The sequence below is a fragment of the Kribbella sp. NPDC050820 genome, assembly GCF_040653975.1.
Classification (GTDB): domain Bacteria; phylum Actinomycetota; class Actinomycetes; order Propionibacteriales; family Kribbellaceae; genus Kribbella.
Map to the genome: position 1 here is coordinate 55,410 of NZ_JBFAHB010000017.1, position 81,225 is coordinate 136,634.

Consider the following 81,225-nt stretch of genomic DNA (forward strand, 5'->3'; position numbering starts at 1 on the left):
CTTCGCGGTCGGCCTGTCGCGACAGCTCTACGGTCGTACGACGGTCTCCGAACGCCCCGGCCACCGTCTGATGGAGACCTGGCACCCGCTCGGCGTGGTCGGTGTGATCAGCGCGTTCAACTTCCCGGTCGCCGTCTGGTCGTGGAACACCGCCATCGCCCTGGTGTGCGGGGACACGGTCATCTGGAAGCCGTCCGAGCAGGCGCCACTGTGCGCCTGGGCCTCCGCGGCGCTGCTCGACCGCGCCTTGGCGGAGTCCGGCGCACCGGCCGACGTGTCCCAGGTCGTCGTGGGCGGGCCGGAGGTCGGTGAGGCCCTGGTCGATCACTCGGGTGTCGCGCTGGTCAGCGCCACCGGCTCCAGCCGGATGGGCAAGGCGGTCGGCCCTCGGGTCGCCAACCGCTTCGGCCGGTCGCTGCTCGAGCTGGGCGGCAACAACGCAGCCATCGTCGCGCCCTCGGCCGATCTCGATCTGGCCCTGCGCGGGATCGTCTTCTCCGCTGCCGGGACGGCCGGCCAGCGCTGTACGACGATGCGCCGCGTCATCGCGCACACCTCCGTCGCCCAGCAACTCACCGAGCGCCTCGTCGAGACGTACGCACGCCTCCCGATCGGCAACCCGATGGCGGCGGGCACCCTGGTCGGCCCGCTGATCCACGGCAAGGCGTACGACGTGATGACCGCGGCGCTCGCCCAGGCCGGGGCCGAAGGCGGCAAGACGGTGGCCGGTGGCGGCCGGGTGCTCGCCGAGGCCGCGCCGGATGCCTTCTACGTCGAGCCGGCGATCGTCACGATGCCGAGCCAGACCGACATCGTTCGTACCGAGACCTTCGCGCCGCTGCTCTACGTGCTGACGTACGACGACCTCGCCGAGGCCATTGCCCTCAACAACGATGTGCCGCAGGGCCTGTCGTCGTCGATCTTCACCCGCGACCAGGGCGAGGCCGAGCTCTTCGTCTCGGCCGAGGGGTCCGACTGCGGCATCGTCAACGTGAACATCGGCACGTCCGGCGCGGAGATCGGCGGCGCGTTCGGCGGCGAGAAGGAGACCGGCGGAGGCCGCGAGTCCGGCTCGGACGCTTGGCGCGGGTACATGCGGCGTGCGACGAACACGATCAACTACTCCGGTGAGCTCCCGCTCGCCCAGGGGGTGGACTTCTCGGTGTGAATGATCTGGTTGCCGAGCTGCGATCACGCGGCATCAGCGAGGCCGACGACTCTGCGCTGGCCCGCGCGATGTACGCCGGCGACGCGAGCCTCTACCGCGTCGTTCCGCTGGTCGTCGTGCGGCCGCGCCGGACGGACGAGCTCCTCGCCATCCACGCGGCCGCGCGAGAGCTACGCGTCCCCGTGACCATACGTGGCGCCGGTACGTCGATCGCCGGCAACGCGGTCGGTCCAGGTATCGTCGTCGACACCCGTCGGCTCCAGCGGATCATTGCCATCGACCCCGATGCGCGTACGGCGACGGTCGAGCCCGGCGTCGTCCACGCCGACCTCCAGCGCGCAGTAGCGCCGTACGGACTGCGCTTCGGGCCGGACCCGTCCACCCACACCCGCTGCACGATCGGCGGCATGATCGGCAACAACGCCTGCGGCTCCCGAGCCCTCGGCTACGGCCGAACAGTAGACAACGTCGAGGGTCTACAAGTCCTGTTCGGCAACGGAGAAACCCACGACGCCGGCGGGGGCACCACGGCTGACCGGTTGCTGGGGTTGGTGGCGGACAACCTGGCTCACGTGCGGACGTCGTTCGGGCGGTTCGGGCGGCAGGTGAGTGGCTACAGCTTGGAGCATCTGCTGCCGGAGAACGGAGGGCGGGTGGATCGCTTCCTGGTGGGTAGCGAGGGCACGCTCGGGACCGTGCTCGAGGCAACCGTTCGGCTGGTGCCGGACGAGCCGGGGCGGCTGCTGCTCGTGCTCGGCTATCCGACGATGGCCGACGCGGCGGACGCCGTACCGGCTCTGCTTGCAGCAGTGCCGGGGCGCCTGATCGCTTGTGAGGGCATGGATGCGCGGATCGTGAATCTCGTGCGCAGCCAGGGCAAGCCGGTGCCGGAGCTGCCGAAGGGTGCGGGCTGGCTGTTTGCGGAGGTCGTTGGTGAGGACGCGCCTGAGTTGATCAGCCGGCTCGCGGCCGCGTCCGGTGCGCTCGAGACGAAATTGGTCATTGATGCGGGCGAGGCAGCTGCGTTGTGGCGGATTCGTGAGGACGGCGCCGGCCTTGCAGGCGTGAGTCTGCCGACGCCCGCGCACTCCGGCTGGGAGGACGCGGCGGTCCCGCCTGAATATCTCGGCGCCTGGTTGCGTGACTTCGAGGGGCTTCTGGCGTCGCACGGCCTGCACGGGTATCCGTACGGTCACTTCGGTGACGGCTGCGTGCACTGCCGCATCGACTTTCCCTTCGAGCCCGGTCGCCCGGGGAGCGCCGCCGGCTTCCGGGAGTTCATGCTCGAGTGCGCGACCACGCTGAAGAAGTACGGCGGATCGTTGTCCGGTGAGCACGGGGACGGGCGCGTCCGGTCCGAGCTCCTGCCGATGATGTACGACGAGACCTCGATCGGACTGTTCGCGCAGGCGAAGCAGATCTGCGACCCGGACAACCTCCTCAACCCCGGCGTCATCGTCGACCCGGCGTCCATCACGGACGACCTCCGACCGGTCCGGCCGCGCACCACGCCGGAGCGTCCGGGTGTGCGGCTGGTCCACGACGGCGGCGACTTCGGCGCGGCGGTCCACCGCTGCACGGGCGTCGGCCGCTGCGTCGCTCCGAAGACGACTGGCGTTATGTGCCCGTCGTACCTGGCAACCCGCGACGAGAAGGACTCCACCCGCGGCCGCGCCCGCGTCCTCCAGGAGGCCCTGGATGGATCGCTGATCAACGGTCTCGACCATCCAGCCGTCGACGAGGCCCTCGATCTGTGCCTGTCCTGCAAAGGCTGTTCCTCAGACTGTCCAGCCGGCGTCGACATGGCCACGTACAAGTCCGAAGCCCTCTTCCAGAAGTACAAAGGCAGACGGCGCCCTCGCTCGCACTACACCCTGGGCAGACTCCCGCACTGGGCCCGCCTCGCAGCGCCGCTCTCGACGCGCGGTCCCATCGCGCAACTGGCCAAACGCATCGCCGGAATCGACCCCCGCCGCTCGATCCCACCCTTCGCCAAGAAGACCCTCAAACGCTCAGCCCGCCGCGCGCAGGGGGTGCCTGATGTCTGGATTTGGGCGGACTCCTTCACCGACCACTTCTTCCCGGAATCCGGGTTGGCGGCGATCCGGTTCCTCGCGGCCAGTGGGCTCACAGCGCGGGTGATTCGGGAGAATGCCTGTTGTGGGTTGACGTGGATCACCACCGGGCAGCTTGGGCAGGCGCGGCGGATGATCGGGCGGACCGTCAAGACGCTCGCGCCGTACGTGGCCTCAGGTGTGCCGGTGATCGGGCTGGAGCCGTCGTGTCTTGCGACGCTGCGGAGTGACGCGCTCGAGCTCAGCGACGCGCCTGAGGCGAAGTTGGTCGCCGACGGCATGCTCACCTTTGCCGAGCTGGTGACCAAGCTGGACCTTCCACTACCCGACCTGACCGGGGTCGAGGTCGTCGCCCAGCCGCATTGTCACCAGAGCTCCGTGCTCGGCTGGTCGGCGGATCAGCATCTCCTGCAACGCGCCGGCGCCACCGTGACCAGGGTCCCCGGTTGCTGCGGCCTGGCCGGCAACTTCGGTGTCGAGGCGGGCCACTACGAAGTCTCGGTCGCCATCGCCGAAACCCACCTCCTCCCCGCCGTACGCGCCCACCCGGACGCCGTCGTACTCGCGGACGGAATGTCGTGCCGCTTCCAGCTCGACGACCTGGCCCAGGTCCCCACCCTGCACCTCGCCGAACTGTTCGCCAGCCGCCACGGGCCGATCAGTCGGTGAGGGCCTTCGTGAGGAGGGCAGTGAGGGCTTCGAGCTGGAAGTCGGCGGAGGAGGAGATCTCTTCGTCGGAGCCGTCGAGGGCGCGGGCGGCCAGGCCGGCCTTGCTGTCGATCAGGTCCGCGATCCGGGTGTCGATCGTCTGCGCGGCGATGATGCGCCACGCCGTCACCGGGTCGGACTGGCCGATCCGGTGCACGCGGTCGATGGCCTGTTCCTGCTCGGCGTTCGTCCAGGACAGCTCGGCCAGTACGACGTTCGACGCGACCTGCAGGTTGAGTCCGACACCGGCCGTCAGCAGTGAGCAGACGGCGATGGAGACCTCGGGGTCGTTGACGAACGCGTCGATGTTCTTCTGCCGGGTGGTCCGGGACTGGTCGCCGCGGATCGACGAGTACTGGATGCCGCGCTCGGTGAACAGGTCCTGGGCGGCGTCCAGCACCTCGATGTGCCGGGCGAAGAACACCACCTTGCCGACGTTGTGCGCCAGCTGAGCCGCGTAGTCGGCGGCCATCCCGGCCTTCGCCGCGCCGATCCGGCGGACCAGGTTGAAGATGTTGTCGCCGGACTTTGACTTGGCCGACTCGGCGCGCTCCCACTCGGCCACCCGGCGGACCAGGTCGTGGTCGATGCCGTCGACGTCGTCGCCGCCGTCGCGGGCCGCGAGTACGGCGTGGTAGCGAGCGACCAGGCGGTCGGCGAGCTCGCGCTCGGCGGCCCGGATCGAGCGGCCGGCGGCGTCGTCGAGCTCGACCGGCAGGTCGGCCACCCGGCGCGCCGGGATGTCGGCGGCCACGTCGACCTTGCGGCGCCGGACGATGCCCAGGTCGATCACGCTCGCCCGTGCGGCCGCGTAGAACCCGGGGTCGGCCGGGGTCAGGCCGGACTCCTCCAGCTTCTCGGTCAGCTCGGCGCGCGGGCTCTTGTCGTCGATCCAGCCGAGGAACTGCCAGATCGCCGCGAAGTCCTCGATGTCGTTGATCAGCGGCGTGCCGGTAAGCGCCATCAGCAGCGGCCGGGTGGTCCGGGACCGGATCCGGTCGGACAAGTGCAGCACGTTCTGTGAGCGCTGCGACTTCTTGTTCTTGATGAAGTGCGCCTCGTCCACGACCATGCCGCGGAAGCCGAGGTCGCCGAGCCAGCCGACGTGCCGGTCGAGCACCTCGTAGTTGACGATGACGATGTCGGCGAACCCGTCGATGGTGTCCCCGTCGCCCTGGATCACGGTCGGCTTGCGCCGCGGCGTCCAGAGGCCGGCCTCGCGGGCCCAGTTCGTCTTCACGACGTTCGGCACGACGGCGAGCAGCGGGTAGGCGTCGGCGGCCTGTGCGGCCAGCAGCGCCTGAGCGGTCTTGCCGAGACCCGGCTCGTCGGCCAGCAGGAAGGTCCGGTGTCCGTTCGCGACGGCCGCGATCAGCCGGGCCTGGTGCCGCATGAGCTCCTGGCCGTTCGCCGCACGCAGCGAGGTCGGCTCGGGCAGGGACTTGCTGGCCGAGGCGGTGGCGTACTCGAACGACTTGAACAGCGGGCCGAGCAGCTCCCAGCCCGCCAGCCGCTGCGGGCGGACCTGCTTCGGCGCGGGCGACGAGAAGTCCGGGGTGAGGAACGGGTTGGCGAGCTGCCGCTGGACCACCGACTGCGGTACGACGCGGCGCGCCGTCGAGGTGTTGGCCGGCGCCGGCTCGGGGCGCTTCGGTTCCTCGGCAGGCACCTCCAGACCGGCGTCCAGCATCATCTCGCGCTTGAGCGCGGCGGCCGCGGGGGAGACGGTCGCGTCCTCGGCGAGCAGCGCCAGCAGCGAGGTGTCGCGGGCGGCGGTCTTGGCCAGGATCGTCGCGATCCCGTCGAGCCGCCGCAGCTGCTTGGTGCGGTCGGCCTCGGCGGCCGACTGGTCGGCGTTCACCCGGGCCCGCTCCTCGCGCACGAGCAGCGCGATGACCTGGAACTTGGTCCGCACGGACGCCTGGACGGCGCCGCGCTGGACGGCGCCCTCGACCTCGCGCACGGCGCGGGCGAGCACGGGCATGATCCCCTCGGCGTCGCGGACACGACGCCGGCGTGGGGTGGCGCTACGCGTAGCGCCGGACTGGCGCTGGCCTCGTCGGGCCAAAGAATCCTCCTCGGTCTGCCGCGGCACCGGTGCCGCAGCCGAACACACCACCGCACGGCGGCACACCACGCGACGCGATGCCGAGTGACCGGGGTGCTCACCGGCACTCGATGCTCAGACCGGCGCGACGAACACGCTGGCTTCCGACGGGGCTCGCGACCGCTGGACAGGCGGCCGTGAACTGCGTCGCTGGTGCACCCTCGCGGGGCAATCGGCGTCGTGAAGGGTTGCCGACGTTCGGTGCTATCCCAATCGTAGCCCCAGCCGGCCGTCGCGCCAGCCCGTGGGTGCGCAAATCGGCCGAGTACGGCGCAGGTAGGACCGCGCGCTGATCGCCAGCGCGCCTCCCAGCCCACCGAACGCGAGCCCGCCGAAGACCACCATCCAGGCGAGGCCGGACGCCGTGAACGGTCCCGGATCACCCGCAGCGGGCGCCACACCGGTCAGCGTGAGCGAACCCCAGATGACGAGTGGTACGCCGTACAGCGTGAGGCTGGCCGCTGCGGTCAAGGCGGGCAGGAGCAGGAGCCAGCGGGGGAAACGGTAGGTGTGCAGGAGTGCCACGACCAGGCAGGCGCCGGCGAGCGCGGCCAGGACGGTGATGTCGATGCCGACGGTCTCCAGGAGCCGGGTGAGCTCCGACTGGTCGCTCCTGTCCATCGTGGAGCGCCACTCGCTGCTCGTCACACCCAGTGCGGATCCACCGACGATCCAGATCGTCTTCACGGTTGCCCACGGCAAGAGGCCGAGCAGGAGGACGTACGACGTACGGCGGCTACGCGTGGACGACGGTCGCCGGGCCGGCCGCGACAGGGGTGCAGTGGGCCTGAGCGGCAGCGGGTGGTGACCGCCGCAGCGTGGGCACCGGTCCCGGCGTCGGCGCGACTGGGCCTGTGCGGTCGCGAACAGCAGCACTGCCCCGCCCAGGGCCGCCAGTTGGGTCACCATGGCGAACGGACGCTCGATTGTCCCGGACGCGACGATGCCGACGCCGCTCAGCACCAGTCCGAACGTGCCGACCCCGGCTGTGGCAGTCGCGAAGACCAGCCCGAGCACAGCGATCCGGGACGTCGACCGGGCCGACATCACTGCGGCGACACAGCCGGTCACCAGCAGCAGTGCGATCGCCGTGCCGCCGGTGACTCCGCCGGGCGCGTCGCCCTGCAGGTTCGCGACCGGGAAGCCCGTCCGGCCGCCAGCGGTCCAGTAGACGGCAAGGGCGCCGTACAGGACTGCCCAGACTTGCGTGGCGCGTCCGACCCACTCCGGCCACCGGCGACAGGTTTTCAGCATGTCTGGAGCATGCTCCCGCCGCCGGCGTCCGGGATCCCCCAGGCGAGGGAACTGGTTCCCCCGTGCGGGTCAGGCCTCCGGCATCGGGGCGTCGAGGAAGGTCAGGACGACGTCGCGGGCCAGCTCCGTGCGGGCCAGGCCGGTGAAGTGAGTGGTCCCCGGGAACACCGCGAGCTGCGAGGACGGCACACCGACGAAGTCGCCGTTCACGTCACCGCCGCGCAGCTGCAGGAACCGTACGGCGTGCTCCAGCTTCACCGCGTCGCAGTCGCCCACCGTGATCAGGGTCGGCGCGGCGATCCCGCGGATGTCGTCGTCGGACCAGCCGGTCACGCCCTTGTCGTATCCGCCGAGCTTGGTCAGCAGGGTCTGCAGGTGCTCCAGGTCCGGGTGCGGCGACTTGCGCAGGTACTCCGCCTCCATCGGCGTGCCGGCGATCATCTCCACCTTCATCTCGCCGACGGCCTCGGTGTTCTCGATCCGGTCGCCGTCGGGGTGGAACGACACCGACGAGATGATCGCCTTGCGGACCAGCTCCGGGTGCTTGATGGTCAGGTACAGCGCCACCGCGCCGCCGACGCTGAAGCCGAACACGTCGACCTTGGACACCCCGAGGTGCTGCAGCAGCCCGACCACGTCCGAGGCCAGGTCGACGGTCCCGAGCGGGCGGTCGATGTCGTTCGTCCGGCCGTGCCCCTGGAAGTCCGCGGCGATGACCTGCCGGTCCTTGGCCAGGCTCGGCAGCAGCTCCCCGAACTGCTGGTCGATGTCGAACAGCCCGCCGTGCAGCAACAGCAACGGCGTCCCGCCCGACCCGTGGATCTCGTAGTACATCTGCAGCCCGTTCACGGGCGCGTATCCGGTCGTGTGCTCAGACACAGAAACCCCTCCCTCGTTGACCGTCCACTCCCTATCAGCCTCGGGGGTCATGTCACAGCGGGCCACAGTGGGCGGTCATAGCTGGGGTACGAGTGCCCGATCGTCCTGGAGGTAGTGGTGACCACGGAGCAGACACCCCGATCGAACGCCTGGCAGACAGCGCTGACCGTGCTGCAGGAGGCCGAGCCGCCGTTCATCCCGGCCGGAGCGCACGCGATGACCGTGGTCGTGGAGTACCCGGCGGGCGACCCGGGTGCGCCGCCGCACCGGCACCCGGGCGGACCGGCGTTCGGCTACGTCCTCGAGGGCGAGATGCGGTTCGAGCTCGAGGGTGAGCCGGAGCGGATCGTGCGCGCCGGGGAGACGTTCTGGGAGCCCGGTGGCGACGTCATCCACTACCAGGACGGCAACGCGCGCGACGACGTACCCGTCCGGTTCCTCGTCACCATGCTGTGCGACCCGAACCAGCCGATGCTGGTCCTGGTGGACGAGGACGAGCTGGCCGAGCGGCAGGACCGCCGCGCTCCCCGGCCGTCCTGACCCGTTCGGAGCGATCTGAGTCACAACCGCGGGGTCGTACCTGTCTTAGCTGCAGGCACCGAGAGAACGGAGACCGCAGGTGGTCGACCCTGAGTACGACGGGGATGCTGCCGCGTCGCTGGCGGACATGCTGGACGAGCGCCGGCACCTGCTCGAGATCGCGTTGTGGATCTTCGGCTCGGCCGCGACGGCGGACTGGATCGTCCAGGAGACCTACCGGCGCTGGTACGACCTGGACGACGAGCAGCGGGTCGCCATCGCCGTACCGCGGGCCTGGCTGACCAGGGTGGCCGGCGGGATCTCGCTCGAGCTGCTGGCGGCAGCGGCCACGGTCCCGGCGACCACGTCACAGCTGCGGTTCGCCGTTCCCGGTCCGCCGCCGCCCAGCCCGACACCGGCGGTGCAGCGGCGGGCCGGTCAGTGGGTGTTCGACCAGCACACGGCCGTCGTACGGCGGTTCGCGGCGGCCTGCCAGTCGGGTGACCTGGCCGCCCTGGAGGCTGTCCTTGCCGCTGACGCCGTGGTCGTGAGCGACGGCGGCGGCAAGGTGCGGGCCTCGATCCGCCCGGTCCATGGCGCACGCGCAGCCGCTCGGTTCGTCGCGGCGCTGCTGAGCGGTCTGCTTGACGCCGACCTGGCCGTCCAGCCGGTGAACGGCCAAGCGGGCGTCGTACTGCGGCGAGCCGAGCAAGCCGTGGCCGTGATCAGCCTGAGTGTCGCCGGGGCCGAGGCGACCGCGGTGTGGGTCGTCCTGAACCCGGAAAAGCTCCGGAGTTGGCACCGGCCCCGTGCACTCGATGCGTGAGCCAGCGCCGCCGAGCCGCCGTCAGCCTGGCGTCTTGGCTCTGTCGGCGCAGTAGTCGCGGATCAGCTCGATGGCTGTGTCGGTCGTGCGCTCGAGGTGGGTGCGGCCGTCGGGCAGCTGCGCGGTCGGGCTGATGTAGCTGCGCGGCCCGACATGAGTCGCCGGGTCGAGCCGATGCACGGTGATCTTGCCGTCCCGGATCGCTCGGTTCCATGCACTGCGGCGGTACAAGCGCCACCGCTGCGGGAAGATCCAGGTGCCGACCCGCTCGATGCGGTCGCTCGCACTGGTGAGCTGGTGCAGGTGCTCGGCATGGGTGAGGTCGTTGGCGCCGCTGTGGAAGCCGCCGAGCATGATGAGTAGCAGCGGTGCGCGTAGTTGGGTGTGCAGCTCGTCGACAGCTCCAGTGGCGACCTGAGCGCCACCGCTGTAGCTGAGCAGCACCACCGGGATGCCACTGTCGGGCTGGTAGCCGGCCAGCTGGAGCTGGGTGACGATCTGGTTGCCAACGGCCCGGTTGTAGATCGGCCGGTACCTGTGGTCGGCGGCGACGAAGGTCTGCATGACGTTGTGCAGGAACAGCAGCAGGCCGGCGCGCCGCCGCAGCCAGGCCCAGACCGGGCGTTGAGCGAGCGGGGCCGCCAGTGGCGAGTACGGCTGGACCTGTCCCAGCACCCGCAGTTCGGGTGCGCCTGCGATCAGCCCTTGAACGAGCTTGCCGCCGTCACGCGTGTCGCGGAACTGCCGCTTCCCGATCCCGTCGAGGTACACCAGGTAGGCATCCGGAGGGCGGTCGGCGGCAGCACCCCGCGCGTACGGCAGGTCGGCCGGGAGCTCGGTGATCAGACCGCGCCAGCCGACGCTGTACGCCAGTACTTCGTAGCGCGCCAACAGCCCTTCGACGATGAGGGTCAGGCCGATCAGACCGCCCCAGAGCAGGAAGCCGTTCATGCGACCGGCTCCGGCATGCGGATCGCGATCAGTGCCGCGACCAGACGCCGTACGAGGTCCACAGCGAGCGCGAGGCCGAAGCCTGCGACGGCCACGCAGAGCGCGCTGGCTCCCCAGCTGAGTCCGGAGGCGTCTGCGAGGTGGCCGGTCAGGCCGGCGCCGACTCCGATCAGGAGCAGGAGGTGAAGCGCCGGCCCGAGCATGGGGAAAGCGAGGATGGCGGCGAGCACCAGTGGAGCGACCAGACCGGCCGTCCATGACAGCTCGACAGCGCCTTCGGTTGCCAGCTCGGCGAGCGCCGCGGCGGTCACCGGCCAGAGTGCGATCACTGTGGCTTCGACGAGAGCTCCCGTGAGCAGCAACCCGATGACGTGGAAGTGCGACATGGAAGGACGGCGAGCTACCAGCGGCAGCACACGGCCAGCGGCCTCCGACAGCCCAGCCACCAGGATCAGTACAAGGACAGCCGACATCGTCAGCCTCGCCAGGGCGTGGCCGGCTCAGCGGCCTGCAGGTAGCGCTCCAACTCGTCGACGGCGCGCAGGTAGCCACCAGCCTCGTGCTGTGCGCCCTGCAGGACGCTCGCAGCCGTGGTGAAGCTGGGGTCGTCGAGCAGGTTCCGGGCGAGGTCCCGGACAGTGTCCTCGGCGACGTCCTGGCTGCGGAGCGACAGACCGGCTCCGAGCTGTTCGACGCGGGCGGCGACCAACGGCTGGTCGGCACCCTGCGGGACGACCAGCATCGGGACACCGGCGTACATGGCCTCGTTGACGCTGTTCATACCGCCGTGCGTGATGAACAGCGCGGCTCGCGCGAGTACGTCTGGTTGTGGCACTGAGCGCCGTACCAGGACGTTGGACGGCAGCGGCTCCAGCGCGGCGGGATCGGTCTGACCGGTCGCGACGACCACAGTACCGCCCAGTGGGGCGAGTGCAGTGGCGAACGACCGCAGTAGTTGCGGATTGGCCTTGAAGACTGTGCCCAGCGAGGCGTAGAGCACCGGGTCCTGCAGCTCATGGATGGGGAACGACTGGTCGGGCGGGCGAGCACCGATACTCGGTCCGACGAACCGGAAGGTCTGGTCGAACTCCTCGAACCCAGGCTGGAACGCCTGCGAGGTGTAGACCAGGTTGAGCGGCTGCTGGATGTTGCCCAGGTCGAGCAGCGGCAGCCCGTGCACGTCGTACTTGCGGCGCAGCCTCCAGCGCGCCCGCACGTAGCCGGTCAGGTTGCTGAGCCGAGCTTCCGACAGCAGCTGCCACGACGCGGCAGTCGGGCTGGGGACCTGCTCGTTGAAGGCGAAGGTGGTGAACGACGAGGCCGCCGGTACGCCGAGCTCGCGAGCGGCGATCGCACCCCACGGGCAGGCCGAGTCGTGCACGATCAGGTTGGGCCGGCTGGCACGCAGGTCGGCCAGAACCGTCGGCAGCACGTGGACGGCGGTGCGCGCGAGACCTTCCAGCAGCGAGATCGGCGTCGGCGGGTCGGGCAATGGCTGGTCGCCGCCGGGGTAGAGGCACACCTTCGCGCCGTCGGCCTCGATCTCCGCGGCGAACGCGGGGGAGGTGTGGTAGCTGACCGAGTGGCCGCGCCGGACGAGCTCGGCGACGATCGGCAGCGTCGGGTTGACCCGCCCGTGCATGGCGATGTTGAGGAACGCGATTGTGCTCACTTGCCCACCTCTCAGCTGTGCCCTCACCAGTAGGACCGGGCAGCTTCGCGATGTGTGACGGTCTGCCGAGGGGAAACTCGAATGCTTTTGTCGGTGGGGGTCGTTACGGTCGGTGGAATGGTGATTCTGCTTCGGTACGCGCTGCGGGTCTCACCTGGTAGTACTGCGTTGACGATGGGCTTTGCCGTGCTCGGTTCGGTGCTGGGGATGGCGGTCACGCTGCTGACCGGTCAGGTCGTCGGGGCGGTCCCAGGTGTGATCGACGCCGGCCCGGAGCAGCCGCTCGGTGGGTTCGGCTGGATGCTCGCGGCGCTGCTGGCCGTCTTCGTCATCGACAGCCTGACGCCGTCGATCCACCAGGTGGCCTCACAGACCATGGACGCGGCGCTGGTGCGCGCGATCGGGACCGGCATCACAGAGCCCTTGCTGCGGCCGAGCAGGGTCACGCACCTCGAGGACGCCGAGGTGCTCGACCTGCAGGAGCGCGCGAAGGGCAAAGGTGGCTTCCACCTCGCCCAGGGCCTGGGGAACTTGCCCTGGCTGCTCGCCAGCCGGGTCACGCTGATCGGGTCGGGCGTCATCGTCGGAGTGATGTTCTCCTGGCTCGTCGCTGCGATGCTGGTCGTGGTGGCGTTGCTGTTGGAGTGGCACTTCGGTCGCCTCATCGCGCGCGAGATCGACGTCTGGTGGGGCAACACCGAGGAGCAGCGGCGCGCGGAGTACCTGTTCAACCTGGGCATGCGCGACGCGCCGAAGGAGCTGCGCGTGTTCGGGCTGCACGGCTGGCTCGTCGACCGGTACGTGCGGGAGTGGACGCTCGGCTTCCAGGCGGTCTGGGCGCGACGCGCGCGGAACGTGCGGTGGTCGATCCTGGCGGGTGCGGTCAACCTTGCCGCGACCGGGGCCGCGATCCTCCTGGTCGGCCGCGCCGCACTGGCCGGCGACCTGCCGCTCACCGAGGTCGCGACGACGGTGCCGGCCATCCTGTCGATCAGCGTGGCAGCGAACGGGTACGGCGTCGTCCAGGTGAAGCGGGGGTTGTCGGCGTACCGGGCGATGGCCGAGCTGCCCGGGACGATCGCCGAGCGGCACCCCGAGCCGGCCGCGACCACGCGGCACCGGGTGGAGACGATGCCGGCCCGCGAGGTGCGCTTCGAGAACGTGAGCTTCCGGTATCCCGGCTCCGACGTCGACGTGCTCCGCGGCCTCGACCTGACCATCCACGCGCACGAGGCGCTCGCGCTCGTCGGTGTCAACGGCGCCGGCAAGTCCACGCTGGTGAAGCTGCTTGGCGGTGTCTACCGGCCGACCGAGGGCCGGATCACGGTCGACGGCGTGGACCTCGCCGAGCTCGACCTGGCCGCGTGGCAGCGGCGGATCGCCGCGATCGTGCAGGACTTCCTGCGGTTCCCGCTGTCGGTGACCGACAACGTCGTGTTCGGTGCGGTCGAGCGCGTCGATGACGAGGTCACGCTGGCCAAGGCCGCGCGGGAGGCCGGGATCGACGAAGTGGTCCGCGGCCTGTCCGACGGCTGGGACACGGTGCTCGACAAGTCCTTCGACGGCGGCGTCGACCTGTCCGGCGGCGAGTGGCAGCGGATCGCGCTGGCCCGGGCGCTGTTCGCCGTCCATGCCGGGGCCGGGGTGCTGGTGCTCGACGAGCCGGCGGCTGCGCTGGACGTGCGGGCCGAGGCCGAGCTGGTCGAGCGGTATCTCGAGCTGACCTCGGGCGTGGCGTCGCTGATCATCTCGCACCGGTTCTCGGTGGTTCGGAACGCCGACCGGATCTGCGTGCTCGCCGACGGGCGCATCGTGGAGGACGGCACGCATGACCGGTTGCTGGAGCAGGACGGGATGTACGCCGGCATGTTCCGGCTGCAGGCCGAGCGGTACGTGACCTCACCGGACGCTCCGGAGGCCCTCGATGCGTAGCCTGCGGATCACCTGGTTGTGGTTCTCCACCTCGTTCCGCGCCGCACCGTGGCTGATGGCGATCTCCGCGGTGCTCGTCGCTGCCCGGGCCATCGCCGCGCCGATCCAGACGTACGGCGTCAGCCAACTGGTCGAGGGGATCGCGGGGAACCAGTCGGACACCATCGCGCTCGGGATCGGCATCATCGTCGGCGGCCTGGCGATCTCGTTCGTCGCCGACGTGATCGGCTGGCCGCTGCAGGACACCGCGCAGGAGCGGATGGCCGGCCGCGTGCACCGCGACCTGCTGGACGTGACGACCGGGATCCCGGGGCTGACCCATCACGAACGCCCCGACATCGCGGACCGGCTGGAGCTCGTCCGCGAACGTGCCTGGCGGATGGGCGTGGGTGCCGAGGTCTTGCTGTGGGCGTTCGCGACCGTGGCCAACACGGTGACCGTGCTCGGGTTGCTCGGGTCTGTGCATCCGCTGCTGTTGTTGCTGCCGTTGCTCGGTGCCGCGCGGATCTGGTCGGCGTACGTGAGCAGCACGCGGTGGCACAAGGCGTATGAGGACTCGCTGCCGCAGGAGCGGCTCGTCGATCGGCTGATCGAGGTGGCCAAGGATCCGCGCAGCGGGCTGGAGGTGCGCGTCTTCGGGCTCGGGCGGGTGCTGCTGGACAGGATCCACGCGTTGCAGACCGAGCGCTTCCGTCGCCGGGTCGCGGCGGCTCGCTGGGGCGGCAAGGTCGACGGGTCGGTGCGGCTGGTTTTCGGTCTCGCGTACGCCGTGGCCGTCATCTGGATCATCGCGCGGGCGCGCAACGGCCAGCAGACGGCCGGGGACGTAGTGCTTGTGCTGTTGCTCGCGCCGCAGGTGGATCAGATGACCGGTGGTATCGCGCAGAACGTCTACTGGGTCGGCGAGGTCGTGCGCAGCTTCAGCCGGTACGACTGGCTGCGGACGTACGCGAAGGACAACTCGTGGCGCGCGAGCACCACTCCGGCGCCGGCCCGGCTCACCTCCGGGATCGAGCTGCGCCAGGTCGGATTCGCCTACCCTGGCACGGATTCCGCCGTACTCAATGATGTGAACCTGGTGCTGCCGGCGGGATCGGCGGTTGCGCTGGTGGGGGAGAACGGCGCCGGGAAGACCACGCTGGTGAAGCTGCTCGCGCGGATGTACGACCCGACGAGTGGGCGCATCCTGGTCGACGGCGTGGACCTGGCGGAGATCGAGCCGGACTCGTGGCGGACCCAGCTCTCGGCCGGGTTCCAGGACTTCGTCAAGTTCGAGTTGACGGCGCGCGAGGTCGTGGCGGTCGGCGACGTACGGCGGGAGTCCGACGAGCAAGCCGTGCTCGCGGCGATCGGGCGAGGTGACGCGGCGACGGTGGTCGCCGGGCTGCCGCGCGGGCTGGACACGCAACTGGGCAAGAAGTTCACCGACGGCGTCGAACTGTCGGGTGGACAGTGGCAGCGGCTAGCGCTGGCGCGGGCGTTCATGCGGGAGCGGCCGTTGCTGTTGCTCCTCGACGAGCCGACGGCGGCGCTGGATCCGGAGGCCGAGCACCGGTTGTACGAGCAGTACGCCGCAGCCGCGAAGGTCGCCGCGGCCGAGACCGGTGGGGTCACGGTCCTGGTGTCGCACCGCTTCTCGACCGTGCGGATGGCCGACCTGATCGTGGTGATGCACAACGGGCGGGTGGAGGAGGTCGGCAGCCACGAGGAGCTTCTCGTGGCCGGCGGCCGTTATGCGGAGCTCTTCGAGTTGCAGGCTCGGGCTTACCGCTGATGCTCTAGGTTGGGGTCGTGGCGAAGCAGTGGGTCTGGATCGCGGTCGGCGCCGTCGCCGTGGGAGCGGTGGCTGCGCAGTGCGGCGATACACCCGAGTCCGGGCAGGCGCCGACGTCATCGGCCAGCAGCCGGACACCGTCGCCGTCGGCTCCCGCTCCGGCGGCAAAGAGCACGACTCCCAAGCCTTGGTACGTGGACTACGATCCGGCGCAGTTCGCCGTACAGGTCCGGAAGTATGCCGGGCAGGCGGGCATCCGGCCGCAGTTGCTGATGGCAATCTTGTACAACGAGTCGTACAAGCCGCACGACCCCGAGCTCGAGCGGTCGTGGGCGCAGATCGACTCCGACCCCGCGTTCGGTATCGCGAACATGCACCGGCCGGCCTTCGACGACACCAAGCGCGGCCGGGCGTTCGCGAAGCGGAAGTGGGAGGAGCTGCCCGACGACCCGGCGCTGGCCATTCAGGCCGCGGCCTGGCACCTGCACGACCTGGCCAGGCGACTGCCGTCGACGCTGACCGGTCAGCTGACCAAGGACGAGTTGCTTGCCCTGGGCTACAACGCCGGCGGCGGCAACATGCGGAAGTTCGCGCGGGGCGTGAAGCCCGGCCCGCAGGCGCAGTCCTACCTCGACCGGCTGCGCTCGAACTGGGACAAGTCGGGAGAGGCAGTCGGGACATGAACCACCAGCACATGCACGTCGAGAACCCGCGCTTCTACGAGATCTCCGCGGCGATCGGGTTCGCCGGTCAGCGCCGGCGGGTGTACGACGGCCTGGTCCGGCTGAGCGACGTCCGTCCGGGAGACCGGGTGCTCGACGTCGGGTGCGGCACCGGGTACCTGAGCGGGCGGGTGGCGCGGGCGGTCGGGCCGGACGGCCGCGTCGAGGGAATCGATCCGTCGACGTCGGTCGTTGCCTACGCCAACGAGCGGGCGGCGCCGAACGCGACCTCCCGGGTAGCGGGCGCGGAGGAGCTGCCGTACGACGACGGCTCGTTCGATGCGGTCGTGTCGTGCTTGGCCGCGCATCACATCGGGGCCGACTACCGCGGTCGGGCGTTTGCCGAGATGTACCGGGTGCTGAAGCCAGGTGGCCGGTTGGTCATCGCCGACTTCCGGCCGCCGACGGGGAGGCTGTCGCGGCTGGCCATCGGTGCGTTCACCCGTCATGCGGCCGAGCACGTGCCGCTGCTCGACCTGGCGCTCGGCGCGGGATTCGAGATCGTCGAGACCGGTCACCGGTGGCCGGTGCTGGCCTACGTGCGGGCGGTCCGGCCCCGATAGGGTCGGGCGGATGAAGCCCTTGCGGATCGGAATTGCCGGGATCGCGATCGAGTCGAGCACGTTCTCGCCACATCGCAGTACGTTGGACGACTTCCGGGTGACGCGCGGGGCCGAGTTGCTGGCCTGCTACGCGTTCCTGTCGCCTGGGTCGGAGCTGACCGAGGGCGTCGAGTGGGTGCCGCTGCTGCACGCAGTCGCGGTCCCGGGCGGCCCGGTCACCGAGGAGACGTACGAGCAGCTGGCGGGCGAGATCTTCGACCGGCTGCGTACGGCGGGCCCGTTGGACGGAGTGTTCATCGACTTCCACGGCGCGATGACCGTGCTCGGCCGGACCGACATCGAGGCCGAGTTCGTCGCCGGGATCCGGGAGTTCGTCGGCCCATCGACGTTGCTGTCCGCGTCGATGGATCTGCACGGGAACGTGTCGCGTTCGCTGGCGGAGACGCTGGATCTGATCACGTGCTACCGCAAGGCGCCGCACACCGATGCGTGGGACACGAGGGAGCGCGCAGCACGCAACCTGGTGGCTCGGCTCCGGTCTGGCGGCCGTCCGCAGAAGGCGTGGGTGCAGGTGCCGGTGCTGCTGCCGGGGGAGAAGACGAGCACCCGGATCAACCCGGCCAAGCGGATCTACGCGATGGTCGACGACGTCGAGGCGATGGACGGCGTACTGGATGCGGCGATCTGGGTCGGGTACGCGTGGGCGGACGAGCCGCGCTGTCAGGCAGCTGTCGTCGTGACCGGTGATGACGCCGACGTGATCACCAAGCAGGCGAAGCGGCTTGCTGATGCTTACTGGGATGCGCACGACGAGTTCGAGTTCGTCGCGCCGACCGGCACTCTCGAGGAATGTGTCGAGCGCGCCGTGGCAAGCACCGCGCGGCCCTTCTTCATCAGCGACTCCGGCGACAACCCGACGGCCGGCGGCGCCGGTGACACGTCGTGGACCCTGGACGCTCTCCTCCGCATGCCCGCGATCACGTCGTCGGACCTGACCACGATCTACGCCGCCATCGTCGACCCCGAAGTCACCGCGGCTGCCACCAAGGCCGGCGTCGGCGCCACGATCGACGTACACCTCGGCGGCAAGATCGACTCCGTCCCCTGCGGCCCTGTTCCCCTGACTGCTCAGGTATCCGCTCTCGACCCCACCAACGCAGCCGTCGCCCTCAGCACCGGCGGTCTCCACATCATCGTCACCACCCACCGCAAGCCGTACCACCTCGAGTCCGACTTCACCGCCCTCGGCCTGTCCCCGCGCGACGCCGACCTGGTCATCGTCAAGATCGGCTACCTGGAACCCGAGCTCTACACCATGTCCGCCGACTGGCTCCTGGCCCTGACCCCCGGCGGCGTCAACCAAGACCTCCTCTCCCTTGGTCACCACGCCATCGCCCGCCCCATGTACCCCTTCGACCCCAACATGCAGTCCCCGGAGCTGAACCCCGTCCTGCTCTAGGGGTTGAGGAGGAAGTCTGGGGGTTCGCCGGTGAGGGCTTCGGGGGAGGAGAGCCAGGTGGCGGTTTGGCCGGGGTGGCGGCGTTCTATTTCGGTGAGGAGGAGCTCGCGGGCGCGGGCGGCGGTGGCGGCGTCGTCGGAGTGGGCGGCGCGGTGGAGCTCGTCGGCGGTGGCGGACCAGACGGCGTACAGCTGGGCGTCGCTCCAGCTGGTGAGCTCGTTGCCGATGACCTGTACGGCGGCCGCGCGGCGGCGGCGCTGCTTGAGCACCCACGGCAGGGCGATCACGGCGGCGACGACGAGGAGCAGGATGATCCAGGCGACGGGCTTCATGTCTGCCGGGTTGTCTGGTGCGTGGGCGGCCGCTCGGTCACGATCCTCCTTCGAAAGGTGCCGTTCAGACCTGTGTAACGTTCAGATGGGTCGGTAGCCGCGCCGCCCCGGAGGGTGACACACGATCTCAAAGATCCCTCAGCGTCCTCGTCAAACTCACGGCACCCGCAACGCCTCGTAGTCGGCGGCGGTGAGGGGTTGGGTGGTGAGCGCGCCGTCCGCGAGCAGCGCCTCGACCGGTGCGCCGGCGCGCGAGAACGTGACCTCTTCGACCGACTGCAGAGCGGTGACCGACAGGACGATCTGCCCGACTGCCAGCACGTTCTCGGTGGCGGAGCGGCCGTCGGTCTCACCGGAGAGCTCGAGCACGACCCGGGTTCCCTGCACGGCCACGACCGCGAGCTCGAGCCCCGGCGGCAGCGCCGTGGTGATGCCGTCGGCCTGTTCGGGTCCCGTCGGGCCGTTCGTCAGTTCCTGGATCACCCCGTCGAGGACGCCGACTCCGGACACCTCCCGGGCAACGCTGACCAGCCGGTTGTTGCGGACATAGACCACCTGCACCGCCGTTCGCGCCGTAGTCGCAAGGGACGTCGGTACGGCGGGAGTCTGCAGGTGCGACGGGATGGCCCGAGGCTCGATCGGCGCCGGCTCGTCCTGCAGCGGCACGCCGCAACTGACAAGCACCAGCAGCGCCGCGACTACCCCGGTCAGCCGTCTCACGTCGCCGCCTCTGGAAGGCGTACGACGAACTGCGCCCCGCCGGTCGGGGACGCCGTACACCACACTGCCCCGCCATGCGCGGCCGCGGTCTCCGCGGCCAAGGCAAGCCCGAGCCCTGTCCCGGAAGACGATCCGCGCTTGTTCGCGCCGGTGGCGAACCGCTCGAACACCCGCTCCCGGTCGAGCGGCTGGATGCCGGGTCCGGAGTCGTTCACGAGCACCAGCACATCCGATCCGACCCGGCTGACCTCGACGCCGGTGAGCCCGCCGCCGTGCGTCTCGGCGTTCTCGAACAGGTTCCGGAACATCCGGCCCAGCCGCGGCTTGTCGGCCAGTACGACGACATCCTCGACGCCGGTCAGGATCGCCGGATATCGCCCGACCTCACTCAGTACCTGACGAATCAGCGAGGTCAGCTCGAGTCGCGCACTCGGCCGCCGATCGAGTCCGCCGTCGGACCGCGCCAGCTCGAGCAGGTCGTCGAGCAACCGCCGGAAGCGTTGCAGGTCGGCGGTGACGAGGTCGAGCGCCCGCTGGGAACGCTCGGGCAGCTCGTCGCGCCGGGCGTTGAGCAGGTCGACGCTGCCGACCAGCGTGGTCAACGGCGACCGGAGCTCGTGGCTGACGTCCGCGGCCAGCCGGGCATCGCGGTTGATGCGCTGCTGCAACGTGTCGACCATGCTGTTGAAGGAGCCGACGATCGTGGCGAGCTCAGGGTCCTCGGTTGCGGGCAACCGGGTGTCGAGGTCACCACCCGCGATGGTCGCGGTCGCGACGGCGACCCGGTTGAGCGGCGTGACGACGGACCGGCTCGCCCAGAGGCCAAGAGCCGCTCCGGCCGCGGTCGCAAGCAGTGCGCCTCCGATGAGGATCCCGCTGAGCAGCCGGAGTGTTTCGTCGAGCTCGGTCAGCGGCGCGATCTCGTAGAACTCGGCCTGCACCGCCGGCACCGGCACCCCGACCACGATCGAGGGCCCGTCCACCGAGTGGAACCGCTGGCCGGTGGCCCGCCCGTCCGCGACCTGCTCCCGGACCGCTGCCGGTACGGCGTCGCGGCCCTCGTCGAGCGCGGACGCGTACCACTGGCCGCGCCACTTCAAGATGATCGTGTTCCCGGCCGGCGTGCCCGCGGCGGTCAGGACGGAGGAAACGTCCGCGTTGGTGTTGCGCAGCCGGCGCTGCACGAACGCGGCGTCCTCGAAGGCCTGGTGCTGGACTACCCGCTCGCGCTGGGCGAGCAGGTACCCGCGCGCCAGCAGATAGGTGCTGACGGCAAACACCGCCGACACCAGCAGGGCGACCAGGCTGAACGCGAGCACCAAGCGATGTCTCAGTCCAGGAGGGCGCCCACCAAATCTCATCGCGGATCCAGCCGGTAACCCATCCCGCGGACCGTCATCACGAGCTGCGGCCGCCCGGGGTCGCGCTCGATCTTGGTGCGCAACCGCCGGATGTGGACGTCGACGATCCGCTCGTCGCCGTAGTACCCGTGCTCCCACACCGACGCGAGCAACGCGGACCGGCTGAGCACCCGGCCCGGCGGCTTGGCGAGCTCGGCCAGCAGCCGGTACTCGGTCACGGTCAGGTTGACGTCCTGCCCGTCGAGCATCACCGTTCCGCGCGAGGTGGACAGCACCAGGCTCCGCTTCGCGTCGGAGTCCAGCACGATGTCCGGCTCGGCGGCCTCCGCGCTGGTCCGCAGCCGCCGGCGCAGGGCGCGCAGCCGGGCGGTGATCTCCTTGATCTGGAAGGGTTTGGTGACGTAGTCGTCCGCGCCGGCTTCGAGTCCGGCGACGATGTCGTGGGTGTCGGACCGGGCGCTGACAACCACGATCGGGATGTCGCTGAGCCGCCGTACCTCACGGATGCAGGTGTAGCCGTCGATCTCGCCGAGCATCAGGTCGACCATCATCAGGTCCGGCATCGCGGTGCGGACCTGCTCGAGCGCGGACGGGGTGTCGGCCGCCTCGGCGACCCGGTACCCCTCGTCCTCCAGGGCGAGGCGCAGCACCTCCCGGATTCGATCGTCGTCCTCCACGACCAAGACCTGCATCGGCATCGTCACATCCTGGCAATCCGGCCGCGCGTTGTGACGGCCTGGGGCGGCATGTCATCCGATCGTAAAGTCCGGGTTGCCCGCCGGACCGGCCCCGGACGGGTCGTCATCGGATCGTCAAGAAGGGGTACGGCGAATCTCAAAGTCCAACCCGGAGAGTGGTCCCAATGCCTGCACCGTCCAGGGGGAGGGACCGCCATGAGCGACGCCACCCACAGCCCGCTGCCGCAGAAGGCGATCGTAACGCTGTCCGAGTCCGACCTCGACGGCGAGCTGTCCGCGCTGCGCTGGCGGTTGCACGGACTGGTCATGGACGGCGCCTGCCTGGTGGTCGTCGATGTGTCCGAGCTCGGGCAGATCTCGTCGACGCTGCTCACCGCGTTGCTCGACACGCACCGGGTGTGCCGTCGCCGTGGGGGTGGGGTGGTGATTCGGCATGCGAGCCGGCAGCTGACCGACGTACTGCGCCGGACCGGTCTCGACCGGGTCTTCGAGGTAGAGGCGGCATGACGGGCGAGCTGCGGTGAACCGGGCGGAGCGCGAGCCGTACGTCGATGTGACGGTCGTCGAGTTCGCGTCGCACACGGCGTACCTGGACCCGCGGACCGGGACCGGCTACCTGGTCACGCCCGACCCCGAGCGGGACATCCCGGCGCCGGACGAGTCGTTCGTCGGCGGCCTGTCGCTGCATACGGCTGACTGGCGACGCGCGCTGAGCCACCTCGACGAGGAGGGCTGGGAGCTCCTGTACGACGACGAGGGCAAGGTGGAGCGAGCCGGCCTGACCAGCGACGGCTTGACCGTGGTCTGCCTGTTCGGACCGCCGGAGGGCAGGCAGCCGAGCCTGGAGACCCTCCGCCGCGCCCTGATCGCCCTCGACCTGGCCGCCAACGTCGACCCCGGCACCCGGCACACCGACGAGTGACCGCCGGCGGTCACACCTGCTGGGGCTGAGGCGCTTCCTGGGAGTTCTGCTGCCACACCGGTGAGCGGATCCCGAACCAGGCGTCGAGTACCGCGTCGTCTCCGAGCGCGCCGAACGGCGCCGCGTCGCGCTCCACGATACGGAGCAGCGCGAGCAGTCGCTGCGTCGTCTCGCACGTCATCGGAGCCTCCGAGGCGGTAGTCATGGCACTGTCGTCAAACGATCACGGCAGGGGCGACCGTCTCGGCGCTGCTGCTCGGAACACCGATGTCAACCATCACATCGGACAACGACCGACCTCCGTTACAAGCAGTCGGCCGGACACGCCGAGTAACCGGGCGGCGGCGCACCGGTCGTTCCTGGACTTTCGGTGCGGCTGGGAGGTGTCGATGAGTGCTGATCCGCTACACCGTGGTGACTTTGCGGGATTAGCGAGTCCAGGGCCGGAGCTTCTCGGGGTTGCGGACGGCCCAGATGTGCTTGATCTGGTCGTCGGCGATGTCGAACGCGATGACCGTGACGGTGACCCCGTCCTCCTGGGCGACCAGGCCCGGCTGGCCGTTGACGGTGCGCTCGAGCAGCGTGATGCCGGGCCGGCGGCCGGCCAGGTCGGCGAAGTAGCGGGCGATCTGCTCGCCGCCGGCGACCGGGTGCAGCTCCGCGCTGACCAGACCGCCGCCGTCGCCGACCGCGACTGCGTCGGGATCCAGCAGGGTGATCAATGCCTGGATGTCCTGCGCCTGCCACGCCTCCTTGAAGTCCCGGACCAGGCTGGCGCTCTGCGCGGTGGGAGTCGGCGGCGTCTGGGCCGCGGCGATCCGGCGCCGCGCCGAGGTGGCGAGCTGGCGGCAGGCCGCGGGGGAGCGGCCGACGATCTCGGCCACCTCCGGGAACGGGTACCGGAACACGTCGTGCAGGATGAACGCGACCCGCTCGGCCGGCGTCATCGACTCCAGTACGACGAGGAACGCCATGTTCACCGACTCGTCCAGGGTGACCCGGTCAGCGGGGTCGACGGCCACACCGGCCGACCGCCACTCGGCGCCGTCCGGCAGCGGCTCCGGGATCCACTCGCCGACGTACCGCTCCCGGCGGGCCCGGGCCGAGCCGAGCAGGTCCAGGCAGATCCGGCTGGCGACCGTCGTCAACCAGGCGCCGGGCGACTCGATCGCCTCCCGCTCCTCGGCCGGCATCGCGTACCAGCGGGTGTAGGTCTCCTGGACCACGTCCTCCGCGTCGGCCAGCGACCCGAGCAGCCGGTAGGCGAGGTTGATCAGCTGGCGCCGCTCGCTCATGATCGCGCTCAGGCCGGGATCTGCTGCGTCCGGCCCTGCTCCAGTCATGGTGTCCACGCTTCCCTTCCTCGGGTCCGCCGTACACCCCTACGACGAAACGCCGTACCCAAGTGTGAGGTCCTCACACTTTCGGGGGCTGTCTCGTCGGAGTGGTCATGAGCACCGAACAAGCAGTGGACGAAGTCGACATCCGGGAGCGGATCGACACGCTGGTCGAGGCGGTGCGGACCAAGGACCTCGACGCGGTCAGGACGATGTTCGCGCCGAACCTGGTCTCGTTCGACATCGAGCCGCCGCTGCGCCACCTGGGCGCGGAGGCGAAGCTGCAGAACTGGACCAAGGTCTTCACGGTCTACGCCGAGCTCGACTACGAGGTCCGCGACCTGACCGTCCTCGTGAACGGCGACCTGGCGGTGGCGTACGCCGTCAACCGCCTGAGCGGCACGCTGCAGACCGGCGACCGGACCGGCTACTGGGTCAGGTGGACGGCGTGCTTCCGCAAGCTCGACGGCGCCTGGCTGATCACGCACGACCAGATCTCGGTCCCGACCGACTTCGCCACCGGGCGGTCGGTCCTGGACCTCGAACCCTGAAGTCTCGAACCCGAAAGTGAAGGTATCTGTGGAACCCGTCAACGTGGCTGTCATCTACTACAGCGCCACCGGCACCGTGCACGCACTCGCCCAGGCCGCGGCCGAAGGCGCCGAGAAGGCCGGCGCCAACGTGCGGCTCCGGAAGGTCGCCGAGACCGCTCCGGACACCGCCATCGCGGTGAACCCGGCCTGGGGTGAGCACCTCCGGGCCACCGCCGATGTCGCCGAGGCCGGTCATGACGACCTGGCCTGGGCTGACGCGATGCTGTTCGGCACGCCCACCCGGTTCGGTACGCCGTCCGCGCAGATCAAGGCGTTCATCGACGCGACCGGCCCCCTGTGGATGCAGGGCCAGCTGGCCGGCAAGGTGTACTCGGCGCTGACCGCCAGCAACACGCTGCACGGCGGCCAGGAATCGACCATCCTTGCGCTGAGCAACGTCTTCTACCACTGGGGCGGGATCATCGTCCCACCCGGCTACGCCGACCCGATCCAGTACCAGTCCGGCAACCCGTACGGCGCCTCGCACGTCACCTCGACCGGACCCGTCAGCGACATCGCGCTGGAGGCCGCCCGCTTCCAGGCCCGCCGCGTCGTCGACACTGCCACCGCCCTCAAGATCGGCCGGGCTGCCTGACCTCGGCCGGCTGTTTGAGCAGGAGCAGGGCAACGGCAGGAAAGACCAGCACGGACAGCAGTCCCGCGCAGACCAGAGCGGCGGCGGTGACCGGTGCCATCAGCCCGGTCTCCACGCCGATCTGGGTCGCGGTGACGATGAACGGCAGTGACGTCGCCTGCAGCAACGCCACGGCCACGCTCGATCGGGTGCCGAGGGTCCGGATCGCCAGCAGAGCGGGCACGCCGCGGACGACGAGCAGCGCGGCCAGGAACAGCGGCACCCGGGCCAGCGCCGCCGGATCGTCGACGAGACCGCCGAGATCGAGCCGGAGTCCGCTGGTGACGAAGAAGACCGGGATCAGGAAGCCGTAGCCGAGCGCCTCCAGCTTGATCCGGAAGCGCGGATGGGAGGTCGAGTCGCGGTCGACCAGGCCGACGACCGCGCCGGCCAGGAAGGCGCCGAGGATCGTCTCCAGCCCGAACTGCTCGGCCAGCGCGACGAACGCGACCAGCAGGACGACGGCGGCCCGGACCCGGATCTCGGCCGTGGTGTCCTGCAACCGCACCAGCACCCCGCCGATCCGTTGCGAACGGCCGGCCGTGGCGACCACGATCCCGGCCACGACGACCAGCAGCGTGAACAGCCCGACCATGATGATCCGCTCACCCGGACTTCCGCCCTCGGTCGAGAACACCAGCGACAGCAGCAGTACGGCGGCGAAGTCGGCGACCGATGCCGCCGCGATGGTGAACTGCCCGACGGCTCCTTCGGCCTGGCCGGCGTCCTTGAGAACCGGCACCACCAGGCCGAGCGAGGTCGCGGACAACGTGACGGCCAGCAGCAGCGGGCTCTGCACCCAGCCGATCGCGTCGAATCCGGCGCCCGCCGCCGTACCCAACGCGAGGGTGACGAGGTAGCCCAGGACCGCGAGTCTCAGGATCTGCCCGCGAAGCCGGTGCACGTCGATCTCGAGCCCGGCCAGGAACAGCAGGAACCCGAGTCCGAGCAGCGACACGATCTGCAGCGGCAGATCCACCTCGACCAGACCGAGTCCGTGCGGCCCGACGACGATGCCGGCCACGATCTCGAGGACGACCGCCGGGACGCGCAGCCGGGGTGCCAGTCCGAGCAGGAGTGGTGCGAGCAGCGCGATCAGTGCGACCACGAACAGGTTGGTGAATTCGACGTCCGGCATGATCCCTCCCTTGGGTGCTCAGTGCCGGCGGGAGGTTCCGGCGTTACAGCTCAGTCGCGGGGGAAGTTCCGGAACGCGTCGAGGAGGCGGTCGCGGGTCTCGCCGGACAGGCTCTCCGGTTCGACCTGGCCCACTTCGGCGATGGTGCGGCGGAACTGCTCGACGTACGTCGAGCACCCGTCGCACAGGGTCAGGTGCTCGACGAAGCGCTGCTCGGTCTCGGGGTCGAGCGTGCCGTCGAGGAAGGCGGTGACGAGCTCGACGAGCTCTGCGCAGGTCATGTCCCTACCTCACTGGTGCTGAAGTACCGCTCGAGGCGGCCGCGGACCGCCGCGCGGGCCCGGTGCAGCAGGACCCGCTGGTTGGTCATCGAGATGTCAAGCAAGCTGCACACGTCCTCGGCGTCGTGTCCGTCGATGTCGCGCAACGTCAGCACCACCTGTTGCCGGATCGGCAGGCTGTCGATCGCGGCGGCGACCGTCGCCCGGATCTCGTGGGCGAGCACCTCGGTCTCGGTGCTCGGCCAGTCCGCCGGAAACGAGCGCCAGCCGCCCGGGTACAGGTCGTCGGGGCCGCGGAACCGGCCCGGGTCGACAGTCGGGCCGCCGTCCGGGCCGAGGCTCGTCCACGGCACCGTGCGCTGCTCGCGGGCGCCGCGCTTGCGGGCGATGTTGACCAGGATCCGGTAGACCCAGGTCTGCAACGCGGACCTGCCCTCGAACCGCTCGATCCCCTGGAACACGGCCAGCCAGGTGTCCTGCACGACCTCCTCGGCAGTCGCCGCGGTGGACACGAACGACCGGGCCAGCCGCAGCATCGACCCGGACCAGCCGTTGAGCAGGCAGGCGAAGGTCTCCTCGTCCCCGGCTCGCAGACCGGCCACGAGGACCTCGTCCGCCGGCAGGACCGCCCCCACCCTGCCGACGGTACCGGACAGTGGTCAGCGGTACTCCGGGTTCTCGAAGTCGAATCGGCAGCCGGCGTCCCACTCCGAGCGCTGGTTCCCATGCGCCGGCACGCCGCCGGCGTCCTTCAGCATCCGGGCCAGGTGCAGCAGGTTCCAGGTCATGAACGTGGTGTTGCGGTTGGTGAAGTCGTTGTCCGGCCCGCCCGACCCCTCGTCCAGGTACGACGGCCCCGGCCCGGCGGCCCCGATCCAGCCGGCGTCGGCCTGCGGCGGGATCGTGTAGCCGAGGTGCTGCAGCGAGTAGAGCACGTTCATCGCGCAGTGCTTGACGCCGTCCTCGTTCCCGGTGATCAGGCAGCCGCCGACGCGGCCGCAGTACGCGTACTGCCCGTGCTCGTTGAGGATCGACGAGTTGCCGTAGAGGCGTTCGATCACCTGTTTGGTCACCGAGCTGTTGTCGCCCAGCCAGATCGGCCCGGCGATCACCAGGATGTCGGCGGCCATCACCTGTTTCTGGATCGCCGGCCAGGCGTCGGTCTTCCAGCCGTGCTCGGTCATGTCCGGCCAGACACCGGTGGCGATATCGTGGTCGACGGCCCTGATCACGTCGACCTCGACGCCTTGCTTCTCCATGATCCGGCGGCTCACCTCGATCAGCCCCTCGGTGTGGCTGACCGCCGGTGACCGCTTCAACGTGCAGTTCACGAACAGCGCGCGTAGATCGCCGTACTCGGTCATCTTGGCCCCTCCTGACGAATGCGTCCTTGCACAGTCAGTGCCTGCACGCCGCCAGGCGTTACAGCTCGATCTGGGTGCCGCTGGTGCCGGTGACGACTGCGGTGGTGTCGTCGAGGGAGCCGATGGCGGCGCGGCCGTGGGTGATCTCCACGAAGTGGCGGGCGGCGCTGACCTTCGGGCCCATCGAGCCGGCCGGGAACGTGAGCCCGGCGAGGGTTTCCGCGTCGACCTTGTGGAGCGCGCGTTGGGTCGGGGTGCCGTAGTCGAGGTAGACGGCCGGTACGTCGGTGAGCATCACGAGGACTTCGGCCCGGAGCTCGATGGCGATGAGCGCAGCGGTCGCGTCCTTGTCCACGACGGCCTCGACACCCTTGAGGCCGGTCGGGCCCTCGATGACGGGTACGCCGCCTCCGCCTGCCAGGATCACGGTGACGCCGTTCTGGAGCAGGAGGTCGGCCGCGTCGAGCTCCAGGACCCGTTGGGGCGCGGGGGACGGCACGACTCGTCGCCACTCGGTACCGTCCTGGCGCACCGACCAGCCGGAGGACAAGGCGAGCTGGCGCGCTCGCTCCTCGGGGTAGCTGGTGCCGACGTACTTGGTCGGGACGTTGAACGCTGGGTCGTGCGCGTCCACCACGGTCTGGGTGACCAGCGTGACGGCGCGCCGGCTCAGGCCCGCGTTGGTCAGCGCCTGCTGCACCCAGTACCCGATCACGCCCTGCGTCTCCGCAACCAGGTCACTCAGCGGGTACGGCTTGGACAGGCTGGTGTCGGCGAAGCTCTCCAGCGCGAGCAGCCCGACCTGTGGGCCGTTGCCGTGCACGATGACGACGTCGTTGTCCTCGGCGACCTTGGCCAAGGCCGGCGCGGCCGCGGCCAGGTGCGCGACCTGTACGTCGGCATCCGGGCGCTCACCACGCCGAAGCAATGCGTTCCCCCCGAGCGCGATCACTATCCGCATGCTTCAGGGTGCCACGAGACTCCTCAGTTCAGGGTGAACGGCTGGATGACCTCGGTGCGCCAGCGCTGGGTGCGGTTCGGCGGGTCGTGGTAGACCTCCCAGGCGTCGCCCGCGCGGGCGCCGTGCTCCGCGTCCAGCCAGTCGTCGAGCGCCCGGTAGGCGTCACCGAGCTGCTCGTAGGTCCCGCTGTGCCAGGCGACGACGACGTGCCCGCCGGGCAGGCTGGACGGCACGATCTGGCGGTCGCCGCTGATCCGCACGGCCACCGGGAACCCGGCCTCGACCTCGAAGAACCCGTCGGTCCGGACGTGGTACCGGGCGAACGGGAAGCCGCACGGCGCGATCCCGTGCCGGCGCAGGTACTCGGCCACCACGTCGAACGCCGTACGGAACCAGCCCCGCACCTCGTCGTGGTGCAGGGTCGCCCGCAGGACGGCGGTGGGCTGCTCGTGGACTACACGCGATTCGGGGTGATCGGTGCGCACGTCTCTCAGCGTAAGACCACGACGGCTCTGTGCGCAGTCCCTGGAGTTCGGGACCTTCGGCCCTGGCGGCGGGCGCGGTCGCGGCGGCACTCTGGAGACAGAAGGGGGACCTTGGCGGACCGCCGGGGCCGGATTACAGGTGGCATCACTTGGGAGGGCTGCTGCCACCGACAACGCCGCGTCCCGGCGGTCTGCAGGGGAGTCAGGTGCCGAGCGGAGCGCGCAGCTCGAGCACGGTGCCCTCTGACGGCCGGGAGTCCACCCGGACCGAACCGCCGAGGCTCTCGGCACGCTCGCGGAGGTTCCGCAGACCACTCTGACGCTCGACGTCGGCGAGCCCGATGCCGTTGTCGGAGACCCGGGCGACGACCTCCCCATGGGCGGCCGTCACCTCGACGCTGACCTGGGTCGCCTCGGCATGGCGTACGACGTTCGACAGCGCCTCCCGGATCGCGGCCAGGATCTGCGGCCGCACGGTCACGGGTACGGCGGTGTCCAGCGGGCCGGCGCAGGTCAGGCGCGGCCGGAAGCCGAGCGGTCCGGCGTACTCGGCAACGAGCTCCTGGATGTCCGCCCGGAGCGACCGGCGGCCGGGCTGGTGGTGCAGCTCGAAGATCGCGGCCCGCAGGTCCCGGATGGTCGCGTCGATGTCCTCGACGGCGCGGCCGATGCGCTCCTGGACGTCGGGAGAGACCATCCGGTGTATGCCCTGCAGTTGCAGGCCGGTCGCGAACAGCCGCTGGATGACCAGGTCGTGCAGGTCGCGAGCGATCCGGTCGCGATCCTCCAGGACCGCGATCATCGACTGGTCCCGCTGGGCCTGCGCGCGGTCGAGCGCCAGCGTGGCCTGGTCGGCGAACAGCTGGACCAGGTCCGTGCCGTCCTCGAGGTCGGCCCCACGCTCGGCGGCGACCAGCAGCAGCCCGCCGGTGGCGTGCGTCCCGGCCGGCAGCGGCGCCATGATCGTTCGCCCCAGCGACTGCAGCTCGGGCGCGTCGGTCTGCCGGCCGCTTTCCTTCACCAGTTGGGCGAGGTCGTCGATCTCCAGCAGCCGGTCGCCGCGCAGCACCTCGCCGAGCCAGGGTACGTCGGAAGGCACGTGCCGGCCGGCGTACTGCTCGAACTCCTCGGGCCCGTCGATCGCCTCGATCACCAGGTCGTCGGCGCGGACCAGCATGATCACGCCGACCCGGGACCCGGACACCTCGCGGGCGCGGCGGGCGATCAGCCGCAGCGCGTCCGGCAGCTCGAAGTCGCCGAGCATGAGCTGGGTGATCTCGGCGGTGACCTCGTGCCACCGCCGTTTGCGCTCGGTGTCGGCGTACAGGCGGGCGTTGTCGATCACCACACCGGCCGCGGCCGCCAGCGCGGTCACGGTGCGCTCGTCGTCGTCGGTGAACTCGGCGCCGTCCGCCTTCTCGGTCAGGTAGAGGTTGCCGAAGACGTGGTCCCGGGTCCGGATCGGCACGCCGAGGAAGCGCTGCATCGGCGGGTGGTTGGGCGGGAACCCGAACGACTGCGGGTGCTGGGTGAGGTCGTGGAGCCGGAGCGGGCCCGGGTGGTCGATCGACAGCCGGAGCAGGCCGTGGCCCTCGGGGTACGTGCCGATCGCGGCGATCTCCTCGGCGGTGACGCCGTGCGGGATGAACCGGACCAGCCGCTTGCCGTCCGGGCCGACCACGCCGAGCGCGCCGTACCGGGCGCCGACGAGCTCGCACGCCGCGGTGACGATCCGGTCGAGCGTGCTGCTGAGGTCCAGGTCGGCGCCGATCCCGACCACGGCGTTCAGCAGCGCGTCGTCGTACCAGGTCCCCTTTGGCGTCACCCTGACCACGGTACAAAACGTGGCCGCCCGGTGGGGGAGAGTTGCCGGGGGCACCGACCTGGCGCGGGCGCAGGCCCCAGGGGAGCAGGCGGCGCCCGCGCAGGGGTGCCCACGGTCGCAGCGGCGTCACCCGGCGCAGCCGGTCCGCCTCGTCCACCGGACGGACAGGTGCCCGACGTTCAGCGCCTTCCCAGGCTGCGCCGGTTTACGCTGAGCGAGTGATCAAGGTGTTCCTGCTCGACGACCACGAGGTCGTGCGCCTGGGCCTGCGGCAGCTGCTGGAGGCCGAGCCGGACGTCGAGGTCGTGGGCGACGCGTCCACCGCGGCGGAGGCGGTCGCGCGGATCCCGGCGCTGCGGCCGGACGTCGCCGTCCTGGACGTGCGGCTGCCGGACGGGGACGGGATCACGGTGTGCCGGGAGGTCCGCTCGGTGATGGACGAGCCGCCGGCGTGCCTGATGCTGACCTCGTTCTCCGACGACGAGGCGCTGTTCACCGCGATCATGGCCGGCGCGGCCGGGTACCTGCTGAAGCAGGTGAGCGGGACCGATCTGGTCGGCGCGGTACGGCGCCTCGCAGCGGGGGAGTCGCTGCTGGATCCGGCGATGACGACCGCCGTACTCGAACGTTTGCGCAACCCGCCCGACATCGAGGACGACCCGCGCTACCAGTCGCTGACCGAGCAGGAACGCCGGATCCTGGACGAGATCGCGGCGGGCAAGACCAACCGCCAGATCGCGCAGAGCATGTTCCTGGCCGAGAAGACGGTGAAGAACTACGTGTCGGGGCTACTCCGCAAGCTCGACATGGAACGCCGGACCGAGGCCGCCGTGTACGCCGTCGAGCGGGCGAAGCGCCGGCGCCGGACCTGAAGCGATCACCGGGGTCACCAGACGCGGACGCGACGCCCGCTCAGGTGCTCCGGCTCGATCACCACCAGCACCTCGTCGACCGCGCCGTCCCACGCGTGCACCGAGCAGCGCCCCGAGACCAGCACGCTCCAGCCCTCGCGGTCGGCCGCGTCCAGCCGCTCGACCTCGACGGCCACCGGACCGTCGCCGTACCGGACGATCGGGTCGGTCGCGTCGGTCCGGAAGACCAGCTTCCGCTCGTGCAGCGTGAACTGCAGCGGCTGCACGGCCAGCCGTCCCGTCATGACGAACGCGATCCGGGCGGTGCCGCCATGTGCGAGCAGGTCGAGACACTCGTCCTCCCGCAGGTGGTCGAGGACGGGGTGCAGAGCCGACGAGCCGCGGACCGGGACGCGCCGGATCCGGTTCGCCACCGTGGTGTCGAGCGCTCCGGCCAGCCGGATCAACGCTCCGGCCGTCAGTCCACTGGGCTCGACCGCGTCGGACCGCGCAGACCCCTCATGCTGCGCGAGCCCGACGAGGCCGGCCCGCCTGGACTGATCACCACCATTCGTCGATCGAGCCTGCTCGGACGCCGGCATCGGACCTCCCTTCCCACGACACGTCCTATCCAACGCGCCACGGGACCCGCCCGGGCAGAGCCGGAAGGCCCAACCCTTCGGGACCTCGGTCCCGCGGTCAGTCGGTGCAGCAGCCGTCGGTGCAGCAGTCGTCGGTGCAGCCGCCGCCGACCGGGGCGCAGCAGCCTTCGCCGCGCCAGGCCTGGATGCCTTCGCGGACCGCGACCGCGGCGATGACGAGGCCGGCGATCGGGTCGGCCCAGGACCAGCCGAGGGTGGCGTTGAGGACGAGGCCGACGAGAAGGACGGCGGACAGGTAGGTGCAGAGGAGGGTTTGGGTGCCGTCGGCAACGACAGCGTTCGAGCCGAGGGCCTTGCCGGTACGGCGCTGGGCCCACGACAGCACCGGCATCACGATCAGCGACGCGATCGCGAGGCCGATGCCGACCGGTGGGGCGTCCGGGTCGCTGCCGGCGATCAACGCCCGTACCGACTCGAAGGCGACGTACGCGGCGAGCCCGAAGAACGAGAACGCGAGCAGCCGGAGCGCCTGGCGCTCCCGCGTCTCGGGCAACCGGTGCCGGAACTGCCACAGGATGATCAGCCCACTCGACACCTCGACCACCGAGTCGAGCCCGAACCCGACCAGCGCCACCGACCCGGCGACGAGTCCTGCGGTGATCGCGACTATCGCTTCGATCAGGTTGTACGTGACCGAGGCTCCGGCCAGCAGCTGCGCCCGCCGACTAAGCCGACGGCGCGCCTCGGGACCGGCTGTCCAAACACTCGGGGTGATCTGGAGCGGTTGATCGCTCATGACCGGGCAGCCGTGCCGTAGACCGGGCACAACGCGACCGCGTCACCGGTCAGCCCAAGCAGCCGCTCGGCAGCCGACAGCAACTCCAGCGTCGCCTCGGGGTGCGTCAGGCTGAACAGCGAGGCCCGCCCCTGCGGCCGCGACTCGACCAGCCCACAGTCGCGCAGGCAGGCCAGGTGCTTCGACACCGTCGACTGCGCCAGCCCCAAGTGCTCGGTCAGGTCGACGACCCGATGCTCGCCGAGTGCAAGATGCCGCACGATCGCCAGCCGGGAAGCATCGCTGAACCCGTGAAACAGACAGGCCGCCACGCTCAGGGCAGCAGCCTCGTCGACCTCAGGATCCTCGGTCCGCGTTGTCATCGCCATTCGACGATGTTAGCGCCAAAGCACGGGCTCTGGGAAGTGGCCCGCTGGAGGGTCATTCTTGCCGCATGGGTGAAGGGGTGGGCCGGCTGTCGTACCTGGACTGGTTGCGGGTGCTGGCGGTGTTCGGGGTGTTCGTGTTCCACACGCTCCGGCCGTTCGACGACGGCGACTGGCACGTCAAGAACGCCGAGACGAGCGAGGGGATCTCGATCGGGATCGCGTTCCTGGGGCTGTGGGGGCTGGCGTTCTTCTTCCTGCTGTCCGGCGGGGGCGCGTGGCTGGCGCTGCGGTGGCGGACCGCGGGTGGCTTCGTCCGGGAGCGGTTGCTCCGACTGCTGCTCCCGTTCGCGGTCGCGTACGTGCTGCTGTCGCCGCCGCAGTACTACCTCGAGCAGCACCACAAGGGCGAGTCGGACGCGTCGTTCCTGAGCGATGTGAAGACGTTCTTCAGCGACCTCGGTGGCGACCCGCCACTGTGGCTGCGGGACACCTATCACCTGTGGTTCCTCGTCTACCTGCTGCAGTTCGCGCTGCTCGGCCTGCCCATCTTCCTGTGGTTGCGCGGTCCGCACGGCCGGCGCCTGGTCGGCTGGATCGCCGAGCGCTGCACGCGGCGCGGATCGATCCTGCTGCTGGCCGTTCCGCTGATCCCGGTCCATCTTCTGCTGCTGGCCGCGCCCGGGCCGGAGCATGGCTGGGGCGAGTTCGTGTTCTTCTTCGACTTCTTCGTGGTCGGCGCGCTGGTCTTCTCCGACAGCCGGCTGATCGCGGCGGTACGGCGGGACGCCGTACCAGGGCTCGTGCTCGGGATCGTCGCGTTCGTCACCGGCGTGGTGACCGGGATCATCGACTTCCTCGAAGGCTGGTGGGAGGACCCCGGCTACTCGTGGCCGTACGTCTGGTACTCACCGCTGATCACGCTGGCGGTCTGGGGCTGGCTGGTCGCCGTACTGGGTGGTGGCATGCGACTCCGTGCTTTCGGGCGACCGCTCCCGACGCCGGTGGCACGCGCCGCGATGCCGTTCTTCCTGGTACACCAGCCGATCATCTTGCTGATCGCGTTCTACGTCGTGGAGTGGGACGCGGGGATCTGGTCCAAGTACGCCGTACTCCTGCCGACCGCCTTCGTGCTGTCAGCCACCCTCGCCTGGCTCCTGTCGACCGTGCCGGGCGTTTCGGTCCTCTTCGGTGTAAAGCGGCCAGTCGAGCACCGAGCGGACTCGACGGCGGGGACGTCAGACGCTGCGTAGGACCGAGACGACGATGCCGAGGATGGCTGCGTTGTCGCCGTCGATGACTTCGTAGGCCGGGTTGCGGGGCTCGAGGTAGACGTGGCCGTTGCGGCGGCGGTAGACCTTCACCGTCGCCTCCTCGTCGATCATCGCGGCGACGATCTGGCCGGAGTGCGCCTCGGACTGCTGGCGGACCACGACGATGTCGCCGTCGCAGATGGCCGCGTCGATCATGGACTCACCGCGGACCCGCAGGCCGAACACGTTGCCGCGCCCGGTCAGCTCGCGCGGCAGCTGCATCACGTCGTCCACGTGCTCGATGGCGGCGATCGGCGTACCGGCCGCGATGTCACCGACCACGGGCACGGGCACCGAGCTCTCGCCGGAGTCCCGCGCTGCGGTCTCCTGCAGGAACATCCGGACGTCGATCGGCCGGGAGACCGACGGGCTGCGGCGCAGGAAGCCCTTGTCCTCGAGGCTGGCGAGGTGCTTGGACACCGACGAGGACGAACGCAGCCCGACGGCGTCGCCGATCTGCCGGCTGCTGGGGGCGTAGCCGTACCTGACCACCCAATCGCGGATCACCACCAGCATCCGCTGCTGCCGCTCCGGCAGCGCTGCCGTGTCCAGGTCCCCGAAGAGCTCCACATCAGTCACCCGCCGAATGCTAAGACCCGCCACCGACACTCCCGAGACCCGCCGCGCCGAAATGACAACATCCGCCGACCGACTCCGACGTCGCCGACAAGAACCAGGTCGAGTCAGGAGGCTGTCATGAACGTCGGTCGAGCGCGGTGGGCGATCACCGCGGTGTTCTTCGTCAACGGGTGCCTGGTGTCGAGCTACCTCGCCCGGATCCCGTCGATCAAGGTCGAGCACCAGCTCAGCGAGAGCGAGTTGGGCGTCGTGCTCACCCTGTTCGGCGCGGCGGCGCTGATCTCGATGCAGTTCGTCGGCGGGCTCGCCGCGCGGGTCGGCACCCGGCGACTCATCCGCGTCGCCCTCGCGCTGCTCCCGGTCCTGCTGGCCGCCGTCGGTCACGCACGCTCGACAGTCCAACTCGGCATCGCCGTAGCGCTGATGGGCCTCGTCCATGGCGCGGTCGACGTGGCCATGAACGCGCACGCAGTCGCCGTCGAGCGTCTGCGTGGCCGCCCGATCATGAGCGGCTGCCATGCCGCGTGGAGCGTCAGCGCCGTACTCGCTTCGCTGGTGAGCGCTGGCGTCACCCGGGCCGGCGTCGGCATCGGCGCGCAGTTCGTCGTGGTTGGCGCCCTGCTGCTCGTCGCAGGACTGGTCGCGGCCCCGGGGCTACTTCCGCCTGAGGTTGACCAAGCGCCCAGCAAGCAGCGTTCGTCGGGCGGCTGGACCCGGCCGGTGCTGGTCTTCGGGGCGATGGGGTTCGTGGTGATGATCGGCGAAGCGGCCGTGATCAGCTGGAGCGGCGTACTCCTGCACGAGTCCCGCGGTGCCACACTCGCCACGGCAGGGCTCGCGTTCACCGCGTTCACCGCCTTCCAGACCGCGGGCCGCCTGATCGGCGACCGCCTGACCGAGCGGTACGGCGCCGACGTCCTGTTCCGCGTCGCCGCACTGGTGGCCGTGATCGGGCTGGCCGTGGTGATCGCCGTACCGCTGTGGCCGGCCGCGATCGCCGGATTCGCGCTGGTCGGACTCGGCGGATCGGTCCTGCTGCCGTTGATCTTCAGCGCGGTCGGCCGGACCAACGGTGTCGAGGCCGCGAGCGCAGTATCCCGGCTGACCACCTTCACGTACGCCGGAATCCTGATCGGTCCCGCCGTCGTCGGCTGGTTCGCCGCAGGCGTCGGACTGGTCTGGACGTTCACCGGTCTGCTGCCCCTGTTGCTGGGCGTCGCAGCCAAGGCGGGCCTGATGGCTGCCCCGACCAGCGGCAAGGCAACAAAGGCGCAAGTTTCCGTCGAACAGCCTTGACACCGGGGGAGAGGTAGGAAAAATTCTTCCCAAACAGGGCGGGAATGACGGAATATTTCCGCCATCGGTCAAGGGATGTTTCCTCGAAGGGCGGATCGATGACCACTCGTGACAACCTGTCGCGCCGGCTTTTCCTGCAGCGCGCGGCGGTCGGCACGCTGCTGGCCACTGGGGGCGGAACGCTGCTTTCGGCCTGTGCCAGCGGTGGCAGTGACTCCGGCGGCTCCGGCGGCGGTGGCGCGGAGAAGACGGCCGACAACCCGTTCGGCGTGAAGGGCTCCGACCCGCTGGACGTGGTGATCTTCAAGGGCGGGTACGGCGACGACTACGCGAAAGCGCACGAGGACCTGTACAAGAAGAAGTTCTCCGAGACCAGCATCAAGCACGCCGGTATCACCGACATCACGCCGCAGCTGCAGCCGCGCTTCAACGGCGGCAACCCGCCGGACGTGATCGACAACTCCGGCGCCTCGCTGCTGCCGATGTCGACGCTCGCGAGCAGCGGCCAGCTCGCCGACCTGACCGAGGTGTTCGACGCGCCCTCGATCGACGACGCGAACAAGAAGGTCCGCGACACCCTCGAGCCGATCGCCCTCGAGGCGGCGATGCTGGACGGCAAGCCGCTCGTGCTCGAGTACGTGCTGACCGTCTACGCGATCTGGTACAACAAGCCGTTGTTCGCCAAGAACGGCTGGGAGCCGGCCAAGACCTGGGCCGAGTTCCTCACGCTGTGCGAGGAGATCAAGAAGGCCGGCATCGCGCCGATCGCGCACCAGGGCAAGCACGGCAACTACATCGGCGGCGTCGTGATGGACATGGCCGTCAAGCACGGTGGCCACGACGTCATCAAGGCGATCGACGGCCTGGAGCCGAACGCGTGGAAGCACGCGTCGATCAAGATGGCGGCCGAGGCCCTGCTGGAGCTCAAGGGCAAGGGCTACATCATGCAGGGCACCGAGGGCCTGGACCACATCCAGTCCCAGACCGCCTGGAACCAGGGCAAGGCGGCGTTCATCCCGTCGGGTTCGTGGCTGGAGAACGAGCAGAAGACCGTGGCGCCGAAGGACTTCGAGACGACGGCGACGCACACGCCGCTGCTCGACGGCGCCAAGCTGCCGGTCGACTGCGCGCGGATCGCCGCCGGTGAGAACTTCATCGTGCCGTCGAAGGCGAAGAACAAGGCCGGTGGGCTGGAGTACCTGCGGATCATGCTGTCGAAGGAGGCGGCCGGCAAGTTCACCGAGCTGACCGGGTCGCCGACGATCGTGAAGGGCGCGACCGAGGGCATCAAGCTGAGCCCGGGCGCGGCGTCGTCCGACGCGCTGCTGAAGTCCGGTGCCACGAACAACTGGTCGACGTACTTCGCGGCCTGGTACTCGACGATGGACAAGCCGTCCCGCAGCATCTTCGCCGAGCTCGCTGCCGCCCGGATCAACGCCGACGAGTTCTGCAACCGCATGCAGAAGCTCGCCGACGACACCGCGAAGGACCCGGCGACGAAGAAGCAGACGAGGAGCTGACTGCTCCCTGCGGGAGCAGGAAGAAAAGAGGATGTTGTGGGGGTGGCGTGAGTTAATCCCGAAGGATCTTCGGGAGCCACAGTCCGTCGGTTGTGGGTAGTGGCGTACGGCGTAGGTGGTCGATGAGGGTGGTCAGGCCGGGGTGCCGATTCGAGGTGTGCCAGACAAGCGACCACGGGTAGACGGGTGTGGGGTCCTGGATCCGGAGCCGCAGCAGGCTCCGGGGAAAGGGCCCCGCCTCCCGGGTCCGCTCGCCGAAGAAGCTGATCAGCGTCCGCGAGTCCCCGACGGTCGAGGATCTGGCCGCCGACTGTGGGAGGTATCTGCGGGGTTCTCCCTTGGTTTGGTCCTTCTCCCTCGGTATTCGAGGGGGAGAACGGTGCAGTTGCGGGGTTCTCCGGTGAAATTGCCCCGGTCGGTCAGATGTGGTGCCGGGCGGGGTTGTCATGGTGCGGAGGCGGACCGGGATCCGGGAGCGTGGTGGCCTTCGGTGCAGCTCGACAGTACGTATATACCCACGGCCGGCCGCTCCGCGCCTGAACCGACTGGGGATCGGGCTCGAGGACCAGACACCTCCTGTCGAGATGCACACAAAACCGGCGTGACGACCCCAACGTTGGCTGACGCGGGACTACCATCGGGCGAGTGAAACCTCCGCCGGGTGCTGTGTTGGATGCCTTTGGGATGACGGGTGCGGCCATGTTGCTGCCGGGTGGGCAGGGGGAGACGTGGCGGGTCGGTGAGGTGGTGCTGAAGCCGGCGCACTTCGTGCCCGAAGCCGAGTGGCGGGCTTCGGTGCTGTCTGGGCTGGTCGATGCCGCTGCGTTTCGAGTGGCCCAGCCTGTGCGAGCGCTGGACGGCGGGTGGGTCGTGGATGGGTGGGAGGCGAGCTCGTCGCTGGCCGGGGCGACCGATGCGCGGCGGCCCGACGACGTACTCGAGGCTGGTGCTGCCTTCCACGCCGCGGTGGCGGACCTGCCGCGACCCGACTTCTTGGAAGTCCGGGACGATCCGTGGACGTACGGCGATCGGGTCGCCTGGGAGGAGTTGCCGCTCGACGGCAGCCACGAGCTCTTGGGCATGCTGATCGACGCCCGGCAGCCGGTGGAGTCGGCGGCACAGGTCGTGCACGGCGATCTCCTCGGGAACGTGATGTTCGCGGACGGATTGCCGCCCGCGATCATCGACTGGCCCGTGTACTGGCGTCCACCGGCCTGGGCCGCGGCCGTCGCAATAGTCGACGCCCTCTGCTGGTACGGCGCTCAGCCCGCGCTGGCTGCTCGATGGGCGCACCTGCCGGAGTGGGGCCAGATGCTCGTCCGCGCCCTGATCTACCGCATCGCCACCGACCTCGCGGCCCGAGGCTCTGCCGACTGGACGTCGTACCGGCCCGCGGTCGAGACCGCGCTCAGCTACACCCGCTGAAGCTCTCGGTCCGGCGCGTTGCTTCGGCTCGCCAGCAGGACGGTGCCCAAGGCAAGCACTCCGAGCGCTGCGCCGATCCAGCCCAGCACTCCATAGCCGGCGCCGGCGTCGATCGCCAGCCCGCCGAACCACGGCCCGACCGTGATGCCGACGTTGAACGCGGACACGTTGAAGGCGGCCGCGAGCGTCGGCGCCGACTCGGCCTCCGCGAACACCCGCGCGTTCACCGCCGGATTGTTGACTAACCCGAACCCGCCGAGCGCGGCCACGGCGGCGACGGCGACCCACGCGGTCCCGGTCCACACCGCGAGTACGACGCACGCCGCGATCACCCCGGTCAGGCCGACTCGCAGCGTCGCGAAGGGACGGGCGTCAGCAGTCCGGCCACCGATCGTGATGCCGGCCAGCGCCCCCACGCCGTACAGCGCCAGGACGATCGGGACCCAGCCTGCGGACAGGCCGGTCGCGTCGGTCACCAGGGGAGCGAGATAAGCGAAGACGACGAGGATCGCGCCGGTCGACAGCGCGGTGGTGGCGTAGGCGAGCCACAAGGCCGGGTTCGTCATCGCACGCAGCTCCTGGCGGAGTTCCGGCGTACTGGCCGATCGTCCGCCCGGGATCGTCGCGATGACACCGGCCATGGCGATTGTCGACAATCCTGCAACCGCCCAGAACGCGGCCCGCCAGCCGAGGTGCTGACCGACGACAGTGCCGGCGGGGAGGCCGACGATGCCGGCAATGGTGAGACCACCGGCCAGGATGCTGATCGCGCGGGCTCGCGCGGCCGGACCGGCCAGCCCGATCGCGGTGACAGCGGCGACCGCCCAGAACCCGGCGTACACGAACGCCGCCACGATCCGGGTCGCGAGGAGTACGCCGTACCCGGGTGTGAGTGCCCCCGCGACGTGGGCCACGGCGAAGATGGCGAGGAAGGCCAGCATGGTCGCGCGGCGGGACCAGCGCAGGGTCACGACGGCGAGAATCGGTGCGCCGACCAGCATGCCGACCGCGAACGCCGAGATCAGCAGGCCCGCGGCCGGGATCGACACGTCCAGATCGGCCGCGATCTCGGGCAGCAGGCCGGCCAGCATGAGCTCGGACGTCCCCTGGGCGAAGATCGCCAGGCCGAGGACGTAGACAGCGAGCGGCATCGGGTTCCTCTCATAGTCGATCGATCGGTGCAAAACGCGGACGTGCGGCACCGAGGTCAGCGGAATCAGGTCAGAGGGTTCGCAGGGCCGCCACCACGACGGCCTCTTGGGCGGCGGGTGTCGCTCCGGCGCGGGCCGAGACGCGCAGACCGCTCAGTACGACGAAGACGTACCTGGCCAGCGCGTCCGGATCATGGCCGGCATCGAGCTCGCCGGCAGCCTGCGCGGCGCTGATGGCGGTGGTGAGCGCCTCGACCCTCAGGAGGTTGTCGCGTTCGAGAAGCTCGGCGATCTCGGGCTCGTGGGGCGCGAGCTCGACGAGGGTGTTGACCACGAAGCAGCCGAGCGGATCGGTCGCCGCCGGCTCGACCGCGTCCCACAGGAGCTCCCGGATGCGTTCCCGGATCGGCAGGTCGGTGCGCTGGATCAGCTCGAGCTGGGCTGCGTTCCGGGTGTCCATGTAGTGGCGCAGGGCCCGGTCGAACAAGTCGCGCTTACTGCTGAACGTGTTGTAGATGCTGCTCCGGCCCAGCCCGGTCGCCTCGCACAGGTCCTGCGTCGACGTGCCTTCGTAGCCGAACGTCCAGAACGCCTTCATCGCGGCATCGACGGCACGATCCTCGTTGAACGTCCTCGGCCTCGGCATGCGCCCACCGTAACACGTTATGGATCGAGCAGTCCAAAACCCGGAATCCCGGCGCTGAGCTGCATCGATAGCATCTGTGCATCGAGGCGAGTGCCACAGGCTCTTCGACAGAGCCAGTCGCACTCGCCTTGACTAGGCAGTGTCCGGCAATCCCCCGCCTACTGCGCGGCACTCGGCACGGCACCTCGCCGTGCTGGAGCAAAGGCCACGATGGATCCGCATCGAGACCTTCGCTCCAGCACGCCGATGCACCGTACCGAGCACCTGCTCGCGACGGCGGTGGACTGCCGGACACTGCCTGGGATCCGGGGTTGGGACTGGGGGGCTCTGTGCGCTTTCGGGACCGGCCGTCGCCGAAAAGTGAGGAGCTTCAGTGAGGCTGAAGAAGCCTTGGGTGGTGGCGTTGGCCTTCGCCTTGATTGCCGGTGGAGTTGCGGTGGTGACCATCACTCGCCCAGCAGCCGCCGATGAAACGAAAACCGTGTCCTACCGGGGTTATGAGGTGAAGGTGCCGGCGAGCTGGCCGGTCGTCGACGTGGCCGCCAATCCGGCGACCTGCGTCCGTTTCGACCGCCCCGCCGTATACCTCGGCCGCAGCAACGCGCAGGCCGACTGCCCCGCGCATCAGGTCGGCCGCAGCGAGGGCATCGTGCTCGAGCCGCTGACCACCGCCGAGCCGTCCACGCCGGGGCTGGAGCGCCGTGTCGTCAAGGACGCCGGTGTGCTCGCGACCGCCTACTACGCACCGGGTGACGAGCAGGCGGCGAACGACGTACTGGCCACCGGCCGGGTCGTGACGAAGAGCAAGTCCGCCCAGACGGTCCAGGAGCCGGCCGCGGTCGCCGCGTCCATCGTTGCCTCAGGCACCTACAAGGGCAACGCCTTCGACACCTGCGCCGCGCCCAGCCAGTCGACCATGGACGCCTGGCTGCCGACGTACAAGATGGTCGGCATCTACATCAGCGGCGGCCTGCGCGCCTGCCAGCAGCCGAACCTGACCGCCGGCTGGGTCTCCACGAACGCCGCCAAGGGCTGGCAGTTCCTGCTGATCGACGTCGGCATGCAGGCGCCGTGCACGGAGTACAGCAGCAAGATGTCGACCGTCCCGGCGACCGCGCTGGCCCAGGGCAAGGCGGCCGCCGCCAACGCCGTCGCGTCCGCGCAGGCACTCGGCTTCGCGCAGCGCAGTGCGATCTACAGCGACATCGAGGGCTACCCCTCCACGGCAGAGTGCAAGGCCGCGGTGCTGTCCTACCTGAGCGGCTGGACCCAGGAGCTCAACGCCCGTGGGTACGTCGGCGGTGCGTACGTCGCAGCCGGCTCCGGCGGCGCGGACCTGGTCAGCGCCTACACGAATACGGCGTACACCAAGCCGGACAACCTGTGGTTCGCGCACTGGGGCTCGACGCCGGGAACCAGCCGCTTCATCCCGTCGACGTACTGGGCCAACCACCAGAAGGTGCACCAGTACCAGGGCAACGTCAAGGAGACGAACGGTGGTGTGGAGGTCAACATCGACAAGAACTGGGTCGACCTGACCGCTCCGCCACCGCCGGTGAGCAGCTTCAGCGTGACCGGTGGCGTCGGCGCGGCGACGCTGCGGTGGACCAAGCCGGCCGACACCACGCTCGGCCAGATCATCGTCCGGGCCGCCTCGGGCAACACGCCGCCGGCGCTGCCGACGTCGGGTGCGGCGGCCTACAACGGCGCGGCGAGCTACTTCACCGTGACCGGCCTGCCGAACTCGGCGAGCTACGCGTACCGGGCGTTCGTGAAGGACAGCACCGGCAAGATCGGCCCGGGCGTCGACACGCGGCTGATCGGGACCAAGGCCACGATCACCGCCAGCGCGGCCTCGATCATGTACACCCGCACGTCCACGCTGAGCACGACGGTGACGCGGATCAACGACGGCGCCAAGCTGGCCGGCGTACCGGTGGTCCTGTACGCGAAGGCGAAGACCGCGTCCAAGTGGTCGGTGGCCGGGACCTTCACGTCGGACGCGAACGGCGTCGTGAGTACGGCGCAGAAGCCGTCGGTGTCGACGTACTACATGTGGGGCTACAACGGCTCGACCGGGCTGCTAGGGACGCGGAGCGCTGCGCTGCTCGTCCAGGTGCAGCCGGCGATGTCGGCGTACCTGCTGCCGAGTGCGGTGACGCTGGGCCAGGCAGCGGCGCTGTACGGGTACCTGAACCCGCCGCACGCGGGGATGACCGTGTACCTGCAGCGGCGCTCCGGGACGAGCTGGGTCGCGGTGACGACAGGCAAGCTCGCGACGAACGGGAAGTACGCGTTCAGCATCAAGCCGACGGCGCGTGGCACCTACACGTACCGCGTGGTGTGGCTAGCTGACGCCGACCACCAGGGGACGCAGACGGCGTCCAAGGTCCTGACCGTCAGCTGAGGTTCGGGATGGCCGGGCGTGCAGCGGCCCGGCCATCCCCTTTGGCGATCGACATGATCGGCAACAATCGCTTTTCCTGATACTTCTGGAGCCCTAGCGTCTTCGGTATGGAGAAGCTGTATGCGGTGAACGGTGTGGAGCTGTGCGCGGAGACGTTCGGCGATCCCGCTGATCCGGCGGTGCTGCTGATTCACGGTGCCTCGGCGTCGATGCTGTGGTGGCCGGAGGAGCTGTGCCTCGCGTTGGCCGAGCGGGGGCGGTACGTGGTCCGGTACGACCAGCGGGACACCGGGCGATCGACGTCGTACCCGGTCGGGAAGCCGGAGTACTCGATGCGGGACCTGGCCGCCGATGCGGTCGGACTGATGGATGCCCTGGGCATCGAGCGGGCGCACGTCGTCGCTGTCTCGATGTCGGGCGGGGTCGGGCTCGTGCTCGGTGTCGACAATCCTACGAGGGTGGCGTCGGTGACCTTCGTGTCGACGACGACGGGCGCCGACGACCTACCGGCGCCCTCGGCGGACATGCCTCGATTCGACCGGGCGGACTTCGCCGATGTGGAGGAGTACGTCGCGCAGCTGGCCGTCGCGGAGATGGGTCCGCTCGCCGACCTGGAGTCGATGCGCGACCTGGTACGGCGGGACGTGGCCCGGGCGCGTGATTATGAGGCGTCGTTGACGAACCCTTTCGCGATGGACTTCGACGGGCCGGTGCACGGCGGGTTCGGTGACCTCTCGATGCCGGTGCTGGTGATCCACGGTGAGCTGGATCCACTGCTGCCGTTGGCGCATGGGGAGGCGGTGCGGGACGCCGTACCCGGTGCTTCGCTGGTGATGTTGAAGGGCGCTGGGCATGGGGTACCCGAGCCCTTGTGGGAGGCGTTCGTGGACGAGGTCGTACAGCACACAGGGGAGCGATGATGCGGCACGCGGTGTGGGTTCCGTTGTTCGACGAGCTGGCCGATCCGCGGGCGGTCGCGCGATTGGCGGCGTCGGCGGAGGAAGCGGGATGGGACGGGTTCTTCGTCTGGGACCAGCTCTGGTGGCGGCCGCCGGTGTCCGCGGTGGCCGACCCGTGGATCACGCTGACGGCGGTCGCCGTCGCGACCGAGCGGCTGCGGTTCGGGCCGATGGTCACTCCGGTCCCGCGCCGGCGGCCGGTGAAGCTGTTGCGCGAGACAACGACTTTGGACGTGCTGAGCAACGGGCGGCTGACGCTCGGGGTCGGGCTGGGCAGCGACCGGTTCGCGGGCGAGTTCTCGCGGTCCGGTGAGGAACTCGACGACCGGATCCGCGCCGAGCAGCTGGACGAGTGTCTGCAGATCCTGACCGCCGGCTGGTCGGACGAGACCGTCGTCCACCGCGGCAAGCACTACCTCGTCGACTCGGTTCGCTTCGAGCCGCGCCCGGTGGCGGGACGGGTCCCGATCTGGTGCGCCGGCTTCCCCGGCAAGCCCAAGCCGATCCGCCGGGCCGCCCGGTACGACGGGTACTTCCCGGTCAACCTGACGTCGCCCGACCAGGTCGCCTCGGCTGTCGAAGCGGTCTCCGCCGAGCGTGGCTCCCTCGACGGGTTCGACATCGTCATCGCGCTGTCGCCGTCGACCGACGGCCGCCCGTATGCCGCGGCCGGCGCGACGTGGTGCCTGACCGATTTCGACCCCGACCTGCGACTGGCCGACGTACAGGCCGTGGTGAAGGCCGGCCCACCCCGCTGAGCGCAGGTGTGGCTGCTTGAAGCGGTTGGCTGAGTAGGGGGATCCGGGCGTCACGGGGAGTGACGTCTGTTGTCCTGCCGCGGACGGGTGTCTAATCGAAGGAAGTGTGGGTACTCCAGGCGCGGAGTGGGGGCACGGGAGGTCGCATGGCCAGCGTCAGCGAACGAACCGGGATCACCGAACGCACCGGCCCGCCGCTCGCCGAAACCACGGGGCGGCGGCCGCTCGGGCAGGTGATCGGCAAGCTGCTGTCGACGACCGACCACAAGGTCATCGGCCAGCTGTACCTGATCACGTCGTTCGCGTTCTTCCTGGTCGGCGGCGTGATGGCGCTGGTCATTCGCGCCGAGCTGGCCGAACCGGGCCTGCAGATGGTGAACGAGGAGGTCTACAACCAGCTGTTCACCATGCACGGCACGATCATGCTGCTGCTGTTCGCGACCCCGCTGTTCGTCGGCTTCGCCAACGTGATCATGCCGGTCCAGATCGGCGCCCCGGACGTCGCGTTCCCGCGGCTGAACATGTTGAGCTACTGGATGTTCCTGTTCGGCGGTCTGATCGCGTCGGGCGCGTTCTTCACCCCGGAAGGCGCGGCCGACTTCGGCTGGACGGCGTACGCGCCGCTCTCGACGGCCGAACGCTCACCGGGTATCGGCGGCGACCTGTGGGTGATGGGCCTGTGGATGGCCGGCACCGGTACGATCCTCGGCGCGGTCAACTTCGTCACCACGATCATCACCATGCGCGCGCCGGGGATGACGATGTTCCGGATGCCGATCTTCTGCTGGAACATCCTGATCACGTCGATCCTGGTGCTGATCGCGTTCCCGATCCTGGCCGCCGCGCTGCTGATGCTGGAGGCGGATCGAGCACTCGGCGCCCAGGTCTACACCGCGGCGAACGGCGGCGCGCTGCTGTGGCAACACCTGTTCTGGTTCTTCGGGCATCCCGAGGTGTACATCATCGCGCTGCCGTTCTTCGGCATCATCACCGAGGTCCTGCCGGTCTTCAGCCGCAAACCGATCTTCGGGTACTACGGTCTCGTCGCGGCGACGCTCGGGATCGGCGTGCTGTCGATCGCGGTGTGGGCCCACCACATGTTCACCACCGGGGGAGTGAGCCTGCCGTTCTTCTCGTTCATGACGTTCCTGATCGCGGTCCCGACCGGGGTGAAGTTCTTCAACTGGATCGGCACCATGTGGGGCGGGTCGGTCTCGCTGGACACGCCGATGCTCTGGTCGGTGGGCTTCCTGGTCACGTTCCTGTTCGGCGGCCTGACCGGCATCATCCTGGCCTCGCCGGCGCTGGACTACCAGTTGAACGACTCGTACTTCGTGGTCGCGCACTTCCACTACGTGGTGTTCGGCACCGTGGTGTTCGCGATGTTCGCCGGGTTCTACTTCTGGTGGCCGAAGATGACCGGCCGGATGCTCGACGAGCGGCTCGGCAAGCTGCACTTCTGGCTGCTGTTCATCGGCTTCCACACCACGTTCCTGGTGCAGCACTGGCTCGGTGTCGAGGGCATGCCGCGGCGCTACGCGACGTACGGCGCCAACGAAGGCTTCACGGTCTTGCACCAGGTCTCCAGCGTCGGCGCCTTCATTCTGGGCGCCTCGACTCTGCCGTTCCTCTACAACGTGTGGAAGTCCCGCCGCTCACCTCTCGTGACTGTCGACGACCCCTGGGGTTGGGGCCGCTCGCTGGAGTGGGCCACCAGTTGCCCACCGCCACGCCACAACTTCGACCAACTCCCCAGAATCCGCTCTGAGAGCCCCGCCTTCGACCACCACCACCCGGACATTGCCCTCGCCGAGTACTCCGCCAACCGAGCACCCGCCGACAACCTGCTGGACGCCGGCGAGGACCAAGGCCGGGTAGACCACCTTAAGTCCCAGGAACCCGACGACTGACAGCCAGCGACTTGCACGCCCACCGGCCGTGAGTCAGGCCGGGAGGCGGCTGAGGATCGTGGTGAGGTGGTCGGCGGTTTGCTGGGGTGGGGGACTGGTGGAGGCCAGGAGGTTGAGGGTCTGGGTGTAGGTGTCGACGTCCTCGCGTTTGTCGAGGTAGAGGGCGCTGGTGAGGTGCTCCAGGTAGACGACGTCGGGAAGGTCGCGCTGAGGGAAGCGGAGGAGCGTGAAAGCGCCGCCGCCGGCCGGGTGACCGGGGGAGTCGATCGGGATGATCTGGACGGTGATGTTCGGGCGCTCGACGGCCGCCCGGAGCGAGTCGAGCTGGTCGCGCAAGACCTGCCGGCCGCCGATCGGGCGGAGCAGGACCGCCTCCTCGATCACGGCCCAAAGCTTCAACGGTGGCTCACGATCGAGCACCCGTTGGCGCCGCGTGCGGAGGTCGACGACCCGTTCCACCTCTTCCTCGGAGCGGGCGCCCTCCGGCGTCAGCCGCGCGACCGCCCGCGCGTAGTCGGCCGTCTGCAGCAGCCCCGGGACGAACTGGATCTCGTATGTCCGGATCAGCTCGGCTGCCGCCTCGAGCCCGAGGTACGCGTCGAACCAGTCCGGCGTGACGTCGCCGTACCGATGCCACCAGCCGCGGTTGTTCGCCTCGCGGGCCAGCTGCAGCAGCCGATCCCGCTCCCGCGGCTCGGTCACGCCGTACAGGGTGAGCAGGTCCTCCACGTCGCGCTGCTTGAACCCGACCCGGCCGAGCTCCAGCCGGCTGATCTTCGACTCCGACGACCGGATCGTCCACCCGGCATCCGACCGGCTCACCCCCGCTCGCTCCCGCAGGCGCCGCAGATGTGTCCCGAGCATCATCCGCAGCGCCGTCGGCCCAACCTCACCGTGCCCCGCCATGACCACACTCTACATGATTCTCGAACATATGTTCTACTCGCGAATCTGTCCGCTGCCATGCTTTGTGACGTGTGGTGCTGCTGCGCGTTCGCGGGGTAGCGTGACGATCGAGGCAGCCCCAGACCCCGGCGGCCGACCCGTACTCGCGGTCATCACCGCCTGGGTGGGAAGACAAGCCACGTGGCACCATGCCCGGCCCGGCGGTGTGCAGGCGCCGGAGTGTCGGACGGGGCTCCTCTCCTCGTCCGCCGATGGAGGGAATCCGGCGAGTCGGGCTTCCGCCTGCCGCACAGACATGTGGCGCACACGGCAGGCGGAAGCTCCGCACCCGCAGTCGAGGGCCTCTCGGGGCTGTTAGCGTGCGCGCATGTCAGACCTGGGGCCGATCGCGTGGCCGCCCGATCCGATCAAGACCGAGCGACTGGTGCTTCGTGCACCCGAGGCCCGGGACCGGGCGGCGTTCATCGAGTTGCTGGCGTCGCCAGAGGTCCACACCTACCTGGGCGGCGCTCGCCCGCGTGCCGAGCTCGAGCGTGAGATGCCCTTCGCGCCCCAGCGGTGGCCGGGGAACTTCGTCGTCGAGCTCGATGCGGAGATGATCGGCCAGATCCTGCTCAGGAGAGGAACGGAGCACAGTCGCCCGGCCGCAGCGGGGAAAGCCGATCTGGGCTACTTGTTCCTACCGCGGGCGTGGGGATTCGGGTACGCCGCCGAAGCGTGCGCGGCGGCACTCGACTGGTTCGACGGAGTCTTTCCCGGCAAGCCGGTGTTCCTCACCACCCAGACCGCCAACGCCGGCTCGATGCGCCTCGCGGCAAAGCTGGGATTCACCGAGGTAGAGCGGTTCCATGCCTGGGACGCCGAGCAGTGGCTCGGCCTCCGGTCATCTGACTAGTCGCTTCGGGACTCTGCAAGCTCCAGCCAGTGCTCGACAGCGGACGGCGTGAAGTGCCGGATCGCCCAGTCGACCATCCGCAGACTCATGTGCGCCCAGAGCGGCCGCAAAACGTCGTCCCCGAACGTGTCGAGTACGGCGTCCAGCCGCGCAACGACCGCCGGATCCGGCGCATCCGAGTGAATGCCGAACCGAAGCGTCACCAGGTCCAGCCGGCGGTCACCCCGACCGGCGCCGTCCCAGTCGATGATCCCGGTGATCCGCCCGTCGACGGCCAGCAGATTGCCGGGGTGGTAGTCCACGTGCACCGCGTCATCACCGCGCAACGGCCCCGGGTGCTCAGCACCAACGGCTGTGATCCAGTCGTCGAGCAACGCCGTAGGACGGTTGTGCGCGCGAAGCGGACCGTGCAGACAGAACCCCGGCCCGTCGCTGCGCAGGTACAACTCCAACGGCGGAACGTCTGGACGGCCCACGAGCAGACCGGCCTGGAGCTCGTTGAACGCCAGCGCCTGCTCCAACCCAGCTTCGTCGAGCTTCGCGATCGGTGCTCCGGGCAACAGTTCCTGGACAGTGGCGATCGCTGTCCCCAGCTGCACCGCCAACTGAGTCTCCGGGACCGGAGCACCCGCAGCCCGGACGGCTTCGGACACTGCGATCGGACCAGCCTGCAGATCCTCGAGCCGCGTGCCCGGCCGCCACTTCAGCACCGCCCGCCGCCCGTCCGGCCAGCGCACGAACGCGGCACCGACCTCACCGCCGCCGCACCGGCCCTCCACCACCAGCCGGATGCCCGTCTCCGCAGCCACCTGATCGGCGACCCGATCGCGTTCCAGTCGCTCGACCCGACCCCAAGGCGAACTCATTCAGCTCCTCGTCCCAGAACCGCCAGTCTGCTGGGACGAGGTCAGGGTGTCGAACGGATTGTCTGGTCGCGGAGGTACTCAGCTCGCCAGCGCAGGATCGTGGGATCCGTCGGGCTGGGGGACTGGCCGAGCTGGATGAGGTGCAGATCCTCGGTCGCGAAGGACTCGATCGTCGCCCGGGTGAGCGGCCAGGGCGGGCCTTCGATGTCCTCGTCGGCCTGGTCGTCGGCCCGGGCAGCCGCGATGACGAGCAGGGTGCCGCCGGGGGCGACCTGCTCGCCGACCTGCTTGATCGCCGCCGCCTGGAGCTCGATCGGCAGCGCTTGCACGGTGTAGATCTCGACCACTAGGTCGAAGGCGCGATTCCACTCCGGCGGCGGCGCGAGCAGATCGGCGGTCACATAGTGCACCGCCGAGTCCGGGTGGTTGCGCTCCGCGGCCTCGACCGCTGACGGCGAGATGTCGAAGGCGGTCGTGTCGTACCCGAGGTCGGAGATCAGTTCGGCGTCCCACCCGGTCCCGGCTCCGACCACCAGCGCCGACTTCCCGGCACCCGACGGTTGCGACTCCTCGACCCACTCCGTCAGCTGCGGATGCGCCGTACCGCGATCCCAAGGCACCACCGCGGCACCCTCCGACGCGGCCGAGTACAGCCGCTCGAACCAGCCGGTCGGATCGTCTTGCTCCAGCGCGTCACGCGCGATTCGCCGCGCGACGACATCCGGGTCCTCCGCCGGCTCACTCATCGGCACCGCCCTCGTGGATTGCTCGCACGGTTTGCACTGTATCGACCTGGTCCGGCGTCTTGTCGTCGCGGTAGCGCAGCACGCGCGCGAACCGCAACGCCATCCCGGCCGGATACCGCGGCGAGGTCTGAACCCCGTCGAAGGCGATCTCCACGACGATCTGCGGACGCAGGTAGACGGTGTAGTCGTCTCGCCGCACCTCCAGCTCCTGGAAGCGCTCGGTCTGCCAGCGCAGCAGCTCGTCGGTCAGCCCCTTGAACGTCTTGCCGAGCATCACGAACTCACCGGTCTCCGAGTCCCTGGCGCCCAGATGCAGGTTCGACAGCCAGCCGGTACGGCGGCCATGACCCCACTCCGCCGCCAGCACGAGCAGATCGAGCGTGTGGGTCTGCTTCACCTTCACCCAGCCCGACCCGCGCCGACCCGCCTCGTAGGGCACCGTCAGGGACTTCACCATCACGCCCTCGTGCCCACGCTTCACCGCGTCGACGAAGAAGTCGTGACCGGCGTCCGCGTCGTCGGTCACCAGCCTCGGAATCCGCTGCTCCTCCGGGATCAGCTTGCTCAGCCACTCGTGCCGCGCGGCGCCGTCGAGCCCGAGCAGGTCCTGCCCGTCCTGATGCAGGATGTCGAAGAAGTACGGCGTCAGCGGCACCGACTCGGGCCCGGTCGCCGACCGCGTCGCCGTCCGCGAGCCGGTCACCTGGAACGCCTCCGGCCGCCCGTCCGATCGCAGCGCAATCAGCTCACCGTCGAGCACCACCTGCTCGGCATCCAGCGCCAGCACGGCGTCCACCACCTCGGGCACCCGTGACGTGATGTCGTCCAGCGTCCGCGTGTAGACAACGACCTTCGACCCGTCCCGGTGCGCCTGGATCCGGATCCCGTCCAGCTTCCACTCGAGCGCAGCCGGCGTACCGGTCTTGCCAAGCGCCTCGGCGACGGTGGTCGCGGACTGCGCCAGCATCGGCTGCACCCCACGCCCGACCTCCAGCCCGAACTGCGCGAGCCCCGCCTCTCCTTCAGTCAGTACGGCGACTGCCACCGGAGCGGCCGCACCACGCAGCATGGTCGCCGCCCGGATCTTCTCCAGCGGGATCCCGGTCGCACGCGCCACCGCGTCGGCCATCACACCATCCAGCGCGCCCTGCCGCAGCTCACCGCCAACCAGCAACCGCAGGAACCGCTGCTCCGCCTCGGTCGCCCGCCCGAACAGCGCGTCCACCGCCTCCCGCCGCCGCGCCTGCGACCCGGCACCCGCCATCTCGGAGAGTTCACCGAACGCGCGATCGACCTCCTCGACGGTCAGCGACGGCGCCTCGGCCGGATCCGGCGCGTCCATCAGCGTCCGCCAGCCCACCCCGGTCCGGCGCTGGCGCAGCTCGCCGGACAGATAGGTCACCGCGATCTCGGTCTCCAGCGGGTCGGTCGCGGACGCCAGCAATCCGGCGATGAACTCCGCCTTCTTCAGCCGCGACCGGGTCCCGGCCAGCGCGGCCGACGTCTCGACCACCTCGGTGAGCAACATGACCCCAGTCTCACCCATCGCGCCGACACTTTCGGGCAGCACAACTTTCCCGACCGCCCGTGCATCGCAGGTAACAACGGTCTGTCGGCGACGCGGTGAGCTACCGCTGGTCCAGCTACTACGACGACCCGCTGTTCGGAGAATAGGGAGCACGAATGCGACGTACGCTCGCCGCGGCCACCGGCCTTGCAGTCACCGGGGCGCTGATGACCACACCGGCCTCAGCCGCACCCAGTGCGATGGTCCCGTGCACTGTCACGACCGCGTCCGCGACGGCTGCGAACCACTTCAGCAGCCACCTGGAGGCGACGAAGCCGATCAAGCGCACTGACAACCTCAGTGGCCGCGGCGTGTTGAATCTGCCGATCCGCTTCTACTCCGACTGGTTCGTGAACCCGGACGCCGGCTGGAACACGCAGGGCTTCGGCGGCTACCTGGTCGCCGGCGACGTGCTCTACGACTTCACCTACTGGGTGCAGAGTCCGGCCGAGGTGCCCAAGGACAGCAGGCTGATCCGGATCGGTGGCGGCTGGACCGGGTTCCGCGCGCTGGTGTCGTCGCGGCCACTGGGGTCGGATGCGGTGCCGGGCGAACGGCACTACGGGCTGCACTCCGACGGCACGCTGTACCGCTGGGTGGTGCGGTACGTGAACGACAAGCCGGTCTGGTCGCGCAACGGCATCTTCAGTGGGTTCGGCGCGGTCAAGACGATGGCTCTGTTCAGCCGTACGGCGACCTACGACACGCTGCTCGTGACCACGCGCGGGGGAGCGCTGTACACCGTCCGCGTCCCGCACAGCCAGCCGACGACACCGATCGTCAAGAAGGTCCGCGCCGCGACCTGGCAGGGCTTCGAGACGCTCGTGGCAAGCCGATGCGGACGCAGCGGAACGCTGCTGCTCGGCATCGACAAGGAGACCCGCTCCGGCTACCTGTACGCCGTCGGCCACGCCAATGGCACCGCCACCGTCATCCAGAGCCTCGGCAAGGTGCCGGGGACCTTCGAGTACCCCTTCGACTTCCGGCTCGCCAACAGCGCCGTCGACGAGCCGCTGTTCGGGGAGTGAGTCTTCCCCCGGCTCCCTGACCCTTCAGGGTGGGTCAGGGAGCCGGCGGGAGGTCGTCGAGGAAGGCGGCCGACGGGGTGAAGAACAACGTGCCGGTCACCGCGGTGGAGAAGTCGAGGATGCGGTCGTGGTTGCCCTCCGGCTCGCCGACGAACATCCGCCGCAGCATCAGCTCGGTGACCGCCGGGGACTTCGCGTAGCCGATGAAGTAGGTGCCGAACTCCTGCGAGCCGATGCTCCCGAACGGCATGTTGTCGCGCAGGATCTGCAGCTCGTTGCCGTCCTCGTCCTCGATCACGTTCAGCGCGATGTGCGCGTTGGACGGCTTCACGTCGTCGTCGAGCTCGATGTCGTCCAGCTTGGTCCGGCCGACCACATGCTCCTGCTGCTCGACAGAGAGCGCGTTCCAGGCCTTCATGTCGTGCAGGTACTTCTGCACGATCACATAGCTGCCGCCCGCGAACTCCGGGTCCTCTGCCCCGACCAGTACGGCGTCCTCGGCCTCGGAGCCGGTCGGGTTCTCGGTGCCGTCGACGAACCCGAGCAGGTCGCGCATCTCGAAGTACTTGAAGCCGTGCACCTCGTCGACGACCGTCGCGGCGCCGTCGAGCACGGTCATGATCTGGTTCGCGAGCTCGAAGCACTGGTCGGTATGCGCGGCGCGGATGTGGAACAGCAGGTCGCCGGGGGTGGCGACCGCATCGTGCGTGGCACCCCGCAGCTCGACGAACGGGTGCAGTTCGGCCGGTCGCGGGCCGCTGAACAGCCGGTCCCAGGCGTCGGAGCCGATGCTGGTGACGCAGGACAGGTTCCCGGCCGGGACCCGGAAGCCGACCGAGCGGGTCAGGCCGCTGACCCGCTCGAGCAGATCACGGGCCTTCTCCTCGCCGCCGGGCTCGATCCGGACCACCAGGAAGATGGCCGAGCCGGTGAGCGGCATCAGCACCGACTGCGGCAGTACTCGCGTGGACGCGGTCGGTCCTGGCGTCGGATCAGTCACCACTGGGCTCTCCTCCACGTGCTACTTGTCCCGATCTTCTAGAGTCCAGTCATGGACCCGCAACAGCCCGGGCAATCCTCGCAGCCGGGGCAGTACCCACCACCGCCGCCCCACCCGCAGCAGGGGCCCTACCCGCCTGCGGGTCCTTACCAGCAACCACCACCGGGGACGTATCCACCGCCGTACCCTCCGCCATATCCGCAGCCGGGCCAGTATCCGCCGCCATACCCCCAGCAGTGGGGTGCACCGCAGCCGTACCCAGGCCAGTTCGGCTACCGCGAGCCCCGCGTCATCCCGGCCCCGTCCGGTACGCCGTACCACCGGCTGGCGCGCACCCCGAAGCACGCGTGGTGGCGCCCGATCGTCGGCACGCTGTTCCTGGCCGCCGGCGCGTTCTTCCTGACCGCGGCCGTGCTGGTCGCCTGGGAGATCGTGCACAGCCTGATCACCGGCGAGTTCAGCGAGCCGCAGGGTAACGACATCTTCCCGAGCGACACCGAGAACCTCGCGGTCACCTTGGTGATGCTCGGTGTCCTCACGCCACTCGTCCTGCTGACCGCGTGGCTCGTGCAGCGCCGCCCGTGGTTCAGCGTCGCCTCCGTGCTCAACCGGATCCGCTGGCGCTGGCTGCTGCTCTGCTGCCTGCCCGGCCTCGGGTACCTCGTGGTGTCCTACGCGCTCGGCATCCTGGTCGACCAGATCTTCCCGAGCCAGGACCCGGTCGCGGTGGACGAAGGTTCGTGGGTCGGTCCCGCCGCGTTCCTCGTGCCGGCGCTGGTGATCATCTTCCTGGTGCCGTTCCAGTCCGCCGCCGAGGAGTTCGTGTTCCGGGGCTGGCTGGTCCAGGCGATCGGCGCCTACGGACCGAACCAGGTGACAGGTCGCGCGCAGTGGTTCAAGGTGCTGATGCGGACGCCGTGGCCGGGGATCGTGATCAGCAGCCTGGCATTCGTGTCGGCGCACGGGTACACCGGCTGGGCGATGGCCGACATCTTCGTGTTCGCGATGACGATCGGCTGGCTGACCGTCCGGACCGGCGGCCTCGAGGCGGCCATCTCCGTGCACGCGCTGAACAACCTGTTCGCCTTCTTGTTGCCTGCGGCAATGGGTCAGCTGGACGGCTGGGACGTGCAGGGCGGGGCGCCGTGGACGCTGCTGGTCGTGGACGTGCCCTGCCTGGCCCTGTACGCCGCTGCCGTCGTCTGGCTGGCCAAGCGGAACGAGGTCGCCCGGTTGAGCTGAAAACCGGAGGAGACTGTCGGCTCCTTCTGGCATCGTGTCGGCTGTGACGAACACGAAGATCGAGGCCGTCCTGTTCGACTGGGGCGGCACGCTGGCGACCTGGCACGACATCGACCTGTACGCCGTCTGGCGGTCGGTGACGGAGCTGATCGACGACGCCCGGCCGGACGAGCTCGCGGCGCGACTGGTCGAGGCTGAGCGGTCGATCTGGCTCCGGTCCCGCGACGAGCACCTGAGCAGCACGCTGGAAGAGGTCTGCCTACTGGCCGAGGTCGTGATGACACCTGCGGCGCTGGCGGAGTACGAGCGGCAGTGGCACCCCCACACCGAGCTCGAGCCCGACGCCGTACAGACACTGCAGGACCTTCGGGAGCGCGGTCTGAAAGTCGGCGTGCTGTCGAACACGATCTGGTCGCGTCGGCGGCACGAGGAGATCTTCGCGCGCGACGGCGTGCTGGACCTGCTGGACGGAGCCGTCTACACCAGCGAGATCGCGCACACGAAGCCGCACCCGGAGGCGTTCCTGGCCGCGATGAAGGCGGTCGGGGAGACCGACCCGGCCAGCTGCCTGTTCGTCGGCGACCGGCTCTTCGACGACGTCTGGGGCGCGCAGAACGTCGGCATGCGCGCCGCGCACATCCCGCACAGCGCCATCCCGCTCGAGCAGATCGGCCACACCGAGGGCGCGCCGGACGCGACCGTGCACCGGCTCGCCGAGCTGCCGGCCCTGATCGACAGCTGGAACGCGGCCGCCGCCTGAACCGTTCCGTCACGTGCTCGACGCGCTACGGCTAGCCGCCGGACACCGACTCTGGTTAACGTCCAACCTCCGAACTCCCCGCCCATGGAGGTTTCCAACCATGTTCAGCACCCGTCGTAGATTCGCCGCGCTCGTCGCTGCGGCTGTCGCCGGCCTGACTCTGACCAGTGGTGTCTCGCAGGCCACCACCAACCAGTACGACGCCGTCGCGCCGGCCGGTGGTGGTGCGACGCAGCCGCTGCACGTGATGTCGTACAACCTGCGCTACGCCAGTGACACCCCGCCCAACGAGTGGAGCGCCCGCCGCCCGGTGATGCGGGAGCAGTTGCGGCTCGCTCGGCCGCAGCTGATCGGCACGCAGGAGGGGTTGTACGGCCAACTGCAGGACATCTCGGCCGACCTGGGTCCGTCGTACGACTCGATCGGGCTGGGCCGCGAGGGCGGCAGCAAGGGCGAGTTCATGATGATCTTCTTCGACACGCGCCGGCTGCAGCCGCTCGAGTACGACCACTACTGGTTGTCGGACACGCCTGAGGTGATCGGCTCGAAGACCTGGGGCGGCTGCTGCGCGCGGATGGTGACGTGGGTCCGGTTCAAGGACAAGGCGACCGCGAAGGAGTTCTACGCGATCAACACCCACCTGGAGGCGTTCGACGCGACTGCGCGGTCGAAGTCGGCCGACCTGATCCTGCAGCGGATGACCGCGCTCAACCCGGCGCTCCCGGTGATCATGACCGGTGACTTCAACGAGGCCGCGGCCGCCGGGGTGACCGTCTACGACAAGCTCGTGACCAGTGGCAAGCTCGCGGACAGCTGGGTGACGGCCGAGCGCCGCAGCGACCTGTACGCCACCTTCCACGGCTACCGGCCGCTGACCCCGAACGGCGCCCGGATCGACTGGATCCTCACCACGCCGGGCCTGCGCGTCTCGAAGGCCTCGATCAACATCTTCAGCCAGGACGGGCAGTTCCCCAGCGACCACCTGCCGGTGGAGTCCTGGATCCACTGGTCCTAGGTATCCGGCCGGCCACACGAAAGGACCCCCGGCCGGGAGGGCGGCGCGGGGGTCCTTGCTGGGGGTTTCGGGGTGGTGCTTTACGCGGCCAGCGTCGGGTCGGCGAGCAGGCGCAGCCGGCCCAGGGCCTCGCGCTCGATCTGGCGGACGCGCTCGGCGGAGATGCCGTGCACGGCGCCGATGTCGGCGAGCTTCGCCTGCCGGCCGTCGTGCAGGCCGTACCGGCGCCGGATCACGTCCGCGGACCGCGGGTCGAGCTGGTCGACCAGGCTGAACAGGCCCGAGCGGTCCGACGCGTCCGCGACCAGCTGGTCGGGTCCCGGCGCGGTCTCGGCCGCGATCAGGTCACCCAGCGAGGTCTCGCCCTCGTCGTCGATCGGGTTGTCCAGGCTGATGTGGTCCCGGCCGATCCGGATCAGCTCCGTGACCCGCTCCTCGTCCAGGTCCAGCTCCGCCGCGATCTCGTCGATCTCCGGCTCCCGCCCGAGCTTTCGCTCCAGCGTGCGCCGCGCGGACCCGATCTGGTTCAGCTGCTCCACCACGTGCACCGGCAGCCGGACCACGCGGGCCTGCTGCGCGATACCGCGGGTGATGGCCTGCCGCACCCACCAGGTCGCGTACGTCGAGAACTTGAATCCCTTGCGGTAGTCGAACTTCTCCACCGCACGGATCAGGCCGGTGTTGCCCTCCTGGACCAGGTCCAGCAGCGGCATCTGGGACCGTCCGTAACGGCGGGCGATCGAGACCACCAGCCGGAGGTTCGCGGTCACGAACCGCTGCTGCGCGCGCTGGCCCTCGTCGGCCAGCCACTGCAGCTCTTCCTCCGTCGCATATTTGGGCGCTCCGCCCTTCTTCCGTCCAACCCGCCCCTCGGCCAGCAGTTGCTCCGCTAGGAGACCTGCCTCGACCGTCTCAGCGAGCTCGACCTCTTCCTCAGCCGTCAGCAGGGGCGTGCGCGCGATCTCTTCGAGGTAGAGACCGACGCTGTCCTTGCCGTCGATACCGTCGTCCGCGGTGCGGACACGAGTCGTGCGAGCCACCGAAACTCCCTTCGTCGTTACATGGAGAGCAACGCTCGAGTGAGGTTCAAGATTCCACGACGAGTGTGTAAACAGCCTGAACGTTCCCTGAGAGTTCCCGGCACCGATCAGGTGCGGAAACCAGGGCCTGCCGGCCCGCTCGCGGCCGCCTGCCGGACGCCGCCGTCCGGGCAGGCCTGTATTTCGGCGTGTTTGCGCACCTTCCGTGAGATTTCCCGGGTATTCCGTCGGCCTGGCCCAGCGGAACACGGCGGCGGGAAGCTGAGAATCTCTGCAGAATCCCGGCGTTTCGGGCCCCTGAATGTGTTGCACAACACACCATCGGCCTCACCTCGAACAGCAACGCCGCAAGTACCCGCCCTGTTCCCGCGCGAAACGGTCACTCCGTGACGCGGGACGCCTCCCGTGGGTGGCGTCCCGCCACGGTCAGGCCAGGCCGAGGGTGTCGAGCTCCCAGGACAGCGTGAAGGCCAGTTCGCGCCAGGCGTCGTACCGGCCCGAGCGGCCGCCGTGACCGGCCTCCATTTCGGTCTTGAGCAGAACGTCGACGTTTCCGGTCGCGGTGGCGCGCAGTTTCGCGACCCACTTGGCCGGCTCGACGAAGAACACCCGGGTGTCGTTCAGGCTGGTGATCGCCAGGATCCGCGGATACTGCTGCGCGCTGATGTTCTCGTACGGCGAGTAGGACTTCATGTACTCGTACACCGCGGCGTCCTCGAGCGGGTTGCCCCACTCCTCCCACTCGATCACAGTCAGCGGCAGCGACGGGTCGAGAATCGTCGTCAGCGCATCCACGAACGGCACCTCCGCGACGATCCCGCCGAAGGCATGCGGCGCCAGGTTCGCGACCGCGCCCATTAGCAGGCCGCCCGCGCTGCCACCCTGGGCGACGATCCGCTCCGGCCGGGTCCAGCCGTCCTTGACCAGGTGCTCGGCGGCCGCCACGAAGTCGGTGAATGTGTTCCGCTTGGTCAGCATCTTGCCGTTGTCGTACCACTGCCGGCCGAGCTCGCCACCACCGCGCACGTGCGCGATCGCGAACACCACGCCGCGGTCCAGCAGCGACAGCCGCGGGATCGAGAACCAGGGGTCCATCGAGCTCTCGTAGGAGCCGTACCCGTACAGCACGACCGGCGCGTTCCCGTCCTTGATCACGTCCTTGCGCGCGACCAGCGAGATCGGCACCGACGTCCCGTCCTCGGCCGTGGCCCACTCCCGGTACTGCGTGTAGGCGCCGAGGTCCACGCCGCCGAGCACCGGCTGCTGCTTCAGCAGTCGCCGCTCACCGGTCGCGAGATTCACGTCGTACGTCGAACCCGGTGTCACCAGCGACGTGTAGCCGAACCGGTAGCGGGTGTCGTGCCACTCGTCGTTGCGGCCGGGGGAGACGGTGTGGATCGGCTCGTCGAACTCCAGCACCTCCGGTGCGTCGAAGCCGTCCGCCGTACGGCGCATGATCGCGAGCTCGGTGAGCGCGTCGCGACGGCGGTACAGGATGACGTGGTCGGCGAAGGCGTCGACGCCGAGCAGCCGGCTGGTCTCGTCGCCCTGGATCAGCGTCGTCCACGCACCGGGGGAGTCGAGCGGCGCGGTCGCGAGGGAGAAGTTGGGCGCGTCCGCGTTGTGGGTGATCAGCAGCTGGTCGCCGGCGTGCTCGACGTCGTACTCGACGCCCTCGCGGCGGGGCGCGACCACGACCGGCTGACCGGCCGGGTCGTTGGCGTCGAGCAGCCAGACCTCGCTGGTCAGCTTGCTGCCGAGGGCGATCATGATCGCCTGCTCGTTGCGGGTCAGGTCGACGCCGACCCAGAACCGCTCGTCCGGCTCCTCCATCACCAGGACGTTGTCGGTCGCGCCGAGGGCGTGCCGCCAGACCTGGAACGGCCGCCAGGCGTCGTCGACCTTGGTGTAGAAGATCGTGGACCCGTCCGCGGACCAGGCCGACCCGTAGTGCACCTCGGGCAGCTCGTCGGGCAGCAGCTCGCCGGTGGCCAGGTCCTTGATCCGCAGCGTGAACCGCTCGTCGCCCTTGAGGTCGACCGAGTACGCGAGCAGCCGGCCGTCGGGGGAGACGTCGACGGTGCCGAGCGCGAAGAACTCGGAGTCGCCGGCCACCTCGTTGCCGTCGAGCATCACCTCTTCGCCCGGGATGTCGCCGTCGGTCGCCGGCGGCTGGTCGCCGTCGGCCTTGACCCGGCAGTGGATCCCGTACTGCTTGCCCTCGATCGTGCGCGAGTAGTACCAGTACCCGCCGTGCCGGGCCGGCACGCTCAGGTCGGTCTGCAGCGTCCGGTCCGAGATCTCCTTGAAGATTGCCTCACGCAACGACTCCAGGTGCTCGGTGCGTGCCTCGGTGTAGGAGTTCTCCGCGCGCAGGTACCCCAGCACCTCGTCGTCGGACTTGTCCCGCAACCACTCGTACTCGTCGACGAACACGTCACCGTGATGACGTCGCTCGACCGGCTTCTGCGCCGCCACCGGCGGCTTCAGGGATTCAATCTCGGACATGCCGCGAGACTACCCGCAACCGGCGACCCGGCGTCGCCGTTTATCCACAAGCGAAAGTCAGAGCGCGTACGTCGCCACCACCGGAGCGTGGTCGCTCCAGCGCTCGGCGTACGACGGGGCGCGATGGATCACGCAGCCGGTCGCCGCGGCCGCGAGCTCGGGGGAGGCGATCTGGTAGTCGATGCGCCATCCGGCGTCGTTGTCGAAGGCTTTGCCGCGCCACGACCACCACGAGTACGGACCGGGGCCCTCGCCGCCGAAGTGGCGGCCCAGGTCTACCCAGCCGTCGGCGAACAGCCGATCCATCCAGGCCCGCTCCTCGGGCAGGAAGCCGCTCTTCTTCCGGTTGGCCTTCCACGCCTTCAAGTCGACCTCGCGGTGCGCGATGTTCAGGTCGCCGCACATCAGCACGTGCCGCCCGTCGGCGCGCAGCCTCGCGAGCCGGGCGGTGATTGCATCCAGGAAGGCGTACTTCTCCTCCTGCCGCGGCGGCGTCTCGAACTCCCCGGTGAACACGTACGTGCTCACCGCCGTCAGCAGCGACCCGTCGTCCAGTATGACGTCAGCCTCGATCCACCGCCCGCACCCGGCGAATCGCGCCGGGCCGATGTCGTCCCGCTCGTCCTTGATCGGCCGCCGGGAGGCGACCGCCACCCCGGCGCGACCCTTGTGGCCGTCGATCGTCGGCTCGGCGTGCGCGATGTTCCAGTCCCCGCCGAGCTGCTCCCGCAGTACGTCGTCAGTCGCCCGAACTTCCTGCATCAGCAGCAGATCCGGATCGGTCTGCTCCAGCCAGGGCGCCATCCCGCGCCGGTACGCAGCCCTGATCCCGTTCACATTCACCGTGGCGACCGTCAGCACGCCCAAACCCTAACGTGCCGGCACCGACAAACTGCGCAACGCCAGGTACCCGCCGACCGCCGGCACGAACGCCAGCACCTTCGCCCGCCTCGACGCCCCGGCCGTGGACAGCGCCGCCACGATCGTCACCAGGTACGCCGTCCCGTGCGTCGGGCCGAGCGCGGACGACACGGCCGGCCAGTGCACCGTGAACAGGTTCAGAAAGAGCAGACACACACTGACCGCCTCAACGGCCGCGGCGATCTTCAGCACCCGAATCATCGGGCCCCCGTCGTCGAGCCGGGACGGACGATCATCAGCACCACGACAACGGTCCACAGCAACGCGAAGACACCAGTGGTCATGGACAGCGCCTTCGCCTGGGGCAGCGACTGCTCACGCACCTCGAGGGACGAGCCCGCAGCGTCGAGGACTCGGGCCTGCGCGGGAAGCACTACGAACGCGAGGACGGCCGCGGCGATCGCGGTGAGGACCATCGAGATGATCAGCCAGTAGTCCGTCAGTACTCCAAGACCGACCGCCACCGCGATGCCGAACACCGGGACCGTCAGGCCGCCGATGGCGTACCCGCGGCTGATCCGGTGCAGCACCGTCAGCACCCCGGTCTCCGGCTGGTCGGACGTGAGCACGCGCCGGGCGAGCGGCGGGAACATGCTGGCCGCGACCGTCACCGGCCCGACGAAGATGATGGCAGCGATCACGTGCACGCTGAGCAGGAACTTGTTCATCCGGATCCGATCTCACGGGTGGGCGAGTTTCAGGCAGACTGTAACTCAAGTATCAGCCAACCTGAAACTCGACCCGCCTGCCATGATGTGCCGATGGAAGAGACCGGTCAGCCGCCGATCAGCCCCGCGCTGCTGCTGATGATGCTCGGCCGCCAGCTCCGGGACCGGACCGACGCCGAGCTCCGTCGACAGGGTCTGACCATGCGGCACTTCTCGGCTCTCGGTCACCTGGCCCACCAGCCGGGTCTCTCCTACAGCGAACTGGCCCGCCGCGACGGCATCACCGCTCAGAGCATGCAGTCCACGCTCCTTCAACTGCAGGAGATGGGCGCCGTGGAACGCCGTACCGCTCCTGGTCGCGGTCGCACTGCCGACCTGCAGGTGACGGCTTCAGGTCACGAGCTCCTCGACCGCTGCCGGGCCGTGCTGAACGACGTCGACCAGAGCCTGCGCGAGGCTGTCGGCGCGGACATGACGGATCGGATGGCCAAGGCGACGCTCGACGCCCTGACAGCCTTCAGTGAGTCGTAGCGAGAATCGCATCGAGCGAGCGTTCGCAAAGGTCTTCGAGGGTCTCGGCGGGGATCGTGGGGTTGTCGATCCAGGTCATCAAAGTCTGCTCGACGTACCCCTGCCAGCCGTGGCAGGCGAGCTCGACGGCCGGTGTGATCTCGATGCCGCGCTGACCGACGGCGCCGATGACCCAGGTGCTGAACACCTGCCGGATCTCCGAGTGCAGCGCGCGGACGGCGGGATCGCCGGCCGCCGACATCAGCAAGGTCGCGCGGTAGAGCTGCGGCGCTTCGAGGACGGCGCGGACGAACGCGCGGATGCCGGAGCGCAGTTGCTCCTCGGGCGGCAGCGACGGGTCGGGGGCGGTCCGCAGCATGACTTCGGCGGCGGCTTCCTCGATGACGGCGTACTGGAACTTCTTCTTCGAGCCGAAGTAGTGGAACAGCAGGGCGGGGGAGACGCCGGCCTCGGCCGCGACCAGCTCGACGGTGAGCTCCCGGTGCGGGTCGGCGACCAGCACCCGGCGGGCGGCCTCGAGGATCTGCGCACGCCGCTGGTCGGGGCGCAGCCGGGCGGACGAGGTCTGGGTCATACGGCCAGTCTATTGAGTAAATGGTCAATACGCGATTACTGTTGAGTGCCCACTCAACAAGCTGGAGGTCCCCGATGCGTCCGCTGCCTGGCCAGGTCGTCCTCATCACCGGAGCGTCCCGTGGAATCGGGGCCGCCGTGGCCCGCCGGCTCGCTCAGCACGGCGCCAAGCTCGCGCTGATCGGCCTGGAGCCGGACGAGCTGAAGAAGGTCGCCGAGGACTGTGGCCCGGATGCCGGCTGGTGGGAGGCCGACGTCACAGACACCGAGTCGCTGCGGACCGCGATCGAGGGCGTGGTCGAGCGGTACGGCCGGATCGACGTGGTGATGGCGAACGCCGGTATCGCGGCGCCCGGGTTCACCCGCAGCATGGACCCGAAGGTCTGGGAGCGAGTGCTCGACGTCAACCTGTACGGCGTCTGGCGCACGGTCAACCTGACGCTGCCGCATCTGCTGGCGAGCAAGGGGTACTTGCTGCTTGTGTCCTCTCTTGCGGCGATCGTGCACATTCCCGGACTCGCGTCGTACAACGTGGCCAAGGCCGGCGTGGAGGCGATGGGCGACACGCTGCGCGTCGAGCTCAAGCACCTCGGCGTCCGGGTCGGGGTGGCGCACATGACGTTCGTGGACACCGACATGGTGCGTGGCGTGGACGAGCACCCGGTGTTCGGCAAGGTGCGGACCGGGGTGCCGCTGGCGGGAAAGGTGTATCCGCTGGAGTTCGCGGTGGAGAAGTTCACCCAGGGCATCCAGAAGCGCTCGCGGACGGTGCACGTGCCGGGGTGGATCGGTGCGCTGAAGGTGTTCCGCTGGCTGATCCCGCACGTGATCGAGGCCGGGTCCCGGTTCAGCGTGCCGAAGGCCGACCGGGCCGCGCTGGCCGACATCCAGGCGCGCGGCGCCGCCGAGTCGACCCGGGCGTCCGGCGCCGGCGGGCGCGCCGACACCGAGAAGGCCGCCGGACGATGAACCGCCAGTACGACGTCGTGCTGCTCGGGGCCAGCGGGTTCACCGGGGCGCTGACCGCGGAGTACCTCGCCGAGCACGCACCAGCGAACCTGCGCTGGGCAGTTGCCGGTCGCAACAAAGCGAAGCTGGAGCGGTTCGGCAAGGACGTCCTGCACGCCGACGTCACCGACCCGCAGTCGATCCGCGCCCTCGCCGAGTCGACCCGGATCGTGGTCACCACCGTCGGCCCCTACATCCAGTACGGCGAGGCGCTGGTCGCCGCCTGCGCCGACGCCGGGACCGACTACCTCGACCTGACCGGCGAGCCCGAGTTCGTCGACCGGATGTACGTCCGATACCACGAGCGCGCCGTACAGACCGGTGCCCGGATCATTCATGCCTGCGGCTTCGACTCGATCCCGTACGACCTCGGTGTGCAGTTCACCGTCGAGCAGTTGCCCGAGCGCGTGCCGATCCAGGTGAACGGTCTGCTCCGCGGCGGCGGGCGGCCCTCCGGCGGCACCTTCCACACCGCGATCACCGCGTTCTCCCGGCCGAAGCAGAACCTCGAGGCCCATCGCGCCCGGCGCCGCGCCGAGCCGCGTCCGGAAGGCCGTTCGGCGAAAGCGGTCCCGGGCAGGATCCACCGCGAGCAAGGCTTCTGGGCAGTGCCGCTGCCGACCATCGATCCGCAGATCGTCGGCTACTCCGCGCGCCTGCTCGACCGCTACGGCCCCGACTTCCGGTACTCGCACTTCGCCGCGGTCAGACGCCTTCCGGTGGTTGCCGGAGGCATCGGTGGGATGGCGCTCCTGGTCGCTGCCGCGCAGATCCCGCCGGCCCGCAACGCGCTCCTGAACCGCCTCAAACCCGGCGACGGCCCGAGTCCCGAACGCCGCGCGAAGTCGTGGTTCAACGTCCGCTTCGTCGGCCGCGGCGGCGGCAAGCAGGTGATCACCGAGGTCGCCGGCGGCGATCCAGGGTACGGCGAGACCGCCAAGATGCTCGGCGAGAGCGCCCTCTGCCTGGCCCTCGACGACGTACCGAAGACAGCAGGCCAGACCACCACAGCCGCCGCCATGGGTCCACACCTGCGCGAGCGGCTGATGAAGGCCGGCCTGACGTTCGCGACCCTCAGCACCGATCAGTATTAGCCCGGATTCATCCCCGAGTTCGCACGGTCTGCGCCCATCGGATGGCAGGCTGGAAGCATGAGGACGCTTCTCAACCTGATCTGGCTGGTGCTGGCCGGGTTCTGGCTGGCGATCGGGTATGCGGTCGCCGGCATCATCTGCTGCGTGCTGATCGTGACGATCCCGTTCGGCATCGCGGCGTTCCGGATCGCCGGGTTCACGCTCTGGCCGTTCGGCCGGACCATCGTCGACAAGCCGTCGGCCGGCGCCGGCGCGGTCCTCGGGAACATCATCTGGGTGATCTTCGCCGGCTGGTGGCTGGCGCTGGGCCACCTGGCCACCGGGATCGCGCTGTGCGTCACGATCATCGGCATCCCGCTCGGCCTGGCGAACTTCAAGCTGATCCCGATCTCCCTGCTGCCCCTGGGCAAGGACATCGTCCCGAGCGACCAGCCGTTCGCCGTCCGGTGAGGTCGCTCACCGTCCTGGGATCCTGTGGCGCCTGGCCGGAACCCGGGCGTGCGTGTGCGGGCTTCCTGCTGGAGTACGACGGCTTCACGGTCGTCCTCGACCTCGGGTACGCCGCCCTGCCGCAGCTGCTTCGCCACCGCCCGACCGGTGACGTCGACGCGATCATCGTCACGCATCAACACCCCGACCACTGCGTCGACGTGAGCGCCCTCGCCCGAGTCCGGTACTACGAGGCACGCGACGCGGCCCCGATCCCGCTGCACTGTCCGCCAGGCGTTCTCGACGTACTGCGCGCCCTCGAGCCGAACCCAGATCCGGCCACGGTCTTCGACGTACATGACCTCGCGACCACCACTCAGCTCGGTCCCTTCACCGTGGAGACCGTGCTGCTGCCGCACTACGTCACCAACCTCGGCGTCCGGTTGACCGCACCAGGCGTGTCCGTCGCCTACACCGGCGACAGCGGACCCTCGGACGACCTGGCAAAGCTTGCCCAGGGCACCGACCTGTTCATCTCCGACGCGACCCTGCAGAGCCCGTCACCACAGACCAGCCCGCGCTACGTGATGACCGCAACCGAAGCAGCCCGCGGCGCCAACCCGGCGAACCGCCTCCTCCTGACCCACTTCTGGCCCGGCTCCGACCGCGCAATCTCGCTCGCCGAAGCCCAGCGAGAGTTCGACGGCGAAGTCCTCACCGCCGAGGAAGGCCTCACGATTCCGTTGTGAGGCGGGCGTGCCGGAAGGCGGAGCGGTGCAGGAGGACGGCCTGGACTACCATGCCGCCGACACCGATCCAGAGCGCCGTACGGGTGCCGAACCGGTCGGCCAGCAGGCCGCCGGCGGGTGCGCCGATGACAATGGCGGCCCGGTTGAACGAACGCGTCGTGGCGTTCATCCGCCCGAGCAGCCCGGACGGCGTGATCGACTGGCGGTAGCCCATCTCGATCGGGCTGTCGATGCCGAGGGAGACGCCCAGGACGAACTGGCCGGCACAGAGCAGCACGATGCCGGCCGCGTTGTCGCCGGCGAGCGGCACGGTCAGGTAGGCGACTGGACTGAGCCAGCGGCAGGCGATGATCGCGGGTCCGACCCCGAACCGCCGGCCGACCCGGCCGGACGCGGTCGCGCCGATCACCGAGCCGACGCCGGCGCACGCGTACGTCACGCCGAGCCAGAACGCGCTCAGCCCGAGCGTGTTGAGCACGAACAGGACGAAGACCGTGGTGAGCAGGCCCTGGAACACGAACCACACGTGTGAGGTCGTCGTGATCGGCCCGAGGGTGCTGTTGCGATAGACCCAGTTGAGCCCCTCGCGGATCTCCCGGCCCAGGTGCCGCGGCTGACCGGTGCTTTCGGCAACTTCCGGCGTTCGCGGGCGGACGGTGGCGAGCACGAGGCCGGACAGCAGGTACGACACCGCGTCGACCAGGATCGCGGCCGGCGCGCCGATCAGCCTGATCAGCGCACCGGCGAACACCGGTCCGCCCGTCTGTGCCACCGCACTTGTCTGTTCGAGTCGCGCCCACGCCGACGTGAGCAGGTCGGTGGGTACGAGCGACGGCGGGAACGACTGGTGTGCGGCGTCGTACGCGAGGGACAACGTGCCGAAGACGAGTACGACGGCGATCAGCAGCGGAAGGCTGAGAACGTCCAGCATCGCTGCGAGCGGGATGACACCCAGCACGATCGCCCGGGCGAGGTCGGTGCCGACGAGCAGCGGCTTGCGGCGGTAGCGATCGACGATCACCCCCGCGAGCAGGCCGAACAGCAGGTACGGCAGCCAGCGGGCCGCGTTGAGGATCCCGACCTCGGTGCCGGACGCCTGCAAGGTGACGACGGCAACGACCTGCAGGGCGAGCGCGCTGACGGACGAGCCGACCATCGACACCGCATCGGCGATCCAGAATCGGACGTATCCGCGATGCTCCAGCAGCCCGGCCACACCCGGGATCCTAAGCGGGCTCGGCTCAGGCCTTCTGTGCGGCCTCGACGAGCTTGCGGACGTTGGTGATGTCGCCGCAGCCGGAGTCGATCAGGCGGGCGCGCTCCTCGGCGAATGCGTCGCCCAGTTGCCGGCGGACCTCTTCGGAGACGTCGGTCCGGGCCGGGTTGAGGACGTCGCGCTCCTCCTCGTCGAGGTGGTGCGAGAGGGCCTCGGAGAGCTCGTGCAGCTTCTCGCTGAACTCCTCGCTGCCGGTTTCCTCGACCTGCATCAGTTCGAGCAGCGCCTCGTTGCCCTCGTCGTGCTCGTGCTCGGAGTGCTCGACCTCCTCGGCGTCGATCGCGTCCTTCCGCCGCAGGCTGGGGTACACCTTCGACTCCTCGGCCTCCGCGTGCGCGATCAGCACCGTGGCCAGATCGGCCAGTACGGCGGACCGGTCGCTCTGCACGTCGCGCAGCTCACGCAACGCCTCTTCGAACCACCGGTGGTCCGCAAGGATGATCTCCACCACGTCGCCACCCATCGCCGGCAGGATCTTCGGCATTCGTCGCCCTCCGTTCTCGAACGTCTGCCGCGCCGGTACCCCGGTTAACCTGCAGGTATGCCGACAGTCCTGGTCCGACGCCCCAGCCCTCGCCTCGCCGACGGCCTCATCACACACATCGAACGCACCCCGGTCGACGCGGACCTCGCCGTACGCCAGTGGCAGCAGTACGTCGACGCGCTCCGGGCTACCGGGTGGACGCCGGTCGAGGTGCCGGCGATCGACGAGTGCCCGGACGGCGTCTTCATCGAGGACACGATGGTCGTGTACGGCGACCTCGCCGTGATCGCCCGGTCAGGCGCCGACGAGCGCCGTCCGGAAGCCGCGGCCGCCGAGCAGACTGTGGCAGCGCAGGGCTACCGGATCGCGCACATCACCGACCCGGGCACCCTCGACGGCGGCGACGTCCTCAAGATCGGCTCCACCATCTACGTCGGACTCGGCGGGCGGACGAACGAGGCCGGCATCCGCCAACTGGCTGACTCCTTCGCGCCGCTCGGTGCGACCGTGCGTTCCGTGCCCGTGCGCAAGGTGCTGCATCTCAAGTCAGCAGTGACCGCGCTTCCAGACGGCACGGTCATCGGGTACGAGCCGCTGGTCGACGATCCGCAGGCGTTCGACATCTTCAAGCCCGTCCCCGAGGAGGCCGGGTCGCACGTCGTACTGCTGGGGGAGGACCGGTTGCTGATGGCAGCCTCCGCGCCCAAGTCGGCTGAGATGTTCGAGTCGCTCGGTTACACGCCCGTCGTCGTCGACATCAGCGAGTTCGAGAAGCTCGAGGGCTGCGTCACCTGCTTGTCGGTGCGCCTGCGCGGTTGAGCAACGGCCGGGCCGCCTCGGCCGCCTGCACGTCCCGCTTCCTGCCCCGGGCCTCGGCCACATCGCACGCCTCTACCAGCGCCGCGCGATAGACCGCAGTGTCCGGGTGCGAGGAGCCGAGCGCAGTGTCGGCATCGCTGACCGTCTGCGCCAGCGCCTCGACTGCCGCCGCGATCTCGCCACCGGCCAGCAATGCCCTGCCCAGAGCCGCGCGATCACGCAGCAGTTGCGGGTCGTGCGGGTCGAGGTCCTGTTCGTCGACGGTGACGATGTTCGCGAGGAGCGTCGCCTCCGAGCGTGGGCCGCCGACCATCAACCGCGCTCCGGTGACCGCCTCGGTCGCGGCCCGGGTCAGCTCGTGGTTCGGCCCGAACACCTCCACCAGTTGAGGTGTGACCAACTCGAACCACGCGATCGCCCGGCCGTAGTTCGCAGTCGCAAGCAGCCCCTGGGCGACCCGCAGTCGCACGCGCAGCGTGGCCGGGTCGTCAGCCGGCAACGCCTTCTCCCGCTCGATCAGCGCAGACCGGTAGAACGGCAACGCCCGACCGGGCTCGCTGTCCGCCCAGTACGCCTCGGCCTGCCGGTACGCCGGATCGCCGTCGAGCTCCGGGTGCGCCGTGCTCGGAGAACGCCGTACGACGGTTTGCACCGGCTGGTCGACGACCTTGCGGCCGATGTAGTTGCGGCCGCCGGTCGGGATGATCCGGAACCGGCCCTTCTTCGACACCGGAATCCACAGGACCGTCGAGTACAGCGTCCGGACCGACGACCCGCAGTTCTCACAGACATCCCGGTGACCGACGAACCGCGTCCCGACTCCAGCCGGGCCGGCCCCGTCAGGCACGCGCCAAGCGGTCGACGACGCAGTACAGGACGCACAGAACGGGTAGACCCCCCGCCGTTCCTCATTCATTCCGCCCATTGTGGTCATGTTCGGGTTCGTCGTCCTCTTCCGCTCCACCGGTTACCACTTTCGTGAGCGCGGAATCGTCGACGGCGAAGGTTCGCACCGGGCCGGGCGGCGTGTCCGCGGTCTCGAACCGTACCGTCACCCGGCCGCGGCCCGAGCCCCAGACCCACCCGCGGCCGTAGTCCGGGTGGAAGACGTCCTGGCCGGGGTAGTAGCCGGTGAGGTCGCGCGCCCGCTCGGGCAGCTCGACCACTTCGGGCTGCCGGCCGTCGTCCTCGCTCTCGGTGAAGAGGTCGTCCTGGATCCAGTCGGCGAGCGAGGAGACACCGACGCCGAGCAGCCGGATCCCGCCGGAGATGTCGCTCTCGTCGAGCAGCCGGCGCGCGACCCGCGCCACGACCCGCGCGTCGTCGGTCGGCCCGGCGAGCGTTGACGACCGGGTGTGCGTCGTGAAGTCGTGCATCCGCGTCTTCACCGTCACGGTCCGGCCGGAGAGTTGCGCCTTCTGCAGCCGTTCGGCGACGCGGTGGGCCATCCGGTCCGCGATCGCGGTCAGCAGCGAGCGGTCGACGATGTCGGTCTCGAAGGTGTCCTCGACACTGACGGACTTGGTCTCGCGGTCGCTCACCACCGGGCGGTCGTCGGCGGCGATCGCCAACCGATGCAGGCTCGAGCCGTGCGCCGACCCGACCTGGCGGATCAGCTCGTCCTCGTCCAGTTGCTGCAGATCCGCCACGGTCCGCACGCCGGCCATGGACAGCCGCTGCGCGGTCGCCGGACCCACGCCCGGGATCACCGTCACCTGCATCGGCGCGAGGAACTCCGCCTCTGTCCCCGGCGGTACGACGACCACGCCGTCCGGCTTGTCGAGGTCGCTGGCGATCTTCGCGATCAGCTTCGACGTCCCGGCGCCGACCGATGCGGTCAGGCCGCCACTGGCCTTGCGGATCGCGTCCTTCAGGTCCTGGGCGATCGCCTGTACGTCGTCCACCGTGAGCCCGGTCAGCCCGGCCGCGGACAGGTCGACGAACGCCTCGTCCAGCGACAGCGGCTCGACCAGCGGCGACAGCGCCCGCATCTCGGCCATCACCGCCTGGCTGGTCCGCCGGTACACCTCGAAGCGCGGCCCCAGGTACGCCGCGTGCGGGCAGCGGGACCGCGCCTCCGCGGTCGACATCGCGGACCGGACGCCGTACTTGCGGGCTTCGTACGACGCGGTGGACACCACGCCGCGGACGCCGATGCCGCCGACCACGACCGGCTTGCCGCGCAACGACGGCTTGTCGCGCTGCTCGACAGCCGCGAAGAACGCGTCCAGGTCGACATGCAGCACCGAGGGTTCACCACGCACGGCACCAGTCTCGCCGGTTGCACCGACAAAACCGGGTACCGGTCAGGCAGACTGAAGTTACGTCGTACCCCGCACACTCCGACTGGGAGGCGCAGATGGGTGAGGAAGTCGACCGGGTCGAGTTCACCCGGGCAGACCGGACCGCGTTCCGCAGCCAGGTCCATCGCAATCTGGATGCGTTCGCACGGATGTTGCGCGAGGCCCGGTTCGCCCCGGAACGCCCGATGACCGGGATCGAGATCGAGCTGAACCTGGTCGACGAGAAGTTCGACCCGGCCTTCAAGAACTCCGAGGTGCTGAGCGCGATCGAGGACGACGCGTTCCAGACCGAGCTCGGCCAGTTCAACATCGAGATCAACGTGCCGCCCGGGCAGATCGACGGCATCGGGCTGGACACGATGGAGGCGAACATCCGCGACAGCCTGAACGCGGCCGAGGAGAAGGCGGCCCGGACCGGCTCGTCGATGGTCGTCGTGGGCATCCTGCCGACCCTGCTCACCGAGCACATCCACCGCGAGGCGCTCAGCACCAACCCGCGCTACGCCTTGCTGAACGACCAGATCTTCGCCGCCCGCGGCGAGGACGTGCAGATCGCGATCGACGGCATCGAGCGGCTCGCGATCACCGCCGACACGATCGTGCCGGAGGCGGCCTGCACGTCGACGCAGTTCCACCTGCAGGTCACGCCGGAAGCCTTCCCGCGGTACTGGAACGCGGCCCAGGCGATCTCCGGCGTCCAGCTCGCGGTCGGCGCGAACTCGCCGTTCCTGTTCGGCAAGGAGCTGATGCGCGAGACCCGGATCCCGTTGTTCGAGCAGGCCGCCGACACCCGCACGCACGAGCTGAAGACCCAGGGCGTGCGGCCGCGGGTGTGGTTCGGTGAACGCTGGATCACCTCGATCTTCGACCTGTTCGAGGAGAACTCGCGCTACTACCCGGCGTTGCTGCCAGTGACGTCGGACGAGGATCCGATCGCCGTCCTCGACCGTGGCGACACCCCAGCTCTTTCGGAGTTGCGGCTGCACAACGGGACGATCTACCGCTGGAACCGCCCGGTGTACGACGTTGTCCGGGAGAAGCCCCATCTCCGGGTGGAGAACCGGGTGCTGCCGGCCGGTCCGACGGTCGTCGACACGATGGCCAACGGCGCCTTCTACTTCGGCCTGGTTCGCGCGCTGGCCGACGACGAACGGCCGATCTGGTCGCAGATGTCGTTCAGCGCGGCCGAGGAGAACTTCCACTCGGCCGCTCGGCACGGCATCGACGCGGAGGTGTTCTGGCCGGGTGTCGGCACCGCGCGCGCGACCGAGCTGGTGCTGCGACGCCTGCTCCCGTTGGCCTCTCGCGGTTTGGACGCGTGGGGTGTCGACGCCGCCGTCCGCGATCGCCTGCTCGGCATCATCGAGCAGCGCTGCCTGACCAACCGCAACGGCGCCGCCTGGCAGGCCGATGAGTTTCATCGACTGTATACAAGAGGACCTCACGGCCGCCGGGACGCGTTGCGCGGCATGCTGCGCAGGTACTCCGAGCACATGCATGAGAACGCTCCAGTGCACACGTGGCCGATCGACTGACCGGGGTCGTGGGGTGGGGAAGGAGTCTGCACTGAACCGGTTAGTCGGGCAGACAACGTAGGACAGGAATGGTCACGCTGCGTCGGGTGCCCTAGGCAACTGGGTGGGGAGTTCGATAACGACCCGGACTACAGGGGTGGCGCGTTGGGTGACAGCCCTGCAAAGGTGTGGCCACCGGAAGGTTAGAGAGTTCCGTCGCGGGTAGTACTCGGGCACCGGCGTGGCTGCCACAACGGTGGCCGGGGCGGTGGTGGAGTACTACCCGCACGACGATCAGCCGTCCGTCACCGTCGCGACACAACAGGTGCAAATGCAGCGGATGCCGACCACGGTCGGGAGCAGTATCGTTCGGAACGGGTCGACACGACACCCGGAGGTGAGGCAGGGCGATGACGACCATCGTCGTGGGTTACGTGCCGAAGGCCGAGGGCCGTGCAGCCCTTCGGCGAGCGGCGGAAGAGGCAACGCTTCGTGACGCCAAGCTCGTGGTGGTGAACTCACACCGGGGCGGTCGCAGCTTCGACAGCGACGAGGCCGCGGCGAGTGACGCCGCTTTGACGGAGGTGCGGGAGCAGCTCGACTCGACCGGCGTGCCCTACGAGGTGCGGCAGCTGGTGCGTGGACTCGATCCGGCGGAGGACCTGGTGGCCGTCGCCGAGCAGGTGCACGCGGAGTTCATCGTGATCGGCCTGCGCCGCCGGTCCCCGGTCGGCAAGCTCATCCTCGGCAGCAATGCCCAGCGGGTGCTGCTCGACGCTCCGTGTCCGGTGCTGGCCGTGAAGGCCGACGAAGGGGAGGACTGAGGTGACTTCGACACGCAGCAAGAAGCTGTGCCTCGCACAGCAGCCCGACGCCGACGAGATGCTGAGCAGAGATCCGTTCGCACTCCTGGTGGGCATGCTGCTCGACCAGCAGATTCCGATGGAGCGGGCATTCGCGGGCCCGGTCGCGATCGCGAAGCGGATGGCCGGACCGTTCGATCCGTCCACGGTCGCGCACTACGACCCGGATGCGTTCGTCGAAGTGGTGGCCGGCCCGCCGGCCGTGCACCGGTTCCCGACCGCGATGGCGGCCCGGATCCAGACCCTCGCCAAGCACCTCGACGAGGAGTACGCCGGTAACGCTTCGGGCCTGTGGTCCGATGTGAAGTCCGGGGACGACCTGCTGGCCAGGCTGTCGGCCCTGCCGGGCTTCGGCGCGCAGAAGGCGAAGATCTTCGTCGCGCTGCTCGGCAAGCAGCTCAAGGTCCGGCCGCGGGGCTGGCGCGAGGCATCCGAGCCGTACGGCGAGGACGGCGCGTACAAATCCGTCGCGGATGTGATCGACGTGGCGTCGCTCGTGAAGGTGCGGCAGTTCAAGCAGGAGCAGCAGCTGGTTCAGCAGCGGGTGGTGGCGCGTCCGCTGCGGCGGACCCGCAACGGCTAGGCGGCTGAGAAGGCGACGTTTGAACGGTGAAGTGCTCAGGCCCCGACCGAGCGGGAACGCACCGCCCGGAAGGGGCCGAGGCATGTCGTTCGGGGGGTCGCGGCGCGCTTGGGCTTGGCTCGCGGATTACAATGTAGTGTTGCCGCCGCCTGACCAGCGAGCAGCCGCACACAGTCGTACCCCAAAGCACTCGCACCACCGCCGTACCGCCGTACTACAAACCCTGCGTCAGACGAGAGGTAATTCGTGTCGTCCAGCTCGTCCGAGAATCTTCCCGCCGAGTCAGCCCGGGCAGTGGCCGCCACCGCCCGCAGCACGGCTCCGAGGACCAGCGCCCGAGTGACCGACCCTGCTGCCAAGAAGGCGGCAGTGAAGAAGGCCGCGGCCAAGCCCGCCGGCACCAAGGAGGACGGTATCCCCGCGAAGAAGGCCGCCGCCGCCAAGAAGTCGCCGGCGAAGAAGGCCGTCCCCGGCAAAGTCACCGAGGCTGGTTTGTCGATCGATCCCAAGACCGGCAAGCCGCGCTCACTCGACGACGTGGACGAGTCCGACTTCAAGCCCGACGCTGTGCAGGGGCTGGAGAAGGAGCTGACCGAGGACGAGGGTTTCGTCGTCTCCGAGGCCGACGAGACCGACGAGCCCGAGCAGCAGGTGATGGTCGCCGGTGCCACCGCGGACCCGGTCAAGGACTACCTGAAGCAGATCGGCAAGGTCCCGCTGCTGAACGCCGAGCAGGAGGTCGAGCTCGCCAAGCGGATCGAGGCCGGCCTGTTCGCCGAGGAGCAGCTGGGTGACGAGGCCGCGAAGCTGAAGGACAAGGTCCGCGACGAGTACGACTGGATCTCCGAGGACGGCCGGCGGGCCAAGAACCACCTGCTCGAGGCCAACCTGCGCCTGGTGGTGTCGTTGGCCAAGCGCTACACCGGCCGCGGCATGCTGTTCCTGGACCTGATCCAGGAGGGCAACCTGGGCCTGATCCGCGCGGTGGAGAAGTTCGACTACACCAAGGGCTACAAGTTCTCGACGTACGCCACCTGGTGGATCCGGCAGGCGATCACCCGCGCGATGGCCGACCAGGCCCGGACCATCCGGATCCCGGTGCACATGGTCGAGGTCATCAACAAGCTGGCCCGCGTGCAGCGGCAGATGCTGCAGGACCTCGGTCGCGAACCCACTCCGGAAGAGCTCGCCAAGGAGCTCGACATGACCCCGGAGAAGGTCATCGAGGTGCAGAAGTACGGCCGCGAGCCGATCTCGCTGCACACCCCGCTCGGTGAGGACGGCGACTCCGAGTTCGGCGACCTGATCGAGGACTCCGAGGCGATCGTGCCGGCCGAGGCGGTCTCGTTCACGCTGCTGCAGGAGCAGCTGCACGCCGTCCTGGACACGCTGTCCGAGCGCGAGGCCGGTGTGGTCTCGATGCGCTTCGGCCTGACCGACGGCCAGCCGAAGACCCTGGACGAGATCGGCAAGGTGTACGGCGTGACCCGCGAGCGGATCCGCCAGATCGAGTCCAAGACGATGTCGAAGCTGCGCCACCCGTCCCGCTCCCAGGTCCTGCGGGACTACCTGGACTGATCGATGACCCAGGTGATCGCCGGCGTGCTTGCGCTGGCGATCCCTGTCTTCGACTCGGCTTCCCTGGCCGCCGCCGTGCTCACGGCGGCGGCCTTGCTGTTCACCCTGCTGCTGGTCGCACGCGCGTCCGCGCCGGCGACGGCGCCGCTGCGGGCGATCGCGGTGTCGGTCCGGCACCGTGCGGAGGAGACTGCGTTCCTGCGGCTCCGCGACCCGGACGCGGCCGGACGTCCACGCCCACGAGCACCAGGACGGTAGCGAGCACTTCCGCTACCCGTTCCTACTCATCTCGTGGAGTCTTGCTGTGCCTTCTTTCCTGGAGGCGCCGGTCGCCGGTGCCTATCACCTGATCTCGTCCCTCGTCACCGCCATCGAACCGCTGGCCGGCGCGTACGCTGCCGTGGCCGCGATCGTCTTGTGCACGCTCGTCGTACGCCTGCTTCTGCTGCCGCTCAGCGTCCGGGCGCATCGCGGGATGCGTGCACGCGCTGCGCTCATGCCGCAACTGAAAGCGATCACCGATCGCCACCGGGACAACCCGGAGCGTCTGCAGCGAGAGGTCGCCAAGTTGCAGGCCGAGTCCGGGACGACCTTGTTTGCGGGCTTCCTTCCGATGCTGGCCCAACTGCCGTTCTTCTGGTTGATGTACACGCTGTTCTCCCGCGCGATGGTCGCGGGGGAGTCGAACCAACTGATCAGCGGCAGCCTGCTTGGTGCGCCGCTGGGGCTGCACTGGCCGGTGTTCGCGGCCACACCGGCGTTTGCTGCACTCGCCGTACTGCTGGCTGTGGTGGCTTGGTTCTCGGCGCGCCTGGCGCTGCGGCAGCTCGATGAGTCGGCGACGCCGTGGTCGCGCCGGCTGGCTCGGTGGTTGCCGTTCGGCACGGTGCTCACGGCGGCGTTCGTCCCGCTCGCGGCCGGGCTGTACCTGCTGACCACGACCACGTGGACGGTGGTCGAACGGGCTGTCCTGCAACGCTGAGGGTTTGTTGCCCCAGGCCACAGTTGCTGCGGCTCGGAGGGTTCTGCTACGGTCTTTATTAAAGCCCATTGCATAACGACTGGGGAGCCATGCACGCTGAACGGTCGGAGAACCAGGTGGCGTGTCTGCGGTTCCTGGCCGGCGCCGAGGAGGCGCGCACGGTCGGCGTCATCAGCGCGGAGACCGGGCTGTCGCGTCCCACCGTGCACGCCGTCCTCGACGATCTCCTCGAGGCCGGCCTGGTCGTGCCCACCGGTCCGTCGACCGCCGGGCCGGGCCGGCCTGCGCGTGCCTTCCGCTTCGCCCGGGAGGCCGGGCTGGTCGCCGGCGTGGACCTCGGTCCGCGCGGGGCGCGGGCCGTGATCTGCGATCTGTCCGGACGCCGGCTGGGGTACACGGAACTGAAGGGGCGCCGGAACGCGGGCATCGCTCTGATCCAGCGAGCGATCCACACGGTCGCGGAGGAGAGCGCCGTCGATCTCGGGCGGCTCCGCGCGGTCGGCCTGGCTCTGCCCGGTGTGATCGAGACGAACGGTCACCTGCGCGCAAGTCTCGCGCTGCCAGGACTGGTGGGCCTGCCGGTCGCCGAGATCGTGTCACAGGACGTCGGCTGCCCGGTGACCGTCGACAACGACATCAAGCTGGCCGCCCTCGCCGAGCAACGCGGCGGCGCAGGACGCGGGTACTCCGATGTCGTCTACCTCCAGATCGGCCGTCGGTTGTCCGTGTCGATCGTCCTGAACGGAGTCATCCGGCAGGGACGCCATCGGCTCGCCGGGGAGCTCGGCGCACAGCGAGGTATGCGCTGGACCCGGAACGCCGAGCGGGGGCAGTTGATCTGGACGTCGCACCCCACCGGTGAAGCCGTGCTGACAGCGGCAGCCGCCGGGGATCTGGATGCCCAGGCGGAGATCGAGGACTTCTGCGCGCAGATCGCCGGCCGCATCGCCACTGTGCTGCTGGTCGTCGATCCCGAGGTCGTGGTCGTCCGGGGCGGACGTCCGCAGGACAGCAGCGCACTCCTTCGTCCGCTCGCGGCGGCGGTCGAGAGGGAGTTGGTCTTTCCGGAGCGCCCGCCCTTCGTCGCGTCGGCGCTCGGCCGTGAGGCCGTCGTCCTCGGAGCGGTCGGCAACGCATTCGACCAGTTCAGTTCCGGCATCTACGGGGTCCACGACTACCCGAGTCCGTGGATCCAGCTCACCAACGACCTGGAGAGGACCACTCTGTGAAGCTAGGAGTCAGCTCGTACTGCTTCCGCTCGCTGATGGCGCGCGGCGAGATGGACCTGATCGCCGTCCTGGACTGGGTCGCGGCGTCACCGGCCGGGCATCTCGAGATCGCCGCCATGGACGGGGAGTACTACCTCGAGCGCGCTGACGTGGTGAGCGCTACGGCCGCGCACGCCCGTGACATCGGCGTACCGATCGTGAACTATCTGGTCAGCGGCGACCTGCGGACGGCGGAGGACAAGGAGATCGACCGGCTGCGCCGGCAGCTGGACGTCGCGCACCGGTTCGGAGCTCGCATCTTCCGGCACGACGTCGCGCCCTGGGCGTGGCGTGAACAGGACCCGGGCGAGTTCGAGTCGACGTTCGAGCAGGTCGTCGTAGGTTGCCGGGCGGTCGCGGATCACGCTGCCGAGCTGGGCATCGTGTCGACGATCGAGAACCACGGCTTCTTCATGAACGGCAGCGACCGGCTGGCCCGGCTCGTGCACGCCGTCGACCGCCCGAACTTCCGGGTCACGCTCGACCTCGGCAACGGACTCTGTGTCGGCGAGGTGCCGGGCAGGACCGCCGCGAGCCTGATCGACATCGCGGCCTCGGTCGGCGTGAAGGACTTCCACATCCGCCGGTCTGCGGGGGACGGCTGGCTCAGGACGCTGGCCGGGGACTACCTCCTCGGCACGATCTCGGGGCACGGCGATCTGGACCTCGCCGGCCTGCTGGCGCTGGTCGGCACGAAGCCCGACGTACCGGTGAGCCTGGAGTTCGAGGGCCTGGAGTCGCCTCTGGACGCCATCGAGCGCTCACTCGACAACATCCTCAGACTGGCAGGAGCCGCCTGACATGACGACCCGCATCGCTGTCATCGGGGTGGGCGCCATCGCCACCCAGCACCTGGTCTCGTACCAGCAGAACCCGCACGCCGAACTGGTGGCCGTGTGCGACATCGACCGGACCCGGGCCAAGGCGCGCGCCGACGAGTTCGGTGTTCCGCGCGCCACCGACGTCGTCGACGAGATCCTCACCGACCCCGGTGTGGACGCGGTGAGCATCTGCGTCCCGAACCTCCTGCACGCCACGATCGCGGAGGCGGCGCTACGAGCCGGCAAGGACGTGCTGGTCGAGAAGCCGATGTCCGTGACGGTCGCGGAGGCCGAGGCGCTGGTCCGCGCGACGCAGGAGACCGGACAGGCTCTGCAGATCGGCTACGTACGGCGGTTCGCGCCGAACGCCCTGGTGACGAAGCGTTTCCTGGACGCGGGCGAGTTCGGTGACATCTACGCCGCGCGGGCCACGATCATCCGGGCGGCGGGCAACCCCGGCGGATGGTTCGGCGACGTCCAGATCTCGGGCGGCGGTCCGCTGATCGATCTCGGCGTCCACATCATCGACCTGTGCTGGTACCTGATGGGAATGCCGACCGCCGTCTCGGCCTCGGGTGCGACGTTCTCGCCGCTCGGTGCCCGGGACAACATCCAGCACCTGACCCGGTACCGGGCCGCGTCGGAGTCCCGGGTCAACAACGTCGAGGACTACGCGACCGCGCAGATCCGGTTCGAGAACGGCGCTGTGCTCGACGTGGACACGTCGTACTCGCTGCACGCGCGGAACTCGACGAGTGTGAAGATCCACGGGGACAAGGGCGGCGCGGAGATCGAGCCCGAGCTGCTGATGATCACCGAGCGGCACGACACCCTGCTGCACGTCCAGCCGCAGATCGATTCGCTCGGCTTCGACTTCGCGGTCGGGTTCGCCAACCAGATCGACCACTTCCTGCGGATCTGCCGCCGCGAGATCCCAGCCGACGCGACCGCCGAGCACGGCCTGGAGATGGCCCGGATCCTGACCGCGATCTACGAGTCCGCACGGGCCGGCACCGAGGTGCCCATCACCCGCTGACCGACCTCAACCGCGGAGAGGAAGTGCAAAAGGTCACCGGCTTCGGCGGCGGCGGTTCTTCTGTCGCCTTCGGCGCGCCGCACACCGCGGAACGCGTGAAGGTGTTTCGGCGGACGGGACGTGCAAGGGGACACCGCCTGCGGCGGCGGCTGGTGTTGGCGCCTTCGGCGCGGCGTGGATCGGTGAGCGGTTGGGGGCGGTTGGCGGACTGGCGGCGTGGGGGCGCGGCTCCGGGCTGCTTGATGGTGCTAGTCGTGGTGGTGTGCGTCAAGGGCGCCTCCGGCGTCCGCTGCGCGGATCTTCGACCCTTGACA

Annotated in this window: 82 protein-coding genes (1 of these 82 cut by a window edge); 42 read left to right on the top strand and 40 right to left on the bottom strand. The window is 69.5% G+C overall.

What is annotated here, in order from left to right:
• Together AB0H36_RS17520 and AB0H36_RS17525 are read left to right on the top strand one after the other, a co-directional pair.
• Nucleotides 1–1,168 carry the 3' portion of an aldehyde dehydrogenase family protein gene (locus AB0H36_RS17520; protein WP_360523574.1) on the top strand. It extends 368 nt beyond the left edge of the window, so only the last 1,168 of its 1,536 coding nucleotides appear in the window; its start codon lies beyond the left edge, outside the window; its stop codon occupies nt 1,166–1,168.
• Entirely contained in the window at nt 1,165–3,912 is a 2,748-nt protein-coding gene (locus AB0H36_RS17525) for an FAD-binding and (Fe-S)-binding domain-containing protein (protein ID WP_360523577.1), read from the top strand. The genes AB0H36_RS17520 and AB0H36_RS17525 overlap by 4 nt, the downstream gene beginning before the upstream one ends.
• On the opposite strand, the gene AB0H36_RS17530 is transcribed toward AB0H36_RS17525, so the two are convergent.
• From AB0H36_RS17530 to AB0H36_RS17540, 3 genes are all read right to left on the bottom strand, one after another.
• On the bottom strand, nt 3,902–6,019 hold the full coding sequence (locus AB0H36_RS17530; RefSeq protein WP_360523580.1) for a DEAD/DEAH box helicase: 2,118 nt from the start codon (nt 6,017–6,019) through the stop codon (nt 3,902–3,904). The two genes, AB0H36_RS17525 and AB0H36_RS17530, sit on opposite strands and share 11 nt — an antisense overlap.
• Before the next feature lie 243 nt (nt 6,020–6,262).
• Nucleotides 6,263–7,312, bottom strand: coding sequence for a hypothetical protein (locus AB0H36_RS17535; RefSeq protein WP_360523583.1), 1,050 nt, complete (start codon nt 7,310–7,312; stop codon nt 6,263–6,265).
• Between the two features lie 69 nt (nt 7,313–7,381).
• Complete coding sequence (locus AB0H36_RS17540) at nt 7,382–8,191, bottom strand: alpha/beta hydrolase (RefSeq protein ID WP_360523586.1); 810 nt, start codon at nt 8,189–8,191, stop codon at nt 7,382–7,384.
• Nucleotides 8,192–8,308: 117 nt separating this feature from the next.
• Here AB0H36_RS17540 and AB0H36_RS17545 point away from each other — a divergent pair, with 117 nt between their 5' ends.
• Together AB0H36_RS17545 and AB0H36_RS17550 are read left to right on the top strand one after the other, a co-directional pair.
• On the top strand, nt 8,309–8,731 hold the full coding sequence (locus AB0H36_RS17545; RefSeq protein ID WP_360523589.1) for a cupin domain-containing protein: 423 nt from the start codon (nt 8,309–8,311) through the stop codon (nt 8,729–8,731).
• Nucleotides 8,732–8,810: 79 nt separating this feature from the next.
• Nucleotides 8,811–9,536, top strand: a complete 726-nt coding sequence (locus AB0H36_RS17550; protein WP_360523592.1) for a nuclear transport factor 2 family protein — start codon at nt 8,811–8,813, stop codon at nt 9,534–9,536.
• Between the two features lie 21 nt (nt 9,537–9,557).
• Here AB0H36_RS17550 and AB0H36_RS17555 read toward each other — a convergent pair whose 3' ends face one another.
• The 3 genes from AB0H36_RS17555 to AB0H36_RS17565 are packed head-to-tail and all read right to left on the bottom strand — an operon-like array spanning nt 9,558 to nt 12,159.
• Nucleotides 9,558–10,487: a hypothetical protein gene (locus tag AB0H36_RS17555; protein WP_360523595.1), complete on the bottom strand. Its 930-nt coding sequence runs from the start codon at nt 10,485–10,487 to the stop codon at nt 9,558–9,560.
• On the bottom strand, nt 10,484–10,960 hold the full coding sequence (locus tag AB0H36_RS17560; RefSeq protein WP_360523598.1) for a hypothetical protein: 477 nt from the start codon (nt 10,958–10,960) through the stop codon (nt 10,484–10,486). Before AB0H36_RS17560 ends, AB0H36_RS17555 begins: the two co-directional genes overlap by 4 nt.
• Before the next feature lie 2 nt (nt 10,961–10,962).
• The gene (locus AB0H36_RS17565; RefSeq protein WP_360523601.1) at nt 10,963–12,159 is read right to left on the bottom strand and encodes a macrolide family glycosyltransferase; all 1,197 of its coding nucleotides are present in this window, start codon (nt 12,157–12,159) and stop codon (nt 10,963–10,965) included.
• Nucleotides 12,160–12,276: 117 nt separating this feature from the next.
• Here AB0H36_RS17565 and AB0H36_RS17570 point away from each other — a divergent pair, with 117 nt between their 5' ends.
• From AB0H36_RS17570 to AB0H36_RS17590, 5 genes are read left to right on the top strand one after another with little or no spacing between them, the layout of a single operon-like run.
• Nucleotides 12,277–14,091 (top strand): ABC transporter ATP-binding protein, encoded by a 1,815-nt coding sequence (locus AB0H36_RS17570; protein ID WP_360523604.1) that lies wholly within the window; start codon nt 12,277–12,279, stop codon nt 14,089–14,091.
• On the top strand, nt 14,084–15,865 hold the full coding sequence (locus AB0H36_RS17575) for an ABC transporter ATP-binding protein (RefSeq protein WP_360523607.1): 1,782 nt from the start codon (nt 14,084–14,086) through the stop codon (nt 15,863–15,865). The genes AB0H36_RS17570 and AB0H36_RS17575 overlap by 8 nt, the downstream gene beginning before the upstream one ends.
• Nucleotides 15,866–15,882: 17 nt before the next feature.
• Nucleotides 15,883–16,548, top strand: a complete 666-nt coding sequence (locus AB0H36_RS17580) for a transglycosylase SLT domain-containing protein (protein ID WP_360523610.1) — start codon at nt 15,883–15,885, stop codon at nt 16,546–16,548.
• Nucleotides 16,545–17,150 carry a methyltransferase domain-containing protein gene (locus AB0H36_RS17585; RefSeq protein WP_360523613.1) on the top strand — a complete coding sequence of 202 codons (606 nt, stop codon included), beginning with the start codon at nt 16,545–16,547 and terminating at the stop codon, nt 17,148–17,150. Before AB0H36_RS17580 ends, AB0H36_RS17585 begins: the two co-directional genes overlap by 4 nt.
• Nucleotides 17,151–17,160: 10 nt before the next feature.
• Nucleotides 17,161–18,609, top strand: a complete 1,449-nt coding sequence (locus AB0H36_RS17590) for a M81 family metallopeptidase (RefSeq protein WP_360523616.1) — start codon at nt 17,161–17,163, stop codon at nt 18,607–18,609.
• Here AB0H36_RS17590 and AB0H36_RS17595 read toward each other — a convergent pair.
• From AB0H36_RS17595 to AB0H36_RS17610, 4 genes are all read right to left on the bottom strand, one after another.
• Nucleotides 18,606–18,941, bottom strand: a complete 336-nt coding sequence (locus AB0H36_RS17595) for a hypothetical protein (protein WP_360523619.1) — start codon at nt 18,939–18,941, stop codon at nt 18,606–18,608. The two genes, AB0H36_RS17590 and AB0H36_RS17595, sit on opposite strands and share 4 nt — an antisense overlap.
• Before the next feature lie 156 nt (nt 18,942–19,097).
• Entirely contained in the window at nt 19,098–19,661 is a 564-nt protein-coding gene (locus tag AB0H36_RS17600; protein WP_360523622.1) for a GerMN domain-containing protein, read from the bottom strand.
• Nucleotides 19,658–20,980 carry a HAMP domain-containing sensor histidine kinase gene (locus AB0H36_RS17605; protein ID WP_360523625.1) on the bottom strand — a complete coding sequence of 441 codons (1,323 nt, stop codon included), beginning with the start codon at nt 20,978–20,980 and terminating at the stop codon, nt 19,658–19,660. The genes AB0H36_RS17600 and AB0H36_RS17605 overlap by 4 nt, the downstream gene beginning before the upstream one ends.
• Nucleotides 20,981–21,018: 38 nt before the next feature.
• Nucleotides 21,019–21,720 carry a response regulator transcription factor gene (locus tag AB0H36_RS17610; RefSeq protein WP_360523628.1) on the bottom strand — a complete coding sequence of 234 codons (702 nt, stop codon included), beginning with the start codon at nt 21,718–21,720 and terminating at the stop codon, nt 21,019–21,021.
• A 195-nt stretch (nt 21,721–21,915) separates the two neighbouring features.
• Between AB0H36_RS17610 and AB0H36_RS17615 the strand changes: the two genes are divergently transcribed.
• Nucleotides 21,916–22,227 carry an STAS domain-containing protein gene (locus AB0H36_RS17615; RefSeq protein WP_360523631.1) on the top strand — a complete coding sequence of 104 codons (312 nt, stop codon included), beginning with the start codon at nt 21,916–21,918 and terminating at the stop codon, nt 22,225–22,227.
• Nucleotides 22,228–22,240: 13 nt separating this feature from the next.
• Nucleotides 22,241–22,642: a hypothetical protein gene (locus AB0H36_RS17620; RefSeq protein ID WP_360523634.1), complete on the top strand. Its 402-nt coding sequence runs from the start codon at nt 22,241–22,243 to the stop codon at nt 22,640–22,642.
• Between the two features lie 10 nt (nt 22,643–22,652).
• Here the strand turns inward: AB0H36_RS17620 and AB0H36_RS17625 are convergent, their stop codons facing one another.
• Nucleotides 22,653–22,847, bottom strand: coding sequence for a hypothetical protein (locus AB0H36_RS17625; RefSeq protein WP_360523637.1), 195 nt, complete (start codon nt 22,845–22,847; stop codon nt 22,653–22,655).
• Between the two features lie 223 nt (nt 22,848–23,070).
• Nucleotides 23,071–23,985 carry an RNA polymerase sigma factor SigJ gene (gene sigJ / locus AB0H36_RS17630; protein WP_360523640.1) on the bottom strand — a complete coding sequence of 305 codons (915 nt, stop codon included), beginning with the start codon at nt 23,983–23,985 and terminating at the stop codon, nt 23,071–23,073.
• A 107-nt stretch (nt 23,986–24,092) separates the two neighbouring features.
• Between sigJ and AB0H36_RS17635 the strand changes: the two genes are divergently transcribed.
• Together AB0H36_RS17635 and wrbA are read left to right on the top strand one after the other, a co-directional pair.
• Nucleotides 24,093–24,530: a nuclear transport factor 2 family protein gene (locus tag AB0H36_RS17635; RefSeq protein WP_360523643.1), complete on the top strand. Its 438-nt coding sequence runs from the start codon at nt 24,093–24,095 to the stop codon at nt 24,528–24,530.
• A gap of 28 nt (nt 24,531–24,558) precedes the next feature.
• The gene (gene wrbA / locus AB0H36_RS17640) at nt 24,559–25,167 is read left to right on the top strand and encodes an NAD(P)H:quinone oxidoreductase (protein ID WP_360523646.1); all 609 of its coding nucleotides are present in this window, start codon (nt 24,559–24,561) and stop codon (nt 25,165–25,167) included.
• Here wrbA and AB0H36_RS17645 read toward each other — a convergent pair.
• The 7 genes from AB0H36_RS17645 to AB0H36_RS17675 form a co-directional block, all read right to left on the bottom strand.
• Nucleotides 25,145–26,344, bottom strand: coding sequence for a cation:proton antiporter (locus AB0H36_RS17645; protein ID WP_360523649.1), 1,200 nt, complete (start codon nt 26,342–26,344; stop codon nt 25,145–25,147). The genes wrbA and AB0H36_RS17645 overlap by 23 nt on opposite strands.
• Nucleotides 26,345–26,394: 50 nt before the next feature.
• Nucleotides 26,395–26,625, bottom strand: a complete 231-nt coding sequence (locus AB0H36_RS17650; protein WP_360523652.1) for a zf-HC2 domain-containing protein — start codon at nt 26,623–26,625, stop codon at nt 26,395–26,397.
• The gene (locus AB0H36_RS17655) at nt 26,622–27,260 is read right to left on the bottom strand and encodes a sigma-70 family RNA polymerase sigma factor (RefSeq protein ID WP_360523655.1); all 639 of its coding nucleotides are present in this window, start codon (nt 27,258–27,260) and stop codon (nt 26,622–26,624) included. Before AB0H36_RS17655 ends, AB0H36_RS17650 begins: the two co-directional genes overlap by 4 nt.
• A 24-nt stretch (nt 27,261–27,284) precedes the next feature.
• Nucleotides 27,285–27,989 carry a flavodoxin family protein gene (locus AB0H36_RS17660; RefSeq protein ID WP_360523658.1) on the bottom strand — a complete coding sequence of 235 codons (705 nt, stop codon included), beginning with the start codon at nt 27,987–27,989 and terminating at the stop codon, nt 27,285–27,287.
• A gap of 58 nt (nt 27,990–28,047) precedes the next feature.
• Nucleotides 28,048–28,950 carry a carbamate kinase gene (locus tag AB0H36_RS17665; protein ID WP_360523661.1) on the bottom strand — a complete coding sequence of 301 codons (903 nt, stop codon included), beginning with the start codon at nt 28,948–28,950 and terminating at the stop codon, nt 28,048–28,050.
• A gap of 23 nt (nt 28,951–28,973) precedes the next feature.
• Nucleotides 28,974–29,435 (bottom strand): GyrI-like domain-containing protein, encoded by a 462-nt coding sequence (locus AB0H36_RS17670; protein WP_360523664.1) that lies wholly within the window; start codon nt 29,433–29,435, stop codon nt 28,974–28,976.
• A 202-nt stretch (nt 29,436–29,637) separates the two neighbouring features.
• The gene (locus AB0H36_RS17675; protein ID WP_360523667.1) at nt 29,638–31,260 is read right to left on the bottom strand and encodes a GAF domain-containing sensor histidine kinase; all 1,623 of its coding nucleotides are present in this window, start codon (nt 31,258–31,260) and stop codon (nt 29,638–29,640) included.
• A gap of 218 nt (nt 31,261–31,478) precedes the next feature.
• Here AB0H36_RS17675 and AB0H36_RS17680 point away from each other — a divergent pair, with 218 nt between their 5' ends.
• Nucleotides 31,479–32,132: a response regulator transcription factor gene (locus tag AB0H36_RS17680; protein ID WP_360523670.1), complete on the top strand. Its 654-nt coding sequence runs from the start codon at nt 31,479–31,481 to the stop codon at nt 32,130–32,132.
• Nucleotides 32,133–32,146: 14 nt separating this feature from the next.
• Here AB0H36_RS17680 and AB0H36_RS17685 read toward each other — a convergent pair whose 3' ends face one another.
• The 3 genes from AB0H36_RS17685 to AB0H36_RS17695 all read right to left on the bottom strand — a co-directional run bounded on the left by AB0H36_RS17685 (nt 32,147) and on the right by AB0H36_RS17695 (nt 33,877).
• Entirely contained in the window at nt 32,147–32,713 is a 567-nt protein-coding gene (locus AB0H36_RS17685; RefSeq protein WP_360523672.1) for a pyridoxamine 5'-phosphate oxidase family protein, read from the bottom strand.
• Nucleotides 32,714–32,810: 97 nt separating this feature from the next.
• On the bottom strand, nt 32,811–33,509 hold the full coding sequence (locus AB0H36_RS17690) for a cation transporter (protein ID WP_360523675.1): 699 nt from the start codon (nt 33,507–33,509) through the stop codon (nt 32,811–32,813).
• On the bottom strand, nt 33,506–33,877 hold the full coding sequence (locus AB0H36_RS17695; protein ID WP_360523678.1) for a metalloregulator ArsR/SmtB family transcription factor: 372 nt from the start codon (nt 33,875–33,877) through the stop codon (nt 33,506–33,508). The genes AB0H36_RS17690 and AB0H36_RS17695 overlap by 4 nt, the downstream gene beginning before the upstream one ends.
• A gap of 65 nt (nt 33,878–33,942) precedes the next feature.
• On the opposite strand from AB0H36_RS17695, the gene AB0H36_RS17700 reads away from it, so the two are divergent.
• Nucleotides 33,943–35,127 (top strand): acyltransferase, encoded by a 1,185-nt coding sequence (locus AB0H36_RS17700; protein ID WP_360523681.1) that lies wholly within the window; start codon nt 33,943–33,945, stop codon nt 35,125–35,127.
• On the opposite strand, the gene lexA is transcribed toward AB0H36_RS17700, so the two are convergent.
• Nucleotides 35,113–35,766 carry a transcriptional repressor LexA gene (lexA, locus tag AB0H36_RS17705; protein ID WP_360523684.1) on the bottom strand — a complete coding sequence of 218 codons (654 nt, stop codon included), beginning with the start codon at nt 35,764–35,766 and terminating at the stop codon, nt 35,113–35,115. The two genes, AB0H36_RS17700 and lexA, sit on opposite strands and share 15 nt — an antisense overlap.
• A gap of 117 nt (nt 35,767–35,883) precedes the next feature.
• On the opposite strand from lexA, the gene AB0H36_RS17710 reads away from it, so the two are divergent.
• From AB0H36_RS17710 to AB0H36_RS17720, 3 genes are all read left to right on the top strand, one after another.
• Nucleotides 35,884–37,062, top strand: coding sequence for an MFS transporter (locus tag AB0H36_RS17710; RefSeq protein ID WP_360523687.1), 1,179 nt, complete (start codon nt 35,884–35,886; stop codon nt 37,060–37,062).
• A gap of 98 nt (nt 37,063–37,160) precedes the next feature.
• A complete protein-coding gene (ngcE, locus tag AB0H36_RS17715) occupies nt 37,161–38,582 on the top strand; it encodes an N-acetylglucosamine/diacetylchitobiose ABC transporter substrate-binding protein (protein WP_360523690.1) in 1,422 nt (473 codons plus the stop codon).
• 645 nt (nt 38,583–39,227) lie between these two features.
• Nucleotides 39,228–40,007 (top strand): TIGR02569 family protein, encoded by a 780-nt coding sequence (locus AB0H36_RS17720; protein WP_360523693.1) that lies wholly within the window; start codon nt 39,228–39,230, stop codon nt 40,005–40,007.
• Here the strand turns inward: AB0H36_RS17720 and AB0H36_RS17725 are convergent.
• A complete protein-coding gene (locus AB0H36_RS17725) occupies nt 39,995–41,158 on the bottom strand; it encodes a Cmx/CmrA family chloramphenicol efflux MFS transporter (protein WP_360523696.1) in 1,164 nt (387 codons plus the stop codon). The genes AB0H36_RS17720 and AB0H36_RS17725 overlap by 13 nt on opposite strands.
• A 70-nt stretch (nt 41,159–41,228) precedes the next feature.
• Nucleotides 41,229–41,804: a TetR/AcrR family transcriptional regulator gene (locus AB0H36_RS17730; RefSeq protein WP_360523699.1), complete on the bottom strand. Its 576-nt coding sequence runs from the start codon at nt 41,802–41,804 to the stop codon at nt 41,229–41,231.
• Between the two features lie 373 nt (nt 41,805–42,177).
• Here AB0H36_RS17730 and AB0H36_RS17735 point away from each other — a divergent pair, with 373 nt between their 5' ends.
• The 4 genes from AB0H36_RS17735 to ctaD all read left to right on the top strand — a co-directional run bounded on the left by AB0H36_RS17735 (nt 42,178) and on the right by ctaD (nt 47,838).
• Nucleotides 42,178–44,211, top strand: coding sequence for a glycoside hydrolase domain-containing protein (locus AB0H36_RS17735; RefSeq protein WP_360523702.1), 2,034 nt, complete (start codon nt 42,178–42,180; stop codon nt 44,209–44,211).
• Nucleotides 44,212–44,318: 107 nt separating this feature from the next.
• Nucleotides 44,319–45,131 carry an alpha/beta hydrolase gene (locus AB0H36_RS17740; protein WP_360523705.1) on the top strand — a complete coding sequence of 271 codons (813 nt, stop codon included), beginning with the start codon at nt 44,319–44,321 and terminating at the stop codon, nt 45,129–45,131.
• Nucleotides 45,131–45,928, top strand: coding sequence for an LLM class flavin-dependent oxidoreductase (locus AB0H36_RS17745; RefSeq protein ID WP_360523708.1), 798 nt, complete (start codon nt 45,131–45,133; stop codon nt 45,926–45,928). Before AB0H36_RS17740 ends, AB0H36_RS17745 begins: the two co-directional genes overlap by 1 nt.
• Nucleotides 45,929–46,074: 146 nt before the next feature.
• On the top strand, nt 46,075–47,838 hold the full coding sequence (gene ctaD, locus AB0H36_RS17750) for a cytochrome c oxidase subunit I (RefSeq protein WP_360523711.1): 1,764 nt from the start codon (nt 46,075–46,077) through the stop codon (nt 47,836–47,838).
• Nucleotides 47,839–47,871: 33 nt separating this feature from the next.
• Here the strand turns inward: ctaD and AB0H36_RS17755 are convergent, their stop codons facing one another.
• Nucleotides 47,872–48,744: a helix-turn-helix transcriptional regulator gene (locus AB0H36_RS17755; RefSeq protein WP_360523714.1), complete on the bottom strand. Its 873-nt coding sequence runs from the start codon at nt 48,742–48,744 to the stop codon at nt 47,872–47,874.
• Between the two features lie 367 nt (nt 48,745–49,111).
• On the opposite strand from AB0H36_RS17755, the gene AB0H36_RS17760 reads away from it, so the two are divergent.
• Entirely contained in the window at nt 49,112–49,639 is a 528-nt protein-coding gene (locus AB0H36_RS17760; protein WP_360523717.1) for a GNAT family N-acetyltransferase, read from the top strand.
• Here the strand turns inward: AB0H36_RS17760 and AB0H36_RS17765 are convergent.
• The 3 genes from AB0H36_RS17765 to AB0H36_RS17775 are packed head-to-tail and all read right to left on the bottom strand — an operon-like array spanning nt 49,636 to nt 52,779.
• Nucleotides 49,636–50,505: a phosphotransferase gene (locus tag AB0H36_RS17765; RefSeq protein ID WP_360523720.1), complete on the bottom strand. Its 870-nt coding sequence runs from the start codon at nt 50,503–50,505 to the stop codon at nt 49,636–49,638. The two genes, AB0H36_RS17760 and AB0H36_RS17765, sit on opposite strands and share 4 nt — an antisense overlap.
• Before the next feature lie 41 nt (nt 50,506–50,546).
• Nucleotides 50,547–51,251 (bottom strand): class I SAM-dependent methyltransferase, encoded by a 705-nt coding sequence (locus tag AB0H36_RS17770; RefSeq protein ID WP_360523722.1) that lies wholly within the window; start codon nt 51,249–51,251, stop codon nt 50,547–50,549.
• Nucleotides 51,244–52,779: an ATP-dependent DNA ligase gene (locus AB0H36_RS17775; RefSeq protein WP_360523724.1), complete on the bottom strand. Its 1,536-nt coding sequence runs from the start codon at nt 52,777–52,779 to the stop codon at nt 51,244–51,246. Before AB0H36_RS17775 ends, AB0H36_RS17770 begins: the two co-directional genes overlap by 8 nt.
• A gap of 155 nt (nt 52,780–52,934) precedes the next feature.
• Here AB0H36_RS17775 and AB0H36_RS17780 point away from each other — a divergent pair, with 155 nt between their 5' ends.
• Nucleotides 52,935–53,846: a hypothetical protein gene (locus tag AB0H36_RS17780; protein ID WP_360523727.1), complete on the top strand. Its 912-nt coding sequence runs from the start codon at nt 52,935–52,937 to the stop codon at nt 53,844–53,846.
• Nucleotides 53,847–53,880: 34 nt separating this feature from the next.
• Here the strand turns inward: AB0H36_RS17780 and AB0H36_RS17785 are convergent, their stop codons facing one another.
• Nucleotides 53,881–54,846 (bottom strand): Dyp-type peroxidase, encoded by a 966-nt coding sequence (locus tag AB0H36_RS17785; protein ID WP_360523729.1) that lies wholly within the window; start codon nt 54,844–54,846, stop codon nt 53,881–53,883.
• Nucleotides 54,847–54,897: 51 nt separating this feature from the next.
• Between AB0H36_RS17785 and AB0H36_RS17790 the strand changes: the two genes are divergently transcribed.
• The 3 genes from AB0H36_RS17790 to AB0H36_RS17800 all read left to right on the top strand — a co-directional run bounded on the left by AB0H36_RS17790 (nt 54,898) and on the right by AB0H36_RS17800 (nt 57,863).
• Nucleotides 54,898–56,088, top strand: coding sequence for a CPBP family intramembrane glutamic endopeptidase (locus AB0H36_RS17790; RefSeq protein WP_360523732.1), 1,191 nt, complete (start codon nt 54,898–54,900; stop codon nt 56,086–56,088).
• A 43-nt stretch (nt 56,089–56,131) separates the two neighbouring features.
• Nucleotides 56,132–56,848: an HAD family hydrolase gene (locus AB0H36_RS17795; RefSeq protein WP_360523735.1), complete on the top strand. Its 717-nt coding sequence runs from the start codon at nt 56,132–56,134 to the stop codon at nt 56,846–56,848.
• 100 nt (nt 56,849–56,948) lie between these two features.
• Complete coding sequence (locus tag AB0H36_RS17800; protein ID WP_360523738.1) at nt 56,949–57,863, top strand: endonuclease/exonuclease/phosphatase family protein; 915 nt, start codon at nt 56,949–56,951, stop codon at nt 57,861–57,863.
• Nucleotides 57,864–57,943: 80 nt separating this feature from the next.
• Here AB0H36_RS17800 and AB0H36_RS17805 read toward each other — a convergent pair whose 3' ends face one another.
• From AB0H36_RS17805 to AB0H36_RS17825, 5 genes are all read right to left on the bottom strand, one after another.
• Nucleotides 57,944–58,903, bottom strand: a complete 960-nt coding sequence (locus AB0H36_RS17805) for a sigma-70 family RNA polymerase sigma factor (protein ID WP_360523741.1) — start codon at nt 58,901–58,903, stop codon at nt 57,944–57,946.
• A 426-nt stretch (nt 58,904–59,329) separates the two neighbouring features.
• Entirely contained in the window at nt 59,330–61,411 is a 2,082-nt protein-coding gene (locus tag AB0H36_RS17810; protein ID WP_360523744.1) for a S9 family peptidase, read from the bottom strand.
• Nucleotides 61,412–61,468: 57 nt separating this feature from the next.
• A complete protein-coding gene (locus AB0H36_RS17815; RefSeq protein WP_360523747.1) occupies nt 61,469–62,272 on the bottom strand; it encodes an exodeoxyribonuclease III in 804 nt (267 codons plus the stop codon).
• A gap of 9 nt (nt 62,273–62,281) precedes the next feature.
• On the bottom strand, nt 62,282–62,533 hold the full coding sequence (locus tag AB0H36_RS17820) for a DUF3817 domain-containing protein (protein WP_360523750.1): 252 nt from the start codon (nt 62,531–62,533) through the stop codon (nt 62,282–62,284).
• Nucleotides 62,530–63,000 carry a DUF2269 family protein gene (locus AB0H36_RS17825; RefSeq protein WP_360523753.1) on the bottom strand — a complete coding sequence of 157 codons (471 nt, stop codon included), beginning with the start codon at nt 62,998–63,000 and terminating at the stop codon, nt 62,530–62,532. The genes AB0H36_RS17820 and AB0H36_RS17825 overlap by 4 nt, the downstream gene beginning before the upstream one ends.
• Before the next feature lie 93 nt (nt 63,001–63,093).
• On the opposite strand from AB0H36_RS17825, the gene AB0H36_RS17830 reads away from it, so the two are divergent.
• A complete protein-coding gene (locus tag AB0H36_RS17830; RefSeq protein WP_360523756.1) occupies nt 63,094–63,531 on the top strand; it encodes a MarR family transcriptional regulator in 438 nt (145 codons plus the stop codon).
• Here the strand turns inward: AB0H36_RS17830 and AB0H36_RS17835 are convergent.
• Nucleotides 63,518–64,105, bottom strand: coding sequence for a TetR/AcrR family transcriptional regulator (locus AB0H36_RS17835; RefSeq protein ID WP_360523759.1), 588 nt, complete (start codon nt 64,103–64,105; stop codon nt 63,518–63,520). The genes AB0H36_RS17830 and AB0H36_RS17835 overlap by 14 nt on opposite strands.
• A gap of 74 nt (nt 64,106–64,179) precedes the next feature.
• Between AB0H36_RS17835 and AB0H36_RS17840 the strand changes: the two genes are divergently transcribed.
• Genes AB0H36_RS17840 through AB0H36_RS17855 form a run of 4 tightly spaced genes read left to right on the top strand, consistent with a single transcriptional unit; the run spans nt 64,180 to nt 67,384 of the window.
• A complete protein-coding gene (locus tag AB0H36_RS17840) occupies nt 64,180–65,073 on the top strand; it encodes an SDR family oxidoreductase (RefSeq protein ID WP_360523762.1) in 894 nt (297 codons plus the stop codon).
• A complete protein-coding gene (locus AB0H36_RS17845) occupies nt 65,070–66,206 on the top strand; it encodes a saccharopine dehydrogenase NADP-binding domain-containing protein (protein WP_360523765.1) in 1,137 nt (378 codons plus the stop codon). The genes AB0H36_RS17840 and AB0H36_RS17845 overlap by 4 nt, the downstream gene beginning before the upstream one ends.
• Nucleotides 66,207–66,263: 57 nt before the next feature.
• Nucleotides 66,264–66,656, top strand: coding sequence for a YccF domain-containing protein (locus tag AB0H36_RS17850; RefSeq protein WP_360523768.1), 393 nt, complete (start codon nt 66,264–66,266; stop codon nt 66,654–66,656).
• Nucleotides 66,653–67,384, top strand: a complete 732-nt coding sequence (locus AB0H36_RS17855) for an MBL fold metallo-hydrolase (protein WP_360523771.1) — start codon at nt 66,653–66,655, stop codon at nt 67,382–67,384. Before AB0H36_RS17850 ends, AB0H36_RS17855 begins: the two co-directional genes overlap by 4 nt.
• Here the strand turns inward: AB0H36_RS17855 and AB0H36_RS17860 are convergent.
• Together AB0H36_RS17860 and AB0H36_RS17865 are read right to left on the bottom strand one after the other, a co-directional pair.
• A complete protein-coding gene (locus AB0H36_RS17860; protein ID WP_360523774.1) occupies nt 67,368–68,600 on the bottom strand; it encodes an MFS transporter in 1,233 nt (410 codons plus the stop codon). The genes AB0H36_RS17855 and AB0H36_RS17860 overlap by 17 nt on opposite strands.
• Before the next feature lie 25 nt (nt 68,601–68,625).
• Nucleotides 68,626–69,144 carry a hemerythrin domain-containing protein gene (locus AB0H36_RS17865; protein WP_360523777.1) on the bottom strand — a complete coding sequence of 173 codons (519 nt, stop codon included), beginning with the start codon at nt 69,142–69,144 and terminating at the stop codon, nt 68,626–68,628.
• 57 nt (nt 69,145–69,201) lie between these two features.
• On the opposite strand from AB0H36_RS17865, the gene ddaH reads away from it, so the two are divergent.
• Nucleotides 69,202–69,963 carry a dimethylargininase gene (gene ddaH / locus AB0H36_RS17870; RefSeq protein ID WP_360523780.1) on the top strand — a complete coding sequence of 254 codons (762 nt, stop codon included), beginning with the start codon at nt 69,202–69,204 and terminating at the stop codon, nt 69,961–69,963.
• Here ddaH and AB0H36_RS17875 read toward each other — a convergent pair.
• Both AB0H36_RS17875 and AB0H36_RS17880 read right to left on the bottom strand, forming a co-directional pair.
• On the bottom strand, nt 69,932–70,879 hold the full coding sequence (locus AB0H36_RS17875; protein ID WP_360523783.1) for a tetratricopeptide repeat protein: 948 nt from the start codon (nt 70,877–70,879) through the stop codon (nt 69,932–69,934). The genes ddaH and AB0H36_RS17875 overlap by 32 nt on opposite strands.
• Nucleotides 70,872–72,227 (bottom strand): DNA polymerase IV, encoded by a 1,356-nt coding sequence (locus AB0H36_RS17880; protein WP_360523786.1) that lies wholly within the window; start codon nt 72,225–72,227, stop codon nt 70,872–70,874. Before AB0H36_RS17880 ends, AB0H36_RS17875 begins: the two co-directional genes overlap by 8 nt.
• Nucleotides 72,228–72,322: 95 nt before the next feature.
• Between AB0H36_RS17880 and AB0H36_RS17885 the strand changes: the two genes are divergently transcribed.
• From AB0H36_RS17885 to AB0H36_RS17925, 9 genes are all read left to right on the top strand, one after another.
• A complete protein-coding gene (locus tag AB0H36_RS17885; protein ID WP_360523789.1) occupies nt 72,323–73,801 on the top strand; it encodes a glutamate--cysteine ligase in 1,479 nt (492 codons plus the stop codon).
• Nucleotides 73,802–74,190: 389 nt separating this feature from the next.
• Nucleotides 74,191–74,604 carry a universal stress protein gene (locus AB0H36_RS17890; protein ID WP_131357832.1) on the top strand — a complete coding sequence of 138 codons (414 nt, stop codon included), beginning with the start codon at nt 74,191–74,193 and terminating at the stop codon, nt 74,602–74,604.
• A gap of 1 nt (nt 74,605) precedes the next feature.
• Entirely contained in the window at nt 74,606–75,226 is a 621-nt protein-coding gene (locus AB0H36_RS17895) for an HhH-GPD-type base excision DNA repair protein (RefSeq protein ID WP_360523792.1), read from the top strand.
• A 246-nt stretch (nt 75,227–75,472) separates the two neighbouring features.
• Nucleotides 75,473–76,804 carry an RNA polymerase sigma factor gene (locus AB0H36_RS17900; RefSeq protein WP_360523795.1) on the top strand — a complete coding sequence of 444 codons (1,332 nt, stop codon included), beginning with the start codon at nt 75,473–75,475 and terminating at the stop codon, nt 76,802–76,804.
• Nucleotides 76,805–76,807: 3 nt separating this feature from the next.
• On the top strand, nt 76,808–77,062 hold the full coding sequence (locus AB0H36_RS17905; RefSeq protein WP_360523798.1) for a DUF6412 domain-containing protein: 255 nt from the start codon (nt 76,808–76,810) through the stop codon (nt 77,060–77,062).
• A 46-nt stretch (nt 77,063–77,108) separates the two neighbouring features.
• Entirely contained in the window at nt 77,109–77,786 is a 678-nt protein-coding gene (yidC, locus tag AB0H36_RS17910; RefSeq protein WP_360523801.1) for a membrane protein insertase YidC, read from the top strand.
• Nucleotides 77,787–77,875: 89 nt separating this feature from the next.
• Nucleotides 77,876–79,015: an ROK family transcriptional regulator gene (locus AB0H36_RS17915; RefSeq protein WP_360523804.1), complete on the top strand. Its 1,140-nt coding sequence runs from the start codon at nt 77,876–77,878 to the stop codon at nt 79,013–79,015.
• Complete coding sequence (locus AB0H36_RS17920; protein ID WP_360523807.1) at nt 79,012–79,854, top strand: TIM barrel protein; 843 nt, start codon at nt 79,012–79,014, stop codon at nt 79,852–79,854. The genes AB0H36_RS17915 and AB0H36_RS17920 overlap by 4 nt, the downstream gene beginning before the upstream one ends.
• A 1-nt stretch (nt 79,855) precedes the next feature.
• The gene (locus AB0H36_RS17925) at nt 79,856–80,911 is read left to right on the top strand and encodes a Gfo/Idh/MocA family oxidoreductase (RefSeq protein WP_360523810.1); all 1,056 of its coding nucleotides are present in this window, start codon (nt 79,856–79,858) and stop codon (nt 80,909–80,911) included.
• Nucleotides 80,912–81,225: the final 314 nt, after the last annotated feature.

Bases quoted from the DNA above. Each gene is read 5' to 3' on its own strand.
- AB0H36_RS17535 (WP_360523583.1), bottom strand. From the start codon at position 7,312: ATGCTGAAAACCTGTCGCCGGTGGCCGGAGTGGGTCGGACGCGCCACG.
- AB0H36_RS17555 (WP_360523595.1), bottom strand. From the start codon at position 10,487: ATGAACGGCTTCCTGCTCTGGGGCGGTCTGATCGGCCTGACCCTCATC.
- AB0H36_RS17560 (WP_360523598.1), bottom strand. From the start codon at position 10,960: ATGTCGGCTGTCCTTGTACTGATCCTGGTGGCTGGGCTGTCGGAGGCC.
- AB0H36_RS17570 (WP_360523604.1), top strand. From the start codon at position 12,277: ATGGTGATTCTGCTTCGGTACGCGCTGCGGGTCTCACCTGGTAGTACT.
- AB0H36_RS17575 (WP_360523607.1), top strand. From the start codon at position 14,084: ATGCGTAGCCTGCGGATCACCTGGTTGTGGTTCTCCACCTCGTTCCGC.
- AB0H36_RS17585 (WP_360523613.1), top strand. From the start codon at position 16,545: ATGAACCACCAGCACATGCACGTCGAGAACCCGCGCTTCTACGAGATC.
- AB0H36_RS17590 (WP_360523616.1), top strand. From the start codon at position 17,161: ATGAAGCCCTTGCGGATCGGAATTGCCGGGATCGCGATCGAGTCGAGC.
- AB0H36_RS17595 (WP_360523619.1), bottom strand. From the start codon at position 18,941: ATGAAGCCCGTCGCCTGGATCATCCTGCTCCTCGTCGTCGCCGCCGTG.
- AB0H36_RS17610 (WP_360523628.1), bottom strand. From the start codon at position 21,720: ATGCCGATGCAGGTCTTGGTCGTGGAGGACGACGATCGAATCCGGGAG.
- AB0H36_RS17615 (WP_360523631.1), top strand. From the start codon at position 21,916: ATGAGCGACGCCACCCACAGCCCGCTGCCGCAGAAGGCGATCGTAACG.
- AB0H36_RS17625 (WP_360523637.1), bottom strand. From the start codon at position 22,847: ATGACTACCGCCTCGGAGGCTCCGATGACGTGCGAGACGACGCAGCGA.
- sigJ (WP_360523640.1), bottom strand. From the start codon at position 23,985: ATGACTGGAGCAGGGCCGGACGCAGCAGATCCCGGCCTGAGCGCGATC.
- AB0H36_RS17635 (WP_360523643.1), top strand. From the start codon at position 24,093: ATGAGCACCGAACAAGCAGTGGACGAAGTCGACATCCGGGAGCGGATC.
- AB0H36_RS17645 (WP_360523649.1), bottom strand. From the start codon at position 26,344: ATGCCGGACGTCGAATTCACCAACCTGTTCGTGGTCGCACTGATCGCG.
- AB0H36_RS17650 (WP_360523652.1), bottom strand. From the start codon at position 26,625: ATGACCTGCGCAGAGCTCGTCGAGCTCGTCACCGCCTTCCTCGACGGC.
- AB0H36_RS17660 (WP_360523658.1), bottom strand. From the start codon at position 27,989: ATGACCGAGTACGGCGATCTACGCGCGCTGTTCGTGAACTGCACGTTG.
- AB0H36_RS17665 (WP_360523661.1), bottom strand. From the start codon at position 28,950: ATGCGGATAGTGATCGCGCTCGGGGGGAACGCATTGCTTCGGCGTGGT.
- AB0H36_RS17685 (WP_360523672.1), bottom strand. From the start codon at position 32,713: ATGCCGGCGTCCGAGCAGGCTCGATCGACGAATGGTGGTGATCAGTCC.
- AB0H36_RS17690 (WP_360523675.1), bottom strand. From the start codon at position 33,509: ATGAGCGATCAACCGCTCCAGATCACCCCGAGTGTTTGGACAGCCGGT.
- AB0H36_RS17695 (WP_360523678.1), bottom strand. From the start codon at position 33,877: ATGGCGATGACAACGCGGACCGAGGATCCTGAGGTCGACGAGGCTGCT.
- AB0H36_RS17700 (WP_360523681.1), top strand. From the start codon at position 33,943: ATGGGTGAAGGGGTGGGCCGGCTGTCGTACCTGGACTGGTTGCGGGTG.
- AB0H36_RS17710 (WP_360523687.1), top strand. From the start codon at position 35,884: ATGAACGTCGGTCGAGCGCGGTGGGCGATCACCGCGGTGTTCTTCGTC.
- ngcE (WP_360523690.1), top strand. From the start codon at position 37,161: ATGACCACTCGTGACAACCTGTCGCGCCGGCTTTTCCTGCAGCGCGCG.
- AB0H36_RS17725 (WP_360523696.1), bottom strand. From the start codon at position 41,158: ATGCCGCTCGCTGTCTACGTCCTCGGCCTGGCGATCTTCGCCCAGGGG.
- AB0H36_RS17730 (WP_360523699.1), bottom strand. From the start codon at position 41,804: ATGCCGAGGCCGAGGACGTTCAACGAGGATCGTGCCGTCGATGCCGCG.
- AB0H36_RS17740 (WP_360523705.1), top strand. From the start codon at position 44,319: ATGGAGAAGCTGTATGCGGTGAACGGTGTGGAGCTGTGCGCGGAGACG.
- AB0H36_RS17745 (WP_360523708.1), top strand. From the start codon at position 45,131: ATGCGGCACGCGGTGTGGGTTCCGTTGTTCGACGAGCTGGCCGATCCG.
- ctaD (WP_360523711.1), top strand. From the start codon at position 46,075: ATGGCCAGCGTCAGCGAACGAACCGGGATCACCGAACGCACCGGCCCG.
- AB0H36_RS17755 (WP_360523714.1), bottom strand. From the start codon at position 48,744: ATGGCGGGGCACGGTGAGGTTGGGCCGACGGCGCTGCGGATGATGCTC.
- AB0H36_RS17760 (WP_360523717.1), top strand. From the start codon at position 49,112: ATGTCAGACCTGGGGCCGATCGCGTGGCCGCCCGATCCGATCAAGACC.
- AB0H36_RS17765 (WP_360523720.1), bottom strand. From the start codon at position 50,505: ATGAGTTCGCCTTGGGGTCGGGTCGAGCGACTGGAACGCGATCGGGTC.
- AB0H36_RS17770 (WP_360523722.1), bottom strand. From the start codon at position 51,251: ATGAGTGAGCCGGCGGAGGACCCGGATGTCGTCGCGCGGCGAATCGCG.
- AB0H36_RS17775 (WP_360523724.1), bottom strand. From the start codon at position 52,779: ATGTTGCTCACCGAGGTGGTCGAGACGTCGGCCGCGCTGGCCGGGACC.
- AB0H36_RS17780 (WP_360523727.1), top strand. From the start codon at position 52,935: ATGCGACGTACGCTCGCCGCGGCCACCGGCCTTGCAGTCACCGGGGCG.
- AB0H36_RS17790 (WP_360523732.1), top strand. From the start codon at position 54,898: ATGGACCCGCAACAGCCCGGGCAATCCTCGCAGCCGGGGCAGTACCCA.
- AB0H36_RS17800 (WP_360523738.1), top strand. From the start codon at position 56,949: ATGTTCAGCACCCGTCGTAGATTCGCCGCGCTCGTCGCTGCGGCTGTC.
- AB0H36_RS17810 (WP_360523744.1), bottom strand. From the start codon at position 61,411: ATGTCCGAGATTGAATCCCTGAAGCCGCCGGTGGCGGCGCAGAAGCCG.
- AB0H36_RS17820 (WP_360523750.1), bottom strand. From the start codon at position 62,533: ATGATTCGGGTGCTGAAGATCGCCGCGGCCGTTGAGGCGGTCAGTGTG.
- AB0H36_RS17825 (WP_360523753.1), bottom strand. From the start codon at position 63,000: ATGAACAAGTTCCTGCTCAGCGTGCACGTGATCGCTGCCATCATCTTC.
- AB0H36_RS17830 (WP_360523756.1), top strand. From the start codon at position 63,094: ATGGAAGAGACCGGTCAGCCGCCGATCAGCCCCGCGCTGCTGCTGATG.
- AB0H36_RS17835 (WP_360523759.1), bottom strand. From the start codon at position 64,105: ATGACCCAGACCTCGTCCGCCCGGCTGCGCCCCGACCAGCGGCGTGCG.
- AB0H36_RS17840 (WP_360523762.1), top strand. From the start codon at position 64,180: ATGCGTCCGCTGCCTGGCCAGGTCGTCCTCATCACCGGAGCGTCCCGT.
- AB0H36_RS17845 (WP_360523765.1), top strand. From the start codon at position 65,070: ATGAACCGCCAGTACGACGTCGTGCTGCTCGGGGCCAGCGGGTTCACC.
- AB0H36_RS17850 (WP_360523768.1), top strand. From the start codon at position 66,264: ATGAGGACGCTTCTCAACCTGATCTGGCTGGTGCTGGCCGGGTTCTGG.
- AB0H36_RS17865 (WP_360523777.1), bottom strand. From the start codon at position 69,144: ATGCCGAAGATCCTGCCGGCGATGGGTGGCGACGTGGTGGAGATCATC.
- ddaH (WP_360523780.1), top strand. From the start codon at position 69,202: ATGCCGACAGTCCTGGTCCGACGCCCCAGCCCTCGCCTCGCCGACGGC.
- AB0H36_RS17875 (WP_360523783.1), bottom strand. From the start codon at position 70,879: ATGAATGAGGAACGGCGGGGGGTCTACCCGTTCTGTGCGTCCTGTACT.
- AB0H36_RS17885 (WP_360523789.1), top strand. From the start codon at position 72,323: ATGGGTGAGGAAGTCGACCGGGTCGAGTTCACCCGGGCAGACCGGACC.
- AB0H36_RS17890 (WP_131357832.1), top strand. From the start codon at position 74,191: ATGACGACCATCGTCGTGGGTTACGTGCCGAAGGCCGAGGGCCGTGCA.
- AB0H36_RS17905 (WP_360523798.1), top strand. From the start codon at position 76,808: ATGACCCAGGTGATCGCCGGCGTGCTTGCGCTGGCGATCCCTGTCTTC.
- AB0H36_RS17915 (WP_360523804.1), top strand. From the start codon at position 77,876: ATGCACGCTGAACGGTCGGAGAACCAGGTGGCGTGTCTGCGGTTCCTG.
- AB0H36_RS17925 (WP_360523810.1), top strand. From the start codon at position 79,856: ATGACGACCCGCATCGCTGTCATCGGGGTGGGCGCCATCGCCACCCAG.